The organism is Burkholderia gladioli, assembly GCF_000959725.1.
GTDB classification, from domain to species: Bacteria; Pseudomonadota; Gammaproteobacteria; order Burkholderiales; family Burkholderiaceae; genus Burkholderia; species Burkholderia gladioli.
On record NZ_CP009322.1, the window covers coordinates 978,685 to 1,091,082 of the forward strand.

The 112,398-nt window shown below is 68.0% G+C and carries 108 protein-coding genes and 1 riboswitch (1 of these 109 only partly in view); of the genes, 41 read left to right on the plus strand and 67 right to left on the minus strand.

The genetic code is table 11. The features are described 5' to 3' along the window. From BM43_RS05000 to BM43_RS05115, 25 genes are all read right to left on the minus strand, one after another. On the minus strand, nt 1-2,949 hold the 5' portion of the coding sequence (locus BM43_RS05000) for a hypothetical protein (protein WP_036056618.1). The gene continues 747 nt to the left of window position 1, outside the view; only the first 2,949 of its 3,696 coding nucleotides appear in the window; it begins with the start codon at nt 2,947-2,949; its stop codon lies beyond the left edge, outside the window. Nucleotides 2,950-2,961: 12 nt separating this feature from the next. After that, nucleotides 2,962-3,804, minus strand: a complete 843-nt coding sequence (locus BM43_RS05005; protein WP_036056617.1) for a hypothetical protein — start codon at nt 3,802-3,804, stop codon at nt 2,962-2,964. 56 nt (nt 3,805-3,860) lie between these two features. Continuing rightward, entirely contained in the window at nt 3,861-4,886 is a 1,026-nt protein-coding gene (locus BM43_RS05010) for a phage tail protein (protein ID WP_036056616.1), read from the minus strand. Next, entirely contained in the window at nt 4,886-6,001 is a 1,116-nt protein-coding gene (locus BM43_RS05015) for a baseplate J/gp47 family protein (RefSeq protein WP_042286366.1), read from the minus strand. Before BM43_RS05015 ends, BM43_RS05010 begins: the two co-directional genes overlap by 1 nt. Then, nucleotides 5,998-9,249: a baseplate J/gp47 family protein gene (locus BM43_RS05020; RefSeq protein ID WP_036056614.1), complete on the minus strand. Its 3,252-nt coding sequence runs from the start codon at nt 9,247-9,249 to the stop codon at nt 5,998-6,000. Before BM43_RS05020 ends, BM43_RS05015 begins: the two co-directional genes overlap by 4 nt. Nucleotides 9,250-9,273: 24 nt before the next feature. Further along, entirely contained in the window at nt 9,274-9,474 is a 201-nt protein-coding gene (locus BM43_RS05025) for a hypothetical protein (protein ID WP_017919908.1), read from the minus strand. Between the two features lie 14 nt (nt 9,475-9,488). Then, nucleotides 9,489-9,878, minus strand: a complete 390-nt coding sequence (locus BM43_RS05030; RefSeq protein WP_036032119.1) for a GPW/gp25 family protein — start codon at nt 9,876-9,878, stop codon at nt 9,489-9,491. Between the two features lies 1 nt (nt 9,879). After that, a complete protein-coding gene (locus BM43_RS05035; protein WP_013690015.1) occupies nt 9,880-10,293 on the minus strand; it encodes a PAAR domain-containing protein in 414 nt (137 codons plus the stop codon). 10 nt (nt 10,294-10,303) lie between these two features. Continuing rightward, nucleotides 10,304-10,927: a phage baseplate assembly protein V gene (locus BM43_RS05040; protein WP_036056613.1), complete on the minus strand. Its 624-nt coding sequence runs from the start codon at nt 10,925-10,927 to the stop codon at nt 10,304-10,306. Beyond that, on the minus strand, nt 10,924-11,967 hold the full coding sequence (locus BM43_RS05045) for a phage late control D family protein (RefSeq protein WP_036032122.1): 1,044 nt from the start codon (nt 11,965-11,967) through the stop codon (nt 10,924-10,926). Before BM43_RS05045 ends, BM43_RS05040 begins: the two co-directional genes overlap by 4 nt. Next, the gene (locus tag BM43_RS05050; protein WP_013690018.1) at nt 11,960-12,604 is read right to left on the minus strand and encodes a CIS tube protein; all 645 of its coding nucleotides are present in this window, start codon (nt 12,602-12,604) and stop codon (nt 11,960-11,962) included. Before BM43_RS05050 ends, BM43_RS05045 begins: the two co-directional genes overlap by 8 nt. Further along, nucleotides 12,604-14,457: a hypothetical protein gene (locus tag BM43_RS05055; RefSeq protein ID WP_144417625.1), complete on the minus strand. Its 1,854-nt coding sequence runs from the start codon at nt 14,455-14,457 to the stop codon at nt 12,604-12,606. Before BM43_RS05055 ends, BM43_RS05050 begins: the two co-directional genes overlap by 1 nt. Nucleotides 14,458-14,480: 23 nt before the next feature. Then, on the minus strand, nt 14,481-14,951 hold the full coding sequence (locus BM43_RS05060; protein WP_025100913.1) for a phage tail protein: 471 nt from the start codon (nt 14,949-14,951) through the stop codon (nt 14,481-14,483). A gap of 1 nt (nt 14,952) precedes the next feature. Next, nucleotides 14,953-15,129, minus strand: a complete 177-nt coding sequence (locus tag BM43_RS41590; RefSeq protein ID WP_013690021.1) for a DUF6760 family protein — start codon at nt 15,127-15,129, stop codon at nt 14,953-14,955. Beyond that, complete coding sequence (locus BM43_RS05065) at nt 15,129-15,485, minus strand: hypothetical protein (RefSeq protein WP_013690022.1); 357 nt, start codon at nt 15,483-15,485, stop codon at nt 15,129-15,131. Before BM43_RS05065 ends, BM43_RS41590 begins: the two co-directional genes overlap by 1 nt. 13 nt (nt 15,486-15,498) lie before the next feature. Next, nucleotides 15,499-15,948 (minus strand): phage tail protein, encoded by a 450-nt coding sequence (locus tag BM43_RS05070; RefSeq protein WP_013690023.1) that lies wholly within the window; start codon nt 15,946-15,948, stop codon nt 15,499-15,501. 23 nt (nt 15,949-15,971) lie between these two features. Further along, entirely contained in the window at nt 15,972-17,591 is a 1,620-nt protein-coding gene (locus tag BM43_RS05075; RefSeq protein WP_025100912.1) for a phage tail sheath family protein, read from the minus strand. A gap of 18 nt (nt 17,592-17,609) precedes the next feature. After that, on the minus strand, nt 17,610-18,188 hold the full coding sequence (locus BM43_RS05080; protein WP_036056611.1) for a carboxypeptidase regulatory-like domain-containing protein: 579 nt from the start codon (nt 18,186-18,188) through the stop codon (nt 17,610-17,612). Further along, complete coding sequence (locus tag BM43_RS05085) at nt 18,179-18,790, minus strand: Pvc16 family protein (protein ID WP_036032128.1); 612 nt, start codon at nt 18,788-18,790, stop codon at nt 18,179-18,181. Before BM43_RS05085 ends, BM43_RS05080 begins: the two co-directional genes overlap by 10 nt. 2 nt (nt 18,791-18,792) lie before the next feature. Next, on the minus strand, nt 18,793-19,707 hold the full coding sequence (locus BM43_RS05090; protein ID WP_036056610.1) for a hypothetical protein: 915 nt from the start codon (nt 19,705-19,707) through the stop codon (nt 18,793-18,795). A gap of 28 nt (nt 19,708-19,735) precedes the next feature. Next, nucleotides 19,736-20,338: a hypothetical protein gene (locus tag BM43_RS05095; protein WP_036056609.1), complete on the minus strand. Its 603-nt coding sequence runs from the start codon at nt 20,336-20,338 to the stop codon at nt 19,736-19,738. A gap of 14 nt (nt 20,339-20,352) precedes the next feature. Next, nucleotides 20,353-20,727: a hypothetical protein gene (locus BM43_RS05100; protein ID WP_036056608.1), complete on the minus strand. Its 375-nt coding sequence runs from the start codon at nt 20,725-20,727 to the stop codon at nt 20,353-20,355. Nucleotides 20,728-20,853: 126 nt separating this feature from the next. After that, nucleotides 20,854-21,249, minus strand: coding sequence for a hypothetical protein (locus BM43_RS05105; RefSeq protein ID WP_036056607.1), 396 nt, complete (start codon nt 21,247-21,249; stop codon nt 20,854-20,856). Between the two features lie 404 nt (nt 21,250-21,653). Beyond that, nucleotides 21,654-22,562, minus strand: a complete 909-nt coding sequence (locus BM43_RS05110; protein ID WP_036056606.1) for a bestrophin family protein — start codon at nt 22,560-22,562, stop codon at nt 21,654-21,656. A 60-nt stretch (nt 22,563-22,622) separates the two neighbouring features. Continuing rightward, on the minus strand, nt 22,623-24,953 hold the full coding sequence (locus tag BM43_RS05115; RefSeq protein WP_036056605.1) for an FdhF/YdeP family oxidoreductase: 2,331 nt from the start codon (nt 24,951-24,953) through the stop codon (nt 22,623-22,625). Nucleotides 24,954-25,119: 166 nt separating this feature from the next. Between BM43_RS05115 and BM43_RS05120 the strand changes: the two genes are divergently transcribed. Together BM43_RS05120 and BM43_RS05125 are read left to right on the plus strand one after the other, a co-directional pair. Continuing rightward, nucleotides 25,120-26,595 carry an aminotransferase-like domain-containing protein gene (locus BM43_RS05120; protein WP_036056604.1) on the plus strand — a complete coding sequence of 492 codons (1,476 nt, stop codon included), beginning with the start codon at nt 25,120-25,122 and terminating at the stop codon, nt 26,593-26,595. Continuing rightward, nucleotides 26,592-26,912: a DNA-binding protein gene (locus BM43_RS05125; protein WP_036056603.1), complete on the plus strand. Its 321-nt coding sequence runs from the start codon at nt 26,592-26,594 to the stop codon at nt 26,910-26,912. Before BM43_RS05120 ends, BM43_RS05125 begins: the two co-directional genes overlap by 4 nt. Nucleotides 26,913-27,023: 111 nt before the next feature. Here BM43_RS05125 and BM43_RS05130 read toward each other — a convergent pair whose 3' ends face one another. From BM43_RS05130 to BM43_RS05145, 4 genes are all read right to left on the minus strand, one after another. Then, on the minus strand, nt 27,024-27,461 hold the full coding sequence (locus BM43_RS05130) for a VOC family protein (protein ID WP_025102078.1): 438 nt from the start codon (nt 27,459-27,461) through the stop codon (nt 27,024-27,026). Between the two features lie 65 nt (nt 27,462-27,526). Continuing rightward, complete coding sequence (locus BM43_RS05135; protein WP_036056602.1) at nt 27,527-28,168, minus strand: glutathione binding-like protein; 642 nt, start codon at nt 28,166-28,168, stop codon at nt 27,527-27,529. Nucleotides 28,169-28,172: 4 nt separating this feature from the next. Continuing rightward, nucleotides 28,173-28,799, minus strand: coding sequence for a glutathione S-transferase family protein (locus tag BM43_RS05140; protein WP_036032170.1), 627 nt, complete (start codon nt 28,797-28,799; stop codon nt 28,173-28,175). A gap of 174 nt (nt 28,800-28,973) precedes the next feature. Then, complete coding sequence (locus BM43_RS05145) at nt 28,974-29,897, minus strand: LysR substrate-binding domain-containing protein (protein ID WP_036056601.1); 924 nt, start codon at nt 29,895-29,897, stop codon at nt 28,974-28,976. Between the two features lie 166 nt (nt 29,898-30,063). On the opposite strand from BM43_RS05145, the gene BM43_RS05150 reads away from it, so the two are divergent. The 5 genes from BM43_RS05150 (at nt 30,064) to BM43_RS05170 (ending at nt 33,236) form a co-directional block, all read left to right on the plus strand. Then, a complete protein-coding gene (locus BM43_RS05150) occupies nt 30,064-30,609 on the plus strand; it encodes a hypothetical protein (RefSeq protein ID WP_036056600.1) in 546 nt (181 codons plus the stop codon). A 21-nt stretch (nt 30,610-30,630) separates the two neighbouring features. Then, the gene (locus BM43_RS05155) at nt 30,631-30,957 is read left to right on the plus strand and encodes a hypothetical protein (RefSeq protein WP_036056599.1); all 327 of its coding nucleotides are present in this window, start codon (nt 30,631-30,633) and stop codon (nt 30,955-30,957) included. Between the two features lie 19 nt (nt 30,958-30,976). Continuing rightward, nucleotides 30,977-31,822, plus strand: a complete 846-nt coding sequence (locus tag BM43_RS05160; RefSeq protein WP_036056598.1) for an MBL fold metallo-hydrolase — start codon at nt 30,977-30,979, stop codon at nt 31,820-31,822. 52 nt (nt 31,823-31,874) lie between these two features. Beyond that, a complete protein-coding gene (locus tag BM43_RS05165; protein WP_036056597.1) occupies nt 31,875-32,438 on the plus strand; it encodes a cysteine hydrolase family protein in 564 nt (187 codons plus the stop codon). Nucleotides 32,439-32,552: 114 nt separating this feature from the next. After that, nucleotides 32,553-33,236, plus strand: a complete 684-nt coding sequence (locus BM43_RS05170) for a DUF4336 domain-containing protein (RefSeq protein ID WP_036056596.1) — start codon at nt 32,553-32,555, stop codon at nt 33,234-33,236. A 37-nt stretch (nt 33,237-33,273) separates the two neighbouring features. Here BM43_RS05170 and BM43_RS05175 read toward each other — a convergent pair whose 3' ends face one another. Next, nucleotides 33,274-33,993, minus strand: a complete 720-nt coding sequence (locus tag BM43_RS05175; RefSeq protein WP_042283408.1) for a nitroreductase — start codon at nt 33,991-33,993, stop codon at nt 33,274-33,276. 142 nt (nt 33,994-34,135) lie between these two features. Beyond that, nucleotides 34,136-34,519 (minus strand): VOC family protein, encoded by a 384-nt coding sequence (locus BM43_RS05180; protein ID WP_036056594.1) that lies wholly within the window; start codon nt 34,517-34,519, stop codon nt 34,136-34,138. A 282-nt stretch (nt 34,520-34,801) separates the two neighbouring features. Between BM43_RS05180 and BM43_RS05185 the strand changes: the two genes are divergently transcribed. Then, a complete protein-coding gene (locus BM43_RS05185; protein ID WP_036056593.1) occupies nt 34,802-35,632 on the plus strand; it encodes a hypothetical protein in 831 nt (276 codons plus the stop codon). A 64-nt stretch (nt 35,633-35,696) separates the two neighbouring features. Here the strand turns inward: BM43_RS05185 and BM43_RS05190 are convergent, their stop codons facing one another. Next, nucleotides 35,697-36,665 (minus strand): LysR family transcriptional regulator, encoded by a 969-nt coding sequence (locus tag BM43_RS05190; RefSeq protein ID WP_013690043.1) that lies wholly within the window; start codon nt 36,663-36,665, stop codon nt 35,697-35,699. Between the two features lie 193 nt (nt 36,666-36,858). On the opposite strand from BM43_RS05190, the gene BM43_RS05195 reads away from it, so the two are divergent. From BM43_RS05195 to BM43_RS05225, 7 genes are all read left to right on the plus strand, one after another. Continuing rightward, the gene (locus BM43_RS05195; protein WP_036056592.1) at nt 36,859-37,980 is read left to right on the plus strand and encodes a porin; all 1,122 of its coding nucleotides are present in this window, start codon (nt 36,859-36,861) and stop codon (nt 37,978-37,980) included. Nucleotides 37,981-38,039: 59 nt separating this feature from the next. Beyond that, nucleotides 38,040-39,158, plus strand: a complete 1,119-nt coding sequence (locus BM43_RS05200; RefSeq protein WP_036056591.1) for a hypothetical protein — start codon at nt 38,040-38,042, stop codon at nt 39,156-39,158. A gap of 5 nt (nt 39,159-39,163) precedes the next feature. Further along, nucleotides 39,164-40,540, plus strand: a complete 1,377-nt coding sequence (locus BM43_RS05205; RefSeq protein WP_088555552.1) for an MFS transporter — start codon at nt 39,164-39,166, stop codon at nt 40,538-40,540. Next, nucleotides 40,537-41,550, plus strand: coding sequence for an alpha/beta fold hydrolase (locus tag BM43_RS05210; RefSeq protein ID WP_036056589.1), 1,014 nt, complete (start codon nt 40,537-40,539; stop codon nt 41,548-41,550). The genes BM43_RS05205 and BM43_RS05210 overlap by 4 nt, the downstream gene beginning before the upstream one ends. A 110-nt stretch (nt 41,551-41,660) precedes the next feature. Continuing rightward, complete coding sequence (locus BM43_RS05215) at nt 41,661-43,898, plus strand: autotransporter outer membrane beta-barrel domain-containing protein (RefSeq protein ID WP_036056588.1); 2,238 nt, start codon at nt 41,661-41,663, stop codon at nt 43,896-43,898. Next, nucleotides 43,888-45,423: an autotransporter strand-loop-strand O-heptosyltransferase gene (locus BM43_RS05220; protein WP_052409067.1), complete on the plus strand. Its 1,536-nt coding sequence runs from the start codon at nt 43,888-43,890 to the stop codon at nt 45,421-45,423. The genes BM43_RS05215 and BM43_RS05220 overlap by 11 nt, the downstream gene beginning before the upstream one ends. Before the next feature lie 82 nt (nt 45,424-45,505). Next, nucleotides 45,506-45,712, plus strand: a complete 207-nt coding sequence (locus tag BM43_RS05225) for an oxidoreductase-like domain-containing protein (protein ID WP_036056587.1) — start codon at nt 45,506-45,508, stop codon at nt 45,710-45,712. Between the two features lie 24 nt (nt 45,713-45,736). On the opposite strand, the gene mgtA is transcribed toward BM43_RS05225, so the two are convergent. The 3 genes from mgtA to BM43_RS05240 all read right to left on the minus strand — a co-directional run bounded on the left by mgtA (nt 45,737) and on the right by BM43_RS05240 (nt 52,049). Then, on the minus strand, nt 45,737-48,541 hold the full coding sequence (gene mgtA / locus BM43_RS05230; RefSeq protein ID WP_052409066.1) for a magnesium-translocating P-type ATPase: 2,805 nt from the start codon (nt 48,539-48,541) through the stop codon (nt 45,737-45,739). Nucleotides 48,542-49,277: 736 nt separating this feature from the next. Next, nucleotides 49,278-49,946, minus strand: coding sequence for a cation efflux transmembrane domain-containing protein (locus BM43_RS05235; protein WP_036056586.1), 669 nt, complete (start codon nt 49,944-49,946; stop codon nt 49,278-49,280). Nucleotides 49,947-50,273: 327 nt separating this feature from the next. After that, entirely contained in the window at nt 50,274-52,049 is a 1,776-nt protein-coding gene (locus tag BM43_RS05240; RefSeq protein WP_036056585.1) for a S8 family peptidase, read from the minus strand. A gap of 592 nt (nt 52,050-52,641) precedes the next feature. Here BM43_RS05240 and hpaI point away from each other — a divergent pair. Next, nucleotides 52,642-53,439: a 4-hydroxy-2-oxoheptanedioate aldolase gene (gene hpaI, locus BM43_RS05245; protein ID WP_036031495.1), complete on the plus strand. Its 798-nt coding sequence runs from the start codon at nt 52,642-52,644 to the stop codon at nt 53,437-53,439. Between the two features lie 55 nt (nt 53,440-53,494). On the opposite strand, the gene BM43_RS05250 is transcribed toward hpaI, so the two are convergent. Genes BM43_RS05250 through BM43_RS05260 form a run of 3 tightly spaced genes read right to left on the minus strand, consistent with a single transcriptional unit; the run spans nt 53,495 to nt 57,057 of the window. Further along, on the minus strand, nt 53,495-54,616 hold the full coding sequence (locus tag BM43_RS05250) for a porin (RefSeq protein WP_042283399.1): 1,122 nt from the start codon (nt 54,614-54,616) through the stop codon (nt 53,495-53,497). A gap of 55 nt (nt 54,617-54,671) precedes the next feature. Beyond that, nucleotides 54,672-56,021, minus strand: a complete 1,350-nt coding sequence (locus BM43_RS05255; RefSeq protein ID WP_036056584.1) for an MFS transporter — start codon at nt 56,019-56,021, stop codon at nt 54,672-54,674. Nucleotides 56,022-56,076: 55 nt separating this feature from the next. Then, nucleotides 56,077-57,057, minus strand: coding sequence for an amidohydrolase family protein (locus BM43_RS05260; protein WP_036056583.1), 981 nt, complete (start codon nt 57,055-57,057; stop codon nt 56,077-56,079). 134 nt (nt 57,058-57,191) lie between these two features. On the opposite strand from BM43_RS05260, the gene BM43_RS05265 reads away from it, so the two are divergent. From BM43_RS05265 to BM43_RS05285, 6 genes are all read left to right on the plus strand, one after another. Next, entirely contained in the window at nt 57,192-58,172 is a 981-nt protein-coding gene (locus BM43_RS05265; protein ID WP_230676440.1) for a LysR family transcriptional regulator, read from the plus strand. A gap of 598 nt (nt 58,173-58,770) precedes the next feature. After that, nucleotides 58,771-58,911, plus strand: a complete 141-nt coding sequence (locus tag BM43_RS41595) for a hypothetical protein (RefSeq protein ID WP_017919173.1) — start codon at nt 58,771-58,773, stop codon at nt 58,909-58,911. 109 nt (nt 58,912-59,020) lie between these two features. Beyond that, a complete protein-coding gene (locus BM43_RS05270; RefSeq protein WP_036056581.1) occupies nt 59,021-59,692 on the plus strand; it encodes an alanyl-tRNA editing protein in 672 nt (223 codons plus the stop codon). Nucleotides 59,693-60,228: 536 nt separating this feature from the next. Further along, entirely contained in the window at nt 60,229-61,221 is a 993-nt protein-coding gene (locus tag BM43_RS05275) for a TRAP transporter substrate-binding protein (protein ID WP_036056580.1), read from the plus strand. Between the two features lie 94 nt (nt 61,222-61,315). After that, nucleotides 61,316-61,795, plus strand: a complete 480-nt coding sequence (locus tag BM43_RS05280; protein WP_013690060.1) for a TRAP transporter small permease — start codon at nt 61,316-61,318, stop codon at nt 61,793-61,795. Between the two features lie 7 nt (nt 61,796-61,802). Beyond that, nucleotides 61,803-63,155, plus strand: a complete 1,353-nt coding sequence (locus BM43_RS05285) for a TRAP transporter large permease (RefSeq protein WP_017919171.1) — start codon at nt 61,803-61,805, stop codon at nt 63,153-63,155. A 147-nt stretch (nt 63,156-63,302) separates the two neighbouring features. On the opposite strand, the gene BM43_RS40175 is transcribed toward BM43_RS05285, so the two are convergent. The 3 genes from BM43_RS40175 to BM43_RS05300 all read right to left on the minus strand — a co-directional run bounded on the left by BM43_RS40175 (nt 63,303) and on the right by BM43_RS05300 (nt 65,713). Then, nucleotides 63,303-63,782 (minus strand): hypothetical protein, encoded by a 480-nt coding sequence (locus BM43_RS40175; protein WP_144417626.1) that lies wholly within the window; start codon nt 63,780-63,782, stop codon nt 63,303-63,305. Between the two features lie 125 nt (nt 63,783-63,907). Further along, a complete protein-coding gene (locus tag BM43_RS05295) occupies nt 63,908-64,951 on the minus strand; it encodes an AraC family transcriptional regulator (RefSeq protein ID WP_036056578.1) in 1,044 nt (347 codons plus the stop codon). 69 nt (nt 64,952-65,020) lie between these two features. Beyond that, entirely contained in the window at nt 65,021-65,713 is a 693-nt protein-coding gene (locus BM43_RS05300) for a hypothetical protein (protein WP_230676439.1), read from the minus strand. A gap of 112 nt (nt 65,714-65,825) precedes the next feature. On the opposite strand from BM43_RS05300, the gene BM43_RS05305 reads away from it, so the two are divergent. Continuing rightward, entirely contained in the window at nt 65,826-66,209 is a 384-nt protein-coding gene (locus BM43_RS05305) for a hypothetical protein (protein WP_036056576.1), read from the plus strand. 87 nt (nt 66,210-66,296) lie between these two features. Here BM43_RS05305 and BM43_RS38490 read toward each other — a convergent pair whose 3' ends face one another. The 6 genes from BM43_RS38490 to BM43_RS05335 form a co-directional block, all read right to left on the minus strand. After that, nucleotides 66,297-66,617 (minus strand): AzlD domain-containing protein, encoded by a 321-nt coding sequence (locus BM43_RS38490; protein WP_080741944.1) that lies wholly within the window; start codon nt 66,615-66,617, stop codon nt 66,297-66,299. Between the two features lie 12 nt (nt 66,618-66,629). Continuing rightward, nucleotides 66,630-67,316: an AzlC family ABC transporter permease gene (locus BM43_RS05310; RefSeq protein WP_036056575.1), complete on the minus strand. Its 687-nt coding sequence runs from the start codon at nt 67,314-67,316 to the stop codon at nt 66,630-66,632. Further along, nucleotides 67,313-67,774: a DUF2000 family protein gene (locus BM43_RS05315; protein ID WP_036056574.1), complete on the minus strand. Its 462-nt coding sequence runs from the start codon at nt 67,772-67,774 to the stop codon at nt 67,313-67,315. The genes BM43_RS05310 and BM43_RS05315 overlap by 4 nt, the downstream gene beginning before the upstream one ends. Continuing rightward, nucleotides 67,705-68,970 (minus strand): stearoyl-CoA 9-desaturase, encoded by a 1,266-nt coding sequence (locus BM43_RS40180; protein WP_144417627.1) that lies wholly within the window; start codon nt 68,968-68,970, stop codon nt 67,705-67,707. Before BM43_RS40180 ends, BM43_RS05315 begins: the two co-directional genes overlap by 70 nt. A gap of 406 nt (nt 68,971-69,376) precedes the next feature. Further along, nucleotides 69,377-69,505, minus strand: coding sequence for an HHHH-motif protein (locus tag BM43_RS42170; protein WP_013690065.1), 129 nt, complete (start codon nt 69,503-69,505; stop codon nt 69,377-69,379). A 280-nt stretch (nt 69,506-69,785) separates the two neighbouring features. Then, nucleotides 69,786-70,304 carry an Lrp/AsnC family transcriptional regulator gene (locus BM43_RS05335; RefSeq protein ID WP_025099936.1) on the minus strand — a complete coding sequence of 173 codons (519 nt, stop codon included), beginning with the start codon at nt 70,302-70,304 and terminating at the stop codon, nt 69,786-69,788. Nucleotides 70,305-70,496: 192 nt separating this feature from the next. Between BM43_RS05335 and BM43_RS05340 the strand changes: the two genes are divergently transcribed. The 3 genes from BM43_RS05340 to BM43_RS05350 all read left to right on the plus strand — a co-directional run bounded on the left by BM43_RS05340 (nt 70,497) and on the right by BM43_RS05350 (nt 73,561). Then, nucleotides 70,497-71,513: a 1-aminocyclopropane-1-carboxylate deaminase gene (locus tag BM43_RS05340; protein ID WP_036031554.1), complete on the plus strand. Its 1,017-nt coding sequence runs from the start codon at nt 70,497-70,499 to the stop codon at nt 71,511-71,513. A gap of 155 nt (nt 71,514-71,668) precedes the next feature. Beyond that, a complete protein-coding gene (locus BM43_RS05345; protein WP_017919165.1) occupies nt 71,669-72,442 on the plus strand; it encodes an SDR family NAD(P)-dependent oxidoreductase in 774 nt (257 codons plus the stop codon). A gap of 54 nt (nt 72,443-72,496) precedes the next feature. Continuing rightward, a complete protein-coding gene (locus BM43_RS05350) occupies nt 72,497-73,561 on the plus strand; it encodes an L-idonate 5-dehydrogenase (protein WP_017919164.1) in 1,065 nt (354 codons plus the stop codon). 138 nt (nt 73,562-73,699) lie between these two features. Here the strand turns inward: BM43_RS05350 and BM43_RS05355 are convergent, their stop codons facing one another. From BM43_RS05355 to BM43_RS05380, 6 genes are all read right to left on the minus strand, one after another. After that, nucleotides 73,700-74,557, minus strand: coding sequence for an ABC transporter permease (locus BM43_RS05355; protein WP_036056570.1), 858 nt, complete (start codon nt 74,555-74,557; stop codon nt 73,700-73,702). Continuing rightward, entirely contained in the window at nt 74,550-75,740 is a 1,191-nt protein-coding gene (locus tag BM43_RS05360; RefSeq protein ID WP_025099940.1) for an ABC transporter substrate-binding protein, read from the minus strand. The genes BM43_RS05355 and BM43_RS05360 overlap by 8 nt, the downstream gene beginning before the upstream one ends. A 2-nt stretch (nt 75,741-75,742) precedes the next feature. Beyond that, the gene (locus BM43_RS05365; RefSeq protein WP_036056569.1) at nt 75,743-76,531 is read right to left on the minus strand and encodes an ABC transporter ATP-binding protein; all 789 of its coding nucleotides are present in this window, start codon (nt 76,529-76,531) and stop codon (nt 75,743-75,745) included. Next, nucleotides 76,528-77,643 (minus strand): acyl-CoA dehydrogenase family protein, encoded by a 1,116-nt coding sequence (locus BM43_RS05370; protein ID WP_036056568.1) that lies wholly within the window; start codon nt 77,641-77,643, stop codon nt 76,528-76,530. The genes BM43_RS05365 and BM43_RS05370 overlap by 4 nt, the downstream gene beginning before the upstream one ends. After that, a complete protein-coding gene (locus BM43_RS05375; protein ID WP_036056567.1) occupies nt 77,640-78,206 on the minus strand; it encodes a carboxymuconolactone decarboxylase family protein in 567 nt (188 codons plus the stop codon). Before BM43_RS05375 ends, BM43_RS05370 begins: the two co-directional genes overlap by 4 nt. A 127-nt stretch (nt 78,207-78,333) precedes the next feature. Further along, nucleotides 78,334-79,296, minus strand: coding sequence for an AraC family transcriptional regulator (locus BM43_RS05380; RefSeq protein ID WP_025099944.1), 963 nt, complete (start codon nt 79,294-79,296; stop codon nt 78,334-78,336). A gap of 247 nt (nt 79,297-79,543) precedes the next feature. Here BM43_RS05380 and BM43_RS05385 point away from each other — a divergent pair, with 247 nt between their 5' ends. Then, nucleotides 79,544-79,915 carry an MAPEG family protein gene (locus BM43_RS05385; RefSeq protein ID WP_036056566.1) on the plus strand — a complete coding sequence of 124 codons (372 nt, stop codon included), beginning with the start codon at nt 79,544-79,546 and terminating at the stop codon, nt 79,913-79,915. 74 nt (nt 79,916-79,989) lie between these two features. Here the strand turns inward: BM43_RS05385 and BM43_RS05390 are convergent, their stop codons facing one another. Further along, complete coding sequence (locus BM43_RS05390) at nt 79,990-80,907, minus strand: LysR family transcriptional regulator (RefSeq protein ID WP_036056565.1); 918 nt, start codon at nt 80,905-80,907, stop codon at nt 79,990-79,992. Nucleotides 80,908-81,183: 276 nt separating this feature from the next. On the opposite strand from BM43_RS05390, the gene BM43_RS05395 reads away from it, so the two are divergent. After that, a complete protein-coding gene (locus tag BM43_RS05395) occupies nt 81,184-81,585 on the plus strand; it encodes a hypothetical protein (protein ID WP_036056564.1) in 402 nt (133 codons plus the stop codon). A 421-nt stretch (nt 81,586-82,006) separates the two neighbouring features. Here BM43_RS05395 and ahpF read toward each other — a convergent pair whose 3' ends face one another. Together ahpF and ahpC are read right to left on the minus strand one after the other, a co-directional pair. Beyond that, the gene (gene ahpF, locus BM43_RS05400; RefSeq protein ID WP_036056563.1) at nt 82,007-83,593 is read right to left on the minus strand and encodes an alkyl hydroperoxide reductase subunit F; all 1,587 of its coding nucleotides are present in this window, start codon (nt 83,591-83,593) and stop codon (nt 82,007-82,009) included. Nucleotides 83,594-83,713: 120 nt separating this feature from the next. Continuing rightward, nucleotides 83,714-84,277, minus strand: a complete 564-nt coding sequence (gene ahpC / locus BM43_RS05405) for an alkyl hydroperoxide reductase subunit C (protein WP_013690079.1) — start codon at nt 84,275-84,277, stop codon at nt 83,714-83,716. 566 nt (nt 84,278-84,843) lie between these two features. Here ahpC and BM43_RS05410 point away from each other — a divergent pair. Together BM43_RS05410 and BM43_RS05415 are read left to right on the plus strand one after the other, a co-directional pair. Then, nucleotides 84,844-85,746, plus strand: coding sequence for a DUF817 domain-containing protein (locus BM43_RS05410; protein WP_036057325.1), 903 nt, complete (start codon nt 84,844-84,846; stop codon nt 85,744-85,746). 221 nt (nt 85,747-85,967) lie between these two features. Continuing rightward, a complete protein-coding gene (locus BM43_RS05415; RefSeq protein ID WP_036056562.1) occupies nt 85,968-86,690 on the plus strand; it encodes a YecA/YgfB family protein in 723 nt (240 codons plus the stop codon). A 110-nt stretch (nt 86,691-86,800) separates the two neighbouring features. On the opposite strand, the gene BM43_RS05420 is transcribed toward BM43_RS05415, so the two are convergent. The 5 genes from BM43_RS05420 to BM43_RS05440 all read right to left on the minus strand — a co-directional run bounded on the left by BM43_RS05420 (nt 86,801) and on the right by BM43_RS05440 (nt 90,993). Next, nucleotides 86,801-87,667 (minus strand): NADPH-dependent oxidoreductase, encoded by an 867-nt coding sequence (locus BM43_RS05420; protein ID WP_036056561.1) that lies wholly within the window; start codon nt 87,665-87,667, stop codon nt 86,801-86,803. A 117-nt stretch (nt 87,668-87,784) separates the two neighbouring features. Continuing rightward, nucleotides 87,785-88,033 (minus strand): hypothetical protein, encoded by a 249-nt coding sequence (locus tag BM43_RS05425; protein ID WP_080741945.1) that lies wholly within the window; start codon nt 88,031-88,033, stop codon nt 87,785-87,787. Nucleotides 88,034-88,044: 11 nt separating this feature from the next. Beyond that, the gene (locus tag BM43_RS05430) at nt 88,045-89,463 is read right to left on the minus strand and encodes a YeiH family protein (RefSeq protein ID WP_036056559.1); all 1,419 of its coding nucleotides are present in this window, start codon (nt 89,461-89,463) and stop codon (nt 88,045-88,047) included. Between the two features lie 268 nt (nt 89,464-89,731). Beyond that, nucleotides 89,732-90,226, minus strand: a complete 495-nt coding sequence (locus tag BM43_RS05435; RefSeq protein WP_036056558.1) for a hypothetical protein — start codon at nt 90,224-90,226, stop codon at nt 89,732-89,734. A 110-nt stretch (nt 90,227-90,336) separates the two neighbouring features. Continuing rightward, complete coding sequence (locus BM43_RS05440) at nt 90,337-90,993, minus strand: nitroreductase family protein (RefSeq protein ID WP_036056556.1); 657 nt, start codon at nt 90,991-90,993, stop codon at nt 90,337-90,339. A 660-nt stretch (nt 90,994-91,653) separates the two neighbouring features. Here BM43_RS05440 and BM43_RS05445 point away from each other — a divergent pair. The 8 genes from BM43_RS05445 (at nt 91,654) to BM43_RS05480 (ending at nt 103,652) form a co-directional block, all read left to right on the plus strand. Beyond that, nucleotides 91,654-93,069 (plus strand): circularly permuted type 2 ATP-grasp protein, encoded by a 1,416-nt coding sequence (locus BM43_RS05445; RefSeq protein ID WP_013690087.1) that lies wholly within the window; start codon nt 91,654-91,656, stop codon nt 93,067-93,069. A 69-nt stretch (nt 93,070-93,138) separates the two neighbouring features. Continuing rightward, on the plus strand, nt 93,139-94,080 hold the full coding sequence (locus BM43_RS05450; RefSeq protein ID WP_036056555.1) for an alpha-E domain-containing protein: 942 nt from the start codon (nt 93,139-93,141) through the stop codon (nt 94,078-94,080). Between the two features lie 10 nt (nt 94,081-94,090). Further along, a complete protein-coding gene (locus BM43_RS05455; protein WP_036056554.1) occupies nt 94,091-95,041 on the plus strand; it encodes a transglutaminase family protein in 951 nt (316 codons plus the stop codon). A 306-nt stretch (nt 95,042-95,347) separates the two neighbouring features. Continuing rightward, entirely contained in the window at nt 95,348-98,821 is a 3,474-nt protein-coding gene (locus BM43_RS05460) for a transglutaminase family protein (protein WP_036056553.1), read from the plus strand. Nucleotides 98,822-99,022: 201 nt separating this feature from the next. After that, the gene (locus tag BM43_RS05465; RefSeq protein ID WP_036057324.1) at nt 99,023-101,632 is read left to right on the plus strand and encodes a circularly permuted type 2 ATP-grasp protein; all 2,610 of its coding nucleotides are present in this window, start codon (nt 99,023-99,025) and stop codon (nt 101,630-101,632) included. A gap of 275 nt (nt 101,633-101,907) precedes the next feature. Then, nucleotides 101,908-102,903, plus strand: coding sequence for a transglutaminase family protein (locus tag BM43_RS05470; protein ID WP_036056551.1), 996 nt, complete (start codon nt 101,908-101,910; stop codon nt 102,901-102,903). 208 nt (nt 102,904-103,111) lie between these two features. Then, the gene (locus BM43_RS05475; RefSeq protein WP_036056550.1) at nt 103,112-103,426 is read left to right on the plus strand and encodes a hypothetical protein; all 315 of its coding nucleotides are present in this window, start codon (nt 103,112-103,114) and stop codon (nt 103,424-103,426) included. Between the two features lie 10 nt (nt 103,427-103,436). Next, nucleotides 103,437-103,652, plus strand: a complete 216-nt coding sequence (locus BM43_RS05480; RefSeq protein ID WP_013690094.1) for a DUF3820 family protein — start codon at nt 103,437-103,439, stop codon at nt 103,650-103,652. Nucleotides 103,653-103,706: 54 nt separating this feature from the next. On the opposite strand, the gene BM43_RS05485 is transcribed toward BM43_RS05480, so the two are convergent. The 3 genes from BM43_RS05485 to BM43_RS05495 form a co-directional block, all read right to left on the minus strand. After that, a complete protein-coding gene (locus tag BM43_RS05485; RefSeq protein WP_036057323.1) occupies nt 103,707-104,903 on the minus strand; it encodes a GGDEF domain-containing protein in 1,197 nt (398 codons plus the stop codon). A gap of 355 nt (nt 104,904-105,258) precedes the next feature. Continuing rightward, nucleotides 105,259-105,636 (minus strand): hypothetical protein, encoded by a 378-nt coding sequence (locus tag BM43_RS05490; RefSeq protein ID WP_036056549.1) that lies wholly within the window; start codon nt 105,634-105,636, stop codon nt 105,259-105,261. 44 nt (nt 105,637-105,680) lie between these two features. Then, nucleotides 105,681-105,783: riboswitch (SAM-I-IV-variant riboswitch) on the minus strand. A gap of 62 nt (nt 105,784-105,845) precedes the next feature. Further along, on the minus strand, nt 105,846-107,453 hold the full coding sequence (locus tag BM43_RS05495) for an MFS transporter (protein WP_036056547.1): 1,608 nt from the start codon (nt 107,451-107,453) through the stop codon (nt 105,846-105,848). Nucleotides 107,454-107,610: 157 nt separating this feature from the next. Between BM43_RS05495 and BM43_RS05500 the strand changes: the two genes are divergently transcribed. Further along, nucleotides 107,611-108,501 carry a LysR family transcriptional regulator gene (locus BM43_RS05500; RefSeq protein ID WP_017919541.1) on the plus strand — a complete coding sequence of 297 codons (891 nt, stop codon included), beginning with the start codon at nt 107,611-107,613 and terminating at the stop codon, nt 108,499-108,501. A 5-nt stretch (nt 108,502-108,506) separates the two neighbouring features. Here the strand turns inward: BM43_RS05500 and BM43_RS05505 are convergent, their stop codons facing one another. Then, on the minus strand, nt 108,507-109,085 hold the full coding sequence (locus tag BM43_RS05505; protein ID WP_036056545.1) for a type 1 glutamine amidotransferase domain-containing protein: 579 nt from the start codon (nt 109,083-109,085) through the stop codon (nt 108,507-108,509). 146 nt (nt 109,086-109,231) lie between these two features. Beyond that, nucleotides 109,232-109,855: a LysE family translocator gene (locus BM43_RS05510; protein ID WP_036056543.1), complete on the minus strand. Its 624-nt coding sequence runs from the start codon at nt 109,853-109,855 to the stop codon at nt 109,232-109,234. A 110-nt stretch (nt 109,856-109,965) separates the two neighbouring features. Here BM43_RS05510 and BM43_RS05515 point away from each other — a divergent pair, with 110 nt between their 5' ends. Continuing rightward, nucleotides 109,966-110,814: a LysR substrate-binding domain-containing protein gene (locus BM43_RS05515; RefSeq protein WP_036056541.1), complete on the plus strand. Its 849-nt coding sequence runs from the start codon at nt 109,966-109,968 to the stop codon at nt 110,812-110,814. Between the two features lie 135 nt (nt 110,815-110,949). Beyond that, the gene (locus BM43_RS05520) at nt 110,950-111,684 is read left to right on the plus strand and encodes a FadR/GntR family transcriptional regulator (RefSeq protein ID WP_036056539.1); all 735 of its coding nucleotides are present in this window, start codon (nt 110,950-110,952) and stop codon (nt 111,682-111,684) included. Nucleotides 111,685-111,708: 24 nt separating this feature from the next. Here BM43_RS05520 and trhA read toward each other — a convergent pair whose 3' ends face one another. Beyond that, on the minus strand, nt 111,709-112,329 hold the full coding sequence (gene trhA / locus BM43_RS05525; protein WP_025098316.1) for a PAQR family membrane homeostasis protein TrhA: 621 nt from the start codon (nt 112,327-112,329) through the stop codon (nt 111,709-111,711). Nucleotides 112,330-112,398: the final 69 nt, after the last annotated feature.

The following is a 112,398-nucleotide window of genomic DNA, read 5'->3' on the forward strand; positions in this document are numbered from 1 at the left end:
CGGCACCCAGTAGAACTCGACCGAGGGGTCGTTGCCGTCGTCGGGCGAGGATTGCAGGTCGATTCGCCAGGTTTCGCCCTTGCGGACGAACAGCGTGAACGTGCCGGGCACGGGAATGCGCGTCTTGCCGCCCTTCTTGCCGTTGTCGACCGTCTGGGCGATACCCAGGGCGTAGGTGAAGGCCGTGGTCTCGCTGCCGTCGAGCGTGGTACCGGTGAGCAGGCCGAAGTAATTGCCGCCGCCAAGGTTCGGATTGCCGACCGTCGCGGTTACGCAGCCGTCGGTCGAGGCTACCTGGCTGAACGTGCGTCGAGTGGAGTCGCCGCTCATGCTGTGCCACGAATACGCCTGGCGCACGCCGAGCATCGCCACGGTGCCGCCCGCGACCAGGGCGTCGCTCACCGTGAGCTGCTGGGTGCCCACGCTGGTGGCGGTGAGCGAGGTGGCCGTGACGCCCGATTTGTCGACCGTCAGCGCGGGCGGGTTCTGGCCTTTCTCGCCCACGCTGAGCAGCGTCTTGCCGCTGTCGTCGCCTTGCACCGCCACGCTGACGGTGGCCGTCAGCGTCTTGACCTCCAGATCGTCCACGTCGAGGCTGCCGGTGGTGAAGTTGACGTCGCCGTCCACCTGCAGCACGTAGCGGCTCTGCACGCTGCCGAGCGGCACGTTGATCGCCACCGTGTTGCGCAGCGGGCTGTCGGGCGCGTCGCTGATCTTGTTGGCCACCACCAGCATGGCCGGCGGCTCGTCGTCAGCGTCGGGGTCGGGGTTCACGCCGAAGTAGCCGAGCACGGACGGCGTGATCAGGAACGCCGAGGTGGCCGCGAACAGCTGCTCGTCGGGCGGCGAACCGCCGTCGGGCAGCACCAGCGTGAGCGAGGTGTCCGAGTCGACCGTCTTCACGCGCATCCATTCGGGCAGCGCGACGCTCCTGGCGACGGTCAGCGTGGTGCCGGGCACCAGCGGCGCGGCGCTGCCGCCCGCGATCGTCACCTGGGTGCCGGTGCTGCTGATCGTGCCGTCGCCCTGCTTGTCGGTGCCGTCGGGCGGGCAGTACTGGTAGTCGCTTCCCGCCAGGTCGACGGCGAACGCCGCGTCGATCGTGACCGTCGTGTCGTTGACGATCGCCTTCACCGCGCGCGTCTGCTTGGCCGAGGTGGCGGCGGTGAAGCTCGCGATCACGAGCTTGCCGCCCACCTCGCACTTGGACTTGAATTTCGTGCCGATGCCGGTGATGGTGCTGCCGTCGGAGCTGATCGTGCCGTCCCCCGGCTTCGGCGCGCTGCCGTCGGTCGCGGCGTACTGATAGGCCGATTGCGTGACGATCACCGGCAACTGCTGCTGCACCACCAGTTCGGTGTCGCTGTGGATCTCGCTGATCACGCCGGTGAGTTGCATGACCGAGCCGATCGAGATCAGGTCGCCCACCGATACCTGCTGCGTGAACACGGTCTGGTAGCCCTGCAGCACGCTGTTGCTCAGCGAGGTGACATAACCGCTGCCGACCACCGAGTGCCCGCCGCCGACCGACAGCGAGCCGATCGGGTTGACGTTGCGGATCCCGACGTTGCCGTCGTTGTAATAGAGGTTGCTGGTGGGCGAGCCGACCGTCTCGAGGGTCCAGTAGCTGAGCATGGGCAGGTTCTTCAGCTTCGAGCCGTTGCCCTCGAAGCTCTGCGCGCGCACCGCGCCGTTGGCGAGGATCGAGGCGGCCGTGATCTCGCCGCCCACGTCGAGCGCCGATTGCGGATCGCGGTCGATCAGGCCGATGCCGACATAGCGGTTCGGCGCGATGCTCAGCGCGTGGCGGCCCGGGGTGCCGTCGCCGGCATTGACCGCGGCCTGCGTGCCGAGGCCGACCGAGCCGTCGAGCCCGACCTCGACGAGGCTGCTGTTCGCGTCGAGGCCGAAGCGCGCCAGCAGCGCGCGCTGGTAGGTGTAGCTGATGCGATCGAGCGCGGGGTCGAAGGCACGGTCGACCTTGACCAACTGCTTGTCGGCATCGACCGAGACGATGGTGCGCAACTGGGCGAGGCCGAAGACGGTCTTGCCGTCCCGCTGCAGGGTCACGGGCGGATCGGACCTGAGCTGGTCGCCGATCTGGAAGAACGGCGAGATGGGCACGGTGAAGGTGACGTCGATGCCGTTCGAGCTGATCGCGCCGGGCCCGTCGAAGGTGAGCGGCTGGATCTCGAGGTTCGCGTAGGGCTGGCTGGTGCCGATGCCGAGGTTGTCGAGCGTGGTGACGACGCCGTCGAACTGCGTGCGCGAGGCATCCACTTCGAGCATGACCTGCTTGGCGCTATCGTCGAGCCGGGCCACCAGGCGCGGATAGACGCCCGCGTCGTTCGGATCGACGGCATTGCTCAGCGGCGCGGCAACCGGGTTGCCCGACAGCCCGGCGCCCTCGGCGATCAGCGTCAGCGCGCCGAGCGTGGAGCTCACGTAACGGCGCGCCACCGTGCCGGCACGGTAGTTGATCGCGTTGATGGCGCTCTGGTTCGTGAAGCTGACCACCGCCAGCACGATGTTGAGCCCCGCCTCCTTCAGGTTCAGCATCGGCTGGATCAGCGGCTGTTCGACGATGCGCTTGTAGCCCGACACGCCCGAGGGCTGCTCGGTGTAGTCGGCGTAGAGCTCGGCATAGCTGATGGTCAGGTAGTAGCTCGCGCCCGGCGTGATGTCGGTGAAGCTCACCACCTGGCGCTCGGTCAGGATGATCTGCCGCCCGAGGCTGTCGATCGCCATGCCGGGCAGCACGTCGACCTGGTCCTTCACCTGCGCGGAATCCCACAGCACCTCCAGCCCCGAGGCGATGCCGTAGGTATAGAGGCTGCGGTTGTTCAGGCTCTGCACCGTCATGTGGTACTGCTGCTCGCTGACGAAATCGTCGGTCAGGAGTGCTTCGCCGGCGAAATAGTTCGGGCGCTCGATCGAGAGCTTGCTCATCGCGTCGCTCCGTCAGGCGCCGGCTGCCGGCGAGGCCGGCAGGGCGAGCCAGTTCACCTGCGTGGCCGGCGTGGTGTCGGTGCGCGTGAGCACGGCGGTCACCAGCATCTCGAACGACGAGGTGCCGATCGCCGTGACATTGATCGCGTAGGGGGTGCTGCCGACCACGTTGGTGTGGACCGCGACCGGCGGCTGGCTGAATGCCTGGCCGCCGTCGGCCAGGTAGTCGACCGTCACGGCAAGGCTCTTGCCGGGCTGGGACAACTCGCTGACGTCCACGGTGGCGGTGCCGTAACGCACGCCGCTCATGTCGGGCGCGGTCATTCCGGCGCTCGCGAGGTTCGGCTCCGGCTTCAACACCACCGGCAGCCTGCTCGTCACGCCCACGCGCACGTCCTCGACGGTCTTGATCCTGGTGGTGTTGTCCTCGAGCGTGACCTTCGCGAGCAGGATCATGCTGGTGCTCTTGTCGTCGAGTTTGGCGTTCTTCAGGACGGCGGCCTCGTCGTAGGTGACGCTGTTCTTGTCGGGGGCCGCGTCGGGGTAGCTGAGGAACACGCCGTAGGGGTTGCCGAGGCCGCTGGCTGCCGGCAGCACGTTGTTGCTGTCGCCGGGGAAGACGAGGAAGTCGCCGTCGGCGTCGAAGCCGGTGCCTTCGGTGACCTGGACCGTATCGTCCTGCTTGCTGGGGACCAGCCCGTCGAGCACGCCCGGCGTATAGAGGTAGCGGTTCTGCAGCCGGATCCAGTTCGAGAAATAGTCCTGCTCGGTGCCCATGTTCTGAGCGGTCAGGAACATGCCGTCCTGGTAGTTCAGGCGTACGGCGATGGTGGACGGAATGGTCGGATAGCTCATCGGAAGCGTCTCGTGTCGTGGGCCGTGTGTGGTGTGCCGGATGTCGGTTGGGGTGCTCAGGGGTTGCCGCCGCCGATGCCCAGCAGCGTGTTCACCCCGAGCGTCGCGCTGCTGGCCGCCTGCTTCGGCCGCGGCGGCACGACCGGCAGCTGCATGGTCGGCACGATGCCGATCGTGTAGCGCGTCGCGGCGGGCCGGACCCGGTCGAGCAATTGCGTGATCTGCCTGATCAACTGCTGGACCTGCGTGACGTTGGTGGCGGTCAGCAGGAAATCGGGGTTGTCGTCATTCGGCAGCGTGATCAGCACGTCGAATACCCACGGTGCGTAGCCGGACACCACGGGCCCCGGGTTCGTGTCGCTGTCCTGCAGCACGAACGCGTCCGGCGACTTGCTGTCGTCCCGCACCGTGATGCCGACGGGCGTCGGGTTGCTGACGGTGACCTTCACGTCGCCCGCTATCGGGTGGGTCTTGCTGCGGTCGCTGTCGTCGGTGTCGCTCTCGCCGAGCGCGACGCCCGTGAGCGTGAGCGGCAGGAACAGCAGGTCGATCAGCATGCCGATACCTTGCGGCGTGCCGCGCATGCGGTACAGCGCGAGGCTCTGCGCGATCACGTTGCGCTTCTTGTCGATGTCCCAGCTGCCGTCGGGCACCAGGTCGACCCAGCCGGCCAGCCAGTTCAGGAAGCCGTCGAGCCAGGCCTGGATGGCCGCCTCGGGCGGCTGGGTGGCATGCTGGCCGCCGCTGAAGCGGGCCGCCGGATTGGGCGGCGAGGGCACGCCGATGTAGCGGTTCAGATCGTCGAGGATCTGCACTTCCTGGCTGTGTTCGGCGCCCGAGATCGGCGGAATGAAGCTGGTGTCCTTCGGCGGGAACAGGAACGACAGGCGCGGATAGAACAGGTTGCCGATCACGGCCGAGGCGAGCAGCTCCTGGATGCCGCGCCGGCCGTCGAGCGCCTGGTCGTCGATGCCGGTCAGCAGCTTCTCGAAGATCTTCAGGTAGTCGCCGACGAAGGGCGCGGCGGCGTCGCGGTAGATCGCCGGCAGGTAGCGCAGGTATCCCGACGGATCGGTGCTCATCAGGGCGCTCCGGTGGCGGTGATGTCGAGGCAGCGCAAGCGCGGCAGGCCGGCATAGCGTTGCGCCGCGCGGCCCGAAGGCAGCTCGGCCAGCAGCGTGTTGGCGCCGAGCTGGGCCATCACGCCGGGCACCACGGTGGGCAGGTAGGTGTAGTCGAAGGCCTTGATATCCTCCACGCCGGGCGTGCCGAGCACCAGATGGGCCAGGTCGTCGGCCGACGGCGCCTCGCCGTAGCGCCAGCCGCCCACGGGGCCGCCGGTGGGCAGCAGGTAGTCGTAGAGCAGCGATACGAGCGCGCCGAGGATCGGCGCGAGATTCGAGCCGGGCAGGCAGCGCACGGTGATCGTCAGGTCGATCGGCGTGAGCTGGGCGGGCGCGACCAGCAAGGCGTTGCCGGCCACCACGCGCGGCGCCAGGTACTTGCGCACGGCGGTGAGCAGGGTGTTGGTCGCGCCGCTCGCGTCGACCGGCTGGAGCAGCAGCAGGCTGCGCGCGGTGGTGGTCGATCCCAGGTACTCGCTCTTGTTCGGCCAGCTCGGATAGGTATAGGTGACCGGCGCGTCAGCGAGGATATGGACCACGATCGCCTCGCCGCGCGTGGTGGCGTCGGCGCGTGCCACCATCAGCGGGGTGGTCGCGCCCTTGGCCTGCTGCGCGATCTGCGCGGCGATCACGCGATTGGTCTCCAGCGCCAGTTGCTCGGCATTGGGCAGGGTCAGCGCCATGTACGGCTGCTGCTGGTAGAGCAGCACGTCGCGCTGCAGCGTCGCGCGCGAGACCGGCGGCCCCGATTCGATTTGCGCGAGCGTGGCCTGCAGCGCGAGGAAATCGGCATCGTGCTGCTTCTGCGCGGCGGTGCTGTATTCGGTGACATTGTTGCTGAACGCCAGCCCCAGCACCCAGCGCAGGAAGTTTTCGTCGGTGGTGGTCGGGATCCGGTCGGCCTGGTACAGCAGCGATTCGTCGATCCAGGCGAGCATCTGCAACAGCGTGATGCCGGGGTCGCTGTCGTTGTAGTCGGTCCACTGATCGGTGTACTGCGGGATCCGCCGCACCAGCTCGGTCAGCAGCTGCGCGTAGGTCTGCGTGTCGAGTTTCGGCAGCTCGAAGCTCATGACGCGGCCCCCGTAGCCCCGGTGGCCCCGGTAGCCCCCGTGGCGGCCGCGGTGGCGGTGGCGAGCACCTGCATGGTGCCGGCCACGGGCAACTGGTCGGGCGCGAGCACGATATCGCCGCCCACGCGCCCGTTCAGGCTCAGCGACTGCACCGCGGCGACGCCCGGCAGCGTGCGCAGGAAGCGGTTGATGGTCAGCGCGCGCACCGGCGCGCCGAAGCGCCAGCCCTGCTGGGCGGGGCCGCCGAACACCGGCTGCAGGAACGCGGCGAGCTGCGAGGCAAGCGTCAGTTGCAGCGCGTTGCGCTGGTCGGGCGAACAGTTCGCGCTGATCTGCGCGATCACGTCGACGGCCACGAACGACGGCGCCACGAAGTCGATGCGCGGCGCGAGTGTGGCGAGCGTCTGCGCGCGCACGGTCGAGGCGACCGTGTCGATCATCTGCGGGGTGGTGTACGGCACCGGGTCGAGCGAGCAGGCGAGCAGCGGGATGCGGATCCGGTGGTCCGGCATCTCGATGGCGCGGGCCTGCGCGATCTGCTGGCTCGCCTCGGTCGCCAGCGCGCCGAGATCGTCGAGGTCCACCGCATAACCGTTGGCCTTGACGAGCGCGGGGCCGGTGGCGGCGATATCGTCCGGCGTGTCGCCGCCCACGCCGCCGCGCGCCGCGCTCGGGTTGGTCACGGCGTCGATGCCGCCGATGCCGGGGCGCAGCAGCGTCAGGGTGTTGGCGGCGACGTTGCCGCGCAGCCCCTGGGTGGTGTCGTAGAAGGCCGCCACGATGTTGTTGTAGCCGGCTGGCGGGATCATGCCGTTATAGCCGTCGCCGAAGGTGATCAGGCCGTTCTGGCAGTCGAGCGTGTAGACGCGATCGGCCGGCCCGCACAGCGCGAAGGTGTCGACGCAACGCCAGGTGCGCCCGATGGTGTCCGAGGCGGTGCTGCTGGCCGCCGCGGTGGTGCCGCCCCCGCGCGTGCCGCCAGCGCGTTCGCCGTAGCCGCGCGCGCCGGCCGAACCCGAGGCGTCGCCGGAGGCGGTGCCGCTGCCGGCCAGGCTGTCCGACAGCGAGACCGGGCTCGGCGTGTCCTCGATGCCGCGTGGTTCGTCCACGCGCAGCACGAGATCGGGCAGCACGGGCGGATAGGAGACCTGGAAGGTCTGGCCCGGCTGCTGGTTGCTCGAGCCGAGCACCTCCTCGACGATGCTGGTCACGTTGGCGGCCATCACCGAGTTCGGATAGAGGCCGAACACGCGGATCGTGCGCTCGACATGGCCGTTCTCGACGCGCATCCAGTACGCGAGCTGCGAATAGAGCGCGGTGGCGGGCATGGCGGGCGGCACCTGGATGCCGACGATGCCCGAGCGCGACAGCCCGTAGGTGCCGTCGTCGACGGCCAGCGGCTGCCAGACGGCGCCGTCGTAGTACTGCCAGGCGAGCGGCCGGGCCGGCTCGGCGCGCTCGCCGTCGATCGACACGTACATCTCGAGCCGGCGCCCGACGGTATCGGTGTCGAAGCCCTCGGTCGCGAATGCGAAATAGAAGCCGCTCAGTCGCGCGTCGACGGCCACGTAGGGCGCGCTCAGGAAGCGGCTGGCGGTGAGCGCGTTATAGGTCCAGAAGCGCGAGGGCGCGGCCGAATAGCGGTAGCCGATATGGAGCGTGCGGATGAACGGCGGCGCGAACTGCGCCTCGCTGAACTGGTAGGAGAAGTTCACGCCCTGCACGTTGTTGAGCCAGGCGATCACGGCGGCTTTCTGGGTGGGCGGCAGGATGCTGTCGGGCACCGTGTCGATGGTATTGGCCACGCTGGTGGTGGTGAAGCCGCCCGGCGCGCCGTAGCCGCCCGAGGCGATCATCGCGCGCAGCCACAGCCCCTCGGCGCCCGTCACGCTGACCGGCTTCATCGCGGGACACAGGAACGCGATGCCGGTGGGGCCGTTGGTGGCGTTGGCCTGCAGCTCGCTGGTGGTGTCGACCCACTGGTACTGGTTGCGCTGCGCGTCGGTCTGGTTGAGCGAATCCCAGGCGGTGCCGTTCCAGAACTGCCAATACAGCACCACCGGGTAGGCCTGGCTCACCGTGGCGAGGTCGAGGTCGAGCGTCACGCGCGCGCCGGTACGCGCGAACACCGCGTCGCTGCGGATGTAGAACGCGTCGTTGGTTTGCGGCGTCTCGCCGAACGGGTAGGCGCCGTTGGCGATATCGAGCGCGATCACGTTGCAGGCGGCCTGCTGCGGCTGGATCGCGTCGCCCTCGAAGGTGCAGAAGCAGCCGTCGATCATCGGCAACTGCGCCGACAGCGCCGAGAGGATCGGCAGGCCCGGTGCGGGGCAGGTCAGCAGCCAGTTGTCGGACGAGGGGTCGGCGAGCGCGGCGGACGGGTCGGAGAAACCCGCGCCCGGGTCCTCGCGCGCATAGAGCGTCTGCACCAGCGCGTCGATCGACATGGCCGGCGCGAGCGGCTGGTCGAGCAGGGTGATGTCGAGCCGGCGCGCGTCGTCCGTGCCGGCCAGCGTCACGGCCAGCGGGCGCAGGGTCGCGTCGAACCATTGCGCGAAATAGTCGGCATGCAGGCGCTCGCCGAGCAGGGTGATGGTGAGCCGCTGCAAGGCCGGATCGGGCTTGAACAGGGTTTCGTCGCCGATCATGAACCAGTGGCCGAGCGGCATCGCGCCGGCATCGGCATCGTTGGCGGCGACGAACACGGGCATGCCGTTGGGCACCGGCGTGCCGGCCAGCGCGGCCTGGACGGCCGGCATCGCGTCGAGGTAGCTGTCCTGCGACGGCATGATCGTCATCGCGGCCGTCAGGCGGGCCGGCACGACGGTGAAGGTCTTGCCGGTCTGGAAGCGGATGTCCTGCGCGTCGGGCGGGATCACGGCGGTTTGCGCCGCCACCTCGCGCGCCGGCTGGCCCGGCTTCAGCGTGAAGGTGATCGGCGCCTGCGCGGGCAGCGGCGGGCGCGGCGCGATGCCGAGGAACTGGAAGAACGATTGGCGGCGCTGATAGGGGATCCGGTTCTCGATCTGCGCCGTGTAGCCGGCCAGTTGCGAGAACAGGTTCAGCAGCACGAGGCCGGGATCCTGGTTGATGGCGGACGCGGTCGCGACCGGATCCGCCTGGGTCGCCGGATCCTGCAGCGGCGCCGGCCAGTTGGTGCTCCACTGCGGCGTGTAGACGGCGGCGAGCGCCAGCGCCTGCCGATAGAAATCGGCGGGCGTGCGGAAGTCGAGGATCGGGTCGTCCATGGCGGCGCTCGGTGCGGGGCGGCCTCAGGCCTGCGTGTCGTCGGGGGCCGCGGACTGGCGCATCTCCTCGCGCAGTTCCTTGAGCACCTGGATCGCGCCTGCGATGCGCAGCAGCGTCTGCTGCAATTCGCGTTGCCGCGCTTCGAGCTGGCGCAACTGCTGCTCGCCGGCGCGATGGTTGTCCTCGAGTTCCTGCAGGCGGGCGGTGATGGCGGCTTCGTTCATGATCGTGATTCGGCTTACTTGAGATAAAAGGGATAAACGAGGTTTTGCGGCTGGTTGCGCTCGCGGATCAGGTAGTCGACCTCGATGCGCAGGCATTGCGGCGTATCGGGGGCGATCGTCACCTGCACCGCGAGCGTCTGGATGCGCGGCTCCCAGCGGTTCAGGGCCTGCGTCACGTAGAGCTGCGCGAGGCTCACGGCGGTGGCGTTGCCGGCCGCGAACACCAGTTCGTTGATGCGGCAGCCGAACTCGGGCAGCATCACGCGCTCGCCGGGCGCCGTCTGCAGGATGATCAGGATCGACTGGCGGATGTCGTCGGCGCCGGCGGCCAGCATCACCGTGCCGCCGCGCGTGGCGACCGGGAAGGCCCAGCCCTGGCCGAGGAAGTCGCTTGGCGTGGCCATCTCAGCCGATCAGCACGTTCGACATGCCGGCCACCACCACGGTGGGCGGCGGCGCCTGCGGCGCGCCCGGCGGAATGTCGTGGCAGGTCTCGCAGATATCGCCCATGCGCGCCGCGCCGCGGCCGTTGATGCGCACCGTCGTGCTGCCGAACACCACGCGGCCGAGGTTGGTGGGCGGCACCTGGAAGGCGCCCGAGCTCGGGATATGGGGCGGAATGTTCTGCGCCATCGAGCCGACCGTGGCGGCCGGGCGGCTGTTGATCCGCACGTTCAGGCTCATCTGCATCGAGAGCTTGCCGTTGAACGGAAACGGCTGCGGCGTCGGCACCGGGCCGCCCGGGCTCGGTACCAGCACGATATGGATGTCGGCGGCGTTGACGATGCTGTCGCCCATCTTGGCGGCGGGTTGTCCCATCTGCGCGCTCCTAGTTCAGATCGATCATGGTGGCCGTCAGCTTCAGGCTCTGGCCGCCCTGCAGGGCCAGGCTGGCCTCGCCGAGGCTGGCCTTCACGTTGCCGGCCGTGTTGCGCACCGTCACCTGCGAGCCGGTCAGCGTGAGCGTGCCCTTCGCGGTGATCGACAGGTCGCCTTCGCTGCTGAGGCTGATGGTATTGCTCGAGGTGTCGATCTGGATGCGGTTCTGCTTGGCGTCGACGATCGTCACGCCGCCGCCGTTGGGCGAATCGTCGAGCGTGATGGTCTTGCCGTTGCGGGTGCGGATCACGCGCACGTCCTGCTGGCTGTCGGTCGGCACCGGCGGCTTCTGCGCGCCGTTCCAGAGGAAGCCGATCACGTAGGGCTTGCTCGGGTCGCCGTTGGCGAACGCGAGCAGCGCCGAGTCGCCGATCTGCGGCAGGAACAAGGCGCCGGTGTTCGGGCCGGCGAAGAAGCTGGTGATCTGGGCCCAGTCCGATTCGATTTCCGCGCCCTTGAGCACGAAGCTCACCTTCACGCGCCCGTAACCTTCCGGATCGCGCGTGTCGGCCACCTTGCCGAGCGTCACGCCGAGCGCGAGCGAGTCGAGCGCGAGGGTGTGGTCGGGAGTCATATGCCGGTTCTCCGCAGTGTGAATTCGGTCTGGTAGCCGTCCTCGACATCGAACGTGTGGGTGCTGGAGGTGATGTAGTAGATGCCGTTGAAGCGCTGGCTCAGCCCGGTCAGGCGCACGTTGATGCCGGCCACCAGGCTGGCGTCGCCGAGCACGCTGGTGCGGCCCTCGATGAAGCCGGCCAGGTTGCGCTGGTATTGCGCGGCGGCCACGCTTTGCAGCGCCTCGGGCGTGACGATGTTGGGCCGCTCGTAGCGCACCGACGAATCGGGGAAACTGCTGGCGGCCTGGTAGCCCGTCTCGCTGCCGCCCATCCGGTCGCGCGCGGTGCCGCTCGACACGGTGGCCGACAGCGGCTGGTTCGAGACGATGTCGTAGCTGCTGACGCTGACCTGCTGGCCCAGCGTCGGCACCCGCAGCTTGAGATCGAGATCGTCCACGTCGGCCGGGAAGTTCAGCGTGCGCACGGGGCTCGCGCCCTCGGCGCCAGGGCGGAACACCAGCGTGGTGCCGTCCATCAGCAACTCGTAGTTGAGCTGCGCGCAGCGCGCCATCAGGAAGTCGTAATTGGTCTGGTTGCTCTGCAGCACATAGTCGTTGACGATGCCGGCGCGGCCCTGCGTGTCGATCGCGAGCCCGGCGTCGGCGGCCACCTGCGCGGCGATGTCGGTATCGCTCGCCTGCTGGAAGGTACGCGTGCGCGTGCCGAACTTGAGCCGGTACATCTTGTCGAAGCCGCGCACCGTGACGGTCGAATAGCGGCTGAAATGCGGCTCGATCGCGGTGATCTCGCCGGTCACCAGCTGGGTCAGCGTATCGATGCCCAGCGAGATCGAGATCGCGTCGCCGGGGGCGAACGCATCGAGGTTGACGTCCTGCCAGGCGCCGGTGGACGACACGATGTTCAGCGTGAAGCTGAACATGGTCGGCACGTTGATCTCGTGCTGGACCGTCACGCTGCTCACCGCGGCGGATACCGCGCTCGACAGCGCCTGGCGGTTCTTCATGATCCGGAACCCGCCGGTCAGCACCTCAGACATAGGCGGCCCCGTTGAACGATTCGCCGTGTGTGTCGATGATCACGAGCGTGCGGCCGATGTCCTGGCGGCGCGGGAAGTTCAGCGGATCGTCGATGCCGTTGGTCTCGGCGATCAGCCGCCACTGGCCCGGATCGCCGAGGGTGCGCTGCGCGATCAGGTAGAGCCGGTCGTTCTCGGTCACCTGCCAGAGCCGGCGGCAATTGAAATACCCCTGCGCGCGCAGGTCTTCCTCGGGCGTGAGCACCGACTTGAGCGTGACGCTGAGCTCGGCGCGCACCGGCACGCCCGAGGACAGGAACATCGTGAACTTCTGGTCGAGCTTGCTGATCATGCCCACGAACAAGGGCCCCGCCCAGGTGAATACCACCACCGGCGGTTCGCGGCGCTCGGCCGTGCCGATGGTGGGCTGCGTGAGCGCGGCGATCCGGTTGGTGAGCGCGCGCACGTCGCTCTGCTTCTCGTAGGTGTCGAAGAACAGCGAGACAGTCAGGTCGTCGTCGTCCACGCGCTGGAACTGCACGTTCGAGCCCTGGCCCTTCAACTGCACGGTCTTGTTCAGCGACAGCTCGGTGGGGTTGTACATCACCGGGATCTCCTCGCCGGTCTTCTGCACCACGATCTTGGCCATTTCGAGCATCAGCGCGCTCCCTTTCGATAGCGTTCGGCGTTGACCCGGCCGGCCAGCGCGGATTCGATGCCGCGCACCAGCGAGCGCATCAGCGCGGGCGAGTGCAGCGTGTCGGCGACGGTGGCGCGGATCTGCTCGACATGCTCGCGGCGATGGAGGATCTCGCGGACCACCTGGGTGCGCACCGTGGTCTCGATATGGCGGATCTCGCGCTCGAGCTCCACCGCGCTGCGGCCGGCGGCGCGGCGGTAGGCATGCGCGGGCGGCGGCATGCGCGTGTCGCCGTAGCGGACCAGCACGGGCCCGGCCGGCTCGGCGGCTGCTGGCGCGGGTGCGAGGGCGGTCGATAGCGCACCGGGGGCGGCGAGCGAGGCGGCGGCCATCCGGATCGCGGCCGCGGAGGGCGCGGCGTTGCGCTCGCGCGGCACGATGCGCACGCGGCGCGCGGCGAGTGTCGCGAGGCGGCTGGCTGAAACCGGGGCGAGCGCGATGGCCGAGGCCGTTCGCGCGGCGGTGGGCTCGTCGTGCGCGGCCGGCATCACGAGCGCGGCGGCCGGCGATGCCGCCGGTATCGGGCCCGATCGCGGGCGCGGCGACGCGGCCATCCCGGTAGGGGCGGCGAGGGTACGCGGGCGGACCAGGGTGCCGACGGCCGACGGCGCGTGCGGCGTCGCTTGCCGGCGGGCCAGTTGGGCATGGACTGGCGGGCCGTCCGGCGTCGCGCGCGAGCCCGGCTGTGCCATGCGGCCGGCGGTGCCCGCATCGCGTGCCGCTATGGCAGCGGGCCGGCCCGTGATGGGCGAGTCGCGGTGCGCGGCGCCATCGGCGGCCACGCGCGGCGCTTGGCGCAGCAGCGTGAGGCTCGTGTCGACGATCGGCGAAGGTGCTTGCGGCGTGTCTTGCGCGACCGGCGCGCGGTGCCGGCGTGCGAACGTGCCGGGCGCGGGATCGGCGGCGCGTGCCGATCCCGCCGCGGCCATGCGGGTGGCCTGTCGCGCGATGCGGCCCAGCCACGCGTCAGGCGCGGTCTGCGCGCGGGACAGGTTGCGCGCCTGCTTATCGGGTTGCCGTGGGCGACTGCCGTCGAGGCGTGTGCCGGCATGCCCGACGGCCGATGCGATAGCGGCGGCCGGGTGCGCGCGCCGTAGCGACATCGCCGCCGGCGCCGGCCAGCCGCGGCTGTCCAGCACATGATCTGCTGCGTCGGTGAACACCCTCGAGCCAGATCGCGCCCGAGGCGCGGCCGGCGCGAGCGTCCCCGGCCAGGTCCGATGCACGACCGACGCCGGCGTCCCCGGCCACGCTCGATGCTCGGCCGGCGGCGCGGCGCCGGTCGAGGCAGCGGGCCTCATCGCCGAGCCGGTCCGCGCCGCGGCGTGCCGCTGCACCGCGCGTGCCGGCATGGCCGCCGCCTGCCACGCATCGGCCGGATGCTGGCGCGGCGAGGTTGCCGCTTGGTGCCCGCCGCGCGCGGCGAGACGAGTGCCGAGACGAGTGCCGAGATAAGCGGCCAGCCGCCTGTCGCCCGCCGCATCGAGCGCGGCGGGCGACAGGCCGGCTGCCGGCCCGGGCCGCGCGCGCCCGGCGCCATCGCGCGGCGCGCGGCCACGCTCGCGATCCGCCTCGGCGAGCGCCTGCCGGATCAGGCGCGGCAGCCGTGTCGAACCATGCAGATGGAGCGCGAACGCCTGCGCCAGCGTGACCGACACATGGCCCGCCGCCGGGCGCAGATGGACCAGCGGCGTCGCGAACGGCGCGAGCGACGCGCGTTGCGCGTTCGTCGCGGGCCCGGCGATCCGCGCGCCGGCAGCCGCGACCGAGGCCGCAAGCGCGGCGGCCGCGCGCATCGCGCCGAGCTGCATGCCCGCGGCCGAATCCGGCCGCATCATGTGCCGCTCCCGCGCTTGCGGATTCCCTCGTGCGCGAGCGTGAAGCTCTGCGTCGCGATGAGCGTCTGGCTCGCGTCGATCTGCGGCCCTTGCCACTCGATCGGCCAGGCGTTGACGAAATTCCAGGCCACCGTCGTATTGCCGAGATTGTCGAGCAGGTAGATCGTGCCGTTCTTGCGCGTCACCTTGCCCGCCGCGGCAGCGGTGAACCAGTTCCACAGCGGGTCGACCGCGCTCACGCCGCCCTTGAGCACCAGATCGCTGCCGACCACCTGGCCGGGCAGCTTGTACTCGATGTCGTTGACGCCGCCCTGGCGGATCGTCTTGACCTCGTTCTTCACCTGCAGCCCGTCCACCGACGTGAAGCCGCCCACCAGGATGCCGCCCATCTCGATGCAGAAGTTGTACGCCATGAACGGGTTGGCGCTGGCCGCCGGCTGCCGCGCGGAACTCGATCCCAAAGCCATTTCATATCCCCAATCGAAGACTCTTCTCGCGCTCGTCGCTGTTCATGGTGTCGTTGATGCGGCTGATCCGTTCGCACCAGCGGCGGCGCTCCGCGTGCTCCATCGCCAGGATGTCCCTGTACGACCAGTGGAAGTGATACGCGATGAACGCGATCTCCTCGTAGATCTGGTCGGGCACTACAGGGAGGCGAGTTTTCCCGCGTTGTCCGCGCCCGGCATCGCCACCACGTTGTCCTCGGACTGCACCTGGTTGATGCGGTTGTAGAGATCCTGCAGATAGGCGAAATCGGCCGAGAACAGATCCTCGATCACCTTGGTGTTGACCATGTCGAGACTGCCCAGGCGCACGATCACGCGCGACAGCACGATGATCGACAGATAGGCCGGGTTGGCCTGCACGCGATGGTCCTTGAGCGGCAGGATCTCGTCGCCGGCCGTGGCGAGACGCATCACGCCGCTGCGGTGCAGGTTGCCGTCGCCGTCGCGATAGCCGATCGGCAGCGTGAATTCGATTTCGGTGCTGATGACGCTCATGGCGGGGCTCCGTTCAGGAAACGCGTGTCATGTACTGGATGGTCAGCTCGAAGGTCTCGACCATGATCTCGGTGCTGCTGGCATTGAGGCCGGTGCTTTCGTACTTGTTCGGCCAGGCGTTGATCACGTTCCAGCGCGCGCGGGCGGTGCCGCCCGAATCGAGCAGGATCAGCGAGATGTTCTTCTGCACCGAGGCGCCTGTCGAGCCCTGCTGCACGGCGAGCTGGTGCCAGTTGTAGAGGTCCATCGAGTCGGTCAGCCCCTTCTTGAGGGTGAGCTTGCCGTAGGTGGTCAGGCCCGAGAACGACCGCTTGTAGGTCGGATCGGTGCCTTCGCGGTACTCGGTCGTCTCGATCGTGCTGTCGGGAATGGTCGCCTCGGAAAACGAGGCGATCTGGATGCCGGAGATTTCCACCTGGAAGCGGAACCCGCGGTACGGATTGGTCAGTTGTGTGCTCGCCATCGTCTGGCTCCGTCGTCAGTGCATCAGGATCCGGAATCCGGGCCGGCCGTTTTCTGCGCGATCCGGATGATCACGAATTCGGCCGGGTAGACGGGCGCGAGGCCGATGTCGATATACATCTGGCCGAGCGCACGGGTTTCGGGCGGGTTGTTCGAGGCGTCGCAGACCACGAAGAACGCCTCGGCGGCGCTCGCGCCGAACAGGCCGCCCGCCTGCCAGAGCGTGGTCAGGAACGCGTCGATGTCGCGCGTGACGGCCGACCAGGTGGTCTGGTCGTTCGGCTCGAACACCACCCACTGCAGGCTCTGCTTGAGGCTCTGCTCGACGTAGATGAACAGGCGCCGCACCGCCACGTAGGTCCATTCGCTGCCGACCGCGGCCAGCGTGCGCGCGCCGTAGATCACGTTGCCGTAGCCGATCAGGTTGCGGATCGCGTCGATGCCTTCCGGGTTCAGCACGTCCTGGTCGCTGTCGGTCAGCGGCGTCTGCGTCATCACCACCGTCTTCAGCGCGCCGTCGATCACCCCGGCCGGCGACTTCCAGACGCCGACCGAGGAATCGGTATTGGCATAGCGCCCGAGCACCGGGCCCGAGGGCGGAATCGGCACGTTGCTGCCGAGGATCGGATTCGATACCCAGACCCACGGGTAGTAGATCGAACCGAAGGTGGAGTTGAGCGCCTGCGAGGCCATGGCGCCCGTGCCGCTGCCCATGCGGAACCCGAGCATGTCCTGCGGGCTCAGGTTGAACGGCGGATCGCTGACATAGAACAGGCTCGCCTGCTGCTCGCAGTAGTTGAGCCCCGCGTTGATGGCGGTGGACTGCGCCATGATGCTCGGCGCCTTGCTCGCGTCGATGGCGTTGACGGTGTCGGGCATCGACAGCAGACCGATGTCCTGCACCGTATTGAGCAGCGCGAGCGTCTTCGCGTAATCGATGGTCTGCGACACGCCGCCCTTGAAGGCCACCGCGGAGCTGGTGTTGCCCGGCCGCGCGGGGGTCTTGGTGTCAGGCGTGGTCGCGGTGACGAACATCGAGGTGGCGTTGATCGCGGCGACCAGGGCTTGCAGGGAGTTGGCGGTATAGCCGTTGTAGCTCTCAAGCACGATCAGCTGTTTGTTGCCGGTGCCGAGCGTCTGCGGGCCCAGCCCGTTCTGCGTCACATAGGCCGCCAGCGTGCTGCCCGGCGCCTTGTTCAGCTCGGCGGGGTCGGCGACGATGCTCAGGTTGAAGACGGGCGAGGTGGCCTTGGGGTCGCCGCTCGAATTGGTGATCATCACGCCGAGCACCGTATTCGGCCATTCGCCGGGCGTGGCGGCGGTGAGCGAGACGGTGCCCGCGGCCGCGGTGGCGTTCTTGGCGGCGCCCGACGCGTCGGGCGCGCGCAGTACGTAGCAGAGCGCGCCGCCGAGCGCGAAGAACTGGTAGACGGCCCACGACACCATGCCGTTCCAGACCATGTTGCCGAACGTGCGCTGGTAGGCGTTCCAGCTCGTGATCAGCGTCGGCTGGCCGATCGGACTCGTGGCCAGCGTCTGGGTGATGCCCACGAACGCCGGGGTGGACGTGGACGCGCCCTGTATGGTGCGCGCACTCGGCACCTCCTGGATATAGATGCCGGGATGTAGATAGTTGGTGGCCAAGATCGTGCTCTCTGTCGGTTAGCCCATCGTGATGTCCAGGTACTGCGTGGTGCCCGGTGCCAGCGTCAGTTGCCGCGCCACGTCGGGGTAGCCGGCCTTGACGAAATTCAGTGTGACGACCGTGCCGGCGGCATCGAGCCGGCCGCGTACCGCGAGCGCGTAGCGGCCGTCGTAGCGACCATGGGCCGAGGTCTCGGTCGAGGCGGTGCGCGGCTCGCCGCGCGCGGTGGCATAGCGCGCGGCGAGCCGCACGCCGGCGATCGGCTGGCCGCCACGCTTGGCCAGCACCTGGCCGCGCAACAGCGTGGTGCCGGGCGGGAACGGGTAGAGCGGGCTCGGTTCGAGCACGCACGAGACGATCGCGTCGGCCAGCGGCGGCCGCGGCGGCACCTCGAATTCCACCTGGCTCGGGAAGAACGGCGGCGCCGAGGCGACCAGCCGGTAAGCGCCGCGCGGCAGGGCGCTGAACGCATAGAAGCCGTCGGCCTTGTCGAACGGGCGGCACGGCGCGCCGTTCAGCGTGAAGGCCGGGCGCAGGCCGGCCAGCGGCGCGTGGCTGAAGCCGTCGATCACCTGCACCACCGCGCTCAGTTCCATGCCGGGTCTCCCGCGGCCAGCTCGGCGCGCATCACCATCTCGGCCTGCGGCGTGAGCGTCGAGGGGATCCGCACCGGCGTGAGCGTGTACATCTTCGTCAGCTTGTAGGTCTTGTTCGGGAACACCGTCCAGATGTTGCGCAACTGCTCGCTCGAATCGTGCTCCGGCACGATGTCGATCGCCTCGTTGCCGGTGGCGCGCAGCAGCGGCGAGAGCAGCGCGCCCGAGAGCTGGCCGACGTCGTGGAACAGCTGGATCAGCCGGGCGACCAGCACCAGTTCGATCTCGGCGGACTTGCCGTACGGCACGATCAGGTAGGTCAGGTCGACCACCAGCGGCGCGGGCGTGACCGCGAGCGCCGAGGGCTGCGCGCCGGCGCGGCGCGTCAGCGAAGGCGGCAGGTTGCGCAGCGCGGCATTGATTTCGGTCTGGTACAGGTACAGCGACAGGCGCGTCTCGCCGGCCGCGTCGATCTCGCCGGGCGAGTCGTAGACGACGGCCGATTCGGCGGCCAGTTCCGGCACCTGGGCGCGGATCAGACGGCGCAGCGAATCACTGACCGCGCGCAGTACCTGTCCGCCATCGATGGCCGAAGCTGCCATGGTCACAGCGTGAAGACGGTGTCGGTGCGGCTGACCACTTGCGGCTGGCGGTTGTGCACCTGCGCGAGCACGGTGACGGAGCTGTCCGAGGCCGTGCGCAGATAGACGTAGTTCAGCTCGTCGGGCTCCCAGGTGATGAAGGCGTTCAGGTAGAACTCGAGATTCTGGGACGATGCGCTCGCCGTCACGAAGCTCAGCGTTTCGTTGGTGAACGACAGCGATTCGAGCGGCAGCGGGCCGTTCTGGCTCGCGAACAGGATGCCGCCGGCCTCGCTCATGTCCGGCCCGAGCGACCAGTTGACCTTGCCGAGCCCTTTGCGCGTGCTGATCAGGATCTCGATGCGGTTGCCCGGATGCGTGCCGCGCACGGTCAGGCAGATCGGACGGTAGTTGCCGCCGTAACCGGACAGGGTCGCGCTCACGCGGCCGTTGTACCACTGCATCGGCGCCTGCGCGCCGAAGCTGGCCAGGATCAGGGCTTCCTCGTTGAGCGTGCAATAACCCTGCAGGTAGTCGACCTCGGGATGGATCGAGAGGAACAGCGTGAGCGTGAAGCGCGCGAGGCCGCCCGAACCCGGCGCGGTGCGGATCGACAGCATCGCGTCGTTGAATTCGATGCCGCTCAGGCAGGGCTCGCCGCTCGCGCTCGACACCACCACGTTGTACGAGAATCCGATGCTGTCGCCGCCGCGGTTGCCGAGCGACCAGGCCACGCCCGCCGTGGTGAACTGGATGCCGAGATTGCTGTCGGGGGCGACATCGAAGAATTCGAGCTGCACCGGCATCAGCCGCCAGCCCGCATCGGGATCGGCGGGTGCATGGGCGGCGGTGCCGGGCGTGTCGGGCTGGCCCGGGGCGTCGGGCTGCATGGTGGACGGATCGGACGGATCGGGCGTGTCGGACGTATCAGGCGTCATGGCGGGGCATCCGGGCGTTTCGGTGGCGTCAGTCGAGGGCGAGGGCGAACGAACTGACGCCGATCACCGTGCTGCGGTCGTTGCGGCTTTGCAGCGTGACGCTCGCGCCGGGCGGCAGCATGACACGGCCGAGCACGCCGGACTGGTCGGTGCGCAGATACAGCGACGCGCGGATCTCGCGCACGTCCTGGCTCGCTTGCAGCATGATCTCGCGCGCATTGATCAGGAACTGGTTCAGATACATCACCGGGTCGCTCGTGCTGCTCAGCGACAGGCCCACCTGCTGCCGTCCGGCGCCGTCGCTCCAGATCGCTTCCTGGTCCGGGCGCAGCGTCAGCAAGGCATTGCTGTTGGCGCGCAGGTTCGCGAAGACGAGCGTGACCGGCTTGAAGCTCGCGACCTCCTGATAGACGCGCGCATTGAGCGCGTGCAGCGAATTCGCGACGCGATGCCCCTCGATCGTGCGCCGCGCCTGCGGCGGCAGCGAGGCGCGCTCGCCGGCGATCGTCGAGCGCACCGCGGCGGGCGTCACGCGCGGCGCGCGCGCCGGCGCCTCCGGCGCCGTTTCAGCGGGCATGGCGTCCTTGCCGCCCGCGGTGTTCCGGCCGGCGGCCTTGTCTTTCCTGTCCATGAAGCTGGGGCCCGTCAGTTGGGAAGCGGAATCGAGAAACTGCCCGGATTGATCGTGCCCGCATTGTCATACCCGGCGAATTGGTAATGCACGCTCGCCTGCGTGTTGCCGAGCAATTTCATGGTGCCGCCGATAGCGCTGCCGCTGGTCGAGAACGAAACGCGGACCGAAACGGTATCGCCGCCAGTCGCGCCATGGGTTTGCACCTGGATTTGCGATTTCTGGACCAGCAGGTTATCCAGCGGTGGAGTCGCTCCCATCGAGCCTGAAATCTGCACCGCGTCGTTATTGGTGAGGCTGATGTAATTGGGTGCATTAAACACCAGTTCGGCGGACAGCTTGTCCTGGGACGATTGCGTCCGGAACGTAAACGAGATCGTATATTCCATTTTCAGGTCCCCACTGATTATCCATGCCGAAATGCCATTCGTTTGCCTGAACGAATGGCCGGAACCGGATGCACGCAACCGGTTCCGAAGTGCCGAAACCGGTTGCGCGTTACCTTGCCTGAATTATCAGTTGAGGTCGAAACCCGAAAAGGTGTGGTTGACGGCTTGCGCGACCCCGCCATTGACGGAGACCGTCAGCACGATGCCCGAATCCGAGGACGACTTGAGCCTGATGCTCTCGACATCGGGCTTCGAGGCGACGAACAGCGAGAAGGTGAAGGCGATCTGGCCGCTGCCCGCATCCGACGTGCCGATGGTGATTTCGGCCGCGGTGACGCGCAGTTGCGTGAGCGGCAGCTCCGCGCCGCCCGTCATCTGGATGCTCAGGCCCGACGAACTGCTGAAATCCTGGCCGAGGCTCCACGACACGTCCTTCTTCGTCGTGTCCATGTCGATGACGATGCTCTGCGACGGCTGTGCGTTGGAGACAGTGAATTGAACGCGCGTGTACGTATTGCTCATGACTCGACCCTCTATGTTTTGTCTCTGCTGATCAATGGCCCTCGGTATCCATCTCTCCACGCGTGTTGCGAAGCAGATCGAATTGCCGTTGCCGCCCCGGAAATAGCGTTAGTTTGATTACTGAAGCGAGGGTGTGGCTTGATGCAGCTAGACAATAGCGGTTAACAAAATGGGATGCAAACTTTTTTTGGGTCGGGTTTTACCTGAATAGGCTTGATGGAAATTAGAGTCGTGACGGCATATTTAACACACTTGCCTATCTAATTTTTGTCGATGGCGGGCCGGCTGGAAATTTATTTCCTCTGTAATTGCCTTGCCATCATTCTTGATTATTGGAATGGAATTTTCATTTTGAAAGCTTGATATCAAAATGAATTGCCATGGTGCAGCGCGGCGCGTTTTCGCTACGACGCCCGATAGCGCGAGTCAGCGGGAATCTCGTCGGGCAGCGGCTCGCCGGCGATGTCGAGCAGCGAGCGCTCGATCTGGCGCGTCAGCGTGTCGAGCGCGAGATGATGCGGGCCGGTGCCGAAGGGCTCGGCGATATGCCCGGCGATGGTGTCGAGCGCGATCAGCGTGTACGAGACGAACACCGACACGAAGGGCGTGGCGAAGCCGATCGAATCGACCAGCCCGAACGGCAGCATCACGCAGTACGAATAGATGGTCCGGTGCAGCAGCACGTGATAGGGGAAGGGGATCGGCGTGGAGGCGATGCGCTCGCAGCCGGCCAGCTTCGCGCCCAGCTCGTCGAGCTGCGCGTCGAGCATCCACAGCTGCGTGTCGCCGAGCTTGCCGGCGCGCTGGCGCTCGGCAAGCTGCCGGCGCAGCGCGTGCAGGATCGCCACCGGCTTGAAATGGGCCGCCTCGATGCGCGCGAGGCAGTCCGCGTCGAGATAGCGCGCGAGATCCTCGGCCGGATCGGTATGGCGCAACTGGTGCTTCATCGCGTAGACGAAGGCGATGGTGGTGCGCGTGAAGGCGGCGCCGTCGTCGGTGCCGCCGTAGGAGAGCGCCTGCGAGACCAGCGCGCGCGTCGAGGTCAGCACGCCGCCCCACAGCTTGCGCGCTTCCCAGTAGCGGTCGTAGCTGACGTTGTTGCGGAACGCGGCGAAGATCGCCAGCGCCAGGCCGGCGAGCGTGAACGGGGTGGGATTGAGCGGCACCTTGGTGCCGAGGATGCGGCCGTCGGTGAGCAGGGCCAGCAGGCTGATCACGGTCATCACCGCGAGCTGCGGCAGGATCGATTGCAGCACCGAGCCATTCCAGACGAACAGCATCCGGAACCAGTGTTCGCGCGGGCGAATGATCATGACGGCAACTCCGGTGCGACGAGTGAGGCAGGCAACACTACCAGAAACGGGGCCCGTGCCTCAGGCCGCCGCGCGCGTGGCGGCCGTCACCGAGCGATGCATCAGCACCGGGATCGATTTCGAGGTGGGCGTGTTCGCGATGTCGGCCGTGCTGTCGAGCGGCACCAGCGGATTGGTTTCCGGGTAGTAGGCACCCAGGCAGCCGCGCGGGATGTCGTATTCGACCAGCAGGAAACCGTCGGCGCGCCGTTCGATGCCGTCGTGCCAGACCGTTTCGAGATCGATCCAGTCACCGGCCTCGAAGCCCAGCATCGCCAGGTCGTCCTTGTTGGCGAACACCACGCGGCGCTGGCCGAACACGCCGCGATAGCGGTCGTCGAGCGCGTAGATGGTGGTGTTGTACTGGTCGTGCGAGCGCGTGGTCATCAGCGTCAGCAGCTTCTCGCCGTGCAGGGCGCGGGCGCGCTGGATCGGCGTGTCGGTCGGCATCGGATGCGCCACGAAGTTCGCCTTTCCGTTCGGCGTGATCCAGTCGCGCTCGCGCGAGGCCACGCGCAGGTGGAAGCCGCGCGGCTGCGCGATGCGCTCGTTGTAGTTCTCGAAGCCCGGCAGCACCGCCTCGATCGCGTCGCGCACGCGCGCGTAATCGTCGATGTAGGCTTGCCAGTCGACGCTGTCGTGCGGGCCGAACAGGGCCATCGCCATGCGCGCGACGATCGCCGTTTCCGACAGCAGGTTCGGCGAGGCCGGCTTGTTCATGCCGTAGGAGACATGCACCATGCTCATCGAGTCCTCCACCGTCACGCCTTGCGAGATGCCGTTCTGCAGGTCGATCTCGGTGCGGCCGAGGGTCGGCAGGATCAGCGCGTCGCGGCCGTGGATCAGGTGGCTGCGGTTCAGCTTGGTGGTGATGTGGACCGTCAGCGCGCAACGGCGCAGGCCGTCCCAGGTGCGCGGCGTGTCGGGCGTGGCCATCGCGAAGTTGCCGCCCAGGCCGATGAACACGTTCAGCTTGTCCTCCAGCATCGCCTCGATGGTTTCCACCACGTCGTAGCCGTGATGGCGCGGCGGCTCGAAATCGTAGACCTGGCCGAGCCGGTCGAGGAAGTCCATGGTCGGCTTTTCCTCGATGCCGACCGTGCGGTTGCCCTGCACGTTCGAATGGCCGCGCACGGGGCAGAGGCCTGCGCCCTCGCGGCCGATATTGCCGCGCATCAGCATCAGGTTCGACAGCATGTGGATGGTCTGCACCGAATGCTTGTGCTGGGTGATGCCCATGCCCCAGGTCGCGATCACGCGCTCGCTCTTGGCATACAGTTCGGCCAGCGAATCGATCTGCTCGTAGGACACGCCGCTCTCGGCGGTCAGCGCGGCCCAGCTCTCGGCGCGCAGGTCGTCGGCGAAGGCCTCGAAGCCGGCGGTGTGCTCGTCGATAAAGGCGGTGTCGAGCACGCGCGGCCGGCCGGCCAGCACGGCCGCGTCGTCGAACTCCAGCACGCGCTTGGCGAGGCCCTTGAGCAGGGCGAAATCGCCGCCGATCACCGGCTGCACGAAGCGCGAGGAGATCTTCGTGCTGCCCATGGTCAGCATCTCGATCGGGCTTTGCGGATCGGAGAAGCGTTCCAGGCCGCGTTCCTTGAGCGGGTTGATCGAGACGATGGTGGCGCCGCGCTTGGCCGCCTCGCGCAGCTCGCCGAGCATGCGCGGGTGGTTGGTGGCCGGGTTCTGGCCGAAGATCATCAGCAGGTCGGCGTGCTCGAAGTCCTCCAGCGTGACGGTGCCCTTGCCGACCCCGACGGTGGCCGGCAGCCCGCGGCTGGTGGCCTCGTGGCACATGTTCGAGCAGTCGGGGAAGTTGTTGGTGCCGAAGCGGCGCACCAGCAACTGGTAGAGGAAGGCGGCTTCGTTGCTGGCGCGGCCCGAGGTGTAGAAGGCGGCGCGGTTCGGATCGTCGAGCGCCTTCAGGTGGCGCGCGATCAGGGCGAAGGCGGCGTCCCAGGCGATCGGCACGTAGCGGTCGCTGGCCGCGTCGTAGACCATCGGGTCGGTCAGGCGGCCGTGCTGCTCGAGTTCGTAGTCGGATTGCTCGAGCAGGGCCGTGACGGTGTGCTCGGCGAAGAAATCGGGGCCCACGCGCTTCGAGGTGGCCTCGGCGGCCACCGCCTTCACGCCGTTCTCGCAGAATTCGAAGGTCGAGGCGTGCTGGCGATCCGGCCAGGCGCAGCCGGGGCAGTCGAAGCCGTCGGGCTGGTTCTGGCGGAACAGGGTGCGGTAGTTGCCGCCCGCCACGCGTTCCTTGATCAGGTTGATCGCCACCTGCTTGACCGCGCCCCAACCGGCGGCCGCATGGTGGTAGGGCTCGATGCGCGGGACGGGGGCTTTCTTCTTCATGGCTGCTCGGCTGTCGGAAGCCGCTTCCAGCGGCGATGGAAGCAGATTAGACGCAGTGCAACATAACGTGGGTACACACCTGATCCATCGCAAAAAGAGTACAGTTTCGTTTTCTGGATAACAGATGGCGAGCACTGTGCTTGCGTTTGCTCACAAAAGGGGCGGCATGAAGCGTTACGAGAAGCTGGCCGACGAGATCGACGAGATGATCCGGCGCGGCGTCTACCTGCCGGGCGAGCGGATTCCCTCGGTGCGGCAGGCGAGCCGCCAGCACGACCTGAGCATCACCACCGTGGTGCGGGCCTACCTGGTGCTGGAGAGCCGCGGCGCGATCGAGAGCCGGCCGCAATCGGGCTACTTCGTGCGGGCCCGCGAGCAGGCCGCCGACCAGCCAGCGCTGCATGCCAGCACGCCGATCGCGGTGTCATCGACGGTCGACGTGAGCCGGCTGGTGCTCTCCACGCTGCGCTCGATCGCGCGCGACGACGCGGTGCCGCTCGGCTCGCCGTATCCGGATCCGGCGCTGTTTCCCTCGCAGCGGATCGCGCGCCACATGCACGGCATCGCGCGGCGGCGCACGCGCTGGGGCGTGATGGACGACCTGCCGCCCGGCAACCCGGAGCTGATCCGGCAGATCGCGCGGCGCTACGGCGAGCGCGGGATCGCCGTCGATCCGAACGAGATCGTGGTGACGATCGGCGCGACCGAGGCGATCAACCTGTGCCTTCAGGCGGTGGCGCGGCCCGGCGACACCATCGCGGTGGAATCGCCCACCTTCTACGCGATGCTGCACGCGATCGAGCGGCTGGGCATGCGCGCCATCGAGGTGGCCACCCATCCCGTGGACGGCATCGATCTCGATGCGCTGGCGCGCATCCTCGAGCGCGAGAAGATCGCCGCCTGCATGGTGATGCCGAACTTCCAGAACCCGCTCGGCTTTCGCATGAGCGACGAGCGCAAGGCCGCGCTGGTCGAGCTGCTGGCGCGCCACGACGTGCCGGCCATCGAGAACGACGTCTATCACGAGCTGTATTACGGCGAGGCCCGGCCCAGCGCGCTGAAGTCCTTCGACCGGCATGGGCTGGTGCTGCATTGCGCGTCGTTCTCGAAGAGCCTGTCGCCGGCCTACCGGATCGGCTGGGCGATGCCGGGGCGCTACCGCGACCAGGTCGAGAAGCTCAAGTTCCTGAATACGCTGGCCACGCCCGCGCTCGACCAGTTGGGGATCGCCGAGTACTTGCGCCACGACGGCTACGACCATCATCTGCGGCGGATCCGCAAGACCTTCGCGCAGCAGGCCAACCTGATGGGTGCGATGGTGCGGCGCTTCTTCCCCGACGGCACGCGCATCTCGCAGCCGGCGGGCGGTTACGTGCTGTGGGTGGAACTGCCGCCGGGCTGCGATGCGATCGCCTTGTACCAGCTCGCGCTGGCCGAGCGCATCACTATCGGGCCGGGGCATATGTTCTCGACCACCGGCAACTATCGCCACTGCATCCGGCTCAACTACAGTTATCCGTGGTCGGCGCAGATCGAGGAAGCGGTGCGCACGCTGGGCCGGCTGGTGGCGGCGGCGATGCCGGCGGGCGGCGAAACCAGGGCAGGCAAACGACGCGGACAGGATCAGGAGGAGACACGATGACGATCGATGCGGGACATGACGAGGCGCGCGGCGGCGAGCCGCCGGAAGGCGAGGGCGAGGACGGGCTCGATCCCGTGATCGTCGCGGTGCTGGGCTGCCTGCGCGACGCGCTGAGCGAAACGCCCGGGCGCGCCTGGTCGCTGGCCAAGCTCAGCAAGCGCTCGCAGGTGCCGATGAGCACGCTGCGGCGCACGCTCACCGAGCTCGACGCGGCAGGGATCACGAAGACCGAGCTCAACGAGGAGGGGATCGGTCATGCGGCGCTGACCGAGGAGGGGATCGGCTTGAGCGAGGCGCTGTTCGGCGGGCAGGGCTAGGCGCGGACCTTGGCGGCGGCGGGGCGGCCCTTGCGGTCGCCCCGCGCCGCGTCGCGTCGCATTGCGCTGGTGAGGCTCGCCCGGCTTCGATGGGCTCGGCCGCCCGCGCTGCTAGCCGAGCTCTTCGGCGAGGCCGACGAGTATGCCTTCGGGGCCCCGGATATAGCAGAGCCGATACACGTCCTGGTAGCGAACCACCTCGCCCACCAGTTGCGCGCCGAGCTTGCCGAGGCGGGCCAGCGTATCGTCGATATCTTCCACGGTGAACATCACGCGCAGGTAACCGAGCGCGTTGACCGGCGCTGCGCGGTGGTCCGCCGCGACGGGCGGCGCGAGGAAGCGGGACAGTTCGAGCCGGCCATGGCCATCCGGCGTGCGCATCATGGCGATCTCGACGCGCATGCCGGGCAAGCCGGTGACGCCGTCCGCCCAATCGCCCTCGATCGGGGCGCGCCCTTCGAGGTCGAGGCCGAGCTCGGTGAAGAAGCCGATCGCGGCATCCAGGTCTTCCACCACGATGCCGACGTTGTCCATGCGCTTGACTGTCATGACGCCTCCTTGCTGTCGATCCGGCTCGCGGCCGCGGCCGGCAGGTTTCGCGCAGCCCGCCTCGCTCAGCTTGCGTCGAGCGCGACCTCGAAGCCCCGTTTCACCGCGGGGCGCTCGAACAGCGCCTCGTACCATCGCCGCACGTTCGGGTAGTCGGCCAGGTCGACCTTGTGCCGCTCGTGCCGCCAGGCCCAGCCGAGGATGGCGAAGTCCGCGATCGACAGCGCGCCGGCCACGTATTCGTGCCCGGCCAGCCTGGCGTCGAGCACCGCGTAGAGCCGGCGCGTTTCGTCCGAGAAGCGCTTCAGGCCGTAGCGGCGGTCGTCTTCCGAGGCGAGCGCGATGAAGTGATGGACCTGCCCGGGCATCGGGCCGAATCCGCCCATCTGCCACATCAGCCATTCCATCACCGGTACCCGGTCGCGCAGGCTGGCCGGCAGGAACTTGCCGGTTTTCTCCGCCAGGTAGAGCAGGATCGCGCCGGACTCGAACACGCTGATGGGGCGACCGTCCGGGCCCTGCGGATCGACGATGGCGGGAATCTTGTTGTTCGGGCTGATCGCCAGGAATTCGGGCGCGAATTGCTCGCGGTTCGCGATATTCACGGGGTGAACCACGTAAGGCACGGCCATTTCTTCCAGCGCGACGCTGATCTTGCGGCCATTCGGCGTGTTCCAGGCATACAGCGCGATCGGTTCGGGGGTCATGGGTTCAGCTCAGGTCGTGGTCGATATGTTTGGTGAAACCGGCGCGCGTCGCGAGCGACGCGTACCAGCGCTCGAGGTTCGGCATCGGGGGCCGTTGCACACCCGGCAAGCCGAACCATCGCTTGGCGAATGCGCCGAGCACGATATCCGCGATCGTGAACGACTCGCCCTCGACGAAGTCGCGCCCGTCCAGTTGCGCGTCGAGCAGCTTCCACACCGTCGCCACCTTGACGATATCGGCGGCGAGCTTGTCCTCGTCGCGCTCGCTGGCAGGCGTGCGGACGATCGCCCAGAACACGGGCCGCTCGGCCGGCTGCAGGGTCGACAGCGACCAGTCGAGCCAGCGGTCGATGCCGGCGCGCTCGCGCGGCGTGGAGGGATAAAGCAGGCTGGACGCGCCGTATTGCATCGCCAGGTAGCGCAGGATCGAGTTCGACTCCCACAGCACGAGATCGCCGTCGACCAGCGTCGGTATCTTGCCGGTCGGGTTCATCGCCAGATAGTCGGCCTCGGTGTTGCGCCCGAACTGCAGGCCGGCATCGATGCGTTGGTAGGGCAGCGCCAGCTCGTCGCAAATCCACAGCAGTTTCTGGACGTTGACGGAATTGGCACGTCCCCAGATGGTGATCATGTTGGTGTCCCCAGGTTTTTTGCTGCCGATCGACGGCGCGGGGCCGGCATCGTGCAGGTTCGCCATCCGCTGGGCGCGGGATGGTGCGCGTATTCTCGGGCTTTCTTGGCGGCGCTGGCAACCGGTTCGGTGAGCCGCCGATGATGGCTCCCTGGACGAGCGGCGCCTGGCGCATCAGGCTGCGAAATCCAGGCCCGAGTGCGTTCGATCCGCCGGTTCTCGTGCGGCCTCGATTATCCATTCGGCGAACGCCCGCACCGGCCCCGCGCTCAATTCGATCGGCTCCGGAAGCACCAGGCAGAAGTTCTTGCTGACCGCCTTGCCGTCGGGCCAGGGCGCAATCAGGCGCCCTTGCTCGAGTTCGGCCTCGACATAAAGACGCGGCACCAGGGCTACCCCCAAACCGGCAAGCGCCGCCTCGATCAGCATGGCATGCAGGTCGTAGCGCGCGCCGATCGCCGAATTGCCCAGCGCGATGCCGGATTCCTGCGCATAGATCTGCCAGGCGTGCGGATTTTGCCGCCGGTGCAGACGCGGCAGGGCATCCAGCGACCGGTTCGCGCCGGCGCGAGCGAGCAGCGCCGGACTGCAGACCGGCACCAGCACCTCCTCCAGCAGCGCATGGAGGTGCATGCCCGTCCATGCGGGATGCTCGAAGTGGATGGCGGCATCGAAACCGCTGCCCGCCAGCAGGAAGGGGTCCATGCGCTCGGCGATATGCACCGTGACGCCTGGATGCCGATCCTGGAAATGCTTGAGCCGGGGGATCAGCCAGCGGGTGGCGAAGGTCGGGATGGCGGCGATATCGATGCTGGCGCCTTCGACGGGCTGTCCCATCAGATACAGGCTGTCGCGTTCCAGCCGATCCAGCGTTTCGCGAACCTGCGCCGCGTATCTCAGGCCGTTGGGCGCGAGCCGCACCCGGTTGCCGACGCGCTCGAACAGCGCGACGCCCAGAAATGCCTCCAATCGGCCGATCTGCCGACTCACGGCGCCCTCGGTACGCGCCAGTTCCTCTGCCGCGCGGGCGAAGCTGCCGTGGCGGGCCGCGGCCTCGAAGGCCAGCAGCGCGGAGTTGCTGGGGATCCTGCGTCGCATGGAAAGCTCTCCCGGCGGAATGTGATCGATAGTAGATTGAGCAAATATCACTGAAGCGTGACTTTAACTCGTTATTCACGGCAAAGATGCCGGCTTAGCATGACATCACTGCACTGAAGCCGCCACGTCGGCGCCAGGGTGCGCATCCGTCACGAAGGACGAGCCGATGATCTATACCGTCGAATGCAGCTTTGCCGATCCAGGCAGCGAAGCCGAATGGAACGACTTCTACAGTCTTGAAAAACTTCCCGCGCTCATCTCGGTCAGCGGTTTTCATACCTCGCAGCGCTTCAGGTCGATCAGCGCGGGATGTCCCGTCTACCTGGCCATCCATACGATCGAGGGCCCCGAGGTGCTGGGCGGGGAGGAATATCGGCGCAAGGGTGGCGGCAATTTCGCCAGATGGCAGCAGCACATCACTGATTGGCATCGCAATCTGCACGGCGATACCGGTCCGGCGCCGGCCGTCGATGCCGACGAAGTCCTGCTGCTTTGCGCAAGCGGTCCCGCGCCGCTGATCCGATTGGGCGTCGTGCCCTCGGCCATGCATGCCGTGGCGCTGGATCGGGTTCCCGAGCGCCGCTGGCTCGCGGTATTGCCGCGGCACGCGGCTGCGCCGGCCGCCGGCTTTCCGGAGGGCGTTCACGCCTATGTGCCGATCACGGAACAGCTCCGGCGCGTTCCCGGCTTGCCGGCCGAAATGAACGCATAGACCCTGACGAGGAGCCCCGCGATGCCGAACCTGAGCTTCCATATCCAGGCCGAGACGATGCCGCCGGCCGAGTGCCTCGCCGCGCTTTCCCTCGACTGCATCGAACTCTGCACGAAGGTGCTCGAAGCCGAACTGCGGAACGTTCATGTCGTCTATCTCGCGGTTCGGCTCGGGCACGGGCATCCCGTGTTCGCCGAGCTCCGGTATCGCCACGAGCCGTTTCGCCCGCCCGCGGTCATGAACCGGTTTCTGGACGAACTGGAGGGCGCCATCGTCCGCCATACCGGACTGCTCGCGCGTATTCGCTGTTTCGCCTATGCCGCGTCGGATATCTATGCCCGGAACTAGCCTTGGCAGGAGAAGCCTGATGAGCACACCCATTCTTCCGAGCCGGCAGGCCGGCGATTTCACGATCACCGCGATCAGCGATGGTTATCTCACCGCCAGCCTCGGCCTGCTCTCGAATATCGATGCGGCGCAGGCCGCCACGATGCAGGGCCAGGCGGGACAGCTAGACCTCGATGCCGTGCATATCAACTGCTACCTGATACGCACGGCGGCCCACACGATTCTGGTCGATGCCGGGGCCGGCGGCATCCGGCAGTGGGGCGGGCGCCTGCGGTCCAATCTGTTGCTGGCCGGCATCGATCCGTCCTCGATCGACACCATCCTGCTCACGCATGCCCATCCCGACCATGTGGGCGGCCTCGTGGATACCACCGGGCAAGCGAGCTTTCCCAATGCGGAACTGGTGGTGCATCGACGCGAACTCGAATTCTGGCGGGACGACGGCAAGCTGAGCCTCGCCAGCGAGCGGGCGCGTTCCAACTTCCTGATTGCGCGTCAAGCGTTCACGGCCTACCAGGACCGGCTCCGGGCTTTCGACTCGGCAAACGTGCTGCCCGGGATTCGCGCGATGCCACTGCCGGGACATACTGACGGGCACACCGGCTATCTTCTCGAATCCCATGACGGCGGCGTGCTGGTCTGGGGAGACATCGTCCATTTCCCTCATATCCAGATCGAACGGCCGGACGTGTCGATTGCATTCGACCAGGACCCATGCATGGCGGCGAATACGCGGTCACGGCTGCTGGACATGGTCAGCTCGGAACGACTCCTGATCGCCGGCATGCACCTGGGGGAAGCCGGTTTCGCGCGAATCGAGCGCTCCGGCGGCACGTATCGCCTGCTCGACGATGCCGAGGCATGACGCGGCCCTGAACCGGCTACTATAGCTTTCCCCTCGCGAACCGCCTCCGCCCATGACCGCCCTCGCCAATCGTCCCAATCTCGCGCTCGTCGTCATCGATCTGCAAAACGGCGTGGTCGCCCAGGCGCATCGGCGCGACGAGGTGCTCGTCGTCGTCGACGGCTTGATCCGGCAGGCGCGCGCTGCCGGCATCCCGGTGGTCTGGGTCCGTCACGCCGATGCCGATCTGGAGGCCGGCAGCGAGGCCTGGCGGATCGTCCCCGAGCTGGCGCCGGCTCCCGGGGAGGCGATTGTCGAGAAAGGCTATCGCGACGCCTTCGAGGACACCGAGCTCGAAGCGGTGCTGTCGCGGCTGGGCGTCGGCCGGCTGATGGTGGTGGGAGCGCAGACCGACATGTGCATTCGCTCGACCCTGCATGGCGCGCTGGTCCGCGGTTACGACGCGATGCTGGTGGGCGACGCGCACACCACGGAAGACCTTGCGCAGTGGGGCGCGCCGCCTCCGGACGCGGTGATCCGGCATACCAATCTCTACTGGGCCAATCAGAAGGCGCCGGGCCGCGCGGGCGGCGTGATCGAGAGCCGCGACGTCGATTTCGCGCGCGAGCGCGGCTGACGACCCTTGAATGCGGTCGAAGGCGACGCGACACGGCCCGTCACCCCGAATCCGGCGGTTTCATCGACACGACTGCCCGGCGCGCCCGCCGGTGTCGAATCTCCCCCGATCATCATGCTCAAACCGATAACCGACGATATCTGGCATCTCCAGCATGCCTTCGTGGCGGCCGGCCTGCCCATCTCCTCGCGCATGACGGTGGTGCGCCTCCGCGATTCGTCGCTGTGGCTGCATTCTCCGGTGCCGATGTCGGCGCAGGTGCGGGCTCAACTCGACACGCTCGGGACGGTGCGCTACATCGTGGCGCCCAACAAGGCGCATCACCTGTTCGCGGGTGCCTGCCTGGAGGCGTTTCCCGAGGCGATGCTGTTCGGCGCGCCGGGCCTGGCCGCCAAGCGTCCGGACCTGCGTGGCCTGCGTGAATTGACGCGTGAGGTGGAGCCGGCCTGGGCGGCCGATTTCGATCAGGTCTTCTTCGAGGGCATTCCGTTCGGCAACGAAACAGTCTGGTTCCACAAGGCCTCGCGCACGCTGATCGTGACCGACCTGTGCCAGTGGTGGCGCGGCGAGCTGAGGTTCGCGGCCAGGGCCTTCGCCTCGATGACGGGCGTGCGCAAGCGCCTGGCCGTGCCGCGAACGGTTCGCATGGTGGTCAAGGATCGCCGGGCGGCGCGCGCGAGCGCGGATCGAATCCTCGCCTTGCCGTTCACGCGCGTGATCATGGCGCACGACGCGATCGTCGACGAGGGCGCGCATCGCGCGCTCGAACAGGCGTTCGAGGCGTTTTCCGCGCGCTAGGGCCGCGAGGGCCGATTATTCCAGGGCGGTGCCCTGTCTATTCGCCGACCCAGTTGACCGCGTCCTCGAGCGGCGCGCGCGTGGTGCGATACGAGTTGGCCGGATGCGTTTCGTCGGCGTAGCCGAAGGAGATGGCGCACACCATTCGCCGTTCCTCGCCCAGGCCCAGTTCCTGGCGGACCCGCTTCGCATACGAGGACAGCGCGGCCTGGGGAATGCTGGCCACGCCGCAGGCCTGCGCGGCCAGGATGAAGTTGCTCACGTAGCAGCCGCAATCCACCGCGCCATAGACGCCGAGCGCCTCGTCGGTGGTGATCACGGCGACATGCGGGGCGCCGAACAATCGAAAATTCTCCAGCGTCTGCCGAAGATAGGCGGGCTTGTCGCCGCGCTCGATGCCCAGCGCGCCGTAGAGCTGGAATCCGCTCTCGCGCCGGCGATCCAGGTAGACGCCGCGGTATTCGCGCGGGAACACGAAGTCGGGTTCCGGCGGCGCGCCGCTCGACGCGTGCTCGTACAACACGCGCTTGAGCCGCTCGGTTCCCGCGCCGGTCGTGATCGTGACCTGCCACGACTGGCTGTTGCACCAGGAAGCGGTGCGCTGCGCCGCGGCGAGGATGGTCTCGATGATCGCGCGGGGAACCGGCTCCGGCCGGAATGCGCGACAGCTATAACGCTCGTCGAGCAGTCGACGCACGACTTCGAGCGCGTGAGGGGCGGCGTGAGGCCGCAGGGTTTCCGGTTCGGAGGCGGGCATGGAGGTTCCCGGGAGGGTTGGCGTCGCATCGATTCTCGACGATCCCGATCGGCATGTCGAACGGCCGCCGCCGTGGCCATCGAATCGCCTTCATCGGCTGGCAAATGGCTGTCGATGCGATAGGGCTCCCGGGCGTCACCGCTCAGTCGGCCTGCCGTGCCGGCCGTGAAAACACGTTCACGAGATTGCCGTCGGGGTCGCGCAGCAGCAGGGAGCGATTGCCCCATGGCATCACGGTGGCCGGCATCACGAGCTCCGCCTGCGCCGCCCTCATGCGGGCGAACACGGCGTCGACGTCGTCCACCTCGAACTCCAGGATCGCCGACCGATTCGACGCCGCGACGGCGGCGCCGGCATTGAAGCGCTCGATCAACTGCTCGGCCGAGAGCGCCAGCGTGGCTCCCTCGAAGCGTATTTCGGCGAATCCGTCGGCGAGGCGGGTGGCCTCGAGGCCGGAAAGCTGCTGGTAGAACGCGATCAGGCCTTCGAGATTCCGGGTTGCGACACGAATCGATGCGAACTTCATTGCGAGCTCCTGACAGGAAAGGGCGCCCAGTCTAGTCGGCCGCGCTGTCAGATCCTGACAGCAGGGAACGCCGATGCCGGGCGGCCCGATTATTTTCAATATTTAATATTGAAATGAACGAGCTGCGTCCGTTCGCAAGAGTGTTGAATATGATTGAATATCTGTGCCTCGCATTGAATCGAAAACTTAATGTCTTATCTTTCCCTTGCCGCGCGTTGATATTGCCGATGGTTGGCGATGTCGAATGCAGAGGCGGCAATATTAAATTACCGGAGAGAAACCATGAGCAACGATTCCCATGTTCAACCGCCGAGCGGCGGCTATATCACGGATCACACCGTCGACGGCCGGCAGCGCAAGTGCGTGAAATTCATCGCGGGCTCATTCGCCTGCTACGAGCATTACGATATCGTGGTGGAAGGCAATACCTACCAGAATCCCGAGCGGATCGACAAGGAGCTGTTGATCCTGGTGCCGGCCGACGTGGACGTCGCCTACAACAGCCGGATCGGGGTTTATGGCGCCAACGGGGCCGAAGCGAGCAAGAAGCTGTTCCAGGGCGGGGATGCGGTACGTCCGTTCGGCGGGCGCGTCGACAATACCGAGTCGCTGACGCGGGTGATTTTCGAGGGCGGCAACATCGGGCGCTACGCCAATTATTCAGCCGAGGTTTCGGGCAAGGAATATGGCGGCATCAAAATCATCCCCGAAAGCAATGCCGTTGAACTTCCCTTGAAGGTGGGCGAGAACGTGCAGGTGATCGTGTATGGCCACAACGATGCCGACAAGAAAATAACGGTATTCGATGGCCTGGCGGAGGCGCTGCCGGTTCACGGTTTTGTCGTTTTTCATGGATCCACTTCGACCTGCGTGATGTTCCAGAAAGGGGACATGACCAAGTACTCGGCGGGATACAAGCTCAGCTACGAGGACGGAAAATCGACCACGGAATTTATCGGGCTGGAGCCGATTCACATTCGTTTCGAATCGGTCGGCAAGAATATCCGCACCGAAGTCAAGCTCCACTCCCTGAAGCCCGATGGCAGCGAGGACCGTCTGCTGTTCCAGGGCCGATATAACGACGACGAGCATTTCCGGGCCGAACATTCCTGAGCCCCGCAGGTGCCGGCCACACCGCCGAACCGCGGCGGCGTGGCCGGCCCGGGCCGGCGTGAATTCAGGCCTCGCCCGAGTCGGCGCCGCGCTTGCCGCGCCGATCCGCGTCGTCGTCGGCCATCGCCTTCTGCCGCAACACGAACTCGACGAAGCGCGCCGCCGCCGGATCGCCCATCTCGGCCGGATGCGCGAGATGCAGCGGCGCGGAAAAACCGGCGTCGTCGGCCAGCGGGCAGAACACCGCGCTGCGATGGTCGTAGCGGCGCATCGAGGCCGGCACCAGCGTCACGCCCAGCCCGGCCGCCACCATGTGGATGCCGGTCAGCATGCGCGGCACCTCGCGCGCGACGTGCGGCACGAAACCCTGGCGCCGGCAGGCGGCGAGAAAATCCGCATACATCCCCGGCGCGCCGGGCCGCCGAACCAGGATGAATTCCTCGTGCTCCAGCGCCTTCAGCGAGATCGTCGGCGGCGGGTCGCCTTCGGCCATCGCCGTCAGCAGCCGGTGCCCGACCGGCAGCACCGCCACCATCGGCTCGTCGAGCAGCGGCTCGAAGGCGATGCCGGGCAGGGTGTCCACCGGCTTGCGCAGGAAGGCCACCTGTAGCTGCCCGTTGGCGAGCCGCTCGGTCAGCTCGGCCGCGTTCAGCTCGGCCAGCGTGATCTCGATGCCGGGGTGCGCGGCGCGAAAGCCGCGGATCGCGTCGGTCGTCATCGGGTGGAAACCGGCCGAACTGGTCAGGCCCACCGCGATGGTGCCCAACTCGCCGCGCGCGATCCGTCGCGCGTGTGCAACACCTTGCTGCAGGGTTTCCAGCACCAGTTCCGCGTTCTGCGCGAAGGCGCGCCCGGCCGGCGTCAGCTCCACGCCGCGCGGCTGCCGCACGAACAGGTCGAAACCGATCTCCTCCTCGAGCAGGCGAATCTGCTGCGACAGCGGCGGCTGCTGCATGGCGAGCCGCTCGGCGGCGCGGGTGAACTGGCCTTCCTCGGCAACGGCGAGGAAGTACCGCAGGTGACGCAATTCCATGCAGGGGGCTCCGGCGAGGCGGGACGATCGACCCATATTCTACATATATGGGACTACAAGGAAATCGATATTTTACATCTGGTTCGGGACTCCCTAGCATTGCGCCTGACACGTCGAACCCATATACGGCGGGGCTTTCCGGGCGACCGGGGGCAGCCGCCACGACGGCACAACAACGTTCAGGAGACCCGTTATGAAGAAGCACCACGCCGCAGCGGCCATGCTGCTTGTCGGATGCGCGTCCGCTTACGCGCAGCAGGACGAAGTCGACGAGGCCTTGCAGCTCGCGACGGGCGGCGGTGGAGGCGGCGGCAGCTCGGTCATGCTGTATGGCGTGATCGACGCGAACGTCGAATACCTGAGCCACGCGGCCAAGGGCGGCAGCGGCTCGCTGGTGCAGATGAATTCAGGCGGGATTCACAATTCGCGCTTCGGCGTGCGCGGCACGGAAGACCTCGGCGGCGGCAATGCCGCGTGGTTCGTGCTCGAATCCGGCTTCAACACCAACGACGGCACCCAGGCCACGGCCGGCACGCTGTTCAACCGCACCTCGGCGGTCGGCCTGTCGAACCGCACCTTCGGCTCGCTGTCGTTCGGCCTGCAATACACCCCGATGTACGACATCCTGCTGCGCTACGACCCGATGTCGTTCTCGCCGCAATACACCTGGTTCCCGACCACCGGCTCGTCGAACAACTTCTCGTTCCGCGCGCGCAACAGCAACATGGTCAAGTACGTCGGCCGTTTCGCGGGCGTCACTGCGATCGCAGGCTACAGCTTCGGCGGCGATGCGGCCTCGTTCCAGAGCAGCGCGGCCTACGGCGGCGGCCTCGACTACGACGGCGGCACCTTCGGCGCCGCGGTTGCCTACGACTACCGCAACGGCGCGGTCAATACCAGCGGCAACTTCACCAAGTCGCGCAACCTGAGCCTGTCGTTTCGCCAGGACATCGGCCGCGGCCAGCTGATGGCCGGCTACGAGCACTTCCTGACCAACCCGGCCAGCACCAAGACGGCCTCGTCGGCGCAGGCGCTGTGGTTCGCGGGCGTGCGCTACCCGGTGATGCGCAACCTGAAGGTGACAGCCGCCTATTACTACGACCAGGACAAGACGCCGGGCAACTCGAATACGTGGATGGGGGTGCTGAGCACGCAATACGCGCTGTCCAAGCGCACCTCGCTGTACGCGACGGTGGCCTATGCGCAGGCCACGCGCGGCAACAACGGCACGTACACGCCGGTCGGCACCACCGACGCCACGGCCTTCGGTCCGAACCAGACCGGCGTCACGCTCGGCATGTTCCACCGGTTTTGATGAATCATGATGTCGGGCCCGGGCCGCGCGCCGCGCGGCAGTCCCCAGGAGTCGTATTGATGCAAGTCCAAGCGATCACCCCTCGCGCCCTGCGAGGCGCGAGCGCCGCGGTCTTCGCGGCGCTCGCGCTCGCCGGCGGGCCGGGTGCCCGGGCCGCCGAGGCCTCGGGCGCCGCCGCGCCGCATGTCTACAACGCGCATCTGCGCCCCGTGTCGGTGATCTCCGGCACGCGGCTGCGCCTCGACACGCCGGCCGGCGCCGCCGAGTTCCCGCTCTATCTGTCGCGCGACTGGAACCAGCCGTTGCCCGAGGTGACGCGCGCGGTGATCGTGATCCACGGCAAGCTGCGCAATGCCGATCGCTATTTCGAGAGCGCGGAGAAGGGGCGCGACGCGGCCGCGGAGAAGGGCGCCGACGTCGCCGGCACGCTGCTGATCGCGCCGCAGTTCCTGGCCACGCTCGACCTGGCCGGCCGTACCGACCAGCCCGCCGACCTGCTGCGCTGGGACGCGAACGGCTGGATGGCCGGCGACGACGCGCTCGGGCCGGCGGCGGTGAGCTCCTATACGGTGCTCGACGCGATCGTCGAGCGCCTGGCCGATCGCAAGCGTTTCCCGAACCTGAAGACGGTGGTGTTCGCCGGCCATTCGGGTGGCGGCCAGGTGGTGCAGCGCTACGCGGTGGCCGCGCGCGAGACCGGCGCGTTGGCGCGCGAGGGCATCGCCCTGCGCTACGTGGTGTCGAGCCCGTCCTCCTATGCCTATTTCGATGCCGAGCGCCCCGGCGCCGACGGCAAGCCGGCCGCGTTCGACGCGGCCGCCTGCCCCGGCTACGACGACTGGAAGTACGGCATGGCGCATCGCCCGCCGTACCTGGCCGATCGCACGCCGGCCCAGCTCGAGGCCGCCTATGTCGCGCGCCGCGTGACCTACCTGGTGGGCGGCAAGGACGACGATCCGCAGCAGAAGGCGCTCGACCAGAGCTGCCCGGCCGAGGCCCAGGGCCCGCAGCGCGTGGCACGTGCCGAAGCCTATTTCCACTACCTGCAGGGCCGCCATCCGCAGGGGCTGAACCAGAGCCTGCACATCGTGCCGGGCGTCGGCCACAACGGTGCGCGCATGCTGACCTCTGCCTGCGCGCTGGCGACCATGTACGACACGCCGGGGTGTGGATCATGAGCCGCATGAACCAGGTTTCCCAACCCTCCGCCGAGTCGCTCGGCCAGGACCCACAGCACCAGCCGGCCGCGCGCCTGTCGCCCTCGATGGTGCGCCGCGCGATCTTCGCCTCGGTGCTCGGCAACGGCCTCGAATGGTTTGATTTCCTGATCTACGGCTACTTCTCGAAGATCATCGCCCAGGTGTTCTTCCCGGCCGGCAATGCGCTGGTCTCGCTGCTGCTGACGCTGGCCACCTTCGCGATCGGCTTCTTCGTGCGGCCGATCGGCGGGATCCTGCTCGGCATCTACGCCGACCGCGCCGGCCGCAGCCGCGCGATGTCGCTGCTGATCATCTCGATGGCGCTCAGCACGCTGCTGATGGGCCTCACGCCCGGCTACGCGCAGATCGGCTACGCCGCGCCCGCGCTGGTGATCCTCGCGCGCGTGCTGCAGGGGCTGTCGGTGGGCGGCCAGTTCGCCACCGCCTCGGCGATGCTGGTGGAATACGCGCCGCCGGGCCGCAAGATGTTCTACGGCAGCTTCAACATGACGGCGCAGTCGTTCGCGCTGCTGCTGTCCTCGGGCACCGGCTACCTGCTCACCACCCAGCTCTCGCATGAGTCGCTGGTGGCCTGGGGCTGGCGCCTGCCGTTCCTGTGCGGCGCGCTGGCCGGCCCGCTGGGCTTCTACATCCGCCACAAGGTGGCCGAGTCGCCGGAATTCCAGCAGTTGCGCAAGGAGAACGCCGGCGCGCGTCCCAAGGTGCCGCTGCGCGATTTCTTCCGCGACAACGGCCGCGCCGCGCTCTGCGCGATGGGCGTGATCGCGGTGGGCGCGGCCACCAACTACGTCTGGCATTCCTATATCGCGGTCTATGTCGAGCGCCAGTTGCACCTGCCGCTGGAGGTCGCGCTGCGCGGCGCGTTCTTCTCGGGCGTGCTGAACCTGTTCCTGTTCCCGTTGTCGGGGCGCCTGGCCGATCGCTACGGGCCGTACAAGCTGTTCTACCCGATCACGATCCTGTGGATGCTGTGCGCCTATCCGCTGTTCGCCTACGTGGTGTCGGAGCCTTCGGCCTCGCGCCTGTTCACCGCGCAGATCATCTCGACGGTGTTCCTGGCGGCGATGTCGGGCGCCCACCCAGGCATGCTCGCCACGCTGTTCCCGGTGCGCAGCCGCTCCTCGGGCGTGGCGCTGTCGTACAACATCGCCGTCACGCTGTTCGGCGGCCTGGCGCCGTTCACGATCACCTGGCTGACTTCGCTCTCGGGCAGCAGCCTGACCCCCGCGTTCTATCTGATCTTTGCCGGCTTCGTGTCGCTGGCGCTGGTCGGGCTGTCCCGCCGCGGACATCCCGAGCTCGGCACCGATACGCCGGCCACCACGAGGACCCCCGCTTGAGCACCGTGCCTGAACATGCGCATGACGAACGCGCGCCGAACGAACGGCCCGTCGACGTCGTCGCCCCGCAACACCTGACCGTCACCGCGCCGGCAGGCACCGGTGTGGTTCCGCTGTTCGCCACCGGCGAGTGGAACGCGTCGCAGCCCGGCGTCGACACCGCGGTGATCCTGCTGCATGGCCGGCTGCGCAACGCCGATGCCTACTTCAAGTTCGCCCATCGCGCGCGTGCCGCCGCCGGCCGCAATTCCAACGACACCGTGCTGCTGGTGCCGCAGTTCCTGGCCCAGGCCGACGTCGAGGCGCATCGCCTGCCGGCCGAGACGCTGTGCTGGGACTGGACCGGCTGGATGGGCGGCGGCGAGGCGCTGGCGCCGGCGCCGGTCAGCTCGTTCGACGTGCTGGACGCGCTGCTGGCCGCGCTGGCCGATGCCGACGCGTTCCCTTCGCTGCGCACCGTGGTGGTGGCGGGGCACTCGGGCGGCGGCCAGGTCGCGCAGCGTTATGCCGTGCTGGCGCGCGGCGAGGCGGCGCTCACGCGGCGCGGCATCGCCTTGCGCTACGTGATCGCGAATCCCTCGTCCTACGTCTATTTCGATACGCGGCGCCCCGATGCGGATGGCGGTTTCTCGCCCTTCGACGCGGCCGCCTGCGCCGGCTTCAACGACTGGAAATACGGTCTCGACGCGCTGCCGGCCTATGCCAGCGAACAGCCGGCCGCGCGCGAGCCCGGCGCCTTCGAACATGCCTACCTGAAGCGCGACGTGATCACGCTGCTCGGCGATCGCGATTGCGATCCCCGGCATCCGGCGCTGGACCGTTCCTGCGCGGCGATGGCGCAAGGCGCCCACCGGCTCGAACGCGGGCTGGCCTATGCGCGCTACATCGCCTCGCGCGGCCCGGTCTCGTGCACCCACGAGACGCATACGATCCCCGGCGCCGGCCACGATGCCGATGCCGTGTTCGGCTCGCCGGCCGGGATCGCCGCGTTGTTCGGCAAATCCGCCTGAGGCGCGCGCGCCGCACGAGCGGCGCCGTCGCGGGACGGCAGTGGAAGGAAGACTGAAAAGCAGCAGGCCGGACGGCGTCCGGGAACCATCGACAATAATCAGGAGACCGTATGAACATGCCTTACCCGAATGCCCCGGCCGACCGGCTCGCCATGCCCGGCGCGACGGTCAAGCGCCGCGTGCCGGCGGCGCTGGTCGCGCTGGCGCTGCCGGCGATCGCGCCGGCGGTGCACGCGCAGGCCTGCAACAACCAGGCCCTGCCGGGCGGCGCGGCCTGCGTCTCGACCATCTCGGCCGGCCAGACCGTGAGCGGCACCACCATCAACAACGGCGGCCAACAGACCGTGCGCGGCACCGCCGCGTCCACCACGGTGTCCTCGGGCGGCACCCAGACCGTCTCCTCGGGCGGCGCGGCCAACGGCACGCTGCTCTCGGGCGGCCGCCAGATCATCTCGCGCGGCGGCCTGGCCAGCGGCACCGTGATCGGCAACGACGGCCTGCAGACAGTGTTCTCGGCCGGCTCGACGATCAACACCGTGGTGTCCTCGGGCGGCACGCAGTACGTGTCGGCGGGCGGCTCGGCGTCCGGCACGCTGGTGGTGTCGGGCGGCAGCTTCGGCGTGTCGCGCGGCGGCCTGGCCGATGCCTCGGTGGTCAGCTCGGGAGGCTTGATGCGCGTCTACTCCGGCGGCTCGGCCACCAACAGCCTGGTGGCGGGCGGCAAGCAATACGTGTCGGGTGGCGGCGCGACCACGGGCACGGTGGTCAGCGCCGGCTCGCAGGTGGTGTTCACCGGCGGCGCGGCCACCGGCACGGTGGTCAACGGCGGCATCCAACTGGTGTCGAGCGGGGGCCTGGCGACCGGCACCCAGGTCAACGCGGGCGGCAACCAGACCGTGCTGCTCGGCGGTTCGGCCGCGCAGAGCACGGTGGCGGCGGGCGGCAACCTGACGGTCGACGTCGGCGGCACCACCGTGGCCGGCCCGGTGGCCGCGCAGACGCTGGGCGGCGTCACGCTGGCCGGCACCCTCACGGTGGAGGAGAACGCGGCCGACCTGCTGACCGGCAAGGCCGCGCTGACGATCGACAGCCTCGCCATGCAGGGCGGCTCGGTGCAGCTCGCCGCGCCCAAGGGCGGCGGCTTCAAGACGCTGACCGTCAACCAGCTCTCGGGCAGCGGCCAGTTCGTGCTGAGCACCAACGTGGGCGCGGGGCAATCCGACAAGCTGGTGGTCGGGCAGGGCACCGGCGCCTACACGCTGTCGGTGCACGATTCGAGCACGGTGCCGGCCGCCACGAACGCGCGGGTCGAGCTGGTGCAGGCGAGCGGCACCGGCGCCACCTTCTCGCTGGCGGGCGCGAGCGGCATCGACGTGGGCGCCTACAAGTTCGCGCTGCAGGACGACAACGGCAACTACTTCCTCGCCAACACCGGCCAGACCAGCGACGTGGCCTCGGTGGCGCAGGCGGCCGCCGCGACCGCGCCGATGCTGTGGATCCAGCAGCTCGAGACGGCCTTCTCCTATCTCGGCGACCTGCGCGCCGACGGCGGGCAGGGCGGCGGCCAGCTCTGGGTGCGCGCCTACGACCAGCGCCTCAAGACCAGCCCCGGCGGCACCTCGACCGAGCTGACGCTGTACGGCGCGCAGATCGGCCGCGACTGGGCCGTCGCCACCACCGCCGGCACGCTGCACGTGGGCGCCACCGGCGGCTACGCGCAGGCCAACGAAACCTTCGACGGGCTCGGCAACGGCAGCGCGCGCCCCTGGAACATCGGCGCCTACGCCGGCTTCGTCACGCCCTCGGGGCTGTTCGCCGACACGGTGGTGCGCTACCTCGGCTTCAAGCAGTCGCTGGGCGTCACCACGGCCGGCAACCAGGCCTCGGGCGACTACGCGCAATCGGGCTACTCGCTGTCGCTCGACGCCGGCAAGCGCTGGCAGTTCGGCGGTCGCTGGTGGGCCGAGCCGCGCGTCGAGCTGACCTACCAGCACGACGGCGCGGTGAACTACCAGACCTCGCTCGGCACGCCGGTGATGCTGGCCTCGAAGTCGCTGGTGCTGGGCGGCGCGGGCGCGCGGGTGGGCACCTCGTTCGCGGTGGGCGACCTGAAGCTCGACCCCTACGTGGGCGTCGAGGCGATGCACATCTTCAATTCGGGCCTGTCCGACACGATCGGCGGCAGCGCGCTCGGCGTGGCCTTGCCGAAGACCTGGGTCAGCGCCGATCTCGGCATGGGCGCCTCGCTGACGCGCCACGTGCGTGCCTGGGGCGCCTTCGGCTACGGCAAGGGCCACGACTACTCGCAGCCCTGGGCCGTGACGCTGGGGATCAGCTATGTCGACTGACGCGCTGGAAGTGCGACGCCGCACGGCGTCGATCATCGAGGCGGCGATGTCGGCCGTCTCGGCCTCGGCCGCCGGCGCACCGCCGCGCGCGGTGGCCGCCGGTTCGGTGGGCAGCCTGCCCGCCGGTGCTCAGGATCTGCCGGCAGTCCCGACCCTGGCGGCGCGCGCGACGCCCGCGGTGATCGGCGATCCGCGCATGCCGGTGGTGGCCGTGCCGGTCGGCCCGGCGGCGGCGCCGGTCGAGGCGCGCGGCCCGGCCGGTACCGCCGATGCGCCGCCCGAGCCGGTGTTCGAGGGCGGCCCGGCGGCGATCGTCGATCCGGGCGCGCCGGTGCTAGAAGGGCCGCACGGGATCCGCTACGACTTCAACTACGGCTGCCGCGTGCAGGTGCCGGCGGGGCCGTGGCGGGTGCGCCTGCTGGACCTGGACGCCGACGTGGTGCTGTTCGACGAGCTGGTGGACGACGGGGTGGTCAGCAGCACGAAGAAATATTTCGTACGCTTTCGCATCGAGGTGCTGCGCGACGAGGAACTGGTGTTCGAGCATGACTACGACGCTTGCGGCCAGCGCGTCTACATGCGCCTGCCGGTAGGCACGCTCGGCGACATCCTGGCCTGGTTCCCCTACGTCGACGAATTCCGCCGCGTGCACGACTGCCGCGTGTCGGTCTCGATGGGCGAGGCGCTCTGGTCGCTGTTCGAGGACGCCTATCCGGAGCTCGACTACGTGCGTCCCGACGAGGAGCCGAAGGCGCTGGCCGGTGCCTACGCGAGCTACTACCTCGGCATCTTCTTCCCCTGCGATGACCGCACCCACCAGCCGACCGACTTCCGCGTCAGCGGCCTGCAGAAGACCATTCCCTACCTGCTCGGGCTGATGGCCGTCGAGCGCCGGCCGCGCATTGCCGTGCGCGATACCACGCGCCTGATCGCCGAGCCCTACGTGGTGATCGCCGCGCAGTCCTCCTCGCAGTGCAAGTACTGGAACCACCCGACCGGCTGGTACGAGCTCGTGAAGTTCCTGAAGGCGAGCGGCTACCGCGTGCTCTGCATCGACAAGCAGCCGGCGCACGGCGAGAAGCTGATGTGGAACCTGATTCCCTACGGCAGCGAGGATTTCACCGGCGACCTGCCGCTGCAGCAGCGCGCCAGCCTGCTGCTGCATGCCGATTTCTTCATCGGGCTGTCGAGCGGGCTGTCGTGGCTAGCCTGGGCGCTGGGCAAGCCGGTGGTGATGATCAGCGGCTTCACGCATCCGCTCAATGAGTTCGAGACGCCGTGGCGCGTGATCAACTACCACGTCTGCAATAGCTGCTGGAACGATACCTCGGTGGAGTTCGACCATCGCGACTTCGCCTGGTGTCCGCGCCATGCCGGCACGGATCGCCAGTTCGAATGTTCGCGCCTGATCACGCCGGGGCAGGTGATCCGCACCGTCAAGAGCCTGATGACGAATCTCGATCTCGATCCGCGCCGGGTGGTGGAACCGCAGGACGCGGCGGCGAAGCAGGGCGGTCGCCGCTGATGAAGCCCCGGGGCCGGGCACGGCTCCGGGGCGATCGGCCTATACTGGCGGCTCGTTACGATTCCCAGCCAGCCCAGCCGCCGTGTCGAAGTCGCCAATCCTCCCGTCCAGTTCCGCCACCGAGCCCGCCGACGATCCGCGCCCCGAGGCGCCCGTGCCGCCCGAGCTCGAGGACTGCTGCCAATCCGGCTGCTCGCCCTGCGTGTTCGATCTCTACGACACCGCGCTCGAAGAGTACAAGGCCGCGCTCGCGGCATGGCGCGAACGCCATCCGCAAGCGCAGCCCTGAAGCGGGCCGCCGGGCGCGTCGCGCTCAGAACCACTCGCGATAGCGCCGCACGTAGATCGTCTTGACGGTCTGTGCCAGCACGATATACCCGAGCATGGTGGCCGCGAGCCACAGCCAGTAGCTGCCCGGCAGCCGCACGAAGCCCAGCGCGTTCGCGAACGGCGAGAACGGCAGCCAGCAGCCCAGCGCGATCGCGGTGACGGTCGAGAGCAGCACCGGCAGCGCGGCCGTGCTCTGCAGGAACGGGATCCTGCGGGTGCGCAGCAGGTGCACCACCAGCGTCTGCGAGACCAGGCTCTCGATGAACCAGCCCGAGTTCATCATCACCTGGCCGGCGGCGCCGCCTTGCGCGTGATATAGCGCGCCCGCGCCGAACACGAACCACATCAGCAGGTAGGTGCTGACATCGAACACCGACGAGGTGGGCCCGATCCACAGCATGAAGCGGCCGATGTTGCCGGCTTCCCACTTGCGCGGCTTCTTCAGGAACTCCGGGTCCATGCGGTCCCAGGGCAGCAGCAGTTGCGAGGTGTCGTAGATCAGGTTCAGCACCAGCAACTGGGTGGCCAGCATCGGCTCCCAGGGCAGGAAGGCGCTCGCGATCAGCACCGAGAACACGTTGCCGAAGTTCGAGCTGGCCGTCATGTTCAGGTACTTGAGGATATTGCCGAAGGTCTCGCGGCCCTTCACGACGCCGGCCTCCAGCACCATCAGGCTCTTCTCGAGCAGGATGATGTCGGCGGTTTCCTTGGCGATGTCGGCGCCGCTGTCCACCGAGATGCCCACGTCGGCGTCGCGCAGCGCGGGCGCGTCGTTGATGCCGTCGCCGAGGAAGCCGACCGTGTGGCCGTTGGCCTGCAGCGTGGTGACGATGCGCGACTTCTGCATCGGCGTGAGCTTGGCGAACACGGTGGTGCGCTCCACCGCCTCGGCCAGCGCCGCGTCGTCGAGCGCGTCGATCTGCGCACCCAAGAGCGGCACGCCGGTCGTCAGCCCGACCTGGCGGCAGACCTTCAGCGTGACGGTGGGATGGTCGCCGGTGAGCACCTTCACGGCCACGCCGTTCTCGCGCAGCGCGGCCAGCGCCGGCGCGGCCGAATCCTTGGGCGGATCGAGGAAGGTCAGGAAGCCGCGCACCACCAGGTCGTGCTCGTCGCTGCCGCGGTACTGCTCGCGCGCCTCGGCCGCGGCGATCGTGCGGGTGGCGATCAGCAGCACGCGAAAGCCGTCCTCGCTGTAGGCATTGGCCTGCGCGACCAGGCGCTCGCGGGTGGCGGCGTCGAGTGCTTGCGGCAGGCCGTGCTCGTCCTGGAAGCGCGTCGATACCGCCAGCATCTCGTCGACCGCGCCCTTGCAGATCAGCAGGTGCGCGCCATGCGCGTCGCCCACCACCACCGACAGCCGGCGCCGCACGAAATCGAAGGGCAGCTCGTCGATCTTGCGATAGCCGAAGGGCTTGGCGCGATCGCCGAGCGCATCGGCGCGCGTCACGATCGCGATGTCGATCAGGTTCTTCTGGCCGCTCTGGTGCACGCTGTTGAGCCAGGCCAGGCGCAGCACCTCGTCGTCGCGCTGGCCGCGCAGGTCGAGGTGGTGCTCCAGCAGGATGTCGTCCTGGGTGAGCGTGCCGGTCTTGTCGGTGCAGAGCACGTCCATCGCGCCGAAGTTCTGCACGGCGTTCAGGCGCTTGACCACCACCTTGCGGCGCGCCATCGCGATCGCGCCGCGCGCGAGGTTGGTGCTGACGATCATCGGCAGCATTTCGGGCGTGAGGCCCACCGCCACCGCCAGCGCGAAGGTCATCGCGCCGAGCCAGTCGCCCTTGGTCAGGCCGTTGATCACGAACACCACCGGCACCATCACCAGCATGAAGCGGATCAGCAGCGCGCTGACGCTGGCCACGCCGCGGTCGAAGCTGGTTTCCACGCGGCGGCGGCCCGTCACGTTCTTCGCCAGCGCGCCGAACACGGTGCGCTCGCCGGTGGCGATCACCAGCGCGGTGGCGGTGCCGCTCACCACGTTGGTACCCATGAAGCAGACGTTGGCGAGGTCGAGGGGGGAGCCGGCATCCGTGCTGCCTGCCTTGCCCGTATCGACAGCATCGCCGGCCGCCTCGGCTGCCGCTGCCGGCGCTTGCGCCGACTTGCCGGCCACCGCGCCGAGCGTGTCGTATTTCTCCACTGGCAGCGCCTCGCCGGTCAGCGCGGCCTGGCTGATGAAGAGGTCGCGCGAGGCGAGCAGGCGCACGTCGGCCGGCACCATGTCGCCGGCCGACAACTGCACGATGTCGCCGGGCACCACCTCGCGGATCGGGATCTCGCGCAGCATCGGCTCGGTGCTCGCGGCGGGCCGGCGCCGGACCATGGTGGTGGTGCGCACCAGCGCCTTGAGGCGATCGGCGGCGCGCAGCGAGCGGAATTCCTGCACGAAGCGCAGCACCGCGCTGATGGTGACCATGCTCAGCAGGATCGTCATGCCGACATAGTCGCGATCCTCGGGCGCGGCGAACCAGACGTCGGTGCAGAAGCTGATCGCGGCCAGCACCAGCAGCACGTAGACGAAGGGATTGTGGAACGCATGCAGCAACTGGCGCAGCCAGTGCGGCGGGCGATCGTGCGCGATCTCGTTGGCGCCGTGCTGGGCGAGGCGGTCCTCGGCCTGCGAGAAGGTCAGGCCGCGCGTGCCGGTGTGCAGGCGGGCGAGTACGTCCTCGAGCGAACGGTTCGCCTCGGCGACGATCGGCGCGGTGGCCGGGGAAGCGGCGCGCTCTCGCGCGCCGGGCTGGACGAAACCGCGCTGGCGGTTGCGGCGAAGGAATCTGAGTGTCATCTAACGCTCCTGATGCCGCGCATGACGGCGCGCGGCGAGCGTCGGGCGCGGCGATCAGCGCGCGCAGGCTCCCCGCCGCGTCGCGTCCTGCGCGTTCGGCTGCTTGGATCGGAATTCGGGGCGGCCCGCCGGCGCGACGGCCGGCGCCATCGCGAGGAGGCTCGGCATCGACGCGCCGGCGGGCCGTAATGGACCACCGGGGCTACTGTCGCTATCCATCTGGACTCCTGTCGATTGGGGCAGGGCGCGTGCCCTGCCATGGGCGGGATCGAGGTTCATGCCGCCGAAGGGCGGCTTGCCATGTGCGTGTCGGCGGGCTGCGGCGCGAGCCGCTGACCGGCGCCCCGCGACGCGCGCCAGCGGCATGCCATGGCGGTGGCGAGGACGAGCGACTGCGTGCCGGGCCGAAGGCTCGGCGGCATCATGCGCGATCTGGAAAAAGCGGGGAAATCAGGCCGGCTTGGCCCGAAGAACGCCGCATCCCGAGGCCCGGGATACGGCGGGAGACGAACTCCGTGGGTATGCCTCAGGCGATGGGGAAGCCGGTCGAGGACCGACTATGACTACTCGCATCAGGGTTCACGGAAACGCTCCGGTCGTGAGGACGGGGCGATGGTAATCGGCCCGCTTACGCAGCGTCAAGCCTTGGCAGGCAATTTGTCGTGAATCGGGGAGGGCCGGCGGTCGATCGCGGAACGCGACGAGGCAATGCAAGCGGGAGGCGAGTCTCGCCCGATCAACGCGGCGGGGCGGCGCGGCTGCCCCAGCCCGCGTGGGCGGCGCGCATCTGGTAACCACGCCGGGCGAAGCCGTAGCCGGTGCGCAGGATCATCACGCCGATCAGGGTGGCGGCCAGCTCGTCCAGGCGCGGCAGGCCGGCCCGCGCGCCGGCCAGGGCCAGCGTGGCCAGCAGCAGGGTCAGCGCGTCGGCGCGCAGATGGCAGGCGCTGGCCTCGATCAGCGCGGCGCCGCCGATCGCCCGGGCGCGCTTGAGCATCCATTGCGAGAGTCCGCCCTTGCCGGCGAGCGCGACGGCCAGCACCGCGAAGGACAGCGCGTCAGGCGAGACGTCGGCGGGGGCGTCGAGGCTGGTGGCGGCGTGCCAGATCATCTGGGCGCCGGTGGCGAGCAGCAGCGCGCCCAGGCCGAACAGCGCGACCGGCTCGTAGGTCGGCCGCTGCTCGGGCGGCAGCTTCGCGTCGAGACGGCAGGCCAGCAGCAGCAGCGCGTCGGCCAGCAGGTCGATCGCCGCGTGGATCGTGTCGGCCAGGATTCCCGACGAGTGCGCGGCGTAGGCGGCGCCGGCCTGCGCGATCATCAGCACCAGGTTGACGACGAGGCTCGTCGTCAACACGCGGCTGGTGATGGCATGGACGGACTGGGACGCGCGCGCTGAACTCGGCATAAAGGCGTGGGGTTGGGTGTTCTTGCTGGTCTAGGTCGGACTCTATCGGCGCCAGATGGCAGACCGATGACATCGGGGGATTACGAGGGAGCGGGCGGTGCGGTGGGGCGACGAGGGATGCGGGGATGCGGGAATTCACCGAGGCCGCGAGGTGGTCGGTGTCACAGGCGTGTCATGAAGCGGCTCGAAGCGCTGCAGGGCGAGAGCCGGAAAAAGCAACGCCCGCGCAACGCAGGAGCGTGACGCGGGCATCGCGGGATCGGCATCGAACCGCGATGCCGTGACAGGGATCGTTGCCGCCTGGTCGACTCAGCTGGTGCGCTTGCCTCAGTTGGTTGCGGACGCAACCGCCGCGCCGGCATCCATCAGGCCCGCGCCCGGCGCCATCGCCGTGCACGAGGAGGCGGTGGTGGCCGCGATCTGCGACGGGCGTGCGGTGGCCGCGAGCTTCTGCGAGATCTGCGCGGGCGTCAGGTTCGGGTTGCGCGTGAGCATCAGCGAGACCACGCCGGCCACCTGCGGCGCGGCCAGGCTGGTGCCGCTGTTGAGCTGGTAGGTATCGCTGCCCGGCGAGGTGGTGCCGGTGTTGCTGGTCGACAGGATGTTCGAGCCCGGCGCGCTCAGCGTGATCTCGCTGCTGAAGTTGCTGTACCAGGCGCGCTTGCCGGTGTTGTCGGTGGCGCCGACGGCCACCACGCCCGTGCAGTTGGCGGGGCGGTCCTGCGCGTTGGCCAGGCCGTCGTTGCCGGCCGCCACCACCACCGTCACACCGCGCGCGATCACGTCGTTGATTGCCGACTGGAAGGTGCTGCCGCAGGGGCCGTTGCCGCCCAGGCTCAGGTTGATGACCTTGGCCGGCGTGGCATTGTCGGGCACGCCCGGCACCGAGATGCCGGCGGCCCAGCGCATCGCGTCGGCGATGTCGCTGGTGGTGCCGCCGCACTTGCCGAGCGCGCGCACCGGCTGGATCTTGCCGAACCAGTTGGCGCCGGCGATGCCGGTGCCGTTGTTGGCGGTCGCGCCGATCAGGCCGGCCACCTGCGTGCCGTGCCAGCTGCTGTTGCTGGGCGCGCTCGCGCAGTTGTAGAACGGGCTGCTGGTGTCGCTCAGCTCGGACTGGGTGACCCAGTCGCCCGGGTCGGTGGCATCGGCGCTGCGGCCGTGGCCGTTGTTGCCGGTGTTGACGTCGCTGATGAAGTCGTAGCCCGCCACCAGGTTGCCGGCGATGTCGGCATGCGGGCGGTAGCCGGTATCGATCACCGCCGTGACGAGGTTCGAGGCGCCGGTGGTGAGGGCCCAGGCGGCCGGCATGTTCACGCCGATCGCCGTATTGAAGTCGTTCCACTGCTGCGAGTACATCGGATCGGACGGCGTGACGGGCGCCAGGTCGCTGGCGAACAGGCGTCGATCCGGTTCCGCGTAGGCCACGTCGCTGTCGGCCGCGAAGCTCTGCGCCAGCGTGGCCGCGTCCGTGGCCGCCACGCGCTTGCCCAGCGAGACCACCGCCGAGCCATCCGACATGGTGCGTTCGAGTTGCACGTTGTCGAAGCTCGGCAGCGAGCCGTCGTTGCCCGACGAGGCGGCCATGATGCGGGCCTGCGAGCGCTGGCTGTTCCATTGCGTCAGCACGCGGCCGATCAGGTTGCTGATGCGGGTGCTGTTCGGCACGGCAGCGGCCATCACGCGGGCGCCGTTGGCGCTGCTGGCGGAGGTGGCCGGCGCGAGCTTGACGATCAGGTGGTCGACCGGCGCGTCGAACGGGCTCAGCGTGCTCGGTGCGCTGCTGGTGGGGGTGCCCGTCGAGTTGCCGGAGGAGGTGCTGGTCGAGGTGTTGGTCGCGGCGGCATTGCCTTGCGAGGCCGCCAGCGTCGTGGTGCACATCTGCGAGGTGCTGCCGGAAGCGCCGGTGCCCGAGCTGGACGAGCTGGTGGTGCCGCTGCTGGTGCTGGCCGCGGCCCCCGCCGCCGGGCTGGGCGAATCACCGCCGCCGCCACCGCCGCAGCCGGCAATCACGGACGCGATCAACGTCATCGACACGACGGAGGCCAGGGTACGGATCTGGCCCGGGCGAAGCTGGGCAGGGTGGAAACGCTCGATCTTCATGGAATCACTCGTTCTTTTATCTCGCAACCGCAATCCCGCGGTCAGGGCGGCCGGTTTCCGACGAGACGGCACGACACCCCGGTCGCGCCTGCCGCCATCGCCTTGATGGAAACCAGTCCGTATCTCCTCGCGCCGCGCTGACGCCAGCGACGCGAGCTACTGATCCGGGTAACGGCGGCGTTTAACATTTCTTAATGGTTGAAGCTCGAATCTTGTCCGGCGAAACGGCGCGCTATTCCGGGGCCGGAACGCAATCCGGGAAATGCATGAAAGGATTGATTTCGATCCTTTGAAAAGGACCGCAAAGACCCCGCTACTCAAGGGATTCGAGGCCGCGACAAAAGATCGGGAAAACCGGAAAAGATTTATGAAAGTCGCTGGGGATTGGCGGGCAGCTTGTCAATCGTCAGAACAATGGGCGGGTGCAAAGTCGGCAATCGGGACGGCGGGAAGCGGGCGGGGACGGGCCGCGCCGGGGCCCGGTTCGCGGCGTATTCGCGCGACCGATGCGATCATGGCGGGGGCGCGGCGATGCCGGGCAGGGCGCCGCGATGCTTCCGATCGAACCACGCACGACGAGGAACCTTCACCGATGAACGCCAGTTCCCCTTATGGATTGAACCGCTTCAAGGCCGCGCTCGCGGCGCGACGCCGGCAGGTCGGCTTCTGGGTATCGATGGCCGAGCCCTACCTGGCCGAGATCACCGCCACGGCCGGTTTCGACTGGCTGCTGATCGATGGCGAGCACGCGCCGAACGACGTGCGCAGCATCGTGGCGCAACTGCAGGCCGTGGCGCCGTATCGGGCCGAGGCGGTGGTGCGGCCGGTGGAGGGCAGTACCGCGCTGATCAAGCAGTTGCTGGATGCCGGCGCGCGCACGCTGCTGGTACCGATGGTCGAGACCGCCGAGCAGGCACGCGAACTGGTGGCCGCGGTGCGCTACCCGCCGCGCGGCGTGCGCGGGGTGGGCAGCGCGGTGGCGCGCGCCTCGCGCTGGAACCAGCGCGCCGACTATCTCGACCTGGCCGACGAGGAAGTCTGCCTGCTGGTGCAGGCCGAAAGCGCGACTGCGCTGCGCAACCTCGACGAGATCTGCGCGGTGGACGGCGTGGATGGCGTGTTCATCGGCCCGGCCGACCTGGCCGCCTCGATGGGCCACCGCGGCAACGCGCGGCACGCCGACGTGCAGTTCGCGATCGACGATGCGATCGCGCGCATCATCCGCGCCGGCAAGGCGGCCGGCACGCTGACCGACGACGCGGCGCTGGCGCGCCACTATCTCTCGCTGGGCTGTCTGTTCGTGGCGGTTGGCGTTGATGTGCTGCTTTACGCGAACGCGGTGCGCGCGGTGGCGAACGCCTTCGAGGTGGGGCCCGGCGCCGAGCATTGAGGTGGGGGCGGCGGCGTGCCGGGCGGCTTCCGGCCCGGCACGCCGCCCGCCCGCTTCAGAACAGGTGATGGATGCCGGTGACGAAGGCCAACTGGCGCGGCGTGCCCGAGGCGCCGACCGAGAAGATCGATGCGCGCGCATCGGTCGTGCCGGTGGCCTGCTGCGCGACCGCCTGCAGATAGACCTGGGTCGACTTCGACAGCGAGTAGACGTCGCCCAGCGTGGCCGTCAGGTAGCGCCGGCCGATGAAGCCGGTGGCCGCGATGCCGCCGACGATCGCATTGGCCGGCGTGCTGAGCCAGGTCGCGCCGGTTTCCCAGGTGCGGTAGCTGTCGGCGAACGAACCCGAGACGATCCGCACGTAGGTGAACACCGCGTGCAGCCGCAGGCGGCCGAAATCGTAGCGCGCGCCCACGCCGGTGTTCTCGATCTTGTCGGCCACGTAGGACAGGGCCGGCTTGCCCTGGAAGCTGCTCAGGCCGAGCCCGGCGGTGGTATCGCCGAGCATGGGGCCGAGCGCGCGATTGTGCTCGTTCACGTAGGCCGCCGCGATTGCCAGGGGCCCGTTGGTATAGCTGGCGGCGCCGCCGGCGATGCGCCCGTTGGAGAAATCGCCCGCCACGCCGCCGAGCCCGTAGAGCAGGCCGAAGGACAGCCCGTTCCAGACCGCCGAGCGGTACTTGATCAGGTTCGCTTCCTGCGCCGAGGTGGTTTCCACCAGCCCGTCCAGGTTGCCCGGATGCGCGGCCAGCAGGTTGTTGCCCTGGAAGTTGTTGCCGAGCGGCGCGACCCAGTCGTAGTTGAACGAGCTCTGCTCGCCGAGCGTGAGCGTGCCGTAGCGGGTGGACGAGAGGCCGACATAGGCCTGGCGGCTGAACAGCGTGTTGGCGCGCGCCAGGGCGCCGTTGTTGGTGAAGAAGCCGTTCTCGAGGCGGAATACCGCGCTCCAGCCGCCGCCGAGCGCCTCGGTGCCGGTCAGGCCGAAGCGATCCGGCTGCGCGACGCCCTGCAGCATGGCGACCTGCGAATGCCCGTCGCGGTTGTTGACGTAGGCGACGCCGGCGTCGAGGCTGCCGTACAGCGTCACGCTGCTCTGCGCGAGAGCCGCCGGGCAGGCCGACGATATCAGTAGTGCGAAGGGAATGGCCGCGCGCGGGCGGCCGATGAACGGAACCATCGGGATCTCCTGGATTGTTATGGAAGGCGCGGCGGCGGGCTGCCGCCGCGTGCCGTCATTCGACGGCTTCGGCGATGCGCGGCGCGCGCAGGTAGTGCAGGCCCATCACGCCGATCGCGGCGGCGGCGCAGGCGATCGGCACGATCAGCAGCATGAACACGCTCGACAGCCCGATCGCGCTGGCGATCAGCAGCGCGCCGATGAAGGAGCCGGCGATCGCGCCGAGCCGCCCGACGCCGAGCGCCCAGCTCACCCCGGTGACGCGGCTGCCGGTGGGATAGAAGCCGGCGGCCAGCGCGTTCGCGCCGGTCTGCGAGCCCGCCACCGCGAAGCCGACCCCGAAGATGCCCAGCGAGAGCGACAGCAGCTCCTGGTAGCGCCAGGCCACCAGCAGCACGCAGAGGATGCCGGCGCCGTAGGCGCCCGCCAGCACCGCGTAGGGGTTGCGGCGGTCCATGGTGCGGCCGATCAGGACCGAGCCCACCGTGCCGCCGAGCTGGAACATCGCCGTGACGACGGCGGCCTGGGCCAGGTCGAAGCCGGCGTCGCGGAACAGGCTCGGCAGCCAGTTGGTGACCAGGTAGACCACCAGCAGGTTCATCCAGAACACGCACCAGAGCGCCAGCGTGCCGAACTTCAGCGCCGGCGCGAACAACTGCGCCACCGGCGAGCGGCCGGCCAGCCCGGCGGGTTCGTCCACCACGAAGCGGTGCCCGGCGTCGGGCGCCTCACGCGAGATGCGCCGCAGCAATGCGGCGATGGTGTCGGCCGGCGCCTGGCGATGGATCAGGAAGCGGATCGACTCGGGCAGGGCCGCCAGCATCAGCAGCCCGAGCGCGAGCGGCAGCACGCCGCCGATCACGAACATCGCGTGCCAGCCGTGGCGCGGGATCACGTGCGCGGCGACGAAGCCCGCCGCGGCCGAGCCGAAGGTGAAGCCGCAGAACATGGTGGTGACCACCAGCGCGCGGCGGCTGCGCGGGCTGTACTCGGAGGTCATGGTGATCGCGTTGGGCATCGCCGCGCCCAGGCCGACGCCGGTCAGCAGCCGGCACAGCGTCAGCAGCGTGATGTTCGGCGCGATCGCCGAGAGCAGGCTGAACAGGCCGAAGCCGAGCACCGAGCCGGTCAGCAGCCGCTTGCGGCCGATCCGGTCGCCGAGCGGGCCGGCGAAGAACGCGCCGATCGCCAGGCCCGCCAGCCCCGAGGCGACCAGCAGGGTGACGGCGGTGGTGGAGGGATGCCAGTCGCCGCGCAGCGCGGGGACCACGAAGCCGATCAGGGCGGTGTCGAGGCCGTCGAGCGCGACGACGGCGAAGCACAGCGTGGCGATCGCGAACTGGAAGCGGGAAAACCGCTGCGCGTCGAGCCAGCGCTGCACGTCGAAAACGTGAGCGGGTTGCACGGGGATGTCTCCTGGTCTGTCTTGTCGTTGTGTCGTGCGCGCGGCCCGGCGCGTGTCAGTCGAGGCGGAACAGGCGCCGTGCGTTGTCGCGGCCGATCTTCTGGCGGTCGTTGTCGTTGATTTCCGCGCGATCGAACCACTGCGCCGCTTCCTCCATGGTCTCGAACGGGTAGTCGGAGGAGAACAGCACGCGGTCGCTGCCGATCTCGTCCATCGCGTTGCGCATCGCGATGGTGCGGAAGTTGCCGCTGGTGGTGAGGTTGAAATTCTCGCGGAAGTAGTCGATGAAGGGCCGCCTGGCCTTCACGCCCAGCGGGTTCTTGCCGTTCGCCGAGGCCCAGTGCGAGGTGCGCCAGATGTTGTTCTGCACCAGCTCGCCGAGGTGGCCGAGGATGATCTGCAGCTTCGGATGCGCATCGAACAGGCCGCTGCCGATCAGGCGCAGCGCATGCACGCCGGTTTCGGGCGAGAAGGCCCAGGCCGGGCCCATCAGCCAGGGATGGCCCTCGATCGAGCGCTGCTGGCTCGGCAGCGGATTGCGCGGATGCAGGTAGAAGGGCACGCCGAGCCGCTCGACCTCGGCCCAGAACGGCCAGTATTGCGGCAGGTCGTAGTAGGTCGAGTCGTCCTCGCTGCCGACCTGCGAGAAGCCGTTGACCAGCGCGCCCTGGAAGCCCAGTTCGCCGACCGCGCGCTCGAGCTCGCGCGCTGCCGCTTCCGGGTCCTGCAGCGGCAGCGCGGCGAAGGCGCCGAAGCGCTCGGGGCGGCGCGCCACCTGTTCGGCGAGCAGGTCGTTGGCGCGGCGCGCCACGTCGATCGCGCGCTGGCGATCGGTGATCGCCTGCACGGCCGGCGCGTTCAGCGAGAGGATCGCGTAGCCGATCCCGCAGGCGTCCATGCGCTCGATGCGCTCCTCCTGGAAGTCGAGCAACTGACGGCGGCGCACCTGCCAGAGGTCGTGGGTGAAGAAGCGTTCGGAATCGCCGATCGTGTCCGGCGACGCGAAGTGTTCCTCGAGAGCAATCTTGTTGTCCATGTGAGATCCGGGAGGGTTGAGGGTAAACCACGGGGGCCGCGCCGCTGGGGCGTCTGGGCCGGGTCGATACCAGCTTAGGGATCGCGGGGGGCTCTGTTAAATTGATCGTCTGAATGCCGGCATTCAGCGCATCAATGACCCTCGTTCTCCCCGCCACGCCAATGACGCACGACACCGCGCTGCGCAATATCGATCTCAATCTGCTGCTCGTGTTCGACGTGCTGTATCGCACGCGCAGCACCACGCGCGCGGCGCAGGCGCTGCACCTGACCCAGCCTTCGGTGAGCAACGCGCTCAAGCGGCTGCGCACGCTGTTCGACGACGTGCTGTTCGTGAAGACGGCCGAGGGCATGCAGCCGACGGCGCGCGCCGACGAGATCGCGGCGCTGGTGGATCCGGGCCTGGCTTCGCTGCGGCTGGCGATGCAGGCCGGCAAGCCATTCGAGCCCGAGGCGGCCGATCGCACCTTCCATCTCTACGTCAGCGACCTGGGGCAGGCGATCTTCATGCCGCGGCTGGTGGCGCACCTGCGCGAGGTGGCGCCGGGGCTGAGGATCGTGACCAGCGATCCTTCGCTGGACGATGCGCAGCAGATGATGAAGCTCGGGCAGATCGACCTGGCGATCGGGATGTTCCAGGGGCTGCACGACGACTTTCACCAGCAGCGGCTGTTTCACGAGAGCTACGTGGCGCTGGTCCGGCATGATCATCCGGCGATCGGGGCGCGGCTCTCGGCGGAGCGCTTCTTCGCGGCGGAGCATGTGGTGTACACGCCGACGGCGGGGAGCCATGCGCGCTTCGAGGCGGCGCTCGACGCGCTCTCGGGGCCGGGCGGCAGGGCGAGGCGGGTGGCGCTGCGGCTCGCGCATTCGTTCGGGATCGAGCGAATCGTGGCGTCGAGCGATTTGGTGGCCTGCGTGCCGAGCAGGTTGGCGCGGGTGCTGACCCGGCCGGACGTGCGCGCGCTGGCGCTGCCGTTCGATATCGCGCCGACCGATATCGCGCAGTTCTGGCATGAACGGTTTCATCGCGACGAGGGGCATCGATGGTTGCGGACGCTCGTTTATCGGCTGTTTCATGATGCGAGCCCGAGTGCGCTGGACGGGGCGGCTTGAGGAGGCAGGCTTACGGTTCTTTCGGGCCGAGCCCGGCGCGACAAGGCCGTGTCGGCTTTCGGGGGGCGTTCGCGGGCGTTGGCCTGTTACGGCTGTAACGTGACGCAAACGCCGCCTGGCTTGGGTTGTGGCGGTGCCGCTCGGGCCAGCCGTACATCGCGAAAGATCCGGTAAGACACGGAAATTGCATCCGCGCCCGCAAATTCATACAGTGACGTGCACTCTTTCCCCAAAGAGTGTTATCGAAACGCGGTTGGCCTCGACTCCGGATACCCGGGTCGAGGCGTTTTTTTATCGTCGAGACTTGGACCGATCAGCGATCCTGCCATCAACTTGAACCACCGCATCAAGTGATCGAAAGTGCATAGGCAGCAAGGCCGCATCGAAGTGAGCAAGCTCGCTGGCCCGGCACCGTATTTCCCGCGGCAAAACGAGCCCGCAATCCACCCACTCGAACCGAGCTCATGGCAGACACGCGCGCCATTGAGACAAGACACGCTCTCGCCTTGCCATCGGATCCCCCCACCAAACCATGCGAAGATGCCCCTTCGCATAACCCGCACCACGCCCGCCGACCGGGCGCCAGCACGGAGACTCGATGAACGAATGGTGGACCGGCGCAGCGGCCGCGGCCTGGCGGACCGGCTTGTGGGATTTGCTCGAGCGCCTCTGGGAATTCCTGGTGCTGGTGTTCCACTTCCTGCTCTGGCTGCTGCGTTTCCTGGGCGGCGGGGGTTGAACGATCGCGATCCGGAAAGCAAGATTTCCGCAGGAATATACAAGACCACGCGTTTTGGCCCGGCTAATCTCACGGCTCCTCATCCAGCCTCTCCGCCGCCGCGCCAGCCATGCCCACCCGTAAACGCTTCTGGGACGACCCCTACCTGACCCACCTCGACACCACCGTGCTCGCCGTCGACGGCCAGCGCGTCCACGTCAGGGAAACCATCTTCTTCGCGTTTTCGGGAGGACAGGAGAGCGACACCGGCACGCTCGGCGGCTACCCCGTGCTGCATGCCGACAAGGAAGGGCTCGACCTGGTCTACACGCTGCCGCCCGATCACCAACTCCGCGCCGGCGACGGCGTGGCGATCTGGATCGACGGCGCGCGCCGGCTCGGCCTGATGCGCCACCACTTCGCGGCGGAAATGATCCTGCAACTGGTCTACCGGGCGCGCCCGGGCATCGAGCGGATCGGCGCGCACATCGCGGCCGACAAGGCCCGCATCGATTTCGCCAGCGACACCAGCCTGAGCCCGCTGCTGCCGGAACTGGAGCGGGAAGCGGCCAGCCTGGTGGCCCGTGCCTTGCCGATCCACACCGCCTTCAGCGACATCGACGCCGAGCGTCGCTACTGGCAGGTCGAAGGCTTCGCCTCGATGCCGTGCGGCGGCACGCATCCGCGCACCACGGCCGAAGTCGGCGCGCTCACGCTCAAGCGCCGCAACACGGGCAAGGGCAAGGAGCGCATCGAGATCGTGCTGGCGCCCCTTGTCGGCAGCGGTTTGAATCGAATTTGAAATTGAATCGACGGCTTTCGGTAAGCCGGCAATCGGACGTCATGAGTCATTGATGGGACGTCATTCATCCGCATCGGGCGCCGCCGAGGCGCCCGATTTCGTTTCAGGGGCGGAAACGAAACGAGGTTAACCCTCAATGATCAGTTGTCTAATGACATATCCCGAAGCACCTCGGAACGCAAAAGAATTTGTCTTCGAGGCTCGGGACTGGTCTTGTCCTGGCGATCGAAAAAATATCACAACTATATGAAATATAAGAAAAATAGTTTTTTGTGATGAACCTGCGGCATCAACCCTCTGCGGGTATGCACCAAGTGTACAAGCGTGGTTCCGCCCCGATAGACTCGCTCCCTAGTTGTACGACGTGAGACAGCGGGTGGGCTGCCTGACGGTGGTCAGACGACAACGATGCAAGATGCCGGTCGAGCCGGTCCGCGGGGTGAGCTCCGGACCGATCCTGCCGGGCCCGAGGCGGTGCCGCCCGGGCGGGCAGGCCGGCACATCCAACACGCGATATACCCAGAGGAGACTTGACCATGAAAACGATCTTCACGCGCCAGCGCGTCACCGTAGCGATCGTCGCGGCACTCGCCGCCGCCACGACGCTGTCGGCCGAGGCCCGCGTCTTCCGCTCCGCCGATGTCCACAGCGACAACTTCCCGACGAACATGGCTGTCAAGTTCATGAGCGACGAGATCAAGAAGGCGACGGACGGCAAGGATTCGATCAAGGTTTACGGCAACAGCGCGCTCGGTTCGGAAAACGAGACGGTCGACCAGGTGCGCCTGGGCGCGATCGACATGGTTCGCGCCAACGGCGCCGCCTTCAACGAGATCGTGCCGGAATCGATGATCCCGTCGTTCCCGTTCCTGTTCCGCGACATCGAGCACTTCCGCAACGTGATGTACGGCCCGGAAGGCCAGAAGATCCTCGACGCGTTCAAGGCCAAGGGCATGATCGCGCTGACCTTCTATGAAAGCGGCGCGCGCTCGATCTACGCCAAGCGCCCGGTCAAGTCGCCGGCCGACATGAAGGGCCTCAAGGTGCGCGTGCAACCTTCGGACCTGATGGTCGACGAGATCAAGGCGATGGGCGGCACGCCCACGCCGATGCCGTTCTCCGAGGTCTACACGGGCCTGAAGACGGGCCTGGTGGATGCCGCCGAGAACAACCTGCCGTCCTACGACGAAACCAAGCACTACGAAGTGGCCAACGTGTTCTCGGAAACGCAGCACGCGATGACGCCGGAAGTGCTGGTGTTCTCCAAGAAGGTGTGGGACACGCTGAGCCCGCAGGAGCAGGCCATCATCAAGAAGGCGGCCGCCGATTCGGTGCCGTACTACGTGCAACTCTGGACGGCGCGTGAGGCCGATGCGCGCAAGGCCGTGCTCAAGGGCGGCGCGACCATCGTGCCGGCCGCGCAGATCGACCGTGCCGCGTTCGTGAAGGCGATGCAGCCGCTCTGGACCAAGTACGAGAAGACCCCGCAGATGAAGCAGATCGTCGACGAGATCCAGGCGATCAAGTAATACGCGGCGCGCGGCCCTGCAAGGGGCCGCGCCAGCGCCCCGGCGGCCGCGCGAGGTTTCGCTGGCCGCCTTTTCTGTCCGATGAGGTTCGAAAATGAGGTTCATCAAGCACTCGAACGACGTGCTGTTCATGGCGCTGGCCGTCATCGCGTCGGCGAGTCTCGTCGTGCTGACGGCGCTCGTGTTCTACGCGGTCGTGATGCGCTATGTGTTCAACAACGCCCCTGATTTCGTCGAGCCGATCGCGCTGCTGCTGGTGATCGTGATCGCGATGTTCGGCGCCGCGATGAAGGTGCGCGACGGCGGCCATATCGGCCTCGACTCGTTCGTGCGCCGGCTCTCGCCCAAGGGCCAGTCGATCATCCACGGGTTCCAGCACCTCTGCCTGATGGCGTTCGCGGTGGCGCTGATCCTCGGCTGCCTGGAGATGGCCGAAACCACCTTCGAGGACCGGATTCCGATCATCGGCCTGCCCGAATCGGTGCGCTACCTGATCCCGCTGCCGGCCGGTATCGCCATCATCCTGTTCTCGCTCGAGCACCTGCTTGCGCTGTGCAAGCGCAACCGAACCTGATCCACACATGGAACTCGCAATCCTCTCCATCAGCTTCCTGCTGCTGCTTTTCCTCGGGGTGCCCGTCTCGTTCGCGCTCGGGCTCGCGTGCGTGGCCACCTACCTGGCCGAGGGCCTGCCGATCGCCACCTCGATGCAGTCGGTGATCTCCGGGATGAACGCGTTCTCGTTCCTGGCGGTGCCGTTCTTCATCTTCTCCGGCGAGCTGATGCTGCATGGCGGCATCGCGGACCGCATCCTGAAGTTCGCGCAGGCGATCGTCGGCCACTTCCGCGGCGGCCTGGGCATGGCCAACGTGGTGGCCTGCACGCTGTTCGGCGGCGTGTCCGGCTCGCCCACCGCCGATACCTCGGCGATGGGCGGCGTGGTGATCCCGCTGATGAAGCGCGAAGGCTACAGCGCCGCCTACGCGGTCAACGTGACCACCCACGCCTCGCTGGCCGGCGCGCTGATGCCGACCTCGACCAACATGATCATCTACGCGTTCGCCGCGCAGGGGATCACGGGCATGCTCAACGGTCATCCGGTGAGCGGCGTGTCGATCGGCGACCTGCTGTTCTCGGGCCTGCTGCCGGTGCTGTGGGTGATGGGCTTCGTGCTGATCGCCGCCTACTGGCAGGCGCGACGCTACGGCTTCCCGCGCCGCGAGGATGGCAGCACGGCGCTCCTGAAATTCCCGGGCTGGTACGCGGTGGCACGTTCCTTCGTGGGCGCATTGCCGGGCCTCGGCGTGATCGCGATCATCCTGGTGTGCGTGGCCAAGGGCATCGCCACCGCCACCGAGGCGGCCGCGATCGCGGTGGTCTACTCGCTGGTGCTGACCATCTTCGTGTATCGCACGCTGACCATGAAGAAGCTGTGGCGCGCGCTGTCGCACGCGGCTCGCACCACCGGCGTGGTGCTGCTGTTGATCGCCGTGTCCAACATGCTGCGCTTCCAGATGTCCTACCTGGAGATCCCGGACGCGATCGAGCACCTGCTTCTGCAGTCGAACGCGCAGCCCTGGTTGATGCTGCTGTACATCAACATCCTCCAGGTGTTTCTCGGCACCTTCGTGGACATGGCGGCGCACATCCTGATCACCACGCCGCTGTTCCTGCCGATCGCGATGGCTTGCGGCGTCGGCCCGGTGCAGTTCGGGATCATGCTGCTGCTGAACTGCTCGCTCGGCCTGGTGCATCCGCCGATCGGCTCGGTGCAGTTCGTCGGCTGCGCGATCGGCGAGGTGTCGATCGGCGAGACCACCAAGACCGCCTGGCCGTATTACCTGGCGATCTTCAGCGCGATCAATATCGTCACCTACTGGCCGTTCTTCTCGACCTGGCTGCCGAGCGTGATCAGCGGACATCCGGTGTTCTGATCCGATCCGGCTGCAATGGATGGGCCGACGGCGGGCGCGGAGCAATCCGCGTCCGCCGTCTTGTTTTCGGGCGGGCATGAAAAAGGCCGCATTGCTGCGGCCTGTCTTGCATGGCGGCGGGCTCCGTTCAAACCCGCGTCGCGATCGTCAATTCCACCAGCCTTGCCCGGAAAGTCCGCAGGCCAGTTCTTCGATGCCGCTGCGCCACCACCACGAATCGGAGCAGGAGTTGACGAGCGCGGTCTGGAATCGCGCCGGTTCGGAAACCGCTGGGCTCGGCGGTGCCGTGAAGGCGACGGCGCCTTGCAGGGGCGTGGCGCCCGCCGGCACGAGGGCCGCGGCCGCGTGAGCCGGCGAGAGGGACGCATTCACCGAAGCCATCGCCAGCGGGGCGGACAGCAGCGACACGGCGGCCAGCACCGCGGCCACATGATTTGCACAAGGAACATGACGCATATTCTTCTCCGGAAGTAATAGACGACCACTTGTCGATTTTGGAATCTCAATCCCCCATTGAGATGCAGTTGATAATTTGTTATGCGCAACAAAAAAAGCGGTCTCTCGCGCATCCGGATCGCGTTCATTCGATATTTGATTTCGGGTCCTGCGGGGCGCCGGCACGTGCATGGTGCGAACGGCGACCGTCCTTTCACGCGGAAAAAACTCTCTCCGACGTAAAAATGGTAGCAGCTACGCCGCGGAGATTTTTGCCCCAGCGTCTCCAAAGCTTGACGCTGCGTTTCGACGAAGGATCAGGAATCCAGGCGATCGAGCACGTCGCGCAACGATCCCGCGGAATGTTTCGCGAGTGACGAAGCGGGCAGGCGAGCCTCGCGCGAGGCGGCGCGTTCGCGAGCCTCGCTGGGCGAGCAGCCGAAAGCATTTCGGAAGCTTCGGCTGAAGTGGGATTCGCTCTTGAAGCCATATTGGAATGCCAGCGTCGACAGGCGCTGCCGGCTCGATCCGGCTTCCTCGAGAAGCTTGCGGATCTTCACCAGGCGGCGATGCTGGATATAGGCGGCAACGCCTGTCTCGCGCGAAAACAGCCGATACAGATGCGCGCGAGAGATGCCGATGTCGCGGCAAATCCGCGATGGCGTGAGATCCGCCGACTTCAGATGCGCATCGATATAGGCACGCACCCGCAACATCACAGCCTGGTCGATTTCCACCTCGGCCTCGCCGAGCGTGCGTGCCGTCGGCGTCAGCGCGGCCGAGACCAGCGCCAGGGTCGCGCGTTCGACGTTGGGCATGTCGGCGGGCGCGAGATGCGGCAATTGACGTTGCAGCGCGAACAGGTGATCGCCCAGCAAGGCGCTCAAGGGCCCCTGCAGGACGGCGCCGTGCAGGTTGGCGGATCGGATGGGAGCGGGCAGCAAGTCCCGCGCGATCGTCAGGATCAGCGTGTCGCCCGCGACGATTTCCGAATCGAGCTCGTAGGCCAGATCCAGTACGTAGAGATTCGACGCCTCGGCGTGAATCGGCGTGCGCGCCGCGTATCCCGACAGGGAGTGGGTGATGCCTAGGCAGAGGTAGAAGTGATCGAGGCCGTCGCGACGGATCATGGCCGGCGATCGCTTGACGCCATAATGCACCGGCTCGTGCTGGCCGATCCACTTGCCGCATCCCATCAACAGCGAGCCGACATAACCGGTGCTCAGGTCGTAGTTGAAACGATGGGCCAGCGATCGTTCGATCTCGACATCGAAGATCGCGTTGACTTCGTCTCGCCAGACCTCGAATCGTTGCTCTGCCGAGTAGGCATCGGTGCGGAATCGATAGAAAAAGGGATTCAATCTTGATTCTCCTTTTGCCGGCCCAACTGCGAGGTCCCATGCCGAATCGTGTCGTGCGTGCTGACGCCGTTATCGTGCGGCCGGCTCCGAATCCGCCGCCTTCAAGCGATCGCTTCTCACCCAGCCCTTGAGCGGGCCATTTTTTCTCGCGCTCAGGTAAACGACGGAGGTAAAGCCCCGATACGTTCGATCGGCCTGGACAGATTCGCCGCTCAGGATGAACACGCCGGGCATCCTGCATGAATCGTCGGGGGCCGAGTGGAACGGCAGTCGCCCGTCTCCGACCACGATCATCCTGCCTTGGGCCGGTGGCAGACGAGTCGATGCCTGCGAGGCTTGCTTGTCGAGAGCGTCACAGCGTTGCGTCATGCTCGGTGCCTCACGAAGACAATCCGAAACGAATTTCCGGTACTTTGCCTGATCCACCGCGAGCAGGTCCGGGTGATCGGGATCGCGCGTCATATCGAGTGCCTTCATCGCCCTGGTATCCAGGTTGACCCAGCCGATCGTCACCTGGTCGTCGGGGTTGTCCGCGCCCTTGGCGGGCAGGGACAGTCTCACACTGTAGACGCCGTCGGATTCATCGGCGATGCCCAACTGGATATCCTGCTTCTTCATCGAACTGCGCTCGAGCGGGGGCAGGATCAAGGCGCTCAGCTCGCCGCTGCAGACTTCGGGCGAGGCATGGGCGAATGCAGCGCCCGAGGCAAGCATCGCGGCGCAGAGAACAGCGTGCTTCATCGCAATCCGGTGGTTCGGCATGGTGGGTAATGTCGTCGGTGGAATGGCTGCGGATGATGCAGGATATCAAGCTCGTCGCCAACCCAGGATGCGAGTCGTGAGATGATGCGCCACGACTACGATGGGATGGAACATGGCAACGACTTTCGATGAAGCAACCGCGGCGGCGATCGCCGCGTTTGCCCAACTGGATTTCCACACCGCGGCGCAGGCGATGCGCGCCGAAGCCGACTACGATCACGAGCGTGACCTGTGGATCACGCGCTATATCGACGAACAGGGCGGCGGCGAGGACGACGACGAATACGATGCCCTGCACGAGGAAGCCCAGACCACGCCGGAGTTCATGCAGTTCATCGATGCCGCGCGCAAGGAAATCCTCGATTACTTCGGCGTGACCGACGAACAACTGGACTGGGTGATCCTGCTGCGCGAAGACGACAGCGACGAGCTGTGGGCGGAGGTCAACCGGCAGCGCAACGCGCTGGGAACCGGCGAGGTGCGGGGGGATCTTTGAGTGCTGGATGTCCGGCTCGGGCAAAGGCGGACATCCAGTCTTGGGTACCGACACGAGCGCCGGCGGCATCCCATGTAGGCCGGCAGGTCAAAGAATACGGGTGATGGCGGATAGTGTCGCAATTCCGGCTACCACGCTCAAAAGTGCATTCCTCCACTTCAGATAGCTGGTGGCAACGACGCAAAGTGCTCCGATTTTCTCAGTCAGCAGGAACCAAGCCGGCGAGGCGTTTCCACTGATCGAATGGGAGATGAGTACGACCATGACGCAGAGCGGCAAGTCGCGGTTGAGCCGGAGCACCCAGGGAGAGCGGAGCCGTGATTTGCTCAAGACCAGCGGGGCTGCGCGCAGCATGATGGTGATTCCGCTCATGACAGCGATGGAAAGCCATTGATTCAATATTTGCATGGTGCGCGATGCTCAAAAGGGCTTTTCCACGGTGTTTTTCTGCACGGCTCCGATCGATAGCAGTGCACCCAAGCCAAGAGCGAGTGCCGAGATCAATGCGTAATCGGGGAACGCCATTCTGGCGACGCAATAGGCTACAGGCCCCAAGGCGATCGGTAGCCAATTGCGCCGGGACAGGTATTGTTCGATGGCGAGGATGGTGAACAAGGCCGGAAGCGCGAAATCGAGGTTCGGAATCCAGTGCGCGATGCGCGAGCCCAGGATCGCGCCCAGCGCTGTTCCGGCAATCCAGTAGACGTGGTTGACGAGGCTGATTTTCAGCATCAGGGCTGATTTGGCTTTGTCGGGGGTTGTCACCAATACCGAATAGTTTTCGTCAGTCAATGCCGCGATGACATAGGCCTTCGGCAGCATTTTCCTCGGCAGGTGGTCGATGAGCGGTATGGCATAGAGAATATGGCGAAGATTGACAAGCACGGTCGTCAGCGCCACGGCAGCAATCCCGGATGCGCCAGCCAACATCGGTACTGCGGCAAACTGCAGTGCCCCCGCGAAGACGAAGACACTCATGCCGATGCTTATCGTTTGTGACAAGCCGGCCTGCACCGCGAGCACGCCAAATGCGAATCCCGTAGGCAGATAACCCATGCCGACCGGCAGCGTCAGCCGAAACACATGCCTCCAGGCGGCATCCTTCACGATGCGCTCTCAGTGGAAGACATGGCGTCCGACATCTTGTACACGGAGAATGCCTTGATCAATGGTCGAATCGAGGCTTCGTCGCCGAAAAGGCCGACGCAGACGATTCGGGCCACACCCCGCATGGCATGGAGCGTTGCCGCGCGTTGTTCGTCTGCGGTGCGGCCCAGCATGGTGTCGATGAATACGTTATGCGCGATCCCGGCCTGCTTCAGGCCGAGAACGAGTTTTTCCAGCTGGGGTGATTTTTTTGCGCGCAGCACGACCACGGGATATTCGCTGATCCGGCTTTCGACCTCGAAGCCGGGGCTCGGATAGTCCAACAGATTCCAGTCGCCGGCATTTCGCGCCCCGATCAGGCCAATGGCGACATGGCCCATCGCATTCATCAGGACAGGGGCCGTGAATTCGGTGTTGAGGACGAGGATGGTTTTCCGGGAATTGTTTTCGTAGGCCATTGTTCACTCACTTCGATTGTTTCGTTACCGATGGATTGCTCGGCGGGCAGTTCGTATCGGCAACTGATGCTTTCCAGCCAGCCGAACTGATGCGCGAGCATGTGTGGCATCCCCCACAGTTCGCGACGAGAGAATCCTGGTTTGTCGCCGTCGGCGATGGCGATTTCACGAAGATGGAGGCTGCGATGCCAATCTCGGGCATCTTGGCCAGCCATGTGCGCAAGGTGATGCCAGTCATGAACGGGGAGATCCGATACGAGGCAGGCAAGGCGCGTGGGCAAGTGCAGGAAGCTCATCTTCACGCTCCATAGGAAAACCTGTCCGGTGAACGTCAAGGATGGAATGAAACCCTGGCGCCTGATGGGGAATTTTTCTCCGCAGAATCGCCCCCAGCAGCGTTCCTTGTATTGCTCCCGGTTTTCGACCGGACCCGCTGATACATTCCAGGCGTGTTCGGTGAGGAACTGGAGCAAGGCACTGATGTGGTAGAGCGGGAATAGCGGAATGATGATCGCGACGGTGAATGCTTTCCATCCCGCTGCATTGAATAGAACCGCGTATCCACATGCCACCATGACAGAAAAGACAATGGCCGAGGGTTTTGCCGTGATGAAGGTCGATTTGAGTCGATTCCTGGCAAACAGGAAATGGAATGTAGGACTGAAGATTATCATCCAGAGATTCGTCCAGAGTTCCCGCTTCGTTCGGCCAGGGATGAAACCGAGAAGGGCGAGGAAGGCCGCATCGGCATCTTTCCTGGTCGTGAAGAACGTGGAGTTGTGATGCTCGAGATGTTCTTTTCGATATTCGTCTCGATTCTGGATAAACAGGAGCGCGGGGGCGAGATGCGAGTAGACCAGGTTGATCGCGGCGCGGTTGAAGAGTCGATTATGAATGGCATGATGCAGGTGAGTAACTTGAATTTTTCTTAGCAAGCCGACGAGAAGAATCCAGAGTGCGATGATTCCACACCATGCCGGCAGGGAATCTTGCCTTGAGAGAGACAGGAGAGCCAGTTCGGCCAAGCCCGCCAGGAGCAATGTCCCGACCACATCCAGCCATCGTGGTAGATGAAATTGCGATTCCTTCGCGGTCAATGGTTTCCCGGTGAGCCAGGTGAGCAAGGGCTGAATCAGTCGCGGCAATCCGGCCATGGACTCTCTCGTTTCCGTTTCAAATCGATTCCAGTTCTTCATGCTTGATTGATATTGAAGAGATGGCCCGCTAGCCATGAGTGATTGCGCTACACGCTAGCATGGCGAGCGGGTGCCTGAGTACACCCTGCGACAATAAATGCTTTTCCTTATGGGTATCTTTTCGGCTCGACAACGTGATTCTGAATTTTGAGCGCTGTCTGTTAAATGCCGACGTCGTACTTGTCAATATGACAAGTATCTTCTCGATGCGGGATGGATAGGGGAGTTAAATCGAGGATAAGCGAGTGCGGTCTGCTTGCGGCCAGGACTGGGCAAGGTTGCGCGGTAATTCTCGCGGAAAATCGAATGGCAAGCTGTATTGCCGAGTGAATCAGGAGGAGCGGGAAGGGGGATGACGATCTTGCCGGGCCAGCGCATCCGCGCCGGCCCGCCGGATCCGCGAGACTTAGTGGACCCAGTGGCAGCTGCGGTGATGATGATGGTCGAAATGGCAGACCTTGTGCGGGCGGGCTTCCGCGTTCGTCACGAGGAGGGCGAGCGTCACGGCCAGGGCCGAAGCGAGCAGAGTTTTCATGGGTGTGTCCTGAGCGGAGTGGTGTGGTTTTGATGGCCGGAAACGCGCCTTGCCGGATCGGCTCGAGGCCTTCTCGACGCGGCGTTCCGGGTTCGTCGTGGAGCGCTCACGATCATACGAACAGGCTCTATTTCAGGTGCAACGGTTTGTAACCGCGCATTTAATTCAGCATTCAAATGGCTTGCAATCGCGTCCGCCGGCATCCGTCGCGAACCGGATAACGTCGGCCGAAGGCAAGCCCCTTGCAGGTTTGCGCGAGGACGCAAGGACGGTTCCCGGCTCACACGGGAAATTGCGTGGTCGAGAGGATTTCCTTGAGCACGACGAAGGTGCGGATCTGGCGCACGCCGGGCAGGTAGAGCAACTGCTCCGCGTGCAGCCGGTTGAAGGTCTCGCTGTCGCGCGTGCGCACCAGCATGAAGGCGTCGAATTCGCCGGTCACCACGTGGCACTCCATGCAGCCCGACACCTTCTGCGCCGCCTTCTCGAATGCCGCGAACGACTCCGGCGTCGAGCGGTCGAGCACCACGCCGATCATCACCAGCATGCCGGCATTGAGCGCCTTCGGTTCGAGCAACGCGACGATGCCGCGGATCAGCCCCGCTTCCTTGAGCTTCTCCACGCGCCGCAGGCAGGCGGGCGGGCTCAGGTTCACGCGCTCGGCCAGCGCCACGTTCGAGATCGAGGCATCGCGTTGCAGCGCGCGCAGGATCGCGCGATCGACGCGATCAAGTTCGGCGCCGGCAGCCACGGCGGTGGCGGCCCTGGCGGTCGGTGATGTTCTTTTTGTTGCACACATGGCGTCGATTTCCTAATGAAATTCGGCTTGATTATCCAATGACTTCAGAAACAAAGGAAATGGGCGCCAATTTCACAACCCTGATTCGTTCGATCGCTTCTACGATATTTGCGTCGTTTCGATGACAGGCACGGAGGCCGGCACCGTCCACGTCGCGAGCACGCATCCATTCCATCAAGCCAGGAGCGAGGCATGAACCTTCAGAAATTCCCGCGTTACCCCCTGACCTTCGGCCCGACGCCGATCCAGCCGCTCAAGCGCCTGAGCGCCCATCTCGGCGGCAAGGTCGAGCTGTTCGCCAAACGCGAGGATTGCAACAGCGGCCTGGCTTTCGGCGGCAACAAGACCCGCAAGCTCGAATACCTGATTCCCGACGTGATCGCGCAGGGCGCCGATACGCTGGTCTCGATCGGCGGCGTGCAGTCGAACCAGACGCGCCAGGTGGCGGCGGTGGCCGCGCACCTCGGCATGAAGTGCGTGCTGGTGCAGGAGAACTGGGTCAACTACTCGGACGCGGTATATGACCGGGTCGGCAATATCCAGATGTCGCGCATGATGGGAGCGGACGTGCGGCTGGTGCCGGACGGCTTCGATATCGGCATCCGCAGGAGCTGGGAGGAGGCGATGGCCGACGTGCGCGCCAAGGGCGGCAAGCCCTATCCGATCCCGGCCGGCTGCTCCGAGCATCCGCTGGGCGGCCTGGGCTTCGTCGGCTTCGCCGAGGAAGTGCGCGCGCAGGAAGCCGAGATGGGCATCCGCTTCGACTACATCGTGGTCTGTTCGGTGACGGGCAGCACGCAGGCCGGCATGGTGGTGGGCTTCGCCGCCGACGGCCGCGCCGATCGCGTGATCGGCATCGACGCCTCGGCCAAGCCTGCGCAGACGCGCGAGCAGATCCTGCGTATCGCGCGCGGCACCGCCGATCGCGTCGAGCTGGGCCGCGATATCACCGAAGCCGACGTGGTGCTCGACGAACGCTTCGGCGGCCCCGAATACGGCCTGCCCAGCGAGGGCACGCTGGAGGCGATCCGGCTGTCGGCGAGGTTCGAGGGCATGCTGACCGATCCCGTCTACGAGGGCAAGTCGATGCACGGCATGATCGAGAAGGTGCGGCTCGGCGAGTTCCCGGCCGGCTCCAAGGTGCTCTATGCGCACCTGGGCGGCGTGCCGGCGCTGAGCGCCTACAGCTACCTGTTCCGCGAGGGTTGAACCGGCGGCGGCGCCTCCCGCGCCGCTTGATCACGATCCGTGATCACACGATCAGCAAAGAGCATTGGCGGCGTCCGCCAGCCTGCGGTTTACTGAGCGCCCGCCGCAGCGCGTCGATTCCCGGCCGCGCGCGGCGAGCACCTTCGGAGACAGGCATGGCAGACGTCAACAGCCTGTTCCGGCTCGACGGGCGCCGCGCGCTCGTGACCGGGTCGGGACGCGGCATCGGACTCGCGCTCGCGCGCGGACTCGCGCAGGCAGGCGCCAGCATCGTGATCAACGATCGCAATCCGGACAAGGCGGCCACGCTCGCGGCCGGCTTCCGCGAGCAGGGCTTCGAGGCCTCGCACGCGGTATTCGACGTGGCCGACTCGGAGCAGGCAACGGCCGCCATCGACGCCTTCGAGGCGGGCATCGGCGCGATCGACATCCTCGTCAACAACGCCGGCATCCAGCGTCGCGCGCCGCTCGACCAGTTCGAGGACGCCGACTGGCACGCGCTGATGCGCGTCAACCTGGACGGCGCCTTCATCGTCTCGCGCGCGGTCTCGCGCCACATGATCAAGCGCGGCCGCGGCAAGATCGTCAATATCTGTTCCGTGCAGAGCGAGCTGGCGCGGCCCTCGATCGCCCCCTATGCTGCCTCCAAGGGCGCGCTGCGCATGCTCACCAAGGGCATGTGCGCCGACTGGGCCCGCTACGGCATCCAGGCCAACGGCCTCGCGCCCGGCTATTTCGAAACCGAGCTGAACCAGGCGCTGGTCAACGATCCGGCCTTCAACGACTGGATCTGCAAGCGCACGCCGGCGGGCCGCTGGGGGCGCGTCGAGGAGCTGTGCGGCGCGGCCGTGTTCCTCGCCTCTTCGGCGGCCGACTTCATCAACGGCCAGACGCTGTTCGTCGACGGCGGCCTCACCAGCACGGTCTGAGCCGGCGGCCCGGTACAAGAACACATCCCGAATCCAGGAGCAGGAGGAAACACCATGAGACTGCGTTGCATGTGTCTCGTCATTCACGCACCGAACGATCTGCGCTACGAGGAGGGCGAGGTCGAGGCGCCGGGCGCGGGCCAGGTGCGCGTGCAGGTTGCGATGGGCGGCATCTGCGGCTCGGACCTGCATTATTTCCGTCATGGCGGCTTCGGCGCGATCCGGCTGCAGCAGCCGATGGTGCTCGGCCATGAAGTGGCCGGCACGGTGGTCGAGGTGGGCGAGGGCGTGACGGCGGTGAGCGTCGGCGATCGCGTCGCCGTCAATCCGAGCCGGCCTTGCGGCAAGTGCAAGTACTGTCTCGAAGGCCTGCCGAACCAGTGTCTCGACATGCGCTTCTACGGCAGCGCGATGCGCATGCCGCATATCCAGGGTGCGTTCCGCGGCGCGCTGGTGTGCGACGCCGTGCAGTGCGTGAAGGTGGCCGACCACGTGCCGTTCTCGCTGGCCGCGATGGCCGAGCCGTTCGCGGTCGGCCTGCACGCGGTGTCGCGCGCGGGCCCGCTGATCGGGCGGCGCGTGCTGGTGTCGGGCTGCGGGCCGATCGGCGCGCTGGCCGTGGCCGCCGCCAAGGCGCATGGCGCGCGCGAGGTGGTGGCCACCGACGTGGTGGACGAGCCGCTGGCGGTGGCGAAGGCGCTCGGCGCCGACAAGGTCGTCAACGTCGCCGCCGATCCGGAATGGACCCGGGCCTACGCGGCCGACAAGGGCAGCTTCGACGTGATGCTCGAATGCTCGGGCAACGAGCGCGCGCTGCGCGACGGGCTCGAGGTGCTGCGTCCGCGCGGCGTGGTGGTGCAGCTCGGCCTCGGCGGCGACGTGGCGATTCCGCAGAACGTGGTGGTGGCCAAGGAACTGACGATCTGCGGCTCGTTCCGTTTCCACTCGGAATTCGCGTTGGCGGTGCAGTTGATCAACGAAGGCCGGGTCGATCTCGCGCCGGCCATCACGCGCGTGTTCCCGGCGCGCGAGGCCAACGAGGCTTTCGCGCTGGCCGGCGATCGTCGGCGCGCGATGAAGGTGCTGATCGACTTCGAGGAAGCCGTCGCCGAAGCCTGAACGACGGGATGCATGGGCCGCCTCGCATGAGGCTGCCCGAGAAAAATTCGACATGGCGGCCGTCAAGCACGCCGTGCGGAATCTGGGAGAACCCCGCGGGAAGCCGCGCTAAGGCATCGCTAAAGCAGCGCCTTCGCCTTACCGGCCTTCCTCCGCCGAGCCGCCGCCATTGAGCCGCGCGGCCAGCGAACGCGCCGCCATGTCGAGCGCGAAACCGAGCACGCCGATCACCAGGATCACGGCCGCCAGCTCCGAGTAGGCGAGCCGGTCGCGCGTGTCGAGGATCAGGTAGCCGAGCCCGGAGCTCACGCCGATCATCTCGGCGGGCACCAGCACGATCCACAGAATCCCGATCGCGAGCCGAACGCCGGTCAGCACATGGGCGGCGATGCCGGGCACGTAGATGTGCCACAGCATTTCGGCGCGCGTCGCGGCCAGGCTGCGGCCCAGCTCGATCCAGCGCCGGTCGAGCTGGGCGACGCCGGCCGCCGTGCTTAGGATCAGCGGCCAGACCGCGGCGAAGGCCAGCAGGAAGATCACGGCGCGATCGCCCACCCCGAGCGACATCACCGCGACCGGCATCCAGGACAGCGGCGAGATCATGCGCAGGAACTGCAGCGTCGGCGACAGCGCGTGCTCGAGCCAGCGCAGCCGGCCGATCGCGAAGCCGGCCGGCACGCCCACCAGCAGCGCGCAGCCCAGGCCCGCCGCGATGCGGCGCAGGCTGGTGGCGACGTGCGTGAGCAACTGGTCGTCGCGGACCAGCGCCGGCAGCGCCTGCCAGGCGCGCAGCGGCGAGAATTGCGCAACCATCGCGTTGTTGCCGGCCAGCAGTGCCACCGCCAGCCACCAGATGCCGAGCGCGGCGAGCAGGCCGGCGATACCGAGCAGCGCGCCGCGCAGGCGCGAGGTGGCGCCGGAGCGTGGCGCGACGGCGCCGCCCTGCGCCGCCGGTAAGGGGTCTTCCTCGCGCCTGGCGGGCAGCACGCTAAACAAGAATCGTCTCCTTGCGCGCATAACCGGCCGGCAGGCCGAACGCGGCCATGCCGCCGGCCGCCTCGATGCTCTTCTTCACGAAGCGATCGTCCACCAGGTCGCGCGCCGCGAAGGCCGGATCGAGCTGGGCCAGGAAGCCGTTCGCGCCTTCGGTCTGCGTGGTCTTCAGGCGGCGCACCAGTTCCTCCGTGTAGCTCGGGAACGGATAGGGCTGGAAGTCGATGCGCTTCTCGTGCCAGTCGGCGTGCTGGATCGCGCGATCGCCGAGGTAGCGGCCCTCGTCGCCGGGCGGCGGCGCGAGCACTCGCCCGAGCAGGGCCGAGGCATGCGGCGTGTAGTGGTTGGCGCCTTCCCTGGACAGCAGCTTCGCCGCGTCCTGCGGATGCGCGCGGGTCCAGAGCTGGGCCTTGACGATCGCGTCCACCACCTTCTGCGACCAGCCCGCGCGCTGCGTGAGGTCCTGCTCGTGCATGAAGATCGTGCAGCAGGCGTGATTGCGCCAGACGTCGCCCGTGAAGCGCAGGACCTTGCCGATGCCGAGCTGCTCGGCCGCCGCGTTGAACGGCTCGGCCACCGTGAAGCCGGCGATCTGCCTGGCGGCCAGCGCGGGCGGCATGTCGGACGGCGCCATCACGATCAGCGCGACTTCCCTGGGGCCCGGCGCGGCACCTTTCTTCAGCACCGGCTGCAGGCCCTGCGCGCGCAGCATGTCCTGCAGGATCACGTTGTGGATCGAATACCAGAACGGCACCGCCACGGTCTTGCCGCCCAGGTCGGCCAGCGAATTCACGTCGGGCGCGACCGTGATCGCCGAGCCGTTCACGTGGTTCCAGGCCACCACCTTGGCCGGCGCGCGGCTGCCGTAGCGCGCCCACAGCGTCATCGGCGAGAGCAGATGGACCACGTTGACCTGCCCGGACAGGAAGGCCTCCACCAACTGGGCCCAGCTGCGCAGCAAGGTCGGCTTCTCGGCATGCACGCCGGCCGCCTCGAAATAGCCGTTCGCATGCGCCACCAGCAGGGGCGTGGCATCGGCGATCGGCAGGTAGCCGATCCGCACCGGCGCGTCGGGCTCGGCGGCCGCGCGCGCCGACAGCGAGTGCAGCAGCGGCGCGGCGCCGGCCACGGAGAACAGCGTGGCGAGCTTGAGCCACTCGCGGCGGGACATCGGGGTATCGCACATCGTCAGGCGTCCATCGTGTAGGCGGGCGTGGCGGCGGCCGGCTGCATCGTCGCGTGCAGCGCCGCCAGGATCGGGATGCGCAGCGCGCCGAGCGCCGGCAGTTGCGCGTCGCGCGGCGCGGGCACGTCCACCGGCCAGTCGCCGGCCAGGCGCCCGCCGTTGCCGAGCAGCAGCACGCGGTCGGCCACGCGCAGCGCCTCGTCGATGTCGTGCGTGACGAGCAGGGCGGTCGCGCCGGTGCGGCGCGCCACCTCGACGAACAGGTCCTGCATGCCGGCGCGGGTGACCTCGTCGAGCGCGCCGAAGGGCTCGTCGAGCAGCAGCACGCGCGGCTCGCGCGCGAGGCTGCGAGCCAGCGCGGCGCGTTGCGCCATGCCGCCCGAGAGTTGGGCCGGGCGCCAGTGGCGCGCGTGTTCGAGGCCGACCGCGCGTAGCGCGGCCGTCACGCGGGCTTCGCGCGTGGCGCGCGTCAGCCGCGGTTGATGCTTGAAATCGAGGCCGAAGGCGACATTGCGCTCGACGTCGAGCCAGGGCAGCAGGGCCGGGTGCTGGAAGGCGAGCGCGATGTCGGCGCGCGGGCCCTTGATGGCCTCGCCGTCGAGTTCGATGCGCCCGGCGCTGGGCGCGGTGAGGCCGGCGATCGCGCGCAGCAGCGAGGACTTGCCGCAGCCGCTGGGCCCCAGCAGCGCGACGATCTCGCCGGGCTCGACGCGCAGGCTGAGCGCCTGCAGCACCGCGCGATTCGGATAACGCAGCGCGAGGCCGTCGATCGCGAGATGGGCGCCGCTCATGCCGCGTCGGCCTGGCGATGCCGGGCGAGCTGGGTCTTCAACTGCACCAGGCTCGGCGTGACGATCGGCACGAAGGAGGCTTCGCGCACGCGTCGCGCGGTGCCGTTCGCGCCATCGGCGCCGCGCAGGTAGCCGCGGCCGCCGACGGCCTGCACCTCCAGCGCGACGGCGGCCTCGACGGTCTCGACCAGCGCGATGCGCAGCTCGAACAGCGTGGCCGGGCGGGCCAGGAAGCTGCCGGCGAGCACGCCGTTCAGCAACTGGTCGCGCTGCCGGGAAAGTTGCGCGCGCACCGTTTCGATCTCGCTGGCGATGGCGCCGCGCGAGGCCTGGCCGGCTTCGCCGGCGGCGGCCAGCGCGCGGCGCGCGAGCCCCAGCGACATCCCGCATTGCAGGCCGAGGAAGGCGGGGCGCACGCGCGCGAGAAAGGCCGGCGCGTCGGCCGCGATGCGCCACGAGGCGTCGAGCACCGTGCCCTGGACGCCGAGCGCGGCGGTATTGCTGCCGCGCATCGCCACCAGGTCGAGATCCTCGCTGCGTTGCAGGCCGGGCGCGTCGTGCGGCAGCGCGAAGATCGACGGCGCGCTGCCGTCGTCGTGCTCGAACGCGGCGGCGGCGAGAAAACCCTCGCGGCGCAGGTTGGTGATCCAGGGCAGGCTGCCGTCGAGCCGGTAAGCGCCCGATGCATCGCGCGAGGCGCGCATCTGCAGCGACTCGATCGACGACAGGTATTTCATCGCGTTCGAGAGCCCGGTGGCGCCGGCCGTCTCGCCGCCGAGCAGGGACGGCAGCCAGCGCTCGCGCAGCGCCTCGCCGTCGGCATGCAATAGGTATTCGATGAAGGTGCGATGCCCCCACAGCACGAAGGCGGCCGTCAGCGAATGCGTGGCGACCTGCGCCAGCGCGTCGATGGCCTCGGCGATATCGCCGCCCGCGCCGCCCGAGGAGGTCGGCACGCCGATCGCGGCCACCCCGGCGCGCGCGAGCCGCGGCAGTACCTGGGCGGCAAGCGTCGCTTCGGTATCGAGCGACTCGGCGTGCTGGTCGAGCCAATCGCCGAGCTCGGCGGGCGCGGCCTCGGTCGAGAGGAGGCGGGGCGTGCTTGCGTTCATGCGGCCCGCGCCTTCGGTTCCCAGCGATAGGCTTCGAGTTGCGGGTTCAACTCGTTGCGCGCGAAATTGTTCGCGAAGTTGCAGAGCGTGGCGAGGCTCACGCCGAGGATCACTTCCAGCGCGTTCGCGTCGTCGAAGCCCGCCGCGTGGAAGGCGGCCAGCGCGTCGTCGGCCACCGCGCCGCGCGTGGCGATCACGGCGCGCGTGAAGTCGGCCACCGCGTCGAGGCGCGCGTCGGCGATGGTCGATTGATCGCGGATCGCGTCGACCACCTCGCCCGGCAGTTGCGCCTTCTTCAGCGCGACGGCCGTGTGGCCGGCCACGCAGAAGCCGCAGCCATGGATCGCGGCGGCGGTGATCTGCACGGTCTCGCGCTCGGCCAGCGACAGGCCGCTGCGGCCGTTGATGCCGGCCACGGTCAGGTAGGTTTCGAGGGCGGTCGGCGCGTTCGCCAGCGAGGCCACCAGGTTCGGCAGATAGCCGTTGGCGGCCAGCGCCTTCTCGAGAAACGGGCGGCTCGCTTCGGGAGCAGTGTCGACGGTGTGCAGCGGCAGGCGGGCCATGGTGTCCTCTGAAAGGCGGAATCGTTCGGAGCAGCCATTGTGGCGGCGCGGCAGGGCGGCGGACAATGCGCGGCCGTCTGCGCTTCCTGCGGATTCGTCTCGCTGCCGGGACGAAGCTGCGTGGCCGTCAGTGAACCGGCGCGTAGACCGAGGCGTCCTGCATCCGCTCGCGGCGGCAGGCGCCGGGCTGCATGCCGGTCACGCGCTTGAAGGCCTGAGCGAAGGCCGATTCCGAGCGGTAGCCGACCTGCTCGGCGGCATCCCAGGTCGATGCGCCATGACGGAGCAACTCGGCGGCCACCTTCATGCGCAGCAGCGCGAGGAATTGCGCGGGCGGCTGGCCGCAGGCATCGGCGAATTGCTTGCAGAAGCGCGCGCGCGACATGTGGCAGAACTCGGCCATCGAGGTGGTGGTCCAGGCCTGGCCTGGCTCGGCGATGATCGCGTTGACCAGCGGCGCGAATTCGGCGCGGCGCATCACGGCCCACAGGCCGGGTGCGAAATCGTCGGCGCTGGCGACGGTGCGCAGCGCATAGAAGAACAGCACGTCGGTGAGTCGGTCGACCAGCGGCGAGGGCGCTTCGGGCGTGCGCCGCGCCTCCTCGCGGATCAGGTCGAACACCACGCGCGCGCCGGCCAGCCGGGCATCGTCGTGGCGCGCGATGAGGTGGTCGGGCAGCAGGCCATGCAGCGCGTCGCCCAGGTCGGAGCGGAATTCGAAGAAGCCGCAGGCCAGGCCCACGCTACCCGCCGAGGCATCGGCCTCGAGCGCCGTCATCGCGCCCAGGCGCGTGCCGAATTGCGGATCGTCGGGCGCGGTGGCCTCGGGCGACAGGCAGTGCGCCACGTCATGCAGCAGGAATACCGCGTCGCCGGCAAGCAGGCGCGTGCTGCGCGGCGCGCGCGTGGCCGTCGCGCGCAGATGCAGCCAGCATTCGCCCTGCAGCACCAGATGGAAGCTCGCGCGCTGGTGTCCCGCCGTCGATGCACGATAGGCGCCGCAATACCGGCCGGCATGAAACAGGGTGCTGCGCAGTTCCAGGCCGGACAGCAGCCAGTCGGCGGCGCGTTCAACGGGAGACGTCGACATGATCGGTGCAACGGCGAAGCGCGAACAAAAAGGGAAACCAGCTTAGCGCCTGGCTTCGGCCGCACCAAGGAAGCTTTGGCGGGATGCTTATGCGCCTTGCTGATAAGCCCGCGGGCCGGGCCTAGACGCGCCGATCATGCGGCGCGGCAGAGGAAGCCGTCTAGATTTCCTGTGCCGGCGCCGCGTGCCGCGATGCTAAGCTTCGCCGGATCTTGTCATTGACCAATGTAAATAATGGAGACTGGAGATGATCCGTTCGCAACTCTGCCTGTTGATCGTCGCGCTGCTGCCCTTCGTCTGGACCGTCTGCGCGAAGGGCCGCAAGGGTTATGACAATCGCGCGCCGCGTGCCTATCTGGCCAAGCTCGAAGGCTGGCGCGGGCGCGCCTTCGCCGCGCACCAGAATGCCTTCGAGGCGCTGGTGCTGTTCACGGCGGCGCTGGCGGTGGCCTGGCACAACGGCGCGAACGCCGTGCGGGTCGACCAGCTCGCCACGGCCTTCGTGGTGCTGCGCGTGTTGCACGGGCTGGTTTATGTCGCGAACTGGGCGGCCTTGCGTTCGCTGGTGTGGTTCGCGGGGATGATCTGCGTCGTCTGGCTGTTTTTGGTCGCGCCCTGAGCCTGAGGTGTGACCAGGCCGTGGCCGGATTGGATTCCGGCCACGGCCGTCGAGCGCCGACGAGCCGTTTGCGCTCAGGCCGTCTCCCGATCCGCGCCGCTCGCCACCCAGTCGCGCACGGCCTGCACGAACAGACGCAGCGGCGCGGGCGGATGCCGGTTCGCCGGGTAGTAGAGCGCGAGCCCCGGCAGCGATACGCTCCAGTCGCGCAGCAGCGCCACCAGCCGGCCGCCGGCGAGATGCTCGCTTACCAGGCTTTCCGGCGCCCAGGCCACGCCGATTCCGGCCAGCGCCGCCTCGATCATCGAATTCAGGTTGCCCAGCGTCATCGGCCCTTCCACGTCGAGGCTGCTGGTCTTGCCGTTCGACTGGAAATCCCAGCGGAACATCGCGCCGCTCTCGAAACGGTAGCGGATGCAACGATGCTGCATCAGGTCGGCCGGCCGCGTAGGTGCCGGGTGGCGCGCCAGGTAGTCGGGCGAGGCGACCGCGATGAAGCGCATGTCCGGCCCGAAGCGCACCGCGATCATGTCGCGCGGCACGTCGTCGAACACGCGGATGCCGGCGTCGAAGCCGTCGGCGACGATATCGATCAGGCGCGTCTCGGTCACGAACTCGACGTGGATGTCGGGGTAGCGCTGCAGGAACTCGGGCAGCACGTCGCGGATCAGGATCCGCGTCGAGGTTTCCGATGCGTTGATCCGCACCGAGCCGGTCGGGCGGTTCTGCGCGGTGGCCACTTCGTCCACCGCGTTCTCCAGGTCGCTGAGGGCCGGCCCGACCCGGCGCAGCAGATGCTCGCCGGCCTCGGTCAGCGCCACCGAGCGCGTGGTGCGATTGAACAGGCGCACGCCCAGGCGCGCCTCCAGGCTGCGCATCGAATGGCTGAGCGCCGACGGCGAGACCGCGAGCGCGCGCGCGGCGGCGCGGAAACTGCGCTGCTCGGCGATCGCGACGAAGGCCGTCAATTCGGAAAGACCGGCACGCAACATTGTTGAACTCGGCTCATCGGGTTAGGGGGAAGTGCACGGTATTGTGCGCGTAGCGTAGCACCGGCGATGTGGGGCGTGTTGGGCGGGAAGGGGGGCGGCGTGTCGGCGATGCGGTACAGGGCGTTCTGGCCGATGACGGCTGCCAGCCGGCCCCCGCTTGTCACCGGCGCGTGTTCATGGCGTAAGCTGGAGGACGAGCGTCGGGATTCAGGACGAATCGCGGGAGGGCGCCGAGGTGCAATCGGTGGCAAACCCGGCCCTTGCGTAAGGACAAGGATGCGGGATCAGTCGATCACGATCCCGGCTGTCTGTCGTAGTGTGGCTCTTGATGACGGCAATACGCTTCCGGTGCCAACGATTGAGGGCTTTGCGATGAATTTGATGTCGGATGGGAGGTTCGCTGTGCGTGGTTCCTACCAGTTCGCCCGCAGGCATGCTCGCGAGATCGACGAGATCGTGCGTGCTCGTCATTTCGCCTCGCCCGCTTATGTCGACGATGGCGACACCTCGTTTGACCTGAGGATCCTGATCCAGCCGGCTGGCCAGCCGACGCTGCTGGATATGGTCGTGATTGCTCTCGAGTTCGAGGCACGCTGGGGCAAACGTGTTCAGTTGGTGACGCCGGACGTGTTCGGCCAGGAGAACCGCCATCTGGTGCGGGAACTGGAGGCCGTCTGATGGTGGTTGCAAAGTCGCGGCGAGAGCTTTGCGCGTTCATTGCCGATTCGATCCATACGATCGTGCATGGGCATATCCAGGGCTACGATTTCAGCAGTTTCAAGGTTGACGATTGTGTGGGAGACGGTCGTTCGGGAGTTGACTCCTATCGCAAGCCATATCGATAAGCTGGAAGCCAGCAACAGATAGCACAAGGCCCCGTCCATCGCTGGCGGGGCCTTCATGACATTCCCTGACCTAACTCGCAGCATGTATCAACTAGGGCCGTGGTTCGTGCGCCACGGCCCCGTCAAACACCAATGCCCGCTTGCGCGGGTCAGGAAAAAACACCCTCGCCGCATGGGGGGCATGACAGGCGAGGGTCAAGGGTAGAACCGTTGAATCGATACTGCGTGGAGCCGGGCACTCCCGGCTTCGACACTCAGGCGGTGACGGCCTCGCCAGCGGCAACCGGCACTTCCACGTCCTGGCGGATCAGGTAGTCGAAGGCCGACAACGAAGCCTTCGCGCCTTCGCCGACCGCGATCACGATCTGCTTGTAGGGCACCGTGGTCACGTCGCCGGCCGCGAACACGCCGGGAATCGACGTCGCGCCGCGCGCATCCACCACGATCTCGCCGTGCTTCGACAGCTCGATCGTGCCTTTCAGCCATTCCGTATTCGGCACCAGGCCGATCTGCACGAACACGCCTTCGAGGTCGATGCGCTTGGTTTCGCCCGTTTCACGTTCGAGGTAGACCAGGCTGCCCAGCTTCTGCCCGTCGCCGAGCAGTTCGGTGGTTTGCGCGCTGGTGATCACCGTCACGTTCTTCAGGCTGCGCAGCTTGCGTTGCAGCACTTCGTCGGCGCGCAGCGTCTGGCCGAATTCGATCAGCGTGACTTCGCGCACGATGCCGGCCAGGTCGATCGCGGCCTCGACACCCGAGTTGCCGCCGCCCACCACGGCCACGCGCTTGCCCTTGAACAGCGGGCCGTCGCAATGCGGGCAGTAGGCCACGCCCTTGTTGCGGTATTCGCGTTCGCCCGGCACGTTCAGTTCGCGCCAGCGCGCGCCGGTCGACAGGACGATGGTCTTGCCCTTCAGCACCGCGCCGTTTTCCAGGTGGATCTCGTTGATCTTGCCCGGGATCAGGGCCGTGGCGCGCTGCACGTCCATCACGTCGACGTCGTATTGCTTGACGTGCTGTTCGAGCGCGACCGCGAACTTCGGCCCTTCGGTTTCCTGCACGGAGATGAAGTTCTCGATGGCCATGGTGTCCAGCACCTGGCCGCCGAAGCGCTCGGCCACCACGCCGGTGCGGATGCCCTTGCGCGCCGCGTAGATCGCGGCCGCCGCGCCGGCCGGGCCACCACCCACCACCAGCACGTCGAACACTTCCTTGTTGGCGATCGCGGCGGCGGCACGCTCGCTGGCGCCCGTGTCGATCTTCGCGAGGATTTCCTTCACGCTGCTGCGGCCCTGGCCGAAGCTTTCGCCGTTCAGGAACATGGTCGGCACCGCCATGATCTGGCGTGCCTCGACTTCGTTCTGGAACAGCGCGCCGTCGATCGCCACGTGGCGGATGCGCGGGTTGAGCAGCGCCATCACGTTCAGCGCCTGGACCACTTCCGGGCAGTTCTGGCAGGACAGCGAGAAATACGTCTCGAAGGAGAAATCGCCTTCGAGATTGCGAATCTGTTCGATGGTGTCCTCGTCGAGCTTGAGCGGATGGCCGCCGACCTGCAGCAGCGCCAGCACGAGCGAGGTGAATTCATGGCCCATCGGGATGCCGGCAAAGCGGATCCCGGCAGCCTTGCCCGGTTCGCCGATGCTGAACGAGGGCTTGCGCTCGGCGTCGTCGCGGCGTTCGATCACGGCCACGCGCGGCGACAGCTCGCCGATCTCCTTCAGCAGCGCGATCAGCTCCTGCGACTTCGCGCCGTCGTCGAGCGAGGCGACGAGTTCGATCGGGCGGGTGAGCTTGTCGAGGTACGACTTCAGCTGGTTCTTGAGATTGGCGTCGAGCATGGTGATTCGGATTCCGTAGTGTTTTTGGCACCTCGCCGGAGGCGAGGAGACGTGCGGCGGGGAAGCCGCACGATCATCGGGCGCCTGATGGCGCCCGTGTACCGCTGATGCCCGCGAAACTTAGATCTTGCCGACCAGGTCCAGCGACGGGGTCAGCGTTTCAGCGCCCGGCGTCCACTTGGCGGGGCAGACTTCACCCGGGTGCGATGCGACGTATTGGGCAGCCTGCACCTTGCGCAGCAGCTCGCCTGCGTCACGGCCGATGCCGTTGTCGTGGATTTCGGCGATCTTGATTTCGCCTTCCGGGTTGATCACGAAGGTGCCGCGCAGTGCCAGGCCTTCTTCTTCGATCAGCACGTCGAAAGCGCGTGCCAGCGTTGCCGTCGGATCGCCGACCAGCGGGTACTGGATCTTGGCGATGGTTTCCGAGGTGTCGTGCCATGCCTTGTGCGTGAAGTGCGTATCGGTCGACACGCCGTAGATTTCCACGCCCAGCTTCTGGAATTCTGCGTAGCGATCTGCCAGGTCGCCCAGTTCGGTCGGGCACACGAACGTAAAGTCGGCCGGGTAGAACACGATGACCGACCACTTGCCCTTCAGCGATTCTTCGCTGACGGGAACGAAATCGCCGTTGTGATATGCGGTTGCCTTGAACGGTTTGATCTGGCTGTTGATGATCGGCATTTGCGGTGTCCTTTGAGTGAAAAGGTGATCGGGATGATCAAGAAGCGACAGTATGACGATTGCCGCCGAGCTTGGGAAATTGCTTGTTTCAATGAGACGGATCGGGATTTTCTATGTGTCCCGATTTCAGGACGGCGCACTGCGCGGGCCGGGCTGGAAAGCCGGGCGCCGTGGCGGGTGATGCTGCGATGGGCTGGGGCTGGAAGCCTTGCCGCGCGGGCTTTCGGGCGATTCCACGTGGCCTTGGCGAGTTGAGCCCGTGGGGCAGCAGCGAGCGCGACGCAGTACCGCGTCGAAATGACACGAATGGCGAGATTTTCGCCGATTCGCGCGGGCTCGTCCAGTGCCGTTTTCGGGCAGGACGGCGTGCATCCTGCACTGTTTGACGCGCTTGTGACGGTGCGCGTCAATATCCCGACGATTGCGTCGATATACTGCGTCCATCCTTGTGCAAAACGAAATGAAACGGGGCCGGCGATGATGGAAAAAACGTGCTTGGAGCGATGGCTTGTCATCGGCATGTGGTCGCGAGGTGGGCGCGCATCGCGCATGCCTGGCGCCGCTCGATGACGGCCAATCCCCCCTCGCTCGCGATCCGCTCGCGCGCCGACGCGGTGATCGAGGCGCTGGCCGCGCACGGCACCAGCTTGGTGCCGCTGCGGGGCCGTCCCGCCGAGGCCCTCCATGCCTTCCTCGTGTTCGGCTTCCGGCAGGCCTGGGTCTGTCTGTTCGGCGGCTTGATGGTTGCGTTGCTGATCGCCACGCATGTCGTCTATCCGCCTCATGCGGCCTTGTCGCGCTACGACCTGCTGACGCTCGCGGCCGTCGCGATCCAGATCGCGCTCGTCGCGCTGCGCCTCGAAACCTGGGACGAGGTCAAGGTGATCCTGCTGTTCCACGTCGCGGGCACGGCGATGGAGGTGTTCAAGACGGCGGTCGGCTCCTGGCTCTATCCCGAGGCCGCCGTGCTGCGGATCGGCGGGGTGCCGCTGTTCACGGGATTCATGTACGCCTCGGTCGGCAGCTACCTGGCGCGCGCGATCCGCGAATTCGACCTGCGTTTCACCGGGCATCCGTCGCTGCCGGTCACGGCCGCGCTGTCGGCGGCCATCTACGCGAATTTCTTCACGCATCACTACTGGATCGACCTGCGTTACGTGCTGATCGCCCTGGTCGCCGTCGCGTTCCGGCGCTGCCAGGTGCATTACCGCGTCAGCACGCGCTATCACCGCATGCCGATGCTGCTCGGTTTCCTGCTGATCGCGCTGTTCATCTGGCTGGCCGAGAACGTCGGCACCTTCAGCCATGCCTGGCTCTATCCCGCGCAGCGCGACGGCTGGACGATGGTCTCGCCGAGCAAGCTCGGCTCGTGGTTCATGCTGACCATCATGAGTTATGTGATCGTCACGCTGGTGAGTCCGCCGCGGACGTGGCAGGGGCAGGCCGAGGCGAAGCAGGAGGAAAGCTAGTTTGGCCGCCGCGTGATGGAGACGAGATGCTTGCGAAACACCGCCGCATCGCTTTCGCCACCACCAGCCGGCAATCGTCTCGCCTCCCGTTCACGCAATCGTCGCGGCGCGCGCCCCGAGCGGCGGTAGAATGCCGGTTTTCCATTTTCCGCCGCATGGCGCGCGCAGCCGGTTCGACCCCGATCCCGCCGCTTCGCCCGCCCGCGGCGTGGTGCCCCGCAATGACCCATACCGACGACAAGACCCTCGACGAGCTCGACCAGTTCCTGATGTCCGACATCATGTCGGAAAACACCATGACGATCGAAATGCTCGACGGCTACCTGACCGCGATCGCGATCGGCCCGGCCACCATCGCGCCGACCGAATGGCTGGCCGACGTCTGGGGGCCGAGCGAGGACGACGCGCCCGATTTCGAGAGCTACGAGCAGGCCGAGCACGTCTTCAACCTGATGATGCGTCACTACAATGCGATCCTGCAGACCTTCGACAAGGATCCCTCGTCGATCGCGCCGCTGTTCAGCGTCAACGAGGTGGGCGAGGACGACGACGCGCACGAGTACATCGACGCCGAAGCCTGGGCCAACGGCTTCTTCCAGGGCATGGGCCTGCGCTGGGACGACTGGCAGCCGCTGCTCGAGCATCCCGAGGCCGACGAATGGCTGCGCCCGCTGCGCCTGCTGGGCGGCGACGAGCTGTCCGACGAGGAACGCGAACTGGTTGCGGTGCCGGCCGAGCGCGAGAAGCTGTCGGAGCAGGTGCCGCCCTCGGTGCTGAAGATCCACGAGTTCTGGCTGCCGCATCGCGCGCCCACGCAGGAGCGCCTGCTCGCGCAGACCATCCAGCGCGACGCGCCGAAGGTTGGCCGCAACGATCCCTGCCCGTGCGGCAGCGGCAAGAAGCACAAGAAGTGCTGCGGCACGGACGACGGGCAGCCGGATTGAGCGTCGCGCGCGACGCTCGATACGCCGGAGAGCGTTTGCGTCGAGCCCGTCCCTGATCGCTTCCGGTATCGTCGGCATCTTCGTCGACGATACCGCGAGCCCCGATCGCCTTACTTCAACCCGAATCCCAACTCCGCCAGCGCGCTCGCCAGCCGATCGCGTCCGGACAGCGCTTCCGCCCCGCGCACGCGGCGCGATGCCTGCCCGGTCCATCCCGATTCCGGCATCTGCTGCATCTGCTGGAACGCGCTCATCGACGCGTTGTAGTCGGCCAGTGCCTCGGCCGTCTCGGCCTGGTAACGCTCCTCGTGCAGCACCAGCGGGGCCGGCAGGCGCGGCTTCACGTCGGTGACGACGTCCGGATCGGGATAGCCGATGGTCAGCCCGAACACCGCGAACGCTTCCTTGGGCAGCCCCAGTTCCTGCGCGACCGCCTCGGGCTGGTTGCGCATCCCGCCGATATAGCAGCAGCCCAGCCCCAGCGATTCGAGCGCGACCACCGTGTTCTGCGCGGCGAAGGCCGCGTCGGCCACGCCGACCAGGAACGCTTCCAGGAACTCGAGGCCGTCGCCGGGCATCTGCTCGACGTCGGACACGCGGCGCAGGCGCGACAGGTCGGCGATGAACACCAGCAGCAGCGGCGCCTTGGCGACGTGGCGCTGGTTGCCGGCGAAGCTGGCCAGGCGAGCGCGGCGCTCGGCGTCGCGCACGGCCACCACGCTCCAGGCCTGCAGGTTCGACGAGGTCGGCGCCGATTGCGCGGCGGCGGCGATGGTTTCGAGGATGTCGTCGGGCAGCGCGCGATCGGCGTAGGCGCGCACCGAGCGGTGGCGCAGCAGGGTCGCGATGACCTCGTTGACGGCCGCGTCGTGCGCGCCCTGCGCCGGGCTCCAGGCGGCGCCGTAGCGCTCGCGCAGCAGGGCGTGGCGGGAGGCGGTGGCCTGGGTCTCGTCGAGGGCCGTGGCGATATCGTTCATGACCGGTGCATCTCCAGTACGTCGGTGAAAAAGCCGCCATGGTATGCGAGATGGCCTAGCTTTGCCGAGGCGCGCCGCGTGGGCGCCGCGCCTCGACAGCTTGGCGTCAGCGGGCCGTCAGCTCGCGTCGTGCTCCGCCTCGCGCTCGACGAAGCCGCCGCAGCGGTCGCCCGGCGAGACCAGCCGGTCGAGCTTCAGGCACAGCCGGCTGCGCCCGACGCTGGCGCCGTAGCCCGAGCTGAACGAGGCCAGCCCGCCGATGCGGGCCTCCAGCAGCGCGCGGTCGTCGGCCCAGTGCGCGCAGCGTGCGCAGTCTGTGCGCGCGGCGTCCGCCGGCTCCGGGGCAGCCCTGAATCGGCCGATCAAGGCGCCGACGCTCATTGGCCCAGCGTCGCCCAGTAAGGCGCGAACACATGCACCGACAACAGGTAGCCGATCACGATATTGACGGCGACGCCTGCCGTGAAGGCGATCAGCGGCCGGCTGCCGGCCGCCGACAGCGCGCCGAAGCGCGTGGTCAGCCCGATGCTGAGGAAGCAGAAAGTGAAGGCCCAGGTGCGCAGCGCCGTGATCGGCGCGACGAAGGCCGGCGTGACGACGCTGCGGTAGTCGGCCAGCGAGTAGTGCGAGGCGATCCAGGTAACCAGCGCGGACGCCAGCACGAAGCCGATCACGAACTTGGGAAAGCGCGTCCAGATCTCGCCGGCGCGGGCCCGCGTGGTGACTTCCGCGCCGCCGTCCTCGCGATCCCAGCGGGTGGTCGCGACGATCGCCAGCACGAAGGCCCAGATGCCGATCCAGATGTCGCGGCCGACCACCTTCATCAGCACGAAGGCCTGCAGCGAGGCATCCGGCGCGCCGGCCACCGCGCCTGGCGCGTGCCGGGCGAAATCGCCATAGGCCTGGGCGGCGGCGATGCCGGCCGCGTCGGCGAATTCGGAGGTGCCGATCCAGGCGCCGGCGATGCCGGTCGGCAGCCCGAGCGCGCGCGAGATGCCGGGCAGGGCGAACACCATCACGATCGCCCAGACCACCACCAGGGTGATGGCCACCGAGGCCTGCTCGCGCCTGGCGCGCACCGCGCCGGCGATCGCGATCGCGGCCGACACGCCGCACACCGCGCCGCCCACCCCGAGCACGGCGGCGAAGCGCCGGTCGAGCTTGAGCGCGCGCGCCACCGCGTAGATCACGAAGAAGGTGGCCAGCGAGACGATGCTGGCCTGGCCGACCGCCACCGGGCCGGCCCAGGCGATCAGCGTGAGCGGCAGCGTGGCGCCCAGCAGCACGATCCCCACCTTGATGTAGAACTCGACGCGCAGCGCCGGCGCGAGCCAGGCCGGCACCGTGAACAGGTTGGAGACGAGCAGCCCGAGCAGCAGCGCGATCAACGGGGGTTCGAGGTTGTAGGTGCTGGCCTGGGCCCAGGCGCCGATCGCGAAGATCACGCCCGAGGCCAGGAACAGCACCAGGAAGCCGGGCAGGAAGCGCGCCAGCGGCAGCTTCAGCGCGGCGATCGCGATCGAGAACACCAGCGCGAAGGCGACGAACAGGGCGACATAACCCCCCGCGTGCCTGCCGACGTCGGCGGCCAGTTGCGCGAGGCTGGACCACCTGGCCGGCGCGACCGCCAGGCCCTTGATGCTGCCGCCGGTGGCGAACAGCAGCCAGGCCGCGAGGATCGCGAACAGGCCGATTCCCACCGCCCACCAGTCCTCCGTGCCGAATGGCTTGCCGCCGGTAGTGGCCGCCGCGCGCGCGCCGTCCTGGCTGCCGCGCGTGATCGATGTGTCGCTCATCGTATTCCCCCTGATCGATTGGTCTGCCCCGCGTCGCCGGAACGCGCGCGAGGGCGCGCCCGATGCGGGGCCGGGCGCCCCTGGGCCGGTCGGCCGGCGGGTACGCCCAACGATCGAGTATGGAAGCCCGCGCGAACGCGCGGAAATGACTTATTCGACTTTGCTTATGGCTTGGCCCATGACACGGGCAGGCACGGCGCGAGGCTGAAAGCGAAGGGAAAGGCGCTCGCGCGGCGGCGATCGTCATCGCCGCCGGCAGGGCATCGATTCAATGCATGTAGGTGACGTTGCGCTCGCGGGCGCGAATCTCGAGCCCGGCGTCGAGCAGCGAGATCGAGAACCAGCGCGTGAGCTTGAGCACGCCGCTGACCGAGAACGCCGGCAGCCAGTCGTTCAGCACCCGCATCGCGGCCTCGCCGCGGGTCGACTGCAGATGCGCGATGGTCTGCAGCAGCGAGGCCTCGTCATAGGCGAGGTCCTGCGCGCAGCGGCAGCGCATGTCGAGCGGGCGCGAGGCCGAGCAGGCCAGGGTGTTCATCATCAGGTCGAAGTGCTCGAGGCCGTCGGCGTGCACGCCGGCCTCGAGCAGCACGTCGCGCCAGGTGTGGGCGGCGCGCGCGCCGGCATTGGCATTCGAGCCGCAGCCGGGATGCAGCCAGGTTCGGACCGCGCTCAGCACGACGCGTTCGGCGGTATCGGTTTCGCCCGCGAGCGGGTCGTCGAACAGCGATGGGCGGCCCGCGACAAGTCGGGTATCACTCATGGCACCTCCAGAAGCTTCCAGGGGTTCGGGTTAGGCGGCATCGGGCACGGCCCGCCGCCGCTGGGCGCCGCGTCTCGGGACGCGGCGCGGGTCGGGGACGGCGGCGCGCCTCAGCGCTCGCCGCCTTGCGCGGCGGCGAGCGGCGCTGGCCGCCATTCGCGCACGAAGGCCTCGCGCGGGGGGCGCGAGGCCGGCGCGGCGCGCTCGGCGGGTGTGCCCACGTAGATGAAGCCGAGCAACTGCTCGTTCGGCGCGAAGCCCAGCGCGTCGTGCAGCGCCGGCTCGCGCGAATCGATGCCGGTGGCCCAGAAGCCGCCGTAGCCGAGCTGGTGGATCGCGTTGAGCAGGTTCATCGCGGCCGCGCCCACCGCCAGCAACTGCTCGACCTCGGGTACCTTGCGATGCGGTACGAGTGCCGCGCCGAGCGCGATCAGCACCGGCGCGGCCTGGGCCTTGGCGGCGCGATGCGCGTTCGAGCCGGGCGCGGCGCCAGGCTCGCGCGCATCGGCCAGGCCCACCAGCACCTCGCCCAGCGCGCGGCGCGCCTCGCCGCGGATCAGTACGAAGCGCCACGGGCGCAGGTTGCCGTGATCGGGCGCGCGCAGGGCGGCGTCCAGGATCGCATCGAGTTCGGCGTCGCTCGGGCCCGGCTCGGTGAGCGGCCAGCGCGATTGACGCGAGAGCAGGCCCGCCAGGCGATCGGCGGGGGCGGTGGAGGCTGGGGCGAGGCCGGCTTGCGGCGCCGCCGGGGAGAGCAGGGCAGTCATCTCGGACAAATCCGTTCGGTGAATGGACGAATCATCGAACAAATCGAGATTAAATGCAAATAATTCTCATTTGCGATTGGTGGGTCGTCATGCTGCGGGGCGGCAAAACATGGTGGGAAAGGCGGTGTGCCGGGCCGCTGCCTGCGCTGCCGAGGCGGGTGCCTGCGGCGGTGCGGCGGGCCACCTGATACTGTTTGACAAATGCCCGGAGCGACGCATGCGGCCCGATTACCTTTCTCCGCTTCGCAAATCCTGCGTCGGCGCCTCGCATCGTTTCCGATGCGCCAGGCAATCCGCGCCTTCGACACGGCTCCGCACACGCTTGCCTGCGCTTTCTTCGTGCCGTGATCAATCCCCTCGTGCGCCGATAGGCAATGCAGCAAAACCGGCGCATGATCGATTCCGGCTTCGATGCACAGCGCCGGCGCATGTCGGCCTGCTCGATGCGCGGCAGAGGATGCGTCGCGGGGTGCCTGCCTCGTCTCGGCGCATCGCCGGCGCGCGAGTCGGCCGGGTCGGCACCGGCATGGTGCGTTATGTCATCAAACGGTGCCATATCCACGGAAGAATCAGGCTGACGGAAGGCACGGGACTTGCAATATCAGGTCCACGCCGGTCCGGCACCCGATGCCGAACACAAGAAGATGGAGAGAATCCTGAATGAAGCCATTCGATGAAATGCTGTTATCCGGCGACGCGGTACGCGCACCTTACGAGCGCCTCAAGCAATGGCTCGACAAGCAGGACCCTGCGAGCCTGGCGCAGAAGGCCCACGACGCCGAGGGCGTGTTCCGGCGCACCGGCATCACCTTCGCCGTCTACGGCGATGCCGAGGCCGCCGAGCGGTTGATTCCGTTCGACATCGTGCCGCGCATCATCTCCGGCCAGGAGTGGACGCGCCTGTCGCAAGGCATCGAGCAGCGCGTGATGGCGCTCAATGCCTTCCTCGACGACATCTACCACCGCCAGGAGATCGTGCGCGCGGGCATCGTGCCCAAGCACCTGATCGCGCACAACGAGGCCTTCCTGCCCGAGATGATCGGCTTTCGGCCGCCCGGGAACGTCTACACCCACATCATCGGCGTCGACATCGTGCGCACCGCCGAGAACCAGTTCTACGTGCTCGAGGACAACGCGCGCACGCCGTCGGGCGTGTCGTACATGCTCGAGAACCGCGAAACCATGATGCAGCTGTTCCCCGAGCTGTTCCAGCGCGTCAAGGTGCGGCCGGTCGAGACCTATCCGCAACTGCTGCGCCAGTCGCTGGCCGCGGTCTGCCCGCCGGGCGGCAATGCCGACAACCCGACCGTGGCGGTGCTCACGCCGGGCATCCACAACTCGGCCTACTACGAGCACGCCTTCCTGGCCGACCAGATGGGCGTGCACCTGGTGGAGGGCAGCGACCTGCAGGTGATCGACGGCCGGGTGGCGATGCGCACCACCGAAGGCTTCCGGCCGATCGACGTGCTCTACCGGCGCCTGGACGACGCCTTCCTCGATCCGCTCACGTTCCGCCCCGATTCGGTGCTGGGCGTGGCCGGCATCATGGACGTCTACCGCGCCGGCAACATCACGATCGCCAACGCGCCCGGCACCGGCATCGCCGACGACAAGGCGATTTACTCCTACATGCCCGAGATCGTCGAGTTCTACACCGGCCGCAAGGCGCTGCTGGAGAACGTGCCGACCTGGCGCTGCGGCGAGGCCGACAGCCTGCAGTACGTGCTCGACCACCTGGAGGAGCTGGTCGTCAAGGAAGTGCACGGCTCGGGCGGCTACGGGATGCTGGTCGGCCCTGCCTCGACGCGCGCCGAACGCGAGGCCTTCTCCGCCAAGCTGCGCGCGCGGCCCTCGAACTACATCGCCCAACCCACGCTCGCGCTGTCGACCACGCCGATCCTGACCGAGGCGGGCCTCGCGCCGCGCCACGTCGACCTGCGCCCCTTCGTGCTGGTCTCGGACCGGATCCGCATCACGCCGGGCGGCCTGACGCGCGTGGCGCTCAAGGAAGGCTCGCTGGTGGTCAATTCGAGCCAGGGCGGCGGAACCAAGGACACCTGGGTGCTGGCCGACTGAGGCCCGCGCTACCGGCACGCGCCGCGCCTCGCGCCGCGCGACAGAGAAACAAGGATCGGAGAACAGGACATGCTTCTTGGACGCACTGCAAGCGGTCTTTACTGGATGTATCGCTACATCGAGCGCGCGGAGAACACCGCGCGCATCGTCGACGCGGGCCTGCGCATGGCGCTCACGCGCACCGCGGACGCGCCGGCGGAATGGTCCTCGGTGCTGGTCAGCTCGGGCGCCGACGAGGGCTTCCGCCAGAAGTACGAGGAATACACGGTCGACAACGTCGCCGACTACCTGCTGCGCGACCGCGACAACCCCTCCAGCGTGCTGTCCTGCATCGAGTACGCCCGCTCGAACGCGCGCATGGTGCGCATCGCGCTGACGCGCGAGCTGTGGGAGACCGTCAACGACGCCTGGCAATCGGTGAAGCGGGTGCTGGCGCAGCCGGTCAGCTCCAGCCAGCTGCCGGCCATCCTCGACCACATCAAGCGCGAGACCGCGCTGATGCTGGGCAGCTTCTACGGCACCATGCTGCGCAACGAGATCTTCGATTTCGCCGAGCTGGGCGCCTTCATCGAGCGCGCCGACAACACCGCGCGGATCCTCGACGTGAAGTACCACCTGCTGCTGCCCTCGGTCTCGCACGTCGGCACCATGATCGACAACTACCAATGGGAGTCGATCCTGCGCTCGGTGGCCGCGCACCGCTCGTATCGCTGGGTCTACGACGTGCAGTACAAGCCGATCAACATCGCCGACTACCTGATCCTCAACGGGCGCATGCCGCGCTCGCTGCGCTATTGCTACGGCCGCGTGATGTCGAGCCTGAACCGGCTCGCGAAAGATTACGGCGTCACGCACGAATGTCACGAAACCGCCGCCAAAATCCTCCAGATGCTGTCCGACAATTCGGTCGAGCGGCTCTTCAAGAGCGGGCTGCACGAATTCCTGACCGATTTCATCGGGCGCAACAACAGCCTCGGCGCGGAAATCGCCCAGGCTTACAACTTCGACTGAGAGATCCGCCATGCGACTCGCCATCCGACATATTTCGCGCTTCCAGTTCGACGAGCACGCGAGCCATGCCCTGCAGCGCCTGCGCCTGCGCCCGCCCAGCGGGCCCGGCCAGACCGTGCGCGCCTGGCAGGTGACGATCGACGGCGTCGAGCCCACCGTCGGTTATGCCGACGGCCTGGGCAACCGCATCGACCTGGTGCGCCACGACCGCGGCGACAAGGCCGAGGTGGTGGTGGTAGCCGCCGGCGTGGTCGAGACCCAGGACCGGGCCGGCATCGTCGGCAGCGCGGACGATTACGCCGCGCCGTGGATCTTCGAGCGCGCCACCGAGCAGACCCAGGCCGGCGAGCGCGTGCGCGAGCTGGCCGAGGCGCTGCCGCTCGAGCACCGCAGCCTCGACGCGCTGCACTGGCTGATGACCGAGGTGCATGCGCGGATCCGCTACGCGCCCGAGCTGACCGACTCGGATGCCGATGCGGAAGCCGCGCTGGAAGCGGGCCAGGGCACCAGCCGCGACCACGCGCAGGCCTTCATCGCCGCGGCGCGCTCGCTGAAGATCCCGGCGCGCTACGTGAGCGGCTACCTGCTGACCGACGGCGCGCTGCAGCGCATCGCCGAAACCATGCAGGCCTCGGGCGGCGCGCAGCAGTCGCAGCGCATGCAGATGGACGCCGACGGCACGCTCCACGCGGTGCAGGGCGCGGCCGAGGCCGAGCCGGTCGCGCGCCTGCAGCAGAGCGCGGTGGCCACCCTCCCGCAATCGGGCCACGCCTGGGCCGAGGCCTACGTGGAAGGGCTCGGCTGGGTCGGCTTCGATCCGTTCATGAACCGCTGCCCCGACGAGCGCTACGTGCGCGTCGCCACCGGCCTGGACTGCCGCGACGCGCGGGCCGTGACGGGGATCGGCGCGCGCGCGGTGGGCGTGGAGATCAGCGTGATCCAGTCGCCGGAGCTGGTCTGAGCGCGACTGGCGGCGTGGCCTGCCGTGGCGCGGCGCCGGAACCGGCGTACCTGTCTTCCGCCTGGGGGCGCCCCGGCCGTTGCCTCGATCGCGGGTCGCGCCGCTCGCGAGCGGCGCAGCCGCAAGCCTCGTCCCGGCGGGGCTCGCTGCGTCGCGAGCGCCGCGCGGCTGCCGGATCTCCGGCCTCGAACCTCGGCACTGAACAAACCACCGCGCGCAACACCGCGAACCATTCTCGAAGCAGCACCGAAACCCTGAACCGCAGCGCCTGTCGTCCCGACCTGACCCGAACCGACCGACCCTGACATGTCCATCCACGTCGCGCTTCACCACACCACCCGCTACCGCTACGACCGGCTGGTCGGGCTCGGCCCGCAGATCGTGCGGCTGCGTCCGGCTCCGCATTGCCGCACGCCGATCCTGTCGTACTCGATGAAGGTCGAGCCCGCGCAGCATTTCGTGAACTGGCAGCAGGACCCGTTCGCGAACTACCTCGGGCGCCTCGTGTTTCCCGAGCGCACGCGCAGCTTCGAGATCACCATCGACCTGGTGGCCGAGATGTCGGTCTACAACCCGTTCGACTTCTTCCTGGAGGAAGCGGCGGAGACCTTTCCGTTCAGCTACGACGCCGCGCTGCGCGACGAGCTCGCGCCCTACCTGGTCTGCGACGCGGCCACCGGCGCCTCGCCGCTGTTCCGCGACTACCTGGCCGGCATCGATCGCGCGCCGCAGGGCACCATCGACTTCCTGGTCGCGCTGAACCAGCAGCTGCAGAAGGACATCCGCTACCTGGTGCGCCTGGAGCCCGGCGTGCAGACGCCCGAGCAGACGCTGAAGCTGGCCTCGGGCTCGTGCCGCGACACCGGCTGGCTGCTGGTGCAGCTGTGCCGCCACCTGGGCCTGGCCGCGCGTTTCGTGTCGGGCTACCTGATCCAGTTGACGCCCGACGTGAAATCGCTCGACGGCCCCAGCGGCACCGAGGTCGACTTCACCGACCTGCATGCCTGGTGCGAGGTCTACCTGCCCGGCGCCGGCTGGATCGGCTTCGATCCGACCTCGGGCCTGCTGGCCGGCGAAGGCCACATCCCGCTCGCCTGCACGCCGCAGCCGACCAGCGCCGCGCCGGTCGAGGGGCTGATCGACGAATGCGAGGTGGAGTTCGAGCACGAGATGGTCGTCACGCGCATCTACGAATCGCCGCGCGTGACCAAGCCCTATACCGAATCGCAATGGGGCGACGTGCTGGAGCTGGGCGCGGCGGTCGACGCGCAACTGGCGGCCGGCGACGTGCGGCTGACCCAGGGCGGCGAGCCCACCTTCGTCTCGATCGACGATCGCGACGGCGCCGAATGGAATACCGACGCGCTCGGGCCCACCAAGCGCGGCTACGCCACCTCGCTGATCCAGAAGCTGCGCGCCGAATACGGCGAGGGCGGCTTCCTGCATTTCGGCCAGGGCAAGTGGTACCCGGGCGAGCAGTTGCCGCGCTGGGCGTTGTCGGTGTTCTGGCGCAAGGACGGCGAGCCGGTCTGGCAGGACCCGGCGCTGTTCGCCGACGAGCGCGAGCCGTCCTCCTACACCACCGAGGACGCGCAGCGCTTCATCCGCGCGCTGGCCGAGCGGCTCGGTTTGAGCGACGAGCATGTGCGTCCCGGTTTCGAGGACGTCTGGTACTACCTGTGGCGCGAACGCCGGCTGCCGGTCAACGTCGACCCGTTCGACTCGCGCCTGGACGACGAACTGGAGCGCGCGCGGCTGCGCAAGGTGTTCGACCAGAAGCTCGACACGGTGATCGGCTACGTGCTGCCTTTGAAGCCGCTGCCGCAATCGCCCGGGCTGGCCGGCCCGCGCTGGGAAACCGGCCCGTGGTTCTTCCGCGACGAGCGCATGTACCTGATCCCCGGCGATTCGCCGATGGGTTATCGCCTGCCGCTCGATTCGCTGCCCTGGGTCAGCGCCACCGACTTCCCCTACCTGATCGACCAGGATCCGTTCGCGCCGGCCGTGCCGCTGCCGACCGCCGAGGCGCTGCGCGCGCGTTACCTCGGCGCCACCGACGCGCCGCGCTACCTGGCCGGGCAGGGCGGCTACGGCGCCCAGCGCATGGCCGCCGCGCCGCGCACGGCGCTGCAGTCGCCGCTGGATGCGCGGGACCAGGCCGGCCGCGGCGAGTTCGGCGAACCGGCCGGCGAGGGTGCCGCCCGCGCCTCGCAAGACGCCGCCGCGCACCGCTACCCCGATCGCTTCGAATCGGCCGCCTGGATCACGCGCACCGCGCTGTGCGCCGAGGTCCGCCACGGCGTGCTCTACCTGTTCATGCCGCCGCTGGCCGCGCTGGAGGACTATCTCGACCTGCTTTCCGCGGTCGAGCTGACCGCCCGCTCGCTCGGCGTGAAGCTGGTGCTGGAAGGCTACGCCCCGCCGCGCGACGCGCGCCTGGCGGTGCTGCAGGTCACGCCCGATCCGGGCGTGATCGAGGTGAACATCCACCCGGCGCACGATTTCCGGCAACTGGTGCAGCAGACCGAATTCCTCTACGACGCGGCCTGGCGCACGCGCCTGTCGTCGGAGAAGTTCATGATCGACGGCCGCCATGTCGGCACCGGCGGCGGCAACCACTTCGTGCTGGGCGGCGCGACGCCGGCCGACAGCCCGTTCCTGCGCCGGCCCGACCTGCTGGCCAGCCTGATCGCCTACTGGCACAACCATCCCTCGCTGTCCTACCTGTTCTCTGGCCTGTTCATTGGGCCGACCAGCCAGGCGCCGCGGGTGGACGAGGCACGCAACGACCAGGTCTACGAGCTCGACATCGCCTTCAAGGAGATCGAACGCAACAAGCTGCTTTACGGGCAGGACATGCCGCCCTGGCTGGTCGACCGGGTGCTGCGCAACCTCTTGATCGACGTGAGCGGCAACACCCATCGCTCCGAGTTCTGCATCGACAAGCTCTACTCGCCCGATTCCTCCACCGGCCGGCTCGGCCTGCTGGAATTGCGCGCCTTCGAGATGCCGCCGCACGCGCGCATGAGCCTGGTGCAGCAACTGCTGCTGCGCGCGCTGGTGGCGCGTTTCTGGGATCGTCCCTACACGACCTCGCTGACGCGCTGGGGCACCGCGCTGCACGATCGCTTCATGCTGCCGGCCTTCGTGAAGATGGATTTCGACGACGTGATGGCCGAGATGCGCGAGGCCGGTTTCCCGTTCGACGCGGCCTGGTTCGCGCCGCATTTCGAATTCCGCTTCCCGCTGTTCGGCCAGGTGGCGGTGAAGGGCATCGAGCTGAGCCTGCGCGGCGCGCTCGAACCCTGGCACGTGATGGGCGAGGAGGGCGCGGTCGGCGGCACGGTGCGCTACGTCGATTCCTCGCTGGAGCGGCTCGAGGTGCGCGTGAGCGGCCTGAACGACAATCGTCACGTGATCACCGTGAACGGCCGGGCGCTGCCGCTACAGCCCACCGGCACGGCCGGCGAATACGTGGCGGGGGTGCGCTACAAGGCCTGGGCGCCGCCCTCGGCCCTGCATCCGACGCTCGGCGTGCACGCGCCGCTGACCTTCGACATCGTCGATACCTGGATGAGCCGGTCGCTGGGCGGCTGCCGCTACCACGTCGCGCATCCGGGCGGGCGCAACTACGCGACCTTCCCGGTCAATGCCTACGAGGCGGAGAGCCGGCGCCTGGCGCGCTTCGTCTCGATCGGCCACACGCCGGGACGCATGGAGGTGGCGCCGGCCGCGCCGAGCCGGGAATTCCCGTTCACCCTCGACCTGCGCCGGGATTGAAAACAATGCGCGGGCAAGACCGGAGGAGACAGCCGGCCGCCCAGGTGGTCGGACCCGTCGGTCCGCAATGATAGGATTCGGGCTCGACGGGCGGCGCGCGTCGCGGACGAGGTGTCCGCGACGCTGCTCGCGCCAGGCCCAGGCTGACGAAACGACATCGTGCTTCCCCAATTTATCGACGATCTGAGCGCCGACGACGCCATGCATACGCTCTTCGACACAGGATCGATCCAGGACGCCGCCGAGCTCGGCGCGGCGCTGGCCGCGCCGGCCGTGACCGGCCGCTACGACGAGCTGCGCGGCGGCGCGGCGGCGCTGCAGACGGCCGCGCTGGCGCCGGTCTGGCGCGACTTCTTCACCCAGCTCGGCAGCGTTGGCTTCGCCGACCTCGACCGCCGCGCCGAGGCGCTCGAGCGCCGCATGCGCGAAAACGGGCTGGCCTACCAGTTGCACGACCAGAACGCCGGCGGCAGCGCCGCGCGGCCCTGGTCGCTCGACCTGCTGCCGATGATCGTCGCGCCCGACGACTGGGCCAGCATCGAGCGCGGCGTGCTGCAGCGCATGCGCCTGCTCAACGCCATGACGGCCGACGTCTATGGCGAGCAGACCATCCTCAGGCAGGGCCTGCTGCCGCCGGCCCTGGTGACGGGGCACCCCGGCTACCTGCGGCCGATGCGCGGCGCCACCGTGCCGGGCGGCATGTGGCTGCACCTGGCCGCCTTCGACCTGATGCGCGGCCCCGACGGGCGCTGGCGGCTGGTCGCGCAGCACACGCAAGGGCCCACCGGGCTCGGCTACCTGCTCGAGAACCGCGTGATCGTCTCGCGGCTGTTCCCGCGCGCGTTCCGCGGCCTGCGCGTGCAGCGCCTGGCCGCCAGCTATCGCGCGCTGCTGCACAGCATGCAGGACCTGAGCCCGGCCAAGAAGAACTCGCGCATCGTGCTGCTCACGCCGGGCCGCCACGCGCCGACCTATTTCGAGCACGCCTACCTGGCGCGCTACCTCGGCCTGACCCTGGTGGAAGGCGGCGACCTGACCGCGCGCGACCAGCACGTCTACCTGAAGACGCTGAGCGGGCTTGAGCCGGTGCACGGCATCCTGTGCCGCGTCGACGACGAATGGCTGGACCCGCTCGAGCTTCGCCCCGATTCGATGCTCGGCGTGCCGGGCCTGCTGCAGGCGGTGCGCGCCGGCAACGTGCTGCTGGCCAATGCGCCGGGTTCGGGCTTCCTCGAATCGCCGGGCGTGCTCGGCTTCCTGCCCAAGCTGGCCGAGAGCCTGCTCGGCGAGACGCTGGAGCTGCCGGCGCTGCCCACCTGGTGGTGCGGCGAGGCGGCCGCCTGCGCCGACGCGTTGCCGCTCCTGGCGCGCTCCATCATCAAGCCCGCCTATCCGCCGCTGGCGCAGGCGGGCGGGCGTTTCGACCCGGTCATCGGCGCGCGGTTGAGCAACCCGCAGTTGCTCGAATGGCGCGCGCGGATCCTCGCCAATCCGGCCCACTACGTGGTGCAGTCGGACCTGCCGCCCTCGCAGGCGCCGACCTGGCCGAGCAGCGCGCAGGGCTACGAAGGCGGCGCGCGGATCGTGCCCAAGCCGCTGCTGCTGCGCGTGTTCGCGCTGGCCGACGGCACCGGCTCCTGGCGCGTGCTACCGGGCGGGCTGTCGCGGGTCGGCACGCGTGACGAGCTGTTCAACGCGCCGATGCCGCGCGGCGGCAGCAGCGTCGACACCTGGGTCATCACCGAAGGCGCGATCGACCCGACCACGCTGCTGCAGACGCATCTCGGCCCCGACGACCTGGTGGCGCGGCCGCGCACGATCTCCAGCCGTGCCGCCGAGAACCTGTTCTGGCTGGGCCGCTACACCGAGCGCGCCGCCAACCTGACGCGCCTGGCGCGCGCCGCCTTCGAGCGGCTGCGCGGCGAGGACGACGTCGACAGTCCCGCGCATCTCGAACTGCTCGACGCGCTGTGCCGCGAGAACGGGCTGATCCCGGCCGAGACGCAATCGGCCGCGGTGTCGCCGCGCGAGTTCCAGCAGACGCTGGCGCGCGCGCTGTCGAGGCGCGCCGATCGCGGCTCGGGCATCGCGGCCTGCGTGCTCGGCATGCGCGGCGCGGCCGCGGCGATCCGCGAGCGGCTCTCGCGCGACCAGTGGCGGCTGATCGACGATGCCACCCAGTTGTTCGACGAGCCCACCAACGGCGAGGACGAGCCCGAGGAACAGCTCGGCAATGCCGCGCTGCAGTTGCTCGACCGGCTCAACCTGCTGCTCTCGGCGATCACCGGCGCGCAGACCGACAACATGACGCGCGACGACGGTTGGCGCCTGCTGTCGATCGGCCGCCAGATCGATCGCGTCGATTTCCTCGCCAGCGTGCTGCGCTTCGCCTTCGAGGACGGCGCCGTCACCAAGCAGGACGGTTTCGAGCTGGTGCTGGAGCTGTTCGACAGCACCATCACGTTCCGCTCGCAGTTCCAGCGCGGCTTCGACGTGGCGCCGCTGCTGTCGCTGGTGGTGCTGAACGGCGACAATCCGCGCTCGCTGGCCTGGGTGGTACAGAAGATGCAGGGGCGCCTGACCAAGGTCGAGCACGGCGAGGGTTATGCGCTCTCGGAGTTGTCGGAGACCATGCCCGAGATCGGCGCCTGGTCGCTGCACGCGCTCTGCGAGACCGACGAGGACGGCCGTCACGCGGTGCTGCTGGAGCGCCTGCAATCGGTCAGCCGGGCCGCCTGGGAGCTGTCGAACCGGATCGGCGAACGTTATTTCAGTCATGTGCGGGAATCAGGCAGGTCGCTATGGGGATGAGCGGAAAACCCACCGATGAGGCGGCGCGCGAGTTGCGCGCGCGTCAAGTGCAGGGACGCGAACCGGGCGAGGCGGCGGCTTCGGCGCCTCGCGCAGCGCAGCCGGCCGCGGCGCTGGCGGGACGCGAGGCAAGCGGCGTGAACGCGGCGCTCAGGGGCAGCGAAGCCGCCGCCTCGACGGCACGCGAGGCGATCACCGCGCCGGCCACTGCGGCGACGCAGCCGTGCGCGCCGGCGCCGGCGGGCGCTTGCGCTGCCACGGCAGCACCGGCATCGGTGCCGGCGGCAGCCGCGCCCGCCGCCGCGATATCGCCCATCGAGCCGCGCACGCTGCGCGTCACGCACGACACGCGCTACCGCTACGCCGCGCGGGTGGAATCGGCCCAGCACCAGGCGCGGCTCAAGCCGCTCGACCTGCCGCGCCAGCAACTGCTCGATTTCTCGCTCCACATCGAGCCCCTGCCGGAAGGCGTGGGCGTCGAGATCGACGCCTTCGGCAACCAGCGCACCTCGTTCGCCCTCAACCAGCCGCACGAGGAGCTGTTCGTGCGCAGCCGCAGCGTGGTGCGCGTGAGCCCGCCCAAGCGCTCGGCCGGCACGCGCGGCGAGCCGCCGCCCGCGGTCGCGATGCCCGCGCCGGGCACCGCCAGCGCCTGGGAGGCCGTGCGCGACCGGCTCAGCTACCAGGCCGGCCAGCCCTACGACGCCGCCAGCGAGTTCGTGTTTCCGTCGCGGCACGTGGCCAGCCATCCCGAGCTGGCCGCCTACGCGGCCAGGAGCTTCGTGCCGGGGCGGCTGCTGGTGCAGGCGGCCTGGGAATTGATGCGGCGCATTCATGCGGATTTCGCCTACACGCCGAACAGCACCGACGTGAACACCTCGGCGCTCGACGCGCTGGCCTTGCGCAAGGGCGTCTGCCAGGACTTCGCGCACGTGATGATCGGCGCGATGCGCTCGCTGGGCCTGGCCGCGCGTTACGTCAGCGGCTACCTGCTGACCCAGCCGCCGCCGGGGCAGCCGCGCCTGATTGGCGCGGACGCCTCGCATGCCTGGGTCGAGGTCTACGATCCGGCCTGGCCCGAGGACGGCGGCTGGCTCCAGCTCGATCCAACCAACGATCGCGCCCCCGGCAACGACTACGTGATGCTGTCGGTGGGCCGCGACTATGCCGACGTCACGCCACTGCGCGGCGTGATCCGCGGCGGCGGCGCCGATCAGGTGCTGACGGTGGGCGTGACGGTCGAGCCGATCGAGGAAACCGCCGGGCGCTGATAGCGGCCCGGGTCCGTCGCCGGCCGGCCATACCGGCGACCCGCGGGGCGCCTCGACTTAGCACCGGTGCCTCGATTGGCGGGCCGCATGCGGCTCGCTGCCCTGGTGGCCGGGCCGCAAGCCGGCTCGTCGGCGCCAGACGAGATTGAGCCGGTCGTCGGGAGAGCGCCTGGCGTTAGAATGGCAGCCTTTTTCTCGGGAGACGCCTATGTCCTGGTTCCTTTACGAAGTGCCGGAGTACCACGAAGATGCGGCACGCATCGAACCCTTCGGCGACCTGCGTAGCCGCGTGCTGAAGGACAGCGGCCAGGCGATGGCCGACGAACTGGAGAGCATCCGCGAGAATGCCGCGCAGACGGCGGACAAGCTGGCGCATCCGCTGCTCGCGCCGGACAATCCGCAGGTGTTTCCGATTCCCTATGCCGATTCGATGATCCTGGTGGGCTTCATCTTCGAGCTGAAGCGCGAGGGCCGGCAACTGGTGGTGTCGCCGGTGGAGATGCCCTGGCTGAAGGACGCCTGACGCACCGCCCATGGACGCGAGCGAGCTCGAACGCCTGGTCAGCTTCGTGATGCCCTTCGGCAAGTACAAGGGCAGGGTGATCGCCGACCTGCCCGGGCATTACCTGAACTGGATGGCCCGGGAGGGTTTCCCGCGCGGGGAAGTCGGCCGGCTGCTCGCGCTGATGCACGAGATCGACCATAACGGTTTGAAGGACATGCTCGAGCCCTTGCGCAAGCGGGGGTAGGGCCGAGGCATCCGATTCGGATGGCGGTTTGCCGAACGGGCTCGGTGCCTCGTTTCAGCGCCGATTCAGGACGGCCGTCTCCACCGGCTCGATCCACTTTCCCTGCTCCGCCCCCGCCGGCACCACGCAGTTCCTGCCTTTCGCCTTGGCGGCATAGAGCGCCGCGTCGGCCCTCGCCATCGCCGAGGCCAGGGTATCGCAGGCGCGGAACTCGTCGACGCCGGCGCTGAGGGTGCAGGCCACGCACGCGGCCGGCCCTTCGGACACCGCGCTCGCCACGATCGCGCGCAGGCGATCGACCAGGCGCAGCGCGTCTTCCTTGCCGGTGCGCGGCAGCAGCAGCGCGAATTCCTCGCCGCCGACGCGGCCCAGCACATCGGCTTGCCGGATTTCCCGCGAGATCGTCGCGGCGACATTGGCGAGCGCCTGGTCGCCGGCCGCGTGCCCGTGGCGATCGTTGATGCTCTTGAAGTTGTCGATGTCGAGCAGGGCGATCGACAGCGGCGACTTCGCTCCCTTGGCCGAACCCAGCAGCGCCTCGGCGCGCGCGATGAAGGCGCGCCGCCCGAACACGCCGGTCAGGTCGTCGATGGTGGCCAGGCGTTCCATGCGCTGGGCCAGTCGATCGTGGGCCAGCATCACCATGCCGACCGACAGGCACGGCAAGGTCAGGGTGGCCATGCCGAGAAACGCCACGTTGACGGGCGTCGCTTCCAGGAAATCGGTTTCGTGCGCCAGGCCCAGCCCATAGACGGCACATCGGATCACATGGACGAAGGCCCCCAGCAGCGCGACACCCGAGACGAAGTAATAGCCGTATCGCGGCCGGCCCGCCGGCCGGTGCCGTTGCACCAGCCAGGCGATGACGAAGCGCACATAACCGAGAAAGGCCGAGATGATCACGACCCGGGCATCGATGTCGGGCGAGAGGTAGGTCCAGTAGACCAGCCCGGCCAGGATCGCGCCGACCGCGAGGTATTCGCCGCTCAAGGAGGCACGCAGATGAAAGAAGCGCCGGAAACCCTGGAGCGCGGACAGCGAGGCCACCACCAGCAACGCGCTCGCGCCCAGGATGATGCTCGGCGAGCGCTGGAACAGCAGGAGCAGCGCGGTGACCGCGGCCAGCACGCCGCTGGCCAGGCACCAATGGCGGATTCCCGGTATCTGGGCATGGAACAGCGAGCCGAGAACGGCGACGCTCATCAGGCAGGACAGACTCGCGATGCCGATAAGCGCGGTCGGGATGGACATGGCGGCGTAACGAAAGAGGGCGATCCCCGAAGGCACTGGGCGCAACGCAAGGTCGCGCGGCTGGTTCGGATGCCTTCTGGCAAAGCGCGTATCGTACCGGAAGAAGTTTGCATCCCGATGCAATCCGGATTTCCAATTGTTCAGCCGGGTTGGGCTCGCGCGATTAGGCATCAGGGCCTCGATAAGACCGCGCGGAATTATTCAGCGTGAACTCGGTTTTGGCGTTGGGTTCGCGGTATTCGCGACGTCGTTTTACGCAAATCCGGCGGCAGCGGATGTCGGACGGATCCGAAACACGATCGTCGAAGTACGAAAACGAGGGCTGCGGGCGGGGCGCGTTCGGGCGCGTGATGCCTCAGGCCGCCGTGCAGGCCGGGCGGCAGTCGTCGTAGTCTGACGCGTCGTCGCCCGCATCCGCGCGCACGAAACGGTGCTCGAGGCGGATCCGCAGCACGCCGTCGAGCGCCAGCAACTGCTCGCGCAGCAACCGCGCACGGCGCTCGCCGATGCCGTCGAGCACGATGGTCTGGGTCAGCAGTTCGCGACAGCGTGACACGCGCGGTTCACCCAGCGGCGCGCCTTGTTCCGAAAGGAAGCTGGAAACGCGCGCGACGGCATCCTGGCTGGCGGAGGAAACGATCTGGAACAGGTGAATCAGGCGGGAGCCCGGCAGACACGGCGAGGAATCGGCGATCAGGTCGGCAAGGGGGGAAAGGCGAGGATTCTGCTGCATGCAAGCTCCGGTGACTGACTGAATTCGAACCGGTGCCGGCTGGGCCGCTCCCGCTTCGTTGCCGACTATCGGCCGCATCGCCTGGTGGCGTCCACCTTGCCCGGGTAGGCAGGTTGGCGTCGGGGAACCCGACTCTGGATGCAAGTGCACATCATAAGAAAAAACGCAGCCCTTGCCAAGCGGGCCGCATTTTGTCCGTTCAAATGACATCAGGCCCGGGATTGGCCCACGTCGGCCAGGGAGCGGGCGGCATCGCCGGGTTCGGCGGCGTGCCCGGCGCGGGATTCCGGCGGCGCGACCTCGGCCGCGTCCTCCGCCACGCGCACCCGGCTCAGGAACGCGAAGGCCGCCAGCGCGCAGAGCAGCGTGATCGCCGTGAGCCCGTCGAGCAGGTGCGCGAACGCGGCGTGATACGCGGCGCGCAGGCCCGCCGCGCCGACATCCGGCAGCCGCAAGGCCGCCTGCGCGAGATCGCCGGTGGCCAGCCGGGCGGCCGCGTCGGCCACGGCGGAAGGCGCAGACGGCATCGCGCTCAGCAGGTCACGCTGCGCGAACGCGGCCAGCACGGCGCCCGAGATCGCCAGCGCGATCCCTTCGCCGGCCACGCGCGTGGTGCTGAAGATGCCGGCCGCCATGCCCGCGCGCGATTTCGGCACCACGCTGACCGACAGCCCATCCATCAAGCCCCATGGCAGCCCCGCGCCGGTGCCGATCACCAGCATCGGCAGCAGCACGGCGCTGTCGGCGGCGCCCTCGCGCAGCGCGCCGTTCAGCAGGTGCAGGCCCAGCGCGGCAAGCGCCAGGCCGATCCCCGAGATGGTGCCGGCCGACATCCAGCGCGTCAGCGTCGCGGCCAGGAAAGGCACCACTAGCATCGGCGCCGAGATCGCCAGCATCAGCCAGGCCGCGTGGATCTCGTCGTGGCCGTCCACGCCGATGAAGCGCAGCGGCAGCAGCACCAGCAGCACGATGTAGCAGTAGCAGGTGGCGATCGGCAGCAACTGCACGCCGACGAAGCGCGGGTAGCGCAACAGCGTCAGGTCGAGCATGGGCCGCTCGCTGCGCGTTTCGATCAGCACGAACAGCAGCGCGAACCCCACGAAGCCCGCCAGCAGCGAGACCACGGCGGGCGACGTCCAGCCTAGCGAGGGCGCCTCGATCACGCCGCAGGTGAAGGCGCCGAGCGCGGCCGTGAAGCTCAGCGTGCCGCCCAGGTCGAGCCGGCGCGCCTGCGGGTCGCGCGATTCGCGCATGCGCGGCACGCCGAAGCCCAGCGACAGCGCGCCCGCGAGCGCGCTGCTGGCGAAGATCGCGCGCCAGCCGAAGCGCTCGATCAGCGCGCCGGCGATCACCGGCCCGAACGCGAGGCCGATCCCGAAGGTGGTGCCCAGCGCGCTGAAGGCGCGCGTGCGGGCATGGCCGTCGAATTCCTGGGCCAGCGCGGCGGTGCCGCCGGCCAGCGCCGCGGCGGCGGCCACGCCCTGCGCGGCGCGCAGCAGGTCGACGGCCAGGATCGAGGGGGCGAAGCCGAGCGCGGCCGAGCTGAGCGTGAAGCCGGCCACGCCGAAGGCGAACAGCCGGCGGCGGCCGAAGCGGTCGGCCAGCGTGCCGGCCGCCATCAGCAGGCTGCCGAAGCTGAGCATGAAAGCATTGGTGATCCAGGCGATCGCGGCGGGGCTGCCGCCCAGGTCGTGGCCGATCGCCGGCGTGGCGACGGCGCCGCCGGAGAAGGCCAGCGGCAGGGCCAGCGCCGCCATGCAGACGGCGCCGAGCACCACCAGCCGGCGGGTGGAATCGGGAGAGGTCGGGGAAGGCATGTTCGCTCCTGGAAGGGGCGATGCCGGCCGGTCGACATGGCCGGCATCTGGAGCGACCAACGATATTCGGGAATCAATCGACGAAAAACAGGCTGGGATTCCACAGATAAGGGATTTATATTCCGTAATGTGATCAAGCGATCGGGGTCGAAGCGACATGGACAATCTGAACGGCATCGTCGCCTTCGTGCGCACGGCGGAAACCCTGAGCTTCGTGGCGGCCGGCCGCAAGCTCGGCATCTCGGCCTCGGCGGTCGGCAAGACCATCGCGAGGCTGGAGCGCTCGCTGGGCGTGCGCCTGTTCCATCGCACCACGCGCCGCGTCACGCTGACCGAGGAGGGGCGTCATTTCCACGAGCGCTGCCATCGCATCCTGGAGGAGTTGCGCGATGCCGAGGCGACGCTCTCGGCCTCGGCGCAGACGCCGCGCGGCCGACTGCGCGTGAGCCTGCCGGTGATCGGCTATCGCTTCCTGCTGCCGGTGCTGCCGGCCTTCAGCGCGCGCTACCCCGACATCGAACTCGATCTCGACTTCAACGACCGGCTGGTGGACGTGGTGGAAGGCGGCTTCGACGCGGTGATCCGCAGCGGCCAACTCAGCGATTCGAGCCTGATGTCGCGCCGGCTCGGCCCGTTTCGCTTCGTGCTGTGCGCCTCGCCCGACTACCTGGCGCGCGCGGGCGTGCCGCGCGGTCTGGCCGATCTCGCCGCGCACGAGGGCGTGCGCTACCGCTTCCCGACCACCGGCAAGCTGCAGCCCTGGAGCCTGCTGCCCGACGGCGGCGAGCCGCCGAACCTGCGCTGCGCGATGACCTGCAACAACATGGAAGCCTTGCGCGGCGCCGTGATCGCCGGCTTCGGCATCGGCTTCATGCCCGACTTCCTGGCGCGCGACGCGCTGGCCGCCGGCTCGCTCGTCGAGGTGCTCGAGCCGCATTCGATCGCGCCGGGACAGTTCTCGATCCTGTGGCCGTCGAGCCGCCAGCTATCGCCCAAGCTGCGCGTGTTCGTCGACTTCATGTGCGAGCACCTGTTCCCGGCGCCTTGATGCATTCAGGCGGGGCGTTTCGCGTTGCCTTGCTTGCCGCCGCGCCTGGCCACCAGGCACTCGACCAGGGTCGAGACGAAGGCGTCGAGATCGTCGGGCTTGCGGCTGGTGATCAGGTTGCCGTCGCGCACCACGCGCTCGTCGACCCATTCGCCGCCCGCGTTGCGGATGTCGTCCTGCAGGCTGGGCCAGCTCGTCATCCTGTGACCCTTGACGATGCCCGCCGACACCGGCAGCCAGCCGCCGTGGCAGATCACGGCGATCGGCTTGTCGGCGGCATGCGCCTCGCTGACGAAGCGGCGCGCGGCCGGAATCATCCGGATCGCATCGCCGTTGACCACGCCGCCCGGCAGCACCACGGCGTCGTAGTCGTCGGCGCGTGCCTCGTCGAACAGGCGGTCGACCCTGGTGGGATCGCCCTTGTCGACATGCTTGAAACCCTGGATCTCGCCCGCTTTCTGCGAAATCACCTCGACTTTCGCGCCTTCGGCCTGCAAGGCGCGTTGCGGCTCGGTCAGCTCGACCTGTTCGAAGCCGTCGACGGCGAGAATCGCGATCCTGCAATCGTTCAGTTTGCCTGCCATGACATCCTCCTTGCTTGGTTGCGGCATCGACATGCCGGAACCGGTAAGGAGAGCAAACTGCGTGCCGCCGTCGTGCCCGGCGGCGCGGCCGCGCGGGGCGGTGGATTTTTCAAGCGATTGTCGTTTCGCCCGAGCGCGGCGGGCGCCTAGCGCCAGATATCGAGCGCCATCTTCGCGGCCAGCGAGAACAGCATCAGCCCCATCACCCAGCGCTGCGCCCGCAGCCAGTTCGGCCGCTTCGCCAGGAAGCCCGCCAGCGAACCCGAGCCGATCGCGACGGCGCCATTGACCGCCGCGAAGGCAATGACCAGCGAGGCGCCGAGCAGCATCGACTGGCGGAACACGTCGCCGGCCTGGTAATCGATGAACTGCGGCAGCAGGGACAGGAACAGCATGGCGAGCTTCGGATTGAGCAGGCTGGTGGCCGCGCCCATCGCGAACAGGCGGCGCGGCCGTTCGGCCTGTCGAGTATCCACCTCGAACGGCGAGCGAGCGCCGGGGCGCACCGCCTGCCAGGACAGGTACAGCAGGTAGAGCGCGCCGGCCGCCGCCAGCACCCGCGCCGCGCCGTGAATCGTCAGGAAGATCGCGGTGAGGCCGAAGGCGGCGCCGAACATGTAGGTCAGGTAGCCGAGCATCACGCCGGCCAGCGAGGTCAGGCCCGCGCGCGGGCCCTGCGAGACCGAGCGCGACATCACGTAGACCATGTTCGGCCCCGGCGTGACCGCCAGCATCCCGCCCACCGCGACGAATTCGATCATGGTTCCCATTTGCGCCTTCCCTGCTGCCTTGCATGGTGTCGATGAGGCCAGTATCGGCCAGTCGTTTCGACGCGTAAAACGGATTAAACTGAAAAAATTACTCAGCTTTTCTGACGAATATGAAACAGCTCGATCTCGATGTACTGGAAATGGTGGTGGCGATCGCCGACACGGGCTCCTTCGTGCGCGCGGCCGAAGCCGTGCATCGCTCATCGTCGGCGCTCAGCATGCAGATCAGGACGCTGGAGGAGGCGCTCGGCAAGCCGCTGTTCGTGCGCAGCACGCGCAAGCTGTCGATCACGCACGAGGGCAGGATGATCGTCGACTACGGGCGGCGCATGCTGGCGATGCGCGAGGAAGCCTGGGCCTCCGTGGTGCGGCCCGAGGTGCGCGGCCGCGTGACGATCGGCGTGCCCGACGACTATGTCTCCACGCTGCTGCCCTCGGTGCTGCGCAAGTTCGCGATCGCGCATCCACGCGTCGAGATCCGCGTGATCGGCCTGCCCAGCAGCGCGCTGGTGCCGCTGATCAAGGACAACACGGTGGACCTGGCCTGCATGACGCGCACGCGCGGCGTGTCGGCCGAGTTCATCCGCCACGAGCCGGTGGTCTGGGCGGCGCTGCCCGACAACCGCCCGATCTGGGAGGAGCGGCCCCTTCCGATCGCCGTGTTCGGGCATGCCAGCGCGGCGCGGGCGCGAGCGGTCGGCGCGCTGAACCAGGCCGGGATCCGCTACCGCATGTCCTACGAAAGCCCGAGCCTGCTGGGCGTGATCAGCATGGTGGAGGCGGGGCTCGCGATCGCGCCGCTGGCGCGTTGCAGCGTGCCGGCGCAACTGATGCAGCTGGGCGAGGCCGAGGGCCTGCCGCCGCTGGAGGACGTCGAGGTGGTGCTGGCGCGCAGCGCGAAGTCGGCGCGCCCGCCCTGCGATTTCCTGGCCGAGCAGATGCTGAGCGACCTGCGCTGAGCTGCCGGGCCGCCGCCGCGAAGCGGCGCCCGGCTTCGCAAATCGCGACGCGAACGCAGCCCGGAGATGTTTTCGGGCATTCCCTCGTGCCATACTGCGCGCTGATTCTTTTGTCAGCTCAATCGATCCCGAGGTATGCCCGAGCGTCTCACCGCCAGATTCGGCAAGCCGGCGAGCAGCATGAACGCGCCCGAGGCGGCCGTCGACCGGATTCTCGCGGCGCTGAGCGCAGGCGAATTGAAGGCCGGCGACAAGCTGCCCGACGAGGTCGAACTCGCGCAGCACTTCGGCGTGGCGCGCATGGCGCTGCGCACGGCGCTAGGCGTGCTGCGCGACCTCGGGCTGGTCAACACCACCCGCGGGCGTTTCGGCGGCACCTTCGTGTCGACCGAGATCCGCGAGCGCTTGCGCAGCATGGCGCTGGAGCCGCGCTTCAGCGCCGGGGAGCTGCGCAGCCTGTCCGACTGGCGGCGCGCGATCTCGGGCGAGGCCTGCCATCTGGCCGCGCTGCGTGCCTCGGATGCGCAACTGGCCGAACTCGCGGCGCTCGCGCAGGGCTTCGTCGACGACATCCTCGACACCGACGCGCGGCGCCTGGCCGATGCGCGGCTGCACGTGCTGATCGCCGAAACCACCGGCTCGCGTCATCTGATCGAACAGGAGCGGGCGATCCAGGAGGCCTTCGGCCGGATCTACGACTCGCTGCCGATCGTCCGGCACCCCCTCAATATCGCCTCGATGGACCACGCGCCGCTGCTGCAGGCGCTGCGCGCCCGCGACGGCGAACGGGCGCGGGCCGCGATGCTGGCCCACGTCGAATCGACCTATGCCTGGTGTTGTTCGCTGCTGCGCGTGCAGCGACTGGACTGAGCGCGGAGCGCCCGGCCGCCGGCGCTACATGATGTAGGCGGCGACGCTGATGAACTGGCAGAGGCTGCCGCCCAGCACGAACAGATGCCAGATGCCGTGGCCGTGGCGGATCCGCTCGTCATTGATGAAGAAGTAGATGCCGGCGCTGTAGAGCACGCCGCCGGCCAGCAGCCAGGCCACGCCTTCCGAGGACATCGCCACCACCAGCGGGCGCAGCGCGATCACGCCGAGCCATCCCATCAGCACGTAGAGCACCATCGAGATGATGCGCGTCCTGCGTCCCAGCGTGAGTTCCTGGACGATGCCGAACAGCGCCAGCCCCCAGATCACGCCGAACAGCGTCCAGCCCCAGGGGCCACGCAGCGTGATCAGCGTGAAGGGCGTGTAGCTGCCGGCGATCAGCAGGTAGATCGCCGAGTGGTCGCACTTCTGCAGGATCGCCTTGAGGCGCGGCTGGTGCACGCTGTGATAGAGCGTCGAGACGGCGTACAGCACCAGCAGCGCCGCGCCGTACACGGCCGCGCTGACCACGCGGTAGGGGTCGCCCTTGAGCGCGCCCATCGTCACCAGGGTGGCCAGTCCGGCCATCGACATCAGCGCGCCGACTCCATGCGTGATGCTATTGAAACGTTCACCGACCAGCACGGCATGACCTCTTGTTGCTTGAATGCTTGCAGACCAAAAACAGCCGCGATGCCGACCGGGCCGATATCC

Excerpts from the sequence above, each read along its gene's own strand:
- BM43_RS05315 (WP_036056574.1), bottom strand. The coding sequence starts at position 67,774 with ATGGCCTACGAAAACAATTCCCGGAAAACCATCCTCGTCCTCAACACC.
- BM43_RS05350 (WP_017919164.1), top strand. The coding sequence starts at position 72,497 with ATGAGACTGCGTTGCATGTGTCTCGTCATTCACGCACCGAACGATCTG.
- BM43_RS05385 (WP_036056566.1), top strand. The coding sequence starts at position 79,544 with ATGATCCGTTCGCAACTCTGCCTGTTGATCGTCGCGCTGCTGCCCTTC.
- BM43_RS05340 (WP_036031554.1), top strand. The coding sequence starts at position 70,497 with ATGAACCTTCAGAAATTCCCGCGTTACCCCCTGACCTTCGGCCCGACG.
- BM43_RS05410 (WP_036057325.1), top strand. The coding sequence starts at position 84,844 with ATGACGGCCAATCCCCCCTCGCTCGCGATCCGCTCGCGCGCCGACGCG.
- BM43_RS05045 (WP_036032122.1), bottom strand. The coding sequence starts at position 11,967 with ATGTCTGAGGTGCTGACCGGCGGGTTCCGGATCATGAAGAACCGCCAG.
- BM43_RS40180 (WP_144417627.1), bottom strand. The coding sequence starts at position 68,970 with ATGAAGAACTGGAATCGATTTGAAACGGAAACGAGAGAGTCCATGGCC.
- BM43_RS05110 (WP_036056606.1), bottom strand. The coding sequence starts at position 22,562 with ATGATCATTCGCCCGCGCGAACACTGGTTCCGGATGCTGTTCGTCTGG.
- BM43_RS05175 (WP_042283408.1), bottom strand. The coding sequence starts at position 33,993 with ATGCCCGCCTCCGAACCGGAAACCCTGCGGCCTCACGCCGCCCCTCAC.
- BM43_RS05010 (WP_036056616.1), bottom strand. The coding sequence starts at position 4,886 with ATGAGCACCGATCCGTCGGGATACCTGCGCTACCTGCCGGCGATCTAC.
- BM43_RS05380 (WP_025099944.1), bottom strand. The coding sequence starts at position 79,296 with ATGTCGACGTCTCCCGTTGAACGCGCCGCCGACTGGCTGCTGTCCGGC.
- hpaI (WP_036031495.1), top strand. The coding sequence starts at position 52,642 with ATGAACGCCAGTTCCCCTTATGGATTGAACCGCTTCAAGGCCGCGCTC.
- BM43_RS05100 (WP_036056608.1), bottom strand. The coding sequence starts at position 20,727 with ATGGAATATACGATCTCGTTTACGTTCCGGACGCAATCGTCCCAGGAC.
- BM43_RS05465 (WP_036057324.1), top strand. The coding sequence starts at position 99,023 with ATGCATACGCTCTTCGACACAGGATCGATCCAGGACGCCGCCGAGCTC.
- BM43_RS05140 (WP_036032170.1), bottom strand. The coding sequence starts at position 28,799 with ATGATCACCATCTGGGGACGTGCCAATTCCGTCAACGTCCAGAAACTG.
- BM43_RS05260 (WP_036056583.1), bottom strand. The coding sequence starts at position 57,057 with ATGGACAACAAGATTGCTCTCGAGGAACACTTCGCGTCGCCGGACACG.
- BM43_RS05125 (WP_036056603.1), top strand. The coding sequence starts at position 26,592 with ATGACGATCGATGCGGGACATGACGAGGCGCGCGGCGGCGAGCCGCCG.
- BM43_RS05005 (WP_036056617.1), bottom strand. The coding sequence starts at position 3,804 with ATGAGCTATCCGACCATTCCGTCCACCATCGCCGTACGCCTGAACTAC.
- BM43_RS05475 (WP_036056550.1), top strand. The coding sequence starts at position 103,112 with ATGTCCTGGTTCCTTTACGAAGTGCCGGAGTACCACGAAGATGCGGCA.
- BM43_RS05150 (WP_036056600.1), top strand. The coding sequence starts at position 30,064 with ATGATCTATACCGTCGAATGCAGCTTTGCCGATCCAGGCAGCGAAGCC.
- BM43_RS05055 (WP_144417625.1), bottom strand. The coding sequence starts at position 14,457 with ATGCAGCTCGGCGCGATGCGCGCGGCCGCCGCGCTTGCGGCCTCGGTC.
- BM43_RS05135 (WP_036056602.1), bottom strand. The coding sequence starts at position 28,168 with ATGACCCCCGAACCGATCGCGCTGTATGCCTGGAACACGCCGAATGGC.
- BM43_RS42170 (WP_013690065.1), bottom strand. The coding sequence starts at position 69,505 with ATGAAAACTCTGCTCGCTTCGGCCCTGGCCGTGACGCTCGCCCTCCTC.
- BM43_RS05370 (WP_036056568.1), bottom strand. The coding sequence starts at position 77,643 with ATGAACGCAAGCACGCCCCGCCTCCTCTCGACCGAGGCCGCGCCCGCC.
- BM43_RS05170 (WP_036056596.1), top strand. The coding sequence starts at position 32,553 with ATGCTCAAACCGATAACCGACGATATCTGGCATCTCCAGCATGCCTTC.
- BM43_RS05305 (WP_036056576.1), top strand. The coding sequence starts at position 65,826 with ATGGCAACGACTTTCGATGAAGCAACCGCGGCGGCGATCGCCGCGTTT.
- BM43_RS05495 (WP_036056547.1), bottom strand. The coding sequence starts at position 107,453 with ATGCCTTCCCCGACCTCTCCCGATTCCACCCGCCGGCTGGTGGTGCTC.
- BM43_RS05280 (WP_013690060.1), top strand. The coding sequence starts at position 61,316 with ATGAGGTTCATCAAGCACTCGAACGACGTGCTGTTCATGGCGCTGGCC.
- BM43_RS05070 (WP_013690023.1), bottom strand. The coding sequence starts at position 15,948 with ATGGCGAGCACACAACTGACCAATCCGTACCGCGGGTTCCGCTTCCAG.
- BM43_RS05265 (WP_230676440.1), top strand. The coding sequence starts at position 57,192 with ATGACCCTCGTTCTCCCCGCCACGCCAATGACGCACGACACCGCGCTG.
- BM43_RS05285 (WP_017919171.1), top strand. The coding sequence starts at position 61,803 with ATGGAACTCGCAATCCTCTCCATCAGCTTCCTGCTGCTGCTTTTCCTC.
- BM43_RS05040 (WP_036056613.1), bottom strand. The coding sequence starts at position 10,927 with ATGACTCCCGACCACACCCTCGCGCTCGACTCGCTCGCGCTCGGCGTG.
- BM43_RS41595 (WP_017919173.1), top strand. The coding sequence starts at position 58,771 with ATGAACGAATGGTGGACCGGCGCAGCGGCCGCGGCCTGGCGGACCGGC.
- BM43_RS05185 (WP_036056593.1), top strand. The coding sequence starts at position 34,802 with ATGAGCAACGATTCCCATGTTCAACCGCCGAGCGGCGGCTATATCACG.
- BM43_RS05450 (WP_036056555.1), top strand. The coding sequence starts at position 93,139 with ATGCTTCTTGGACGCACTGCAAGCGGTCTTTACTGGATGTATCGCTAC.
- BM43_RS05085 (WP_036032128.1), bottom strand. The coding sequence starts at position 18,790 with ATGGCAGCTTCGGCCATCGATGGCGGACAGGTACTGCGCGCGGTCAGT.
- BM43_RS05015 (WP_042286366.1), bottom strand. The coding sequence starts at position 6,001 with ATGAGCTTCGAGCTGCCGAAACTCGACACGCAGACCTACGCGCAGCTG.
- BM43_RS05115 (WP_036056605.1), bottom strand. The coding sequence starts at position 24,953 with ATGAAGAAGAAAGCCCCCGTCCCGCGCATCGAGCCCTACCACCATGCG.
- BM43_RS05460 (WP_036056553.1), top strand. The coding sequence starts at position 95,348 with ATGTCCATCCACGTCGCGCTTCACCACACCACCCGCTACCGCTACGAC.
- BM43_RS05345 (WP_017919165.1), top strand. The coding sequence starts at position 71,669 with ATGGCAGACGTCAACAGCCTGTTCCGGCTCGACGGGCGCCGCGCGCTC.
- BM43_RS05500 (WP_017919541.1), top strand. The coding sequence starts at position 107,611 with ATGGACAATCTGAACGGCATCGTCGCCTTCGTGCGCACGGCGGAAACC.
- BM43_RS05090 (WP_036056610.1), bottom strand. The coding sequence starts at position 19,707 with ATGACGCCTGATACGTCCGACACGCCCGATCCGTCCGATCCGTCCACC.
- BM43_RS05190 (WP_013690043.1), bottom strand. The coding sequence starts at position 36,665 with ATGGAATTGCGTCACCTGCGGTACTTCCTCGCCGTTGCCGAGGAAGGC.
- BM43_RS05220 (WP_052409067.1), top strand. The coding sequence starts at position 43,888 with ATGTCGACTGACGCGCTGGAAGTGCGACGCCGCACGGCGTCGATCATC.
- BM43_RS05205 (WP_088555552.1), top strand. The coding sequence starts at position 39,164 with ATGAACCAGGTTTCCCAACCCTCCGCCGAGTCGCTCGGCCAGGACCCA.
- BM43_RS05215 (WP_036056588.1), top strand. The coding sequence starts at position 41,661 with ATGAACATGCCTTACCCGAATGCCCCGGCCGACCGGCTCGCCATGCCC.
- BM43_RS05235 (WP_036056586.1), bottom strand. The coding sequence starts at position 49,946 with ATGCCGAGTTCAGCGCGCGCGTCCCAGTCCGTCCATGCCATCACCAGC.
- BM43_RS05195 (WP_036056592.1), top strand. The coding sequence starts at position 36,859 with ATGAAGAAGCACCACGCCGCAGCGGCCATGCTGCTTGTCGGATGCGCG.
- BM43_RS05440 (WP_036056556.1), bottom strand. The coding sequence starts at position 90,993 with ATGACTGCCCTGCTCTCCCCGGCGGCGCCGCAAGCCGGCCTCGCCCCA.
- BM43_RS05275 (WP_036056580.1), top strand. The coding sequence starts at position 60,229 with ATGAAAACGATCTTCACGCGCCAGCGCGTCACCGTAGCGATCGTCGCG.
- BM43_RS05240 (WP_036056585.1), bottom strand. The coding sequence starts at position 52,049 with ATGAAGATCGAGCGTTTCCACCCTGCCCAGCTTCGCCCGGGCCAGATC.
- BM43_RS40175 (WP_144417626.1), bottom strand. The coding sequence starts at position 63,782 with ATGCACGTGCCGGCGCCCCGCAGGACCCGAAATCAAATATCGAATGAA.
- BM43_RS05120 (WP_036056604.1), top strand. The coding sequence starts at position 25,120 with ATGAAGCGTTACGAGAAGCTGGCCGACGAGATCGACGAGATGATCCGG.
- BM43_RS05080 (WP_036056611.1), bottom strand. The coding sequence starts at position 18,188 with ATGGAACTGAGCGCGGTGGTGCAGGTGATCGACGGCTTCAGCCACGCG.
- ahpC (WP_013690079.1), bottom strand. The coding sequence starts at position 84,277 with ATGCCGATCATCAACAGCCAGATCAAACCGTTCAAGGCAACCGCATAT.
- BM43_RS05145 (WP_036056601.1), bottom strand. The coding sequence starts at position 29,897 with ATGCGACGCAGGATCCCCAGCAACTCCGCGCTGCTGGCCTTCGAGGCC.
- BM43_RS05365 (WP_036056569.1), bottom strand. The coding sequence starts at position 76,531 with ATGAGCGGCGCCCATCTCGCGATCGACGGCCTCGCGCTGCGTTATCCG.
- BM43_RS05300 (WP_230676439.1), bottom strand. The coding sequence starts at position 65,713 with ATGCCGAACCACCGGATTGCGATGAAGCACGCTGTTCTCTGCGCCGCG.
- BM43_RS05505 (WP_036056545.1), bottom strand. The coding sequence starts at position 109,085 with ATGGCAGGCAAACTGAACGATTGCAGGATCGCGATTCTCGCCGTCGAC.
- BM43_RS05415 (WP_036056562.1), top strand. The coding sequence starts at position 85,968 with ATGACCCATACCGACGACAAGACCCTCGACGAGCTCGACCAGTTCCTG.
- BM43_RS05200 (WP_036056591.1), top strand. The coding sequence starts at position 38,040 with ATGCAAGTCCAAGCGATCACCCCTCGCGCCCTGCGAGGCGCGAGCGCC.
- BM43_RS05160 (WP_036056598.1), top strand. The coding sequence starts at position 30,977 with ATGAGCACACCCATTCTTCCGAGCCGGCAGGCCGGCGATTTCACGATC.
- BM43_RS05250 (WP_042283399.1), bottom strand. The coding sequence starts at position 54,616 with ATGGTTCCGTTCATCGGCCGCCCGCGCGCGGCCATTCCCTTCGCACTA.
- BM43_RS05020 (WP_036056614.1), bottom strand. The coding sequence starts at position 9,249 with ATGGACGACCCGATCCTCGACTTCCGCACGCCCGCCGATTTCTATCGG.
- BM43_RS05485 (WP_036057323.1), bottom strand. The coding sequence starts at position 104,903 with ATGTCCATCCCGACCGCGCTTATCGGCATCGCGAGTCTGTCCTGCCTG.
- BM43_RS05420 (WP_036056561.1), bottom strand. The coding sequence starts at position 87,667 with ATGAACGATATCGCCACGGCCCTCGACGAGACCCAGGCCACCGCCTCC.
- BM43_RS05065 (WP_013690022.1), bottom strand. The coding sequence starts at position 15,485 with ATGAGCGTCATCAGCACCGAAATCGAATTCACGCTGCCGATCGGCTAT.
- BM43_RS05025 (WP_017919908.1), bottom strand. The coding sequence starts at position 9,474 with ATGAACGAAGCCGCCATCACCGCCCGCCTGCAGGAACTCGAGGACAAC.
- BM43_RS05360 (WP_025099940.1), bottom strand. The coding sequence starts at position 75,740 with ATGTGCGATACCCCGATGTCCCGCCGCGAGTGGCTCAAGCTCGCCACG.
- BM43_RS05390 (WP_036056565.1), bottom strand. The coding sequence starts at position 80,907 with ATGTTGCGTGCCGGTCTTTCCGAATTGACGGCCTTCGTCGCGATCGCC.
- BM43_RS05375 (WP_036056567.1), bottom strand. The coding sequence starts at position 78,206 with ATGGCCCGCCTGCCGCTGCACACCGTCGACACTGCTCCCGAAGCGAGC.
- BM43_RS05050 (WP_013690018.1), bottom strand. The coding sequence starts at position 12,604 with ATGCTCGAAATGGCCAAGATCGTGGTGCAGAAGACCGGCGAGGAGATC.
- BM43_RS05510 (WP_036056543.1), bottom strand. The coding sequence starts at position 109,855 with ATGGGAACCATGATCGAATTCGTCGCGGTGGGCGGGATGCTGGCGGTC.
- BM43_RS05030 (WP_036032119.1), bottom strand. The coding sequence starts at position 9,878 with ATGGCCACGCCAAGCGACTTCCTCGGCCAGGGCTGGGCCTTCCCGGTC.
- BM43_RS05395 (WP_036056564.1), top strand. The coding sequence starts at position 81,184 with ATGCGGGATCAGTCGATCACGATCCCGGCTGTCTGTCGTAGTGTGGCT.
- BM43_RS05095 (WP_036056609.1), bottom strand. The coding sequence starts at position 20,338 with ATGGACAGGAAAGACAAGGCCGCCGGCCGGAACACCGCGGGCGGCAAG.
- BM43_RS05435 (WP_036056558.1), bottom strand. The coding sequence starts at position 90,226 with ATGAGTGATACCCGACTTGTCGCGGGCCGCCCATCGCTGTTCGACGAC.
- BM43_RS05165 (WP_036056597.1), top strand. The coding sequence starts at position 31,875 with ATGACCGCCCTCGCCAATCGTCCCAATCTCGCGCTCGTCGTCATCGAT.
- BM43_RS05270 (WP_036056581.1), top strand. The coding sequence starts at position 59,021 with ATGCCCACCCGTAAACGCTTCTGGGACGACCCCTACCTGACCCACCTC.
- mgtA (WP_052409066.1), bottom strand. The coding sequence starts at position 48,541 with ATGACACTCAGATTCCTTCGCCGCAACCGCCAGCGCGGTTTCGTCCAG.
- BM43_RS05335 (WP_025099936.1), bottom strand. The coding sequence starts at position 70,304 with ATGTGTGCAACAAAAAGAACATCACCGACCGCCAGGGCCGCCACCGCC.
- ahpF (WP_036056563.1), bottom strand. The coding sequence starts at position 83,593 with ATGCTCGACGCCAATCTCAAGAACCAGCTGAAGTCGTACCTCGACAAG.
- BM43_RS05455 (WP_036056554.1), top strand. The coding sequence starts at position 94,091 with ATGCGACTCGCCATCCGACATATTTCGCGCTTCCAGTTCGACGAGCAC.
- BM43_RS05130 (WP_025102078.1), bottom strand. The coding sequence starts at position 27,461 with ATGACAGTCAAGCGCATGGACAACGTCGGCATCGTGGTGGAAGACCTG.
- BM43_RS05480 (WP_013690094.1), top strand. The coding sequence starts at position 103,437 with ATGGACGCGAGCGAGCTCGAACGCCTGGTCAGCTTCGTGATGCCCTTC.
- BM43_RS38490 (WP_080741944.1), bottom strand. The coding sequence starts at position 66,617 with ATGCAAATATTGAATCAATGGCTTTCCATCGCTGTCATGAGCGGAATC.
- BM43_RS05105 (WP_036056607.1), bottom strand. The coding sequence starts at position 21,249 with ATGAGCAATACGTACACGCGCGTTCAATTCACTGTCTCCAACGCACAG.
- BM43_RS05155 (WP_036056599.1), top strand. The coding sequence starts at position 30,631 with ATGCCGAACCTGAGCTTCCATATCCAGGCCGAGACGATGCCGCCGGCC.
- BM43_RS05035 (WP_013690015.1), bottom strand. The coding sequence starts at position 10,293 with ATGGGACAACCCGCCGCCAAGATGGGCGACAGCATCGTCAACGCCGCC.
- BM43_RS05520 (WP_036056539.1), top strand. The coding sequence starts at position 110,950 with ATGCCCGAGCGTCTCACCGCCAGATTCGGCAAGCCGGCGAGCAGCATG.
- BM43_RS05180 (WP_036056594.1), bottom strand. The coding sequence starts at position 34,519 with ATGAAGTTCGCATCGATTCGTGTCGCAACCCGGAATCTCGAAGGCCTG.
- BM43_RS05445 (WP_013690087.1), top strand. The coding sequence starts at position 91,654 with ATGAAGCCATTCGATGAAATGCTGTTATCCGGCGACGCGGTACGCGCA.
- BM43_RS05490 (WP_036056549.1), bottom strand. The coding sequence starts at position 105,636 with ATGCAGCAGAATCCTCGCCTTTCCCCCCTTGCCGACCTGATCGCCGAT.
- BM43_RS05430 (WP_036056559.1), bottom strand. The coding sequence starts at position 89,463 with ATGAGCGACACATCGATCACGCGCGGCAGCCAGGACGGCGCGCGCGCG.
- BM43_RS05515 (WP_036056541.1), top strand. The coding sequence starts at position 109,966 with ATGAAACAGCTCGATCTCGATGTACTGGAAATGGTGGTGGCGATCGCC.
- BM43_RS05060 (WP_025100913.1), bottom strand. The coding sequence starts at position 14,951 with ATGGCTTTGGGATCGAGTTCCGCGCGGCAGCCGGCGGCCAGCGCCAAC.